This is a genomic window from Sphingobacterium griseoflavum, assembly GCF_014653155.1.
GTDB classification, from domain to species: domain Bacteria; phylum Bacteroidota; class Bacteroidia; order Sphingobacteriales; family Sphingobacteriaceae; genus Sphingobacterium; species Sphingobacterium griseoflavum.
Window position 1 is genome coordinate 403700 of sequence record NZ_BNAF01000001.1, and the last position, 104566, is coordinate 508265.

At 46.0% G+C, this 104566-nt stretch carries 74 protein-coding genes and 2 tRNA genes (1 of these 76 only partly in view); 54 read left to right on the top strand and 22 right to left on the bottom strand.

Going from position 1 to position 104566, the window contains the following annotated elements; all coding sequences use genetic code 11:
- Positions 1–1374 carry the final stretch of a triple tyrosine motif-containing protein gene (locus IE165_RS01685; RefSeq protein WP_189624853.1) on the top strand. 1521 nt of this gene lie to the left of the window's left edge, so the window shows 1374 of its 2895 coding nt (coding positions 1522–2895); its start codon lies off the left edge, out of view; its stop codon occupies positions 1372–1374.
- A gap of 451 nt (positions 1375–1825) precedes the next feature.
- On the opposite strand, the gene IE165_RS01690 is transcribed toward IE165_RS01685, so the two are convergent.
- The 4 genes from IE165_RS01690 to IE165_RS01705 all read right to left on the bottom strand — a co-directional run bounded on the left by IE165_RS01690 (position 1826) and on the right by IE165_RS01705 (position 8133).
- Positions 1826–3262, bottom strand: coding sequence for a TolC family protein (locus IE165_RS01690; protein WP_189624854.1), 1437 nt, complete (start codon positions 3260–3262; stop codon positions 1826–1828).
- A complete protein-coding gene (locus IE165_RS01695; protein ID WP_189624855.1) occupies positions 3262–6447 on the bottom strand; it encodes an efflux RND transporter permease subunit in 3186 nt (1061 codons plus the stop codon). Before IE165_RS01695 ends, IE165_RS01690 begins: the two co-directional genes overlap by 1 nt.
- 38 nt (positions 6448–6485) lie before the next feature.
- Positions 6486–7568, bottom strand: coding sequence for an efflux RND transporter periplasmic adaptor subunit (locus IE165_RS01700; protein WP_189624856.1), 1083 nt, complete (start codon positions 7566–7568; stop codon positions 6486–6488).
- A 133-nt stretch (positions 7569–7701) separates the two neighbouring features.
- The gene (locus tag IE165_RS01705) at positions 7702–8133 is read right to left on the bottom strand and encodes a hypothetical protein (protein WP_189624857.1); all 432 of its coding nucleotides are present in this window, start codon (positions 8131–8133) and stop codon (positions 7702–7704) included.
- A gap of 368 nt (positions 8134–8501) precedes the next feature.
- Between IE165_RS01705 and IE165_RS01710 the strand changes: the two genes are divergently transcribed.
- From IE165_RS01710 to IE165_RS18550, 4 genes are all read left to right on the top strand, one after another.
- Positions 8502–8840 carry a hypothetical protein gene (locus tag IE165_RS01710; RefSeq protein WP_189624858.1) on the top strand — a complete coding sequence of 113 codons (339 nt, stop codon included), beginning with the start codon at positions 8502–8504 and terminating at the stop codon, positions 8838–8840.
- Entirely contained in the window at positions 8833–9384 is a 552-nt protein-coding gene (locus IE165_RS01715; RefSeq protein WP_189624859.1) for an RNA polymerase sigma factor, read from the top strand. Before IE165_RS01710 ends, IE165_RS01715 begins: the two co-directional genes overlap by 8 nt.
- Complete coding sequence (locus IE165_RS01720; protein ID WP_189624860.1) at positions 9374–9718, top strand: hypothetical protein; 345 nt, start codon at positions 9374–9376, stop codon at positions 9716–9718. The genes IE165_RS01715 and IE165_RS01720 overlap by 11 nt, the downstream gene beginning before the upstream one ends.
- A 616-nt stretch (positions 9719–10334) precedes the next feature.
- Complete coding sequence (locus IE165_RS18550; protein ID WP_262891165.1) at positions 10335–10460, top strand: hypothetical protein; 126 nt, start codon at positions 10335–10337, stop codon at positions 10458–10460.
- 56 nt (positions 10461–10516) lie between these two features.
- On the opposite strand, the gene IE165_RS01725 is transcribed toward IE165_RS18550, so the two are convergent.
- On the bottom strand, positions 10517–11437 hold the full coding sequence (locus IE165_RS01725) for a diacylglycerol/lipid kinase family protein (protein WP_189624861.1): 921 nt from the start codon (positions 11435–11437) through the stop codon (positions 10517–10519).
- Positions 11438–11511: 74 nt separating this feature from the next.
- Between IE165_RS01725 and surE the strand changes: the two genes are divergently transcribed.
- The gene (gene surE, locus IE165_RS01730) at positions 11512–12237 is read left to right on the top strand and encodes a 5'/3'-nucleotidase SurE (RefSeq protein ID WP_189624862.1); all 726 of its coding nucleotides are present in this window, start codon (positions 11512–11514) and stop codon (positions 12235–12237) included.
- Positions 12238–12373: 136 nt separating this feature from the next.
- Here the strand turns inward: surE and IE165_RS01735 are convergent, their stop codons facing one another.
- On the bottom strand, positions 12374–12619 hold the full coding sequence (locus tag IE165_RS01735; protein WP_189624863.1) for a hypothetical protein: 246 nt from the start codon (positions 12617–12619) through the stop codon (positions 12374–12376).
- 249 nt (positions 12620–12868) lie between these two features.
- Between IE165_RS01735 and IE165_RS01740 the strand changes: the two genes are divergently transcribed.
- From IE165_RS01740 to IE165_RS01760, 5 genes are all read left to right on the top strand, one after another.
- Positions 12869–13483, top strand: a complete 615-nt coding sequence (locus IE165_RS01740; protein ID WP_189624864.1) for an RNA polymerase sigma factor — start codon at positions 12869–12871, stop codon at positions 13481–13483.
- A gap of 100 nt (positions 13484–13583) precedes the next feature.
- Positions 13584–14549, top strand: coding sequence for a FecR family protein (locus IE165_RS01745; protein WP_189624865.1), 966 nt, complete (start codon positions 13584–13586; stop codon positions 14547–14549).
- A 114-nt stretch (positions 14550–14663) separates the two neighbouring features.
- Positions 14664–17996 carry a TonB-dependent receptor gene (locus IE165_RS01750; protein WP_189624866.1) on the top strand — a complete coding sequence of 1111 codons (3333 nt, stop codon included), beginning with the start codon at positions 14664–14666 and terminating at the stop codon, positions 17994–17996.
- A 217-nt stretch (positions 17997–18213) separates the two neighbouring features.
- Positions 18214–19602, top strand: coding sequence for a beta-helix domain-containing protein (locus IE165_RS01755; RefSeq protein WP_189624867.1), 1389 nt, complete (start codon positions 18214–18216; stop codon positions 19600–19602).
- Positions 19603–19699: 97 nt separating this feature from the next.
- Positions 19700–20494 carry a hypothetical protein gene (locus tag IE165_RS01760; protein ID WP_189624868.1) on the top strand — a complete coding sequence of 265 codons (795 nt, stop codon included), beginning with the start codon at positions 19700–19702 and terminating at the stop codon, positions 20492–20494.
- An 86-nt stretch (positions 20495–20580) separates the two neighbouring features.
- Here IE165_RS01760 and IE165_RS01765 read toward each other — a convergent pair whose 3' ends face one another.
- Positions 20581–21822: a S41 family peptidase gene (locus IE165_RS01765; RefSeq protein ID WP_189624869.1), complete on the bottom strand. Its 1242-nt coding sequence runs from the start codon at positions 21820–21822 to the stop codon at positions 20581–20583.
- Between the two features lie 764 nt (positions 21823–22586).
- On the opposite strand from IE165_RS01765, the gene IE165_RS01770 reads away from it, so the two are divergent.
- The 12 genes from IE165_RS01770 to IE165_RS01825 are packed head-to-tail and all read left to right on the top strand — an operon-like array spanning position 22587 to position 41979.
- Entirely contained in the window at positions 22587–25490 is a 2904-nt protein-coding gene (locus IE165_RS01770) for a SusC/RagA family TonB-linked outer membrane protein (RefSeq protein WP_189624870.1), read from the top strand.
- A gap of 7 nt (positions 25491–25497) precedes the next feature.
- On the top strand, positions 25498–27033 hold the full coding sequence (locus tag IE165_RS01775; protein WP_189624871.1) for a RagB/SusD family nutrient uptake outer membrane protein: 1536 nt from the start codon (positions 25498–25500) through the stop codon (positions 27031–27033).
- 26 nt (positions 27034–27059) lie between these two features.
- Positions 27060–27716, top strand: coding sequence for a hypothetical protein (locus IE165_RS01780; RefSeq protein ID WP_189624872.1), 657 nt, complete (start codon positions 27060–27062; stop codon positions 27714–27716).
- Between the two features lie 2 nt (positions 27717–27718).
- Entirely contained in the window at positions 27719–28756 is a 1038-nt protein-coding gene (locus IE165_RS01785) for a DUF5007 domain-containing protein (protein WP_189624873.1), read from the top strand.
- Between the two features lie 19 nt (positions 28757–28775).
- The gene (locus IE165_RS01790; RefSeq protein ID WP_189624874.1) at positions 28776–31937 is read left to right on the top strand and encodes a SusC/RagA family TonB-linked outer membrane protein; all 3162 of its coding nucleotides are present in this window, start codon (positions 28776–28778) and stop codon (positions 31935–31937) included.
- Positions 31938–31941: 4 nt separating this feature from the next.
- The gene (locus IE165_RS01795; protein WP_189624875.1) at positions 31942–33447 is read left to right on the top strand and encodes a RagB/SusD family nutrient uptake outer membrane protein; all 1506 of its coding nucleotides are present in this window, start codon (positions 31942–31944) and stop codon (positions 33445–33447) included.
- A 13-nt stretch (positions 33448–33460) separates the two neighbouring features.
- Positions 33461–34216: a fasciclin domain-containing protein gene (locus tag IE165_RS01800; RefSeq protein ID WP_189624876.1), complete on the top strand. Its 756-nt coding sequence runs from the start codon at positions 33461–33463 to the stop codon at positions 34214–34216.
- Positions 34213–35790: a DUF5008 domain-containing protein gene (locus IE165_RS01805; protein WP_189624877.1), complete on the top strand. Its 1578-nt coding sequence runs from the start codon at positions 34213–34215 to the stop codon at positions 35788–35790. Before IE165_RS01800 ends, IE165_RS01805 begins: the two co-directional genes overlap by 4 nt.
- An 18-nt stretch (positions 35791–35808) precedes the next feature.
- On the top strand, positions 35809–37521 hold the full coding sequence (locus tag IE165_RS01810; RefSeq protein ID WP_189624878.1) for a LamG-like jellyroll fold domain-containing protein: 1713 nt from the start codon (positions 35809–35811) through the stop codon (positions 37519–37521).
- Positions 37522–37527: 6 nt separating this feature from the next.
- The gene (locus IE165_RS01815; RefSeq protein ID WP_189624879.1) at positions 37528–39564 is read left to right on the top strand and encodes a M60 family metallopeptidase; all 2037 of its coding nucleotides are present in this window, start codon (positions 37528–37530) and stop codon (positions 39562–39564) included.
- An 11-nt stretch (positions 39565–39575) separates the two neighbouring features.
- Complete coding sequence (locus IE165_RS01820) at positions 39576–40571, top strand: hypothetical protein (RefSeq protein WP_189624880.1); 996 nt, start codon at positions 39576–39578, stop codon at positions 40569–40571.
- A 10-nt stretch (positions 40572–40581) separates the two neighbouring features.
- Complete coding sequence (locus IE165_RS01825) at positions 40582–41979, top strand: galactose-binding domain-containing protein (RefSeq protein WP_189624881.1); 1398 nt, start codon at positions 40582–40584, stop codon at positions 41977–41979.
- A 90-nt stretch (positions 41980–42069) separates the two neighbouring features.
- On the opposite strand, the gene IE165_RS01830 is transcribed toward IE165_RS01825, so the two are convergent.
- Positions 42070–43149, bottom strand: a complete 1080-nt coding sequence (locus IE165_RS01830; protein ID WP_189624882.1) for a YncE family protein — start codon at positions 43147–43149, stop codon at positions 42070–42072.
- Between the two features lie 272 nt (positions 43150–43421).
- Between IE165_RS01830 and IE165_RS01835 the strand changes: the two genes are divergently transcribed.
- Complete coding sequence (locus IE165_RS01835; protein WP_189624883.1) at positions 43422–43673, top strand: hypothetical protein; 252 nt, start codon at positions 43422–43424, stop codon at positions 43671–43673.
- Positions 43674–43760: 87 nt separating this feature from the next.
- Here IE165_RS01835 and IE165_RS01840 read toward each other — a convergent pair whose 3' ends face one another.
- Positions 43761–44075 carry a helix-turn-helix domain-containing protein gene (locus tag IE165_RS01840; protein ID WP_189624884.1) on the bottom strand — a complete coding sequence of 105 codons (315 nt, stop codon included), beginning with the start codon at positions 44073–44075 and terminating at the stop codon, positions 43761–43763.
- Positions 44076–44226: 151 nt separating this feature from the next.
- On the opposite strand from IE165_RS01840, the gene IE165_RS01845 reads away from it, so the two are divergent.
- Positions 44227–44385 (top strand): hypothetical protein, encoded by a 159-nt coding sequence (locus IE165_RS01845; RefSeq protein ID WP_189624885.1) that lies wholly within the window; start codon positions 44227–44229, stop codon positions 44383–44385.
- Here IE165_RS01845 and IE165_RS01850 read toward each other — a convergent pair.
- On the bottom strand, positions 44365–45033 hold the full coding sequence (locus tag IE165_RS01850; protein ID WP_229826275.1) for a rhomboid family intramembrane serine protease: 669 nt from the start codon (positions 45031–45033) through the stop codon (positions 44365–44367). The genes IE165_RS01845 and IE165_RS01850 overlap by 21 nt on opposite strands.
- 102 nt (positions 45034–45135) lie before the next feature.
- On the opposite strand from IE165_RS01850, the gene IE165_RS01855 reads away from it, so the two are divergent.
- Positions 45136–47295: a peptidase domain-containing ABC transporter gene (locus tag IE165_RS01855; protein ID WP_189624886.1), complete on the top strand. Its 2160-nt coding sequence runs from the start codon at positions 45136–45138 to the stop codon at positions 47293–47295.
- Positions 47296–47812: 517 nt separating this feature from the next.
- On the opposite strand, the gene IE165_RS01860 is transcribed toward IE165_RS01855, so the two are convergent.
- On the bottom strand, positions 47813–48370 hold the full coding sequence (locus IE165_RS01860) for an NAD(P)H-dependent oxidoreductase (RefSeq protein ID WP_189624887.1): 558 nt from the start codon (positions 48368–48370) through the stop codon (positions 47813–47815).
- Between the two features lie 99 nt (positions 48371–48469).
- On the opposite strand from IE165_RS01860, the gene IE165_RS01865 reads away from it, so the two are divergent.
- Positions 48470–48853: a winged helix-turn-helix transcriptional regulator gene (locus tag IE165_RS01865; protein WP_189624888.1), complete on the top strand. Its 384-nt coding sequence runs from the start codon at positions 48470–48472 to the stop codon at positions 48851–48853.
- A 756-nt stretch (positions 48854–49609) separates the two neighbouring features.
- Positions 49610–50518, top strand: coding sequence for a LytTR family DNA-binding domain-containing protein (locus IE165_RS01870; protein WP_189624889.1), 909 nt, complete (start codon positions 49610–49612; stop codon positions 50516–50518).
- A gap of 195 nt (positions 50519–50713) precedes the next feature.
- Here the strand turns inward: IE165_RS01870 and IE165_RS01875 are convergent, their stop codons facing one another.
- Positions 50714–53404 carry a carboxypeptidase-like regulatory domain-containing protein gene (locus tag IE165_RS01875; RefSeq protein ID WP_189624890.1) on the bottom strand — a complete coding sequence of 897 codons (2691 nt, stop codon included), beginning with the start codon at positions 53402–53404 and terminating at the stop codon, positions 50714–50716.
- A 217-nt stretch (positions 53405–53621) separates the two neighbouring features.
- Here IE165_RS01875 and IE165_RS01880 point away from each other — a divergent pair, with 217 nt between their 5' ends.
- Genes IE165_RS01880 through IE165_RS01895 form a run of 4 tightly spaced genes read left to right on the top strand, consistent with a single transcriptional unit; the run spans position 53622 to position 57961 of the window.
- Positions 53622–54647, top strand: coding sequence for a TolB family protein (locus IE165_RS01880; protein WP_189624891.1), 1026 nt, complete (start codon positions 53622–53624; stop codon positions 54645–54647).
- A gap of 11 nt (positions 54648–54658) precedes the next feature.
- On the top strand, positions 54659–55273 hold the full coding sequence (locus tag IE165_RS01885) for a hypothetical protein (protein WP_189624892.1): 615 nt from the start codon (positions 54659–54661) through the stop codon (positions 55271–55273).
- Positions 55274–55326: 53 nt separating this feature from the next.
- On the top strand, positions 55327–57348 hold the full coding sequence (locus tag IE165_RS01890) for a tetratricopeptide repeat-containing sensor histidine kinase (RefSeq protein WP_189624893.1): 2022 nt from the start codon (positions 55327–55329) through the stop codon (positions 57346–57348).
- Complete coding sequence (locus IE165_RS01895) at positions 57341–57961, top strand: response regulator (RefSeq protein ID WP_189624894.1); 621 nt, start codon at positions 57341–57343, stop codon at positions 57959–57961. The genes IE165_RS01890 and IE165_RS01895 overlap by 8 nt, the downstream gene beginning before the upstream one ends.
- A gap of 12 nt (positions 57962–57973) precedes the next feature.
- Here IE165_RS01895 and IE165_RS01900 read toward each other — a convergent pair whose 3' ends face one another.
- Both IE165_RS01900 and IE165_RS01905 read right to left on the bottom strand, forming a co-directional pair.
- Positions 57974–59317, bottom strand: a complete 1344-nt coding sequence (locus tag IE165_RS01900) for a sensor histidine kinase (protein WP_189624895.1) — start codon at positions 59315–59317, stop codon at positions 57974–57976.
- 247 nt (positions 59318–59564) lie between these two features.
- Positions 59565–60992 (bottom strand): 7TM diverse intracellular signaling domain-containing protein, encoded by a 1428-nt coding sequence (locus tag IE165_RS01905; protein ID WP_189624896.1) that lies wholly within the window; start codon positions 60990–60992, stop codon positions 59565–59567.
- An 843-nt stretch (positions 60993–61835) separates the two neighbouring features.
- Here IE165_RS01905 and IE165_RS01910 point away from each other — a divergent pair.
- The 5 genes from IE165_RS01910 (at position 61836) to IE165_RS01930 (ending at position 65206) form a co-directional block, all read left to right on the top strand.
- Entirely contained in the window at positions 61836–62180 is a 345-nt protein-coding gene (locus tag IE165_RS01910; RefSeq protein ID WP_189624897.1) for a hypothetical protein, read from the top strand.
- A gap of 202 nt (positions 62181–62382) precedes the next feature.
- Positions 62383–63165: an ABC transporter ATP-binding protein gene (locus IE165_RS01915; RefSeq protein ID WP_229826283.1), complete on the top strand. Its 783-nt coding sequence runs from the start codon at positions 62383–62385 to the stop codon at positions 63163–63165.
- Positions 63158–63970, top strand: a complete 813-nt coding sequence (locus IE165_RS01920; RefSeq protein WP_189624899.1) for a hypothetical protein — start codon at positions 63158–63160, stop codon at positions 63968–63970. The genes IE165_RS01915 and IE165_RS01920 overlap by 8 nt, the downstream gene beginning before the upstream one ends.
- 1 nt (position 63971) lies before the next feature.
- Entirely contained in the window at positions 63972–64349 is a 378-nt protein-coding gene (locus IE165_RS01925) for a GntR family transcriptional regulator (protein WP_189624900.1), read from the top strand.
- Positions 64349–65206 carry a hypothetical protein gene (locus IE165_RS01930; protein ID WP_189624901.1) on the top strand — a complete coding sequence of 286 codons (858 nt, stop codon included), beginning with the start codon at positions 64349–64351 and terminating at the stop codon, positions 65204–65206. The genes IE165_RS01925 and IE165_RS01930 overlap by 1 nt, the downstream gene beginning before the upstream one ends.
- 84 nt (positions 65207–65290) lie before the next feature.
- Here IE165_RS01930 and IE165_RS01935 read toward each other — a convergent pair whose 3' ends face one another.
- Positions 65291–66382, bottom strand: a complete 1092-nt coding sequence (locus tag IE165_RS01935; protein WP_189624902.1) for a mechanosensitive ion channel family protein — start codon at positions 66380–66382, stop codon at positions 65291–65293.
- A gap of 218 nt (positions 66383–66600) precedes the next feature.
- Here IE165_RS01935 and IE165_RS01940 point away from each other — a divergent pair, with 218 nt between their 5' ends.
- The gene (locus IE165_RS01940; protein WP_189624903.1) at positions 66601–67845 is read left to right on the top strand and encodes a DEAD/DEAH box helicase; all 1245 of its coding nucleotides are present in this window, start codon (positions 66601–66603) and stop codon (positions 67843–67845) included.
- 45 nt (positions 67846–67890) lie between these two features.
- Here IE165_RS01940 and IE165_RS01945 read toward each other — a convergent pair whose 3' ends face one another.
- Both IE165_RS01945 and IE165_RS01950 read right to left on the bottom strand, forming a co-directional pair.
- Positions 67891–68163, bottom strand: a complete 273-nt coding sequence (locus tag IE165_RS01945; protein WP_189624904.1) for a hypothetical protein — start codon at positions 68161–68163, stop codon at positions 67891–67893.
- A gap of 235 nt (positions 68164–68398) precedes the next feature.
- Complete coding sequence (locus IE165_RS01950; protein ID WP_189624905.1) at positions 68399–69463, bottom strand: helix-turn-helix transcriptional regulator; 1065 nt, start codon at positions 69461–69463, stop codon at positions 68399–68401.
- A 427-nt stretch (positions 69464–69890) separates the two neighbouring features.
- Between IE165_RS01950 and IE165_RS01955 the strand changes: the two genes are divergently transcribed.
- From IE165_RS01955 to IE165_RS01970, 4 genes are all read left to right on the top strand, one after another.
- Positions 69891–69956, top strand: a tRNA-Lys gene (locus IE165_RS01955).
- A 7-nt stretch (positions 69957–69963) separates the two neighbouring features.
- Positions 69964–70023 (top strand) — tRNA-OTHER (locus tag IE165_RS01960).
- A 340-nt stretch (positions 70024–70363) separates the two neighbouring features.
- Positions 70364–71218, top strand: a complete 855-nt coding sequence (locus IE165_RS01965) for a slipin family protein (protein ID WP_189624906.1) — start codon at positions 70364–70366, stop codon at positions 71216–71218.
- A gap of 138 nt (positions 71219–71356) precedes the next feature.
- A complete protein-coding gene (locus tag IE165_RS01970; RefSeq protein WP_189624907.1) occupies positions 71357–72775 on the top strand; it encodes an RtcB family protein in 1419 nt (472 codons plus the stop codon).
- A 61-nt stretch (positions 72776–72836) separates the two neighbouring features.
- Here IE165_RS01970 and IE165_RS01975 read toward each other — a convergent pair whose 3' ends face one another.
- A complete protein-coding gene (locus IE165_RS01975) occupies positions 72837–73292 on the bottom strand; it encodes a hypothetical protein (protein ID WP_189624908.1) in 456 nt (151 codons plus the stop codon).
- Between the two features lie 209 nt (positions 73293–73501).
- Here IE165_RS01975 and IE165_RS01980 point away from each other — a divergent pair, with 209 nt between their 5' ends.
- Positions 73502–74917, top strand: coding sequence for an aldehyde dehydrogenase family protein (locus IE165_RS01980; protein WP_189624909.1), 1416 nt, complete (start codon positions 73502–73504; stop codon positions 74915–74917).
- 83 nt (positions 74918–75000) lie between these two features.
- On the opposite strand, the gene IE165_RS01985 is transcribed toward IE165_RS01980, so the two are convergent.
- Both IE165_RS01985 and IE165_RS01990 read right to left on the bottom strand, forming a co-directional pair.
- Positions 75001–76275 carry a DEAD/DEAH box helicase gene (locus IE165_RS01985; protein WP_189624910.1) on the bottom strand — a complete coding sequence of 425 codons (1275 nt, stop codon included), beginning with the start codon at positions 76273–76275 and terminating at the stop codon, positions 75001–75003.
- 198 nt (positions 76276–76473) lie between these two features.
- Positions 76474–82359 (bottom strand): alpha-2-macroglobulin family protein, encoded by a 5886-nt coding sequence (locus IE165_RS01990; protein ID WP_189624911.1) that lies wholly within the window; start codon positions 82357–82359, stop codon positions 76474–76476.
- 360 nt (positions 82360–82719) lie between these two features.
- Between IE165_RS01990 and IE165_RS01995 the strand changes: the two genes are divergently transcribed.
- The 9 genes from IE165_RS01995 to IE165_RS02035 all read left to right on the top strand — a co-directional run bounded on the left by IE165_RS01995 (position 82720) and on the right by IE165_RS02035 (position 98520).
- Positions 82720–85056 (top strand): TonB-dependent receptor, encoded by a 2337-nt coding sequence (locus IE165_RS01995; RefSeq protein ID WP_189624912.1) that lies wholly within the window; start codon positions 82720–82722, stop codon positions 85054–85056.
- Positions 85057–85062: 6 nt separating this feature from the next.
- The gene (locus tag IE165_RS02000) at positions 85063–86232 is read left to right on the top strand and encodes a PepSY-associated TM helix domain-containing protein (protein ID WP_229826285.1); all 1170 of its coding nucleotides are present in this window, start codon (positions 85063–85065) and stop codon (positions 86230–86232) included.
- A 79-nt stretch (positions 86233–86311) separates the two neighbouring features.
- A complete protein-coding gene (locus tag IE165_RS02005; protein WP_189624913.1) occupies positions 86312–86584 on the top strand; it encodes a hypothetical protein in 273 nt (90 codons plus the stop codon).
- Between the two features lie 143 nt (positions 86585–86727).
- The gene (locus IE165_RS02010; protein ID WP_189624914.1) at positions 86728–88989 is read left to right on the top strand and encodes a GH92 family glycosyl hydrolase; all 2262 of its coding nucleotides are present in this window, start codon (positions 86728–86730) and stop codon (positions 88987–88989) included.
- A gap of 548 nt (positions 88990–89537) precedes the next feature.
- The gene (locus tag IE165_RS02015) at positions 89538–91763 is read left to right on the top strand and encodes an alpha/beta hydrolase family protein (protein WP_189624915.1); all 2226 of its coding nucleotides are present in this window, start codon (positions 89538–89540) and stop codon (positions 91761–91763) included.
- Positions 91764–92018: 255 nt separating this feature from the next.
- The gene (locus IE165_RS02020) at positions 92019–92951 is read left to right on the top strand and encodes an endonuclease/exonuclease/phosphatase family protein (RefSeq protein WP_189624916.1); all 933 of its coding nucleotides are present in this window, start codon (positions 92019–92021) and stop codon (positions 92949–92951) included.
- Between the two features lie 104 nt (positions 92952–93055).
- A complete protein-coding gene (locus IE165_RS02025; protein ID WP_189624917.1) occupies positions 93056–96967 on the top strand; it encodes a response regulator in 3912 nt (1303 codons plus the stop codon).
- A gap of 220 nt (positions 96968–97187) precedes the next feature.
- Complete coding sequence (locus IE165_RS02030) at positions 97188–97598, top strand: Rrf2 family transcriptional regulator (protein WP_189624918.1); 411 nt, start codon at positions 97188–97190, stop codon at positions 97596–97598.
- A gap of 70 nt (positions 97599–97668) precedes the next feature.
- Positions 97669–98520 carry an SDR family oxidoreductase gene (locus IE165_RS02035; protein WP_189624919.1) on the top strand — a complete coding sequence of 284 codons (852 nt, stop codon included), beginning with the start codon at positions 97669–97671 and terminating at the stop codon, positions 98518–98520.
- 37 nt (positions 98521–98557) lie between these two features.
- On the opposite strand, the gene IE165_RS02040 is transcribed toward IE165_RS02035, so the two are convergent.
- Positions 98558–98854, bottom strand: coding sequence for an HU family DNA-binding protein (locus IE165_RS02040; RefSeq protein WP_189624920.1), 297 nt, complete (start codon positions 98852–98854; stop codon positions 98558–98560).
- 556 nt (positions 98855–99410) lie between these two features.
- Here IE165_RS02040 and IE165_RS02045 point away from each other — a divergent pair.
- A complete protein-coding gene (locus tag IE165_RS02045) occupies positions 99411–101357 on the top strand; it encodes a gamma-glutamyltransferase family protein (protein WP_189624921.1) in 1947 nt (648 codons plus the stop codon).
- A 367-nt stretch (positions 101358–101724) separates the two neighbouring features.
- Here the strand turns inward: IE165_RS02045 and IE165_RS02050 are convergent, their stop codons facing one another.
- Entirely contained in the window at positions 101725–102090 is a 366-nt protein-coding gene (locus IE165_RS02050) for a diacylglycerol kinase family protein (protein ID WP_229826287.1), read from the bottom strand.
- A gap of 179 nt (positions 102091–102269) precedes the next feature.
- On the opposite strand from IE165_RS02050, the gene IE165_RS02055 reads away from it, so the two are divergent.
- Positions 102270–104198, top strand: coding sequence for a sensor histidine kinase (locus IE165_RS02055; protein WP_189624922.1), 1929 nt, complete (start codon positions 102270–102272; stop codon positions 104196–104198).
- The last annotated feature ends 368 nt before the right edge of the window (positions 104199–104566 follow it).

Genomic DNA, 104566 nt, shown 5'->3' on the forward strand with positions numbered 1-104566 from the left:
TCTGATTTCCAGAATTATGTCTTTCGCGTTAACAACCGACTGCTATTCGGCACGGCTAAAGGTATCTACACCTTTGACGAGCAGCAGTCGCGGTTCATGCCTGCTGCTGATTTAGCTGAGTTTACTGATCTGCCGATCAAGTATCTAAAGGAAGATGCGGATGGTCATCTTTGGTTTTGTAGCGGCAAGCGGATCGGGGTGGCGCGGCAAGATCCTAAAACCAAACGCTATCAAATAACTTATTTGCCTGAATTGGAGGGACATCAAACATCCGGATTTGAAAACATCTATGCTTATGACAAGAACAATATTTATATTGGCTCGGAGCGCGGTCTTATCCATATCGATTTCGAAAACTACCTTGCGGTTAAACACAAGCCACAGGTATTGCTTTCGTCCATAAGGGCGACGGCGACCACCGATAGTACGATTTACGATGGGCATGTGGTTCGGCCGGAAGAGGCCAAGGGCAACAATTTGGCCGCTTCGGCGGTCCTTCCGGCCCGTTTCAATTCCTTTTTGTTTAGGTATGCGTCGCCGAGCTATGGCATCCAAGCGTATATGCAATACAGCTATCGCTTGGAAGGTTACGATCGGGAATGGTCTGTTTGGGGAAGCGAAACCGAAAAAGCGTATACCAACTTGCCCAACGGCACATACACTTTCCAAGTACGCGCAAAAAACAATCTTTCCGACCTATCAGCAGTAGCATCCTATACATTTGTAATCCGGCCACCATGGTATAAATCTATTTGGGCAATAGGCATCTATGTCTTCATTTTGCTGTTGGCGATCTACCTACTGGTGCTTTGGCAGAAGCGCGTATGGAGAAAACAGGAGGAAGATTTCAATAAGAAGCTGACGCAGATGCGGTACATCCATCAGTTAGAAATAGAAAAAAATGAAAAAGAAATTGTAAAGCTGCAAAACGAAAAGCTGGAGCATGAGGTCATGTCTAAAACGAAGGAGCTGGCCAGCGCCAGCATGCAGCTGATGGAAAACACCGGTGCACTGAGTAAGCTTCGCGTCGAATTGGCAAAATTGGATGTCAGGGCGGAGGAAGGAAACGAATTGAAAAAAATTACCTCGCTGCTGAACGATGTGGAAAAGAACAGCAGCCATTGGGATCAGTTCGCCAGCCATTTTGATGAGCTTAACGACGGCTTTATGCATCGTTTAAAAGAGAAACATCCCAAGTTATCTCGGAATGACTTAAAAGTTTGCGCGTACTTACGGTTGCATTTTTCAACCAAGCAGATTGCACAACTGCAGAATATATCGGTAAGGGGCGTGGAGATACATCGCTATCGGATTCGCAAAAAATTGGGTATCGATAGCGATACGCCGACCGCCGACTACTTAGCTACGGTTTAACCGTGTAAGTAAAAAGATCTGTTGACTTATGGGTATTCTATCTTCAATTTATTTTGAAAACGTAAAACCTTTGCTTAATTTTGTTGACAAATGGACTAACAACACAGCAGATTATGAATTTTAATTCCCGTTTTTACCAATACGTTTTTGCGTTTTCCTCTTTGGTGGTTTTGTTAAGCGAGTTAGCTTGTCGTTTAGGGCAGTTTATCGCAGGCTTTTTCTATAATTAACAATACGAGATCCCACGATCCGGTCGTGTATAGCCATACCGCTGCTTGAGACGGTAATCTACGAAACCCAACCTAAGGCTGCCTTAACCACAAAGCGTACTACTGCTGCGGGAAAATTGATGTTCTGTGGTGCATCTTTCTGCTTTATCAATAAACTAAAAAATGCCAGTATTTAGTGATAAATCTGGCATTTTTCAGCTGTTGTTTGCTCGGAATAAGGGCTATTGCCAACCACCTCCTAGCGATTTATAGAGATCGATCGACGCGTTGAATTGCGCTTTTTGCGACTCAATCCATTCGAATTTTGCTTCAATGGCATCACGCTGCGTCATTAGTACCTCCATGTAATCGGCATGTGCCGAATTGAAAAGATCGTAGGATATCTGTACGGATTCCGTCAACGTGGATACTTGCCTACCCTGTAGTGTATTGATGTGAGCCATGTTTTTAATTTTCGCCAATTGATTGGCAACCTCTACATAGGCGTTTAACAGGGTTTGCTCATAAACGAATACCGATTGTATTTGTTTGGCGTTGGCATTGAGATAGTCGGCTTGGATAGCTCTTTTGTTGACCAACGGCGCGATCAGGTCGCCCGTAATCGAGTAAATCAATGATTGCGGTGTTTTGAGCAGATAGGCGGGGTTGAAGGCTTGGTAACCGAGGCTGGCAGAAATTCCTAGCGATGGGTAAAACCGTGCCTTGGCCACTTTCACATCCAGTTTGGCGGCAGCCATAAGCAGCTCTGCCTTCCTCACATCGGGTCTGTTGTCTAAGAGCTGTGCGGGCAGTCCTTCTTGCACAGTGGGCAGGTTGCTGTGGTCGAGGCTGCTGGCCTCGCGTTGGATGTGCTGCGGATATTGGCCGACGAGATAGTTTAATTGATTCTCGGCCTCCACGATCTGTTGATCGATTTTATAGCGCATGCTTTGCGTTTTGAGCACCTCTGCTTCGAATTTCTTAACGGCCAGTTCTGTCACCCGTGTCGCAATCTTCTGCAATCTCACTAGATCCAGCGCATCCGATTGCAGCTTTAGGTTCTGTTCGACAAGCATTTTTTCCTGGTCCAATGCCAATAGCTCGTAATAGAGGTTTGCAATCTCGGCCACGAGGTTAGTGACCATGAAGTTTTTGCCCTCTATGCTGGCTAGGTATTCGAGCTGCGCTTCCTTGGCTGCATTGTGCAGCTTGTTCCAGATGTCGACCTCCCAATTGGCAAAGAGCGTGGCACCCAAATCGGGCATAGGGTCGGGATTTTCCTTTCCGTCACGAATCTCGACTTGCCTTTCCGTTGCGCCGAGGGTAGTATATGCACTGCGTTTTTCGGCTCCGCCGCCTATTTTGGCGCCTACGAAAGGGAGGTACTCACCCTTTCTGGCCCGAATCTCGTTGCTGGACATTTTTATTTCCTGTAGCATGATATGCAATTCCTGATTGTGATCCAGTGCGGAGTCAATAAGGTTGCGCAGATGAGGATCCTTAAAATACGTTTTCCAGTCTACTTTGGCGCTATTCGCGCTGTCGGCCTCGGCCTCGTAAGTTGTAGGCATGTTGGCGGTGGAGGCAACCTGTTCCTTAATCTTCGGTACCCCGCAGCCGATTATGGCTAGGCAGGAACCCGCTAATAGTATAGGCTTGATGCTTGTTTTCTTTATCATTAGTTTTCAATTTCTTCCAATAAAGGATTTTCTATTTCTTCCAACAGGGGTTGTTCGCTTTCGTGTTTAATCAATTTGCGCTTGCCAGCGATACTGCCAAAAATGAAGTAAAGCCCGGGTACGATGATGACGCCGAAAATGGTGCCCAGCAGCATCCCCCCAGCAGCGGCGGCACCGATGGTTCGGTTGCCAATGGCGACTGGTCCATGAGCAAAGATCATCGGGATCATTCCTGCAATAAATGCGAAAGACGTCATCAAGATGGGCCGAAAGCGTACTCGTGCACCTTCGATAGCCGCTTTGTAGATGGTCATGCCTTCGGCGTGTTTCTGCATGGCAAATTCCACGATCAACACCGCATTTTTACCTAAAAGTCCGACGAGCATCACCAAACCCACCTGGGCGTAGATGTCGTTGGCTAAGCCCATCAGCTTCAACAATAGGAAAGTGCCAAAGATTCCGGCAGGTAGGGATAGGATGACGGAAAGTGGTAGGATAAAGCTTTCGTATTGTGCCGCCAGTACCAAATACACGAAGCCCAATACAATCAGGAAGATGTAGATGGCTTCGTTTCCCCTTGCGGTTTCATCTTTTGTTAAGCCTTCCCAACCGATGTCATAACCGCGCGGCAAGGTCTGTTTGGCCACTTCCTGGATTGCTTTGATCGCTTCTCCTGTACTGTAGCCCGAAGCTGGCTCGCCCTTGATCGCCGAGGATGGGTACATATTGTATCGGGTAATCTCGTTAAGCCCATGCGTTTTGGTCATTTTCATAAAAGAGGAGTAGGGTACCATCTCGTCCTTATTGTTCTTGACATAGAGCTTCATGACATCCTCAGGGAGAGCCCTTGATTCGGGGGAGCCCTGCACATAAACTTTGTAGAATGTCCCGAAACGGATAAAGCCTTGCTCGTAGGTGCTTCCGATCAATATGGAGAGGTTGTTCATCGCATTTTCGATGTTTACACCCTTTTGCATGGCGGCCTCGTTGTCTATTTCCAGCTCATATTGCGGGTAGTTTGCGCTGAAAAAGGTAAACAGGCCCGTTAATTCCGGACGTTTTTCGAGCGCTTGCATAAATTTATCATTTACTTTTTCGAGTTCTTTGTAGTCGTCGGAGTTGGTTTTGTCCAGCAGTCGCAAGGAGAAGCCGCCTGCTGCGCCATAACCCGGCACGGCCGGAGGTCCGAAAAATTCGATGGTAGCACCTGATATCTCTTTGGCCTTTCCTTCGAGTTCCTCAATAATTTCGGACACCGATTCCTTTCGTTCCGACCAGTCTTTTAGCTCGATCAAGCAGGTGCCGGCATTGGATCCGCGACCTTCGGTCAATACCTCGTAGCCTGCCAGTGCCGTGACGGATGCCACGCCATCGATATGTTCAGTAAGCTGTTGCAGCTGTCGGGCAACGTCGTTTGTGCGTTCTAGCGTCGAGCCCGGTGGGGTTTGTACGATCGCGTAAATCATTCCTTGGTCTTCATTGGGGATAAATCCACTCGGCAGGGTGCCCGAGATCCCGAATATGCCTACGGAAAATGCCGCAAGGATCAGGAAGGTCAGGAGACGTCTGTTCACGATCTTTTTCAAAAATAGTGCATAGCGTAAATTGAGTCGATCGAAACGCTTGTTGAAGGCTTCGAGAAATTTATCGACCAGACTTTTCTTTTTGGCTTTTCCATGGTTGCTCTTCAAGATCATGGCACAAAGCACCGGTGTCAAGGTAAGCGCTACAAAGCCCGATATCACAATGGAGCAGGCCATCGTTATGGCAAACTGCCTGAAAAATACACCAACCGGACCGGCCATAAAAGCTACCGGGATAAATACAGCGGTCATGAGCAACGTGATGGCAATAACGGCGCCGCTGATTTCACGGATCACCTCGACGACGGCCTGATAGGGAGGAAGATGCTTTTCGTGCATCTTGGCATGGACGGCTTCGACGACGACGATGGCATCATCGACTACCACACCGATGGCCAGCACCAGTGCAAAAAGCGTGATTAGGTTGATGGTGAGGCCAAAGACCTGCATGAACATAAAGGCGCCGATCAATGACACCGGCACGGCGATGGTCGGGATTAAAGTAGAACGCCAATCTCCCAGGAACAGAAATACCACAAAGGCTACAAGCACGAAGGCCTCCACCAAGGTATGCACGACTTTATCGATCGATGCATTCAAGAAGTTGGATACGTCGTATGTGATCTTGTAGTCCATTCCCGGAGGGAAAGATGCGGCTTTTATCTCTTCCAACTTGCTTTTTACCTCATTGATGACCTCGTTGGCATTGCTGCCATAGTTTTGTTTCAGGGTGATGGATGCCGATGGTAGCCCATCGAGGTTGGAGTAGATATCGTAAAATTCACTGCCCAGCTCCACGGATCCGATGTCTTTAAGCTTCAGGTTTTCGCCTTCGGCATTCGCACGGATAATGATGTTTTCGTACTGCTCAATCTTGTTGTAGCGACCCTTGTAGGTCAACACATATTCTAAGGATTGCGAACGCTTTCCGGTACTTTGGCCAATGCGTCCCGGGGTTCCGATGATGCTCTGCTGGCTCATGGCTTCCATCACTTCGTCGGTAGATACGTTGTACGCGCGCATACGCTCCGGATTTAGCCAGACCCGCATGGCATAAATACGGCTCCCGAGTATCTTGGCACTGCCCACGCCGTTCAAGCGGCCTATCTCGGGGATAACGTTCACATTGGCGAAATTGTAAAGGAATTTCTGATCGGCATGGGGGTCTTTGCTGAAGACGTTTACATACATCAGCATGTTGGGCGATGTATAGCTCACCACCAGCCCTTCCCGTTGTACAAGTTCCGGCAAGCGGTTGGTCACCTGTTCAATGCGGGTTTTGACATTGACCATTGCCTGGCTGGGGTCGGTGCCCAAATTAAAATAAACCATAATAGTCGCTTCGCCAGCGCTGGTGGCGTCGGATGTCATGTATTTCATACCCGGCGTGCCGTTAATGGATTTTTCCATCGGGATGAGCACCGATTCGGTTAATACGTTTGCACTTGCGCCAGGGTAGGCAATGTTGACAACGACAACCGGCGGCGCAATATCGGGAAACTGGGAGATGGGAAGCGTGCTGATGGCCAGCAAGCCCATGAATATAATCACGATGGATAGCACAATGGCCAGCACCGGTCTTTTAATGAATTTTTCAAACATAATCTGCGGAATTTTTGATAAGAATCGATTTTTTCTTTCTATTCACTGGGCAACGTAAGGCTAGATAACACACGTCTAGGCTCTTTGTAATCGATATGGATCTTATCGCCATGCTGTACTTTGCGGATACCCTCAAGGAGAATTTTTTCGTTGCCCTTTAAACCACTTTGCACGATGTATAGGTCTGGAAGCTCTGCTCGGATCGTGATGGGGGTAAGCAGCACTTTTCCATCTTCGGCTACAACATAGACATACTTCTTGTCCATAATCTCGAAGCTGGCTTTTTGTGGAATAATAATGGCGTGCGGCATAGGGATTGGCATCAGGATAGTTCCTGTTTGGCCGTTGCGCAGTAGATTTTCCTTGTTGGGGAAGGTGGCGCGGAAGGCGATGTTACCCGTTTCGTTGTTGAAATCAGCCTCGATCGTTTCCACTTTTCCTATTTGGCCGTAGATATCTTGGTTGGCGAGCATCAGTTGAACCTGATCAAGATTTTGTTCGCTTTTGTGCGCTTTGTAGTTCAGGTATTCTGCCTCCGGGACATTGAAGTAAACCCACATGGTGCTGTTATCGGAAAGGTTGGTGAGCAGGTCGCCCTCGTCAACCAAGCTGCCCAGCTTAAGATCCAAGTGATCAATAATGCCATCGTATGGTGCCGTAATCTTGGTAAAGCCCAAATGGACCGAGGCAAGTTCCATCTCGGCCTGCGCTTTTTTCAATTTTGCTTTTGCCATGGCGAGCTCATTTGGCGCGACCACATTTTTATCCGCGAGGGTTTGTATGTTTTGCAGTTCGATGTTTGTGGCTTCGGTCTCGGCCTGAGCCTTGAGGTATTCGGCATGGTAGATTTTGGGCATGATCTGGAACATGAGCTGTCCTTTGCGCACAAACTGCCCTTCGTCGACAAATACCTTTTCGAGGTAGCCCCGTTCTTGTGAGCGTACTTCGATGTGGCGAATGGAACGTACTTGGCTCACGTACTGTTTAACAATAGTGGTGTCGGCAATTAAAGGCGAGGTAACAAGAAAATGAGCATCTTCTTCTTTTTCTTTCTGTTTGTTGTGGCAGCTGGCCAATGCTAATAGCGCAGCACAGCCCATAAGCATGATCTGTTTTTTCATACGGTTTATTCGTACTTAAGATAATTGATAAAAAAAATAAGGGAATATAGGATACAGGTCGCTTTGCAGCGATTGTCGCCTACAGCTGTCGCGGCCCTATACCGGCACAGCTATTTTGGGAAGTATTTTTTTGCTAAATGCGGAAGTCCTGAAACAGCATAAACCTTTCGCTATCGAAGCAGGTAATCAATAGTGCGGAATGTGCAGCAGTGGGTTTATTGTTATAAAGCAGCGAGAAAAGGCTAAATGCAATATCTTTATGCAAAAGCAAAGCCAGCAAGGGGCTGGCAAGATTTTCGTTTGCTGTGGACGGCTTTAGATCGCTTTCTTCCGGTTTTTCGATAGCACGGCTATCATGGGTGTGTTGATTTTTGTGTTGCTGTTCCCAACGGTGGTCAATAGCAACCTTGTCACTGTGGCTATGGTGCCGCGTTTCGAATAATTGTTGAAATGCTTGTAAGCTTCTTGTATACTTGGAAGTACCAGAAAAAATGCCCAACACGCCTCCAATAAGAAGTATCGCTAATGATAATACTGAAATGAATTGCGCTATTCTGTTGTGCATTTGCAGGCAAAACTAATTAAAACTATCAAATTCTAATGTTAAATTTTTGTAAAATGGCTTTTATAAAGGCAATTGTAGTAGTTTGGTAGTTGATTTCTCATTTTTTTACCCTCGTTTAGCTTGTTTTCTGGCGAATGATGTGATTCATAATCAGATTATTGGCATCATTGGGATTTTGCGGATAATACAGTGCTGCTTGGTAACACTTTTGTTATGTTTTTAAATCCCTACTTGGTCATATGGAGGTTCCGGGGTAGCTCTTGTTCTTGCATGGATGTTTGGCCTCTATGGAAAGTTTGGTAAATTTATTTGATCATATCTGTAACCTTTTCCGGTTTACGGCACACTAATGTAGAAAACATATCATCATGGAAAAAACTTTAGCTGTATTTATTCCCATCGCATTTTTCATCTGCGTAACATTATGTGTGTATTTCGTTAGCCGTTTCCGCTATGAAGCCATTACCAAATTGGGAGGCCCCATTCCCAGAAATCCGGCGGTCAAGCAATCTTGGAAACGTTTTGGCGTCGTCGTACTGGGCTTTGGGTTAGGCATGCTTATCACCGGTATTTTGCTCAACAAGGGCGTGATTGTCGAAAACGATTGGGCAGGTTTATTTATTGTCGGTATTATCACGTTGTTTGTCGGAGCGTCGTTGATCGTTGCCGATAAGTTGACGGATAAAGACCAATCGGTAGATGGATAATCTCTATATCGAGAAAGTATTAGCGGGAGATCGCCATGCCTTTCGGTACTTTATACATACCTACAAGGACATGGCCTTTTCTGTTGCATTATCTTTGGTGAAGCAGGAGCATCTTGCCGAGGAGGTAGCACAGGAAGCCTTTCTACAGGCTTATCTTTCGCTGGCTAGTTTTAAGAGGCAAGCAAAATTCAGTACCTGGCTTTACCGCATAGTGTTGCGGTGTGGCTACAAGCTTCTGCAGAAGAGAGGCATTTTGTCGGTTGAACTCGATCTGGCTGCCCATGATCAAGGGTATGAGGAGACGACGTTTGACAAATTGCTGCGGGACGAACAAAAGCAACTCGTCAACGAGGCGCTTTTACACATTCCGGCCAATGAGAGTTTGGCGCTGCGCCTTTTCTACTTGGAGGAGCTGTCCTTGCAAGAGCTTTGCGAAGTGACGGGTTGGACAAATGCCCATGTTAAAGTCATCTTGTTTCGTGCGCGAAAACGCATGTATCAAGCATTAGGTAAACTTATGAAATCACCCTATTATGGAACATAAAGATCCGCAGTTGCGCAAGCTGATGAAGTTGTCGAAAATGGAGCTGCCATTTTCTGATTTTGAAGACCACATTATGGCCGAGGTGGAAAAGATCGAGGCGGGTAGGGAAGAGGCCCTGAAACATAGAAAACTGGCGCTCATCTTCTTCATTACAGGATCTTTATTTGGCTTGATACTCAATTATATGGTCGATCTGGCTATGAGCCATGTTCATTTACAACAGGGCGCAAAAAATCTCCTTTCGCTCTGCTCGCAACTTTGTTATGTTATTTTGATCGTTTTGTTAAGTGATAGGTTGTGGCGGCTGCGTCAACTGTTGAAGCGCAAGCTTTGATGGATGAGCAGCCGAGTTGATCGCGCGAGTGGTGCCTATCAAAAGCAGCAACCGTTTGCTTTTTAAGATCGTACTTTCTACCATGTTTTTAGAAATGTCATACTTACATTTTTATTAATTTTTTTTCTTTTAACACGGTTTATTCGGTTTTATTTCTGTTTTAACTCCCCTTTTTTTTAACATTTTTATTTTAAGCAATCGATTGATTAAAATTTTTTCTTGACAGAGGTTGTTTTGTTTCTTAATTTTAGGAACCAATCTAAAGGAAGGTTGCTTCTTCTTAGGATAATTTACTTTCGATGGATGGGAACAAAAGTCGAAAGTGTGCATCAGTTCGTTGTTTAATTTTGTTCAAGTTCCCCCGGGGGATGTCTATCCGGGGGCTGAACATCAACAGTTGCAAGACAATACGCGGTGCCGTCATCAGTTTAAGGAATATTAGTTTGACTTAGGACAAACGATTTATAGCGTATTGGTTGATTAGGTTGAGGGCGGTTTCTGAAACATGGGTCAGGCCGCCCTATTTTTTTGTTCCTTTTTCAGCATAAATTTTCTTGACCAAAACATTTTTCCAAATCACGGGTTCACTATCTGAATCAAAAAAATGTCGAACAAGATGATAAGAAACAATGGTAAAATAGATCTCGGATGGTTAGGCCTACTCATTTTAATGGTTGTCTGTCTGTATGTTACGCTCCAACTCACGGCAGGAAGCGGATTTAGCATGTCTCCGCTTCCTTAAGCAACGCGTTTACAGCTTATCCAGCAGTAGTGAGCTGCATTCCTTTTTGGGTAAATCTAGCTCTTTTGATCGTCCAGCACCAAAAATTCCAGCACATTTTCCCGTACGTCCATAACCAGCGGATTTTTTATGGGTAAGATCAGTTCGTCGTCCACATGCATATATTTACTGCTGCAGTCGATGGACAGTTCTTTTGCTGCAAAACTATGATAGGTGAACTGCGCATCGGTATTATGTTGAATAAGCTGTTGAATATAGTCGGCGAAGGCTTGCCTTTGTTCCTCATCGACATAGACCACATCAAACACGCCATCTTCGGTCGAAGCATTTGGAGCCAGCAGCAGGTTGGGGCCGATGGATTGTATATTCATCACTTCCAGTAGCAGGCATTTTCCTTCATAGGTTTTTCCGTCGGCCTTAAGCATGTAGGATGCTGCTTCGGCCTCCAGTATAAGCTTGTGCAACACCTGCAGGGCTAATTTTAATTCGTCTTTCGCGGATGCTACCTCGCTTTTATCCTGGGCATCCATAGCTTGCATAAGATGAGGAAAGAGCCCATAACCGGCACTTTCCAGAAAAAATTCCGTTGTGTCCGGATTTTTGATCACCCCAAGGTCAAAACGTTTTCGCTTGCTCCTCTTCCAATTTTTGATATGCATACCTCGATCGGCGTCTCGATCGATACCTAATGTCTTCGACATATTGTTTGCCGTTCCCATGGGTAGGATGGCTATGGGGATCCTTTTTGCCAGTGCATCTCGGCTCACAAGTTCTTTGACGACACGCCGTATCGTCCCGTCTCCGCCGGCCACCACCGCAAAATCCGCTTGCTCCAGCTGTTCCTTCCAGCTGTCGTCTTTCTTCACCGAGAAGTACACGCAACCGAAGCCCTCCCGTTCGATAGCCTGCACCAGTTCCGTATGCAAATGGTCTTCGTCGCCAGCACCGGGGTTATGTAATAGAATTGTTTGTTCCATGGATTTGATTTAGAGTTGAACATTTGTAGCGGCTTAATTGTTGTTAAAATGTACGAAATAATAAAAAAAGGATTATGAGGATCTTAGTGACAAATGACGACGGTATATATAGCCCGGGTATTGCAGCCTTGGCGCGGGTGGCAAAGAAGTTTGGCGAGGTGCGTGTCGTTGCGCCAGACGTGGAGCAATCGTCTATGGGACATGCGGTGACACACTCGCGGCCGTTAGGTTATCGAAAGTCGCCCATCGAATTTCCGGATATCGAAGCCCACCGCGTAAACGGGACACCGGCCGACTGCGTGGCTATGGGTATGCACCTGTGGAGTGATGTAGATGTGGTGCTTTCTGGGATAAATATGGGGCCAAACCTCGGCAACGGGATGTGGCATTCAGGCACGTTGGCCGCAGCCAAGCAAGCCGTACTTTTTGGTGTCAAAGGTATTGCGCTGAGCACTCCCGTGGGCAAAACAGAACCTGATTTCTCCCTGTTGGAACCTTATGTGGAGCAAACATTATCGCTTTTGCTGAAGGATACGGAATTGGCCCTCTACAATGTGAATTTCCCGCCACATCCCAAAGATATCGTGTGGACACGGCAATCGGTACGGCTCTATGATGGCACCATCGTGCCCGGTACCGACCCGATGGGCAGGAAGCACTATTGGTTTACCGTGACCCCCTTGGAGCCAGCAGATGAGGGTACGGACCGTTGGGCGGTGGAGAACGACTTGATTTCCATTACACCCTTACGGCTGGACCTGACAGACGAAGCAAGCCTTGCAGAAAAACTTGCACCTTGACCTTGTTCAGCAAAAGATCTTTTTCCCATCGGCGTTTGTAGAACAGTACGACGCTAAACGCATTTGATGAACTGCGTGAAATATTGCTGTCTCATAAGGAGGCTCTTAAATTGCACATGTGACGTCTCCTTATGGGTTAGTGCCGAGATTCGATTTCTCGGTTCACCTGTAGCAATAAGATGAGTCCAGGGAGCATGGTTGTCAAACAAGCTAGCATAACAACAACCAAAGATGGCGTTCCCTTGCTGATCGCTAGGTAGCCTAGTATGCTGCAAGCGACAAGTAATACGCACGCTAGGCCGATGGTCAATGCCGTAATTTTTTTCTTTCTCTCTTGAAGTTCTTCTAGGGTTAATTCAGTCAATTCTTTTGTTTTTTTCATGTAGGGTTAATTTTTGGAATAGTGCTTTGGCGATAGGCAAAGATATGCAAAAAGCTTTGAAGATTACATCTTTTGCAGAGGATAAATCCATTTCGCCTTGTTTGGACAAAGAGATTGGGAACGCCCTCATACGTAGGTTTTCGTATCTGCCGCTGCCGTTGCACGGTCTTTGCAATAAGCAGGATGGAATACATTCAATAATTAATATTGAATTAATATGCTTCCAGTATATTTGGGCTGTAAACACATATGGCACAGATCATTCCCCTATACCAAAATTGGCTCATTGCTATCAAAGAAAGCGATAGCAGGTCGGCATTTTCTGCCGTCTATACGAAATTTTGGAAGGATTTGTTTGTGCATGCCTTGAAGAGATTGAAAGACGAGCAACATGCCGAAGATATTGTTCAAGAGCTTTTCGTGCATTTTTGGGAGCAGCGGCAAAAGCTCGACACAGAGATGAACTTGCCAGCTTACCTCTACGGGATGCTGAAGTATAAGATTGTTGATTATTTCAATTCGTGCAAAGCTAAACCACAGCTGCTGGCGTATTGGGCGGAAGATATGCATCAATACGTAATAGATCATCCAGAGGAACTGCATGCATACCTTCATTTGGAAGGGCTGTTGGACCAAGAATTGCAAAAGATGTCGCATAATATGCGAGAAGCGATCTTGCTTAAATGGGATCAGCTCAGCATCAAAGAAATTGCCGAGAAATTGAATCTGTCCGAACAAACGGTTAAAAATAATCTGACAGACGGAAGCAAGCGATTAAAACGATCATTGCTGCTGCATAGCGATGGCCAATATGGCGTTGTCCTAGGCTTTGCCTTTCAGTCAATAGCGATGCTTATCCCGTAATAAGCCACCGCGACATCAGAAAAGTTAACATTTCCTTTATAATTCCTTGAAGTACTTTTTCAACCTTTTGTAGACATCTATATAAAAGGCATACAAAAAAGTGAAAAAGAAACTCTTCCATTTTTTAACCTATCGTTACCATAAAGGTCTTGCAAGCGAGCAGGAAGCGCAGTTGTTCGATCGTTGGTACCAAGATCTGGACCATCGTTCGCAACAATTGCCGGATGATTTGCAAGAAAGGGAACAGCGCTCGCTGGGCGCAATTTTCCACACATTGGACCAAGTGGCCGTAAGACCGGTTATGTTTGGCAAGCAATGGAGAAGGATCGTTGCCGCCGCCGTAATGATATGTTTTGCTATCGGCATCGGGCTGATGGTGCCCCTCTTTGACCGATCTCCCATTGATGCAACCCCAAGGCCTGCTTATCGCGTAATAGAAACCGGTGTAGGTGAGCGCAAGGCCGTGCGATTGCCTGATGGGAGTAATATTGTGCTCCATGCGCGATCCAGCCTGCGCCTAGATGAAAAGCGATATGGTAAAACAAGCCGAACGGTAGAACTGTTGCGGGGTGAAGCATTTTTTGATGTCGAAAAGGACAGCAGCCGCGCATTCATCGTGCGGACAGGACCTTTGCAAACGAAGGTGTTGGGGACCTCCTTTGGCATTCAGGCCTATCCGGAGATGAGCGAACAGGTGATATCGGTCTATAGTGGACGGGTGCAAGTGCAGCACGGCGAACACACGCTGGGTATATTGCGTCGGGGTGAACAGATTCGATTCGATAAAAATACTGTAAACAGTGCGTTGATAAAATTTGATAGCGCTACCGCTCATAGCTGGTTGTCCGGGCGTATCCTTTTGCAGCAAGCATCATTCGAAGAAGTTGCTTTGGCGATAAAAAATAATTACGGTGTGACCTTGAGACCAGCGAGTAAGGAGATAGCCCATCAGCAATACAGTCTTCCGATTGAAGAGCATGTTCCCTTTGCGGATGTGCTTCAAGTCATCTGCGATATGCACCGCAATAGATCTAGAAAGGAGGGTGATATCGTGCTGATCTACTAGAAGATAGCGCAAAAAAAAGGCTAACGACCGCCATCGCTAGCCCATTTTTACGCACAGCTTGCGCTGTAGCGAAACGTATAAAACCATATTAGTTAGTTCATACAATACAAAATTATGCAATTTAATTTACACGACCTCCATTTTACCATGCGTATGTTGTTAATAGGAATGATCGGTGTTTTAAGCCTGACGGAAATGCTGTTTGCTGCCGATGTGCGCGCGCAGATCTTGGATAGGAAAATCAGTGTAGAACTGAGAGCTGGAACTATGACGCAGGCTCTTCACACACTGGCGAATGAAAAGGTGTACATCGCATTCGATGATACCGAGTTTGACCTTTCTAAAAAGCGTATCAACGCCAAAACATTTAGCCATACACCTGTTCGGGATGTGCTTACCTATCTCTTTGCGGGCAGCGGACTGATTTTTAAGGAAAGTGGAGCCTATATTATGCTGGAAAAAAAAGTGCCGCAGCGCCCCGGAACGATTAGCGGGAAAATCTATGACGAGCGCGGACTCCCGCTGGCGGGCGCCAATATACGGGTGCCGGAGAATGGCAGAACCGTACAGGCACGAGTAGACGGATCCTATCAGCTGGAGCTCCCTGCCGGTACCTATCAAATCGAGATTAGCTATGTTTCTTACCAAACGCAGCGCGTGCAAGGTGTTCGGGTACGTGCTGGCCAAGCAACCCCATTGGATGTTTCGATGCGCATTGCCAAGCAGCAACTGGAGGATGTCGTTGTGACCGTAAACTTCAAACAGGCCGCTGTAGCCGGCTTGTATGCAGTCCAAAAAAATGCCGCTTCGGTAACAGATGGAATATCTGCCGAGCAAATTGCACGCACCCCAGACAACGATATTGGGCAGGTACTAAAGCGGGTCACCGGAATCACGACCGTCAACAACAGTCGCGTCGTCGTTCGTGGTATGTCCGACCGTTATAACCAAGCCATGTTGGACGGGGTGACGATACCCAGCACCTCGATGAACCGCCGTGATTTCTCCTTTGATATTATCCCGACGGCGATGGTAAGCGCTATTGTAGTCAATAAAACGGCTACACCGGATGTTTCATCGGAATTTTCTGGTGGACAGATTTCGGTAAATACCTTGGCTATCCCCGATCAGAATTTTACGAGTGTGCAAGTGGGGCTTGGAGGCAACAGCCAAACGACGGGGAAGGATTTTTATCGCTTGGGTGAACGGACGAACAGTGAATTTTTCGGTTTTTTCGATCCTTCTGCCAAGGCGCCTAAAGATATCCAGTCTTGGAATTTTGGTGGTTCGGAGCTTCCTCCTCCGGGTATTTCCACCGACCCCGATATACCTGGTGCTACGGAAGGGCAACATCTGATCGGGGAGAACTCACCATTATACCGTTCTTTCGATGCCATCGCACAGTCCAAACGTTTCTCTGCCGATAATCTGAAGCTTTACCGTTACAAAGCTGCACCCAACCAAAATTATCTCTTCGGATTGGGCCGGGTGTATCGTTTGGGAAATGGCTTACGCCTTGGGTTTTCGGCGAGTGCCAGCTTGCGTACCGAGCATCAAACTACTCCGTTCAACAACGTTCGAGGATCCAGCTATGCTGGCGGGGTTCACTATATCGACAGTACGGGTTTAGGACAAAATGGTGCCGGCATGGCTTATCGGTTTAATAGTATTAGCGGATTGCTTGCCAATCTCGGGCTGCAGGGGGAACGAATGGAGATTTCGCTGAAAAACATGTATTCGCGGACTTACAACAACACCTTTTTTGATGCGGTTCGCCTCAACTACGAGGACGTCACGCTGGCGCCAAATTTAGAGCAATACCAGCAGCCACAGGCAATGTCACTGCAGCAGCATCAATTAAATGGGTCGTTTAAACTGCCTTGGAATGTGAAAATGGATGCCCTATTCGCCTATAACAAGATCAAGCAACAAATTTTAGATGAGCGGAAACTGGAATACCGCCTCACGACAAGCATTGGTGACAGACATTATTTCCAGACGCCTAATATATGGGATCCAGCGCGATCGGGCGGAACAAATACACCTTTTGACTACCGCATGTGGGCAGATGTCAACGAAGACGATTTTAATTGGGGGCTGAACTTTGCCCGTCCGATCGTGGCGGAGGGAGCCATCAGCACACTCTTTCGAACGGGCTATCAGGGCTGGACGAAGAGGCGAGACCTTTCCATCACGCGCATGATTCCCTACACGGCTAGAGGTAGTATGATTGAGCAACCCTACGAAGTTGTTTTGAACCCTGAAAATATGGGCTCGGCGCTTAATCAGGCCTACTATTGGGCCGAGAATACGAATGGCTCCATCTTTAACGGACGTATTGATATTCACGCGCTGTATGTGATGGCCGATCAGAAATTATGGCACAAGCTACGCCTCGTATATGGTTTGCGTGGCGAATTGTTCCGATTAAACAACAGCCAAGAAGAGTTGCTGGATAGGCAGTATACCAACCAAGATGAGCTCATACAATATCGGCGAGCTGTGTCGGAAAAAGGCTGGCGTTGGTTGCCTTCCTTGAATGCAACCTATGAGGTAACACCTCGCTTTAATATCAGGGGTTCCTACGCCCGTACAGCCATCAGACCCGATTTTCGAGAGTCCTCTTTTTTTGGTTTTTACGATTACGAATTGGACGGAAATATCAGTGGCGACCGTGTAGAATCAACCATTGTAGATAATGTAGATGCACGTTTGGAATGGTACCCCAGTCCCGGGGAACTTGTCTCTTTGACCGGGTATTACAAATACCTGGACCGACCGATCGAATTGATTAAAATAGCTGGCACCAATCAATACGCCTTTACCAATATGGCCTCTGCCACCAATTTAGGTTTGGAATTGGAGCTTCGTAAAAACTTCAGTTTTTTGGGGAGCAGCCCTTGGTTGCGGGATCTCTTTGTTTTCGGAAATGGAAGTTTGCTCCGCTCGGAAGTCGACGCCTTGTCGCAATGGCGCTACGTTATCCAAGCGGATGGCAGCAACATATTGATGCAAACAGAGGAAGGGGTGCAGGACCGTCCTTTACTCGGGCAATCACCGTGGTTGTTGAATGCTGGCCTAGGTTACTGGGGAGAATATATGGGACTGACGGCCAGCTACAACCAAAGGGGGTACCGCACCAATATCACGCATACCAATCCAAATTTGGTAGAATATGAGCAGGCACCGCGACAGCTGGATGCGCAGATTTACGCGCGATTCCTCAAGAAGAAGCTTGAAATGAAGTTAAATATGGCCAATATCCTCAATGAATGGGCCATTTATTATACGAATACAACCGGATATACGGAGATCAATCAAGAAGGCGGTGGATGGATCCCTGTGGAAGGTAAAAGTAATCGATACCGCAAGGAAGACGGGGACAACCTCGTTTACCGAAGAAAGGAAGGGCAACGATTTAATTTGTCGCTCACGTACAGCTTTTAAAGGGAAGAACTCCAAAACCGCGCGAGGCGGATTGTCAATCTGTTGAAAACATACCAAAAGCATCCGAGCATTGCCCTAAAGCGCAATCTGGAAACCAAGAAAAAGGAAGACCAACGGAATGACAACAAACTATACTACTCATCGAAATGCTGTCCCGAAGAGTAGCATAGTCATAAAGGATCTTGTGGCAGCAAAATTAAGTTTTTATAACTAAAAAATGAAAAAGACTTTAACGCTAGGGGCAGTGTGCGCTATCGCATTCGCTTCATGTAACAAAGAAAATGTCGCCGTTCAAGGTGATCTAAATGCCGGCCTGCCAGCTAAACCGCAAGCACACATTCCGGTCGATGCGAACGGTTTGATTACAAAGAATTTTCTGTCGCAGGACACGGTATGGTTGATTGACGGTGTTTCCTATGTGCGGCCTGGACAAACGTTGACCATTGAAGCAGGAACGTTCCTTACATCGGGCAATTTAAAAACCTACAATGATCCATTGTATGGCACGCACCAAATCCGCGGTGTATTGGTAGTCCCAAAAACGGCAAAACTAAATGCAATCGGAACAGCTACAGCGCCGATCGTATTTACGTCACCAAACGCTGCCGGTTCACGCAATCCGGGAGATTTTGGAGGCGTTATCCTATTGGGGAGAGCGCGTATCAACCAAAGTACCGCTACCCGCATAGAGGGCGTTCCACAGCCCGACGGTACCGATGTGACGTACGGCACTTTTGGTGCCGATACCTATAATGGCGAAAGCTCAGGCACGTTGCGCTATGTGCGTATTGAGTTTGCGGGGTACAACCTAAACGCAAATAACGAGATCAACGGTTTGACTTTGGGTGGCGTCGGCAGCGGCACGGAACTATCGCATATTCAAGTGTCTTGGGGTAGGGATGATGCGTTTGAATTTTTTGGCGGTACCGTTAATGCCGATCACTTGGTGGCGCTCTCGGCCGACGATGATGATTTCGATTTTGACTTCGGTTATTCCGGTACCATTACTTACGGATTGTCTTTAAAAGATCCGAATGCGACAAACAGTTTATCTGGAGGTGTTTCCGATGCCAACGGTATTGAATCGGACAATGATGGCACGGGTTCGGCTGCTTCTCCAAAAACAAATCCCAAGCTCAACAATTTTACTTTCCTAGGTTTGCAGAATTCGGCTACTGCTGCAACAAAATTAAGAGCCGGCAACCGTTGGAGAAGAGCGACTTCTATGACGATGCAACGTTCGATTATCGCAGGTTATCCTACCGGAGTAGCTTTCGAGGGCATTACCAGTACAGGTAGTACATTCAGTAACAACTTGGTGCACGGCTATACCGCTGCCATCACGGGTACGCCAACACCGGCCAATTACACCGGTAACGGCACGAGTACCGCGGCAAACGCGAATAGCTACCTGTTGCTTAGCGGCAATCCTTTTTATTCCACGGCATCGGCTGCAACTTTCGATGCATTTAACCTCGTGCCGACGGCCTCATCGCCTGCTTATGGTACAGCATCCACGTACAAAGGAGCTTTCGATCCGGCAGCCTTGACAACGGGCGTTTTATGGACAGACAACTGGACGCAGTTTCAGCCGAAAACGTACTAAGTATAATCTGCTTTTGAGGAACTGATAGAACGCTGCTGCGCAACGCTGCAGCGTTCTTCCAACAAACAGGTTGAAACACCATTAAATTTTATGCTACATGAGATTTTACAGACAATCGCTTTTTTATTTCGTTGTTGGTTCTTTGCTTTTATATGCATGTGCGAAGGGAGAACATATTGATAATTATGTGCCGTTCACGCAGCTTGTGGTTGAAAATGCTGCGGGTCTTCAACTTTATGTCGATAACGAACCCTATGTTGCCACCGGGGGGCGTGCCTACCGTGTGCAGGCTGGCAGGAGAACCTTGGGTATATATAAGGGGTCGGAAAAAATCGTGGAGGGTGTTTTCGATATCGCTGAAGGAAGAGATACACTGACACTCTTAAACCTATCAGATGACATTCCGCCAGCATTGGTGCGGGAGGAACCTCTGCCTTATGAAGAAGGCTTTATCAATGTAAGGATGGTTAATACCAATAAAGAAATAGCAGATCTATTGGATGATGAGCCGTTCCATCTCGTCTTTTACCAACAGCAGGATTTTCGGGTTAGGCCACCGCAGGCTATCACATTTCACGAGATCGGGGATACGATTCGGCAGGTGACATCGACTATTCCAAACGGCTACCAACGCATCGATGTTTCCGATAATCAACAATCAATATGGGGATTTACAGGACGCGCGCAGGTGCTAAAAGCCGATTACACGCCGCTTATTTACAACGGTCTCGAGGTGTTTGTGTCCTACGCACAAGGAACGATAGACATGTCACGCTATCATGCTTTCACGCTCTACATAACCAATGATGTACTCGGTACAACAACAAGCTACAGCAACACCGGTCCTTATTGGAATTTCCCGGACGGATTCGCGGTGGCTGTACAAAATTAACCTTTTCGGTATAGATGGGCGGCTTCTAGCCGCTCATTTTTTACGACTTTCTATTACCTTTCGATAGCCGATAACAGAAGGTACTGTTAGTTCCGAAGCATCGGCATATGTTCGTAAGGCCTCGACTCAAAGCGCAAGACTGTTCTTTTCGGGATGGCTAGCGGTTGCTTCGAGCTGCTGCGTGTTGCGGAGGTCAGCGCTTCTTTGACAAGTGGATCGCGCATATCGCCAAAAGGGTATAGGGGTAAGGTCTGGTACTCTTTTGCGAACCGCTGCGGTGAAATTCCTTTTTCGTAATCTCCCTGAAGTTCCCGGTTGTATATCTTATAGACGAGTGGCAGGATATGCCAGCTCGCATTTTCGCCGTTCACCTCCGGTGGCGAGGTGAGCGTCACGCTCGCCATGTCTTTGCCCATCGTGGCTTCGCCGACATGTACCACTTCCACATAGGGGCGAAGGCTGTTGATGAGCAATTCGGCTGCGGATGCGGTATGTGGCGTGGTCAATATGGCGATACGCTGCAGTGGCAAACGCGCTGCAATGAGTTCGCTTGCGGTAAAGCTATAGCCATCCGCCTGCCTTGCCAATGCATCGGCAAAGGTATCGTCGATGTTTGCCATGCGATCGTTACCGCGGTAACGGACAAAGATATCATCTGCGCTTACAGGCGCAAACAATAGCGCACAAAATGCGGCAAAGGATACCTGCCCGCCTGGATTGTACCGGAGATCTAAAATCAATTGGCTTACCTTCGCATCTTTTAGGGTCTTTACGGCATAAAGGAGATCGTATGCGCCAGCGAAATCAAAGTGGCTCAGGTAGAGGTATCCGCTGTTGGCAGGATCGTTAAGTATAGCCTGGGCATAAAGTACGGGCTGTGCGATGTAGCTGGAAGGAAGTTCAACATCCTTACCGTTTTTTAAGGTTAGTCGCAAGGTGTTGTTCGATAGAGCTTCATTGACTGTCTGTTTCATGTCGGCAAAACGGAGATCAATCCCGTTTATCTGTACTATGCTATCACCCCGTGCTAGCCCTGCTAAGGCACCATTACTGAAGGGTACAACTTGACTAAGTATATGTAGGCTTTGATCTTCTTGGTCTACAGTGAGCAGATCGATTCCAAAAGTATTGGTCAACGTTTTTCCGAAAGTGCGCTCGTTTCGACTCTGCAAAATGCTTGAAAATCGATCTTCAGGAGCTAGAAGCATATGGAAAAAATCGTCAGGACTGCGCCCATAATCTATGGTTTTTGGTAGCTTATGTGCCCAATAATAGTATCGTTCCATTTGCGCATATTGCCAGTGATTAAGGGCTTCATTGGATCCCATAGGAGGAGCCGTATGCCCTTTATTGCACGAGAAAATTATCCCGAAGCTTGCTATACTACTGTAAATGAGAACAAATTTTTTGACACTAACCATAGCGGAAAGTTAGGGAATAGCGATGTCTTTGCCGTTAACCATATATGAAGAAAAAAACATGCTTCGACGCCATGTACCATTGACTTACGCGACGCCCTGCCGTTAATCGTGTACGCTTGCAGACTGTGGTAAAAGCTGTTTTCAACTTAGGCGATATCCAATTGCGCCTCGTTGAGTTTATCTTTTTCTTTATGCGTTACAGCTGTTCTTTGTTATTGCTATCTACCAATTTAAAAGTTTATTTGGTCATGGTATGGCCTTTTTGTAAAATAATTTTTATTAAAAATTACATGTCAGCGGTTGTCAAGGCTTATTAAATGTATTTTTTACAATTTATTTTACTTTCTGATATTATTCCTCGGTGTATAATCAATTTGGTTTGAAAAGCAATCGATTGCGTAATTTACGCAATCGATTGTGTTAAATTTTATTTTTAATAATAGAAATTAAATTTCTTTATTTGAATTAGTGAAAAGGATTTTTCTTTACGTTGTTAACGATGATCTGTTTGGTTTAATATAGCCTTACTCACGATGCTAACGAATTTATAAATAGATAAGATCGGTTGCTAGTAGCTGATTATGGAAGGCCCAAAGGACGGTAGCGGAGCAGGCTCGCAGCTCGGGATCGTCTATGGCGTAACGTTGATTTTAAATACCTAATTGTAAATTATGATGAGAAAATTTCTTTGTTTTTTATCCGTCGCTCTACTCATTGGAGAGCTGCTTGCAACCTGTAGGGTTGTTGCGCAGGATACCATTTCCCAAGCGGCCGTACAGGAGGTTCTTTTGGAGCGCAGGTTGGCTAGGCTGTACAAGCGGATGGATAGCAAAGACACGGTTCGGCTTAGCGAGATCAATTCTCAGCCTTTCATTAGTGTGCTTGAGTATGTCAAAGGGCAAGCTTCCGGTCTCTACATCCAAGAAAAAAGCGGTGAACCGGGCGCTGTTAAGCAAGTGGTTTTTCGTGGTCTGGGTAGTCCGGTGTTTTCCCAAAAGGATGCTATTCATGTACAGCCTACAGTCTATGTTAATGGTATTCCGATAGCGCGGGAAAATAACTTTACCTACGGTATGCAGCAATATGATTTTAATCGACTGGGACCGGCGACGGATAATTTTGCCGGTATCGATCTGTCGACCATTGAATCGATCGAGGTGGTAAAGGATCCCTTGAAACTTGCACTACTGGGCCCATTAGCTGCGAATGGAGCGATATGGATACGGACGAAACCCGGCAAGGGCGGCAGAAGGGAAATCTCTTTTTCAGCTTATACAGGGGTTGCGACAGCGCCTTCCGTAACCCCGGTCAATGCGCAGTATGAAAATCTTTTTCGACGGCAGTTTTACAACAGGTATGCCACACCGGCTGATGAGCTGAGCTATCCGACGTATTTGAACGATTCGACCAACGTCAATTATTATGGGCCGTCCAATTGGAACCAACTTTACTATCAAAACCAGCCTTCCTATAACGCCAACCTGGGCATTCGTGGAGGCAGCGATCGCGCAAATTTTTCGTTTTACGGCGGCTACACCAATAATGGTGCTGCAGCAGATGATACGCGTTTCAGGCGCTACCACGCGTTGTTCAACGTCAATATGGCGCCCTATAAATGGTTGAATATGGGAACGGTAATCAATGCATCCCGCAACACGCGCGACCGCAACCGTAGCCTGCGCGACCGTTTTGCAGAGGTCGCTTACACGCCCAACCTATCAGTGCCCATGTCGCCCAACCGAGATGTTTACCAAGGCTACCTCGAAAACTACAACACCGTCATTGACGACAATATCGTAAATGCAGGTCAGGTGTTGCTGACATTGGATTTATATCTTTCCAAGAAACTCATGTACAACACGAGTTTAAGCATCGATTACAGCGAGGGGTATCGCAATACATTCTTTCCTCAGCCCCTGATGGAGGAGAATAATTTCATTTCCAACTACTTCGGGTTCAACCAACGTTATCTGTATAGCAATAAACTATTTTGGGAACATGAGGCATCACCGGATGTTCAGCTAAACTTCGCTGCGGGCTCCATTTACCAAGAGGATCTTTACCGATACAATTATGCGCGAGCCTATGACGGGCCAAATGATTTTGTGCGCGTTAATATCTTCAACGATGGAAATGTCTTTACCAACCAATGGAGTAACCGGGAGGATTTCAGGATGCACTCCGTTTATTTTTCTGCCGCGATGCGGTATCGCGATTTGCTGGACGTGAAGACCTTATTGCGGTATGACGGCGCTTCCACGGTACAGCCAGACAATCGTTGGCTCTTTACGCCATCCTTTGCGGCAACGTACCATTTGATCAACGGTAGCGGTCGGTCTAGCCAACTGTTCGACCAGCTCGATCTGGGCCTCAGTTGGGCGCGTATCGGCAAGCCCAACTTCAATAGCCGTTATGCCATTGGCCCCAACTATGTGTCCGATTTGGCTTGGGGTTCGGAAGCGGGGCTGTTATCCTATAATGGCTTTGCAGTGGTATCACGGCCTTATTCCGAAGGATGGGTAGGCTATAATATGGATTGGGCCTACACCGATCACGCGGCACTTGACTTGGATGCAAACCTATTGCACAGCCGAATGAACATCCGGATGAGTGCTTATCTGAAAAAGGATCAAAACCAAGTGATTCCTGTACCGATCCCTGCCGAATATGGATATAGCAGTAGGCTACTCAATGGTATGTCCGTGCAAAATAGGGGGCTAGATATGACGGTTACGGGACAGCTCTTGCAGCCTTCAGCAGCCGGTCTGCACTGGACTTCTTCCGTCAACCTCAATTGGAACAGGAATAAGCTGACCAGCTTGCCCAACGGCTTGCAGGAACTTACCGTGGGGCAGCGGAAGCTGGAGGTTGGTGAGGCAATCGACCGTTTTTGGCTTTTTCAAAACCAAGGTATTTACACCAATATTGCTGAGATTCCCGTGTTAAACGGGGAGCCGATGACCTTCGACGGCATTCCATTCCAACCGGGCGATCCGGTTTGGGTTGACCGCAATAATGATTTTGTCATCGATCAGCATGACCGCGTGCTACAGGGCAATGCTATGCCCAAAGTAGTCGGTGCCTTTCAAAACAATTTTTCTTACAGGAATTTTGATCTAAGTCTGCAGTTTTATTTTGCACTGGGGCATCAATTGCTCAATCAGCGGGCAGCAAACAAATATGACTTTATCAATAATGAAGGAGCCAATACATTGGACGGAATCCGCGAAATTTTCCATTGGCAGCAAGATATTGACATCCTGAAATATCCAATCTACAACCCATGGAGCGCCGTCGTGCCCTATCGGGTCAATCAGGATTTATTCTTGGAGGATGCCTCTTTCGTCAAATTGCGGGCTGCTTCCCTGGCCTACGACTTTGCCAAGCGCCCCGCCTTTCAAAATCGGTTTAAAACCATGCGAAAAGCGATTGTGTATGTCTCGGGCAACAACTTGCTGACTTGGACAAAATTTTCAGGAGCAGATCCCGAGCTCACGGATTTCAATGGCTACTACAGCGGCTATGGCCTGCCGCTGGCACCGATCTATACACTTGGTCTTAAACTCGAATTGTAACCAAAAGATGAAAAAAATGTTTACGTTATCGAAACTCAATCGCCATGCTGCGGCACTGTTTTTAACCATCGTCCTGCTCCATGTATCGAGTTCATGCGGCAAAAAGCTTGATATTGTTGCTTCAAATGCCGGGGCTGACGACACCCAATGGGCCTCTGTCTCCGATACGCGGGCAGCTTTGATGGGCATTTATGGTTTGCTGCGGGCGGCCATGGTGGATAACTATGCGCATTGGGTATATGGCGAGATGCGCTATGGCGACCTGGTGCCCTATATACGTGCTGATTTAAGGGCCGTGGCTGACAACAGGCTGAATGCTTCTTTTCCAATCGTTAAAGAACTATCCAATTGGCGCAGGTTTTATGCCGTTATCAACGCGGCAGCGCTGTTTATCGAGCGTGCTCCCGCTGTACTGGCGGTAGACCGAAGATATACGGAGCGCGACCTGAAGTTTGATATTGCACAGGCACGAACAATACGTGCATTCGCTTATTTTTACATGGTACGCATCTGGGGGGATGTGCCACTGCTGACACGCTCATATGACGATGGCATTTTTGCAGAAGTGGCACGCACACCGGAGCGTACCGTGCTAGCTTTTGCCGAAGAGGAGCTTTTGGCGGCCGCACAAGAGCTTCCCTACCTCTATGCGGAAGGATCGCAGCAGTACTATGGCGAGGGCTTCAATACGTGGGTAGGGGTATTGGTCAACAAAATTTCGGCCTACACCATCTTGGCACACCTTTGTGCCTGGCAAGGTAAATACCTGAATGCCGAAGTGTATGCACGTTTTGCGTTAGCAAATGCCCAACAATCAAGGATTGTCGCCTATAGCGTAAACGACTTGGTGAACAGGACATCAGGACTTTTTGCGCCGAGCGATAAAAATCAGATCCTTGCCATTCGAGCGTCCTATGTTTTCAGTGAAGCGACTGCCACGGGACACATTGAGTCGCTCAGTTTAGCCTACCCACTCGTTACCCGTACCCGTCCGGATATCTATGTGCCTAAAGATACAATCAATAAGCTTTTTCTACAGGCCAGCGATACACGTTTCGGAGTTGATACGATCTCCGGATTGATCACGACAAATTATTTCACGGACTTCAACGGCGACATCCCCATCTTCAGTAAAATCAATGTCATCCGTGCCGGTGATGGCGATCCGGACTTTTCCCTCTTTGGATCCAATATCGTTTTCTCTCGCTTGGAAGAGTTGCAATTGCTGTATGCAGAGATTTGTGCCGTACTGGGCAATACCGACGAAGCCATGCTTTACCTGAATTTCGTGCGCAGCAACCGCGGGACGTCCCCGTTTATTATGGCGTCTGGATCTGATCTTGTCGACGAGATATTTGCCGAGCGTCGCCGAGAGCTTATGGGAGAAGGCTGGCGTTGGTATGACCAGGTGCGTCATGCGCGCATCAAAAGAAATAATCCCACCGTAAACACCTTGATTGAAGAAGGAGGGATTTTTTGGCCGATATCGGGCGAGGTATTGCAGCGGAACCGTAAACTTATTCAAAATGCCTACTGGAGATAAATGGAGGAGAAAAAATGAAAAGTACCATGTCACTAACTATACTTTCTTTATGCTGTGCGCTTTTTTTTGCCTGCAAAAAAGGAAACGATTATTATGAAAACCGGCAGCCCGGAGCCGCACGCTTTCCTGGCAGCACGATAGATTTTTTGGAAGCATCCCCGGGGCTCTATGATTCCTTGCTCTTAGCGCTAGATCGGTCACCTATTTTACGTCGGCGTTTGTTGCAAAAGCAAGATACCACCACGTTGTTTGCCATCACCAACAACAGTTTTACGAACGCGATCGAAGGCATGAATACGGTGCGCCGCAATGCAGGACGTCGTCCGCTGTACATTGAGGATATCCCACAAGTCTTACTGGACTCTGCGCTGTACCGCTATGTGTTTGCAAACACCGTAACTACCGAAGATTTGAGACCTTATGTCGAAGGTGTGGAAATTCGGAGTTTAAACGACTACCGGATGCACCTACAATATTTGGTTTCCCCCGCTTCCGGCTATGTTGGTGGCGGACAGCAGCAAATCAAGCTGAGTGATGTGAACAATTCTATTTTTCAACGCTACTGGCAAGAAAGCTTTACGGCCATGGTCAACATCCAAACGGAAAATGGCTATGTACATCAATTGTCTCCAAGTCACAATTTCGGATTTAGTAAACTGATTACACAATTAGCCAGCTATTGATTATGAAACTAGCCAAACATCGTATCCATACCCTTGTCGTTATCCTAACCACCTCATGCTTGTTCGGATGTACGAAATACATACCTGATGACCGGGATTCCTTTGGGGAGGATATCTCATACAATGTGACGGAATTTTCTCCCACGATTGGTCGAAGTACTTTTTACAACGATATTGTTTCCGTGGGTCCCAATACTTCCCAACCCCTTACTTTCCGGATTGTCAACCTCAAAGATGCGGACGGGCAACCTGTCAGCACATTATTTTCCGACAAATTTCCGGTGAAGGTATGGCGTCAGATGTATGATGGAACCGAATCGTCCATTGAAGAAATCGAAGCAAAGCGGGTGGTCGAGTACCGGCCTATTCTCGAAATTTTGGAACATTCTGGGAATATAAATTTTTGGAATGCGGGCAGCTCGTCTTACATCCGGACCCAGCCCGATTCAGGCTACACGTTCGATGTCGAGGTCAGTAACTCTGGCGGGCGACGCTATGTACGGGGCTTTCGTTTGAAGCCGCAGCGGGAAAGACCCTACGAACCCACTGATGTCGATCCGGAAACCGGTTTATCCCTATCACCCCATGGTTTTGCCAGTTACGTTAGAGGCATGCTGGGACAACGCACGCGGGGTGGCATTCCGGCCTCGGCCATTCGTGTGTACATCAGAAAGTTGGAAAATATGCCGGCAACAACCAGCAAAACATTGACACTAAGCTTCTTGGATTCGCTTCTTAACCCGATTGATCCCCGCAACTTCAATGATACGGATTGGGCGCACATGGTACATGGCTTCAATCGGCGTATCGAAGACAACAAAGTCATCTATGATGTAGCTTATCCGATACCACTGACAAGGGTTGAAACACGATACACGAGTGTTGGCGGAGAGATGGCAAGGCTGGATATTGGGTATAGGCAGCGCGATGTATTTGGCGACATTGTTCGTGCCTCCTTTGGATACAACTTTCGGATTTTCGAAGAGGGACATTGGGAGATACAGTTCCGCTTCATGGGAGAGACGCCCGCATTTAACTAACCCATTAGCTTACATACAGATGAAAATAAAATTTATTCGTTCGTTTTTGGTCGGTGCCGCCTTGCTGCTTTTGCATGTTGCCGTTGCGCAGCAAGTGCTGATCAAGGGACGTATCACTGATAAAGATAAAACTGGCCTTGGCAACGTAACCATTTCTGTGGAATCGCCGAAGCGCGACGTCGGAAAAACAGAGGACGACGGTCGTTTCGAAGTATCTGTGCCGGCAAAAAGTGTGCTTCTTTTCCGTTTGCAGGGCTATCTTCCGTTGAAACAGCCCCTCAGCGCTGGAAAAACAACCTATAACCTCATGATGGAATCTACCACGCAGGAGCTCGAAGAAACCGTGGTGGTGGGCTATCAGCAACGTGCCCGCTCTACGCTGACCGGCTCGGTGGTATCCATCTCCGGCAAGGAGATACAAGATATCCCGAGCGGCAACTGGGTGGAGCTATTGCAGGGTAGGGTAGCCGGGCTAAACATTCAGAATAACACCGGAAGTCCGGGAATGCGGGGTACGATCGCTTTGCGGGGGATCTCTAATATCAATGTGAGCGGTAGTGGTGATAACGCTTTTCTGACGCCTACCTCACCCTTATTTGTGATCGATGGGGTGCCCGTAGACGAGAATACGGGATTCGAATACGGATTTGAAACGGCAGGGCCCGGGTTATCACCTATATCAATGATTCCACCGGAAGATATCGAGTCTATCGACATCTTGAAAGATGCGCAAGCAACGGCCCTATATGGTTCGCGGGGAGCTTTCGGCGTCATTTTAGTAACAACCAAAAGGGGTAATTCGGAAGTGCCGATTGTCCGTTACACGGCACAAACTTTCTTCAACGCCGTACCTGCTTTACGTCAGACCTTGGGCGGAAGGCAGGAACGCTGGATGCGTGTGGATCAGATCCTGCGCTATGACACCACGCTGGCGAGGGCCTTCCAGCGCATCAACGATTCGCCTATCCTCGCAGATAGCTTGAATCCCTATTGGAACAATTCTACCGATTGGCAATCTTATTTTTACCGCAATACCATCAATCAAAGCCATAACCTAGATATCTCCGGTGGAAGGCAAACCTTTAATTATAAAGTGAATATGGGGTATTTTGATGAGCGTGGGATCATTGAAAATACGGGTCTGAAGCGCTACACCTTGCAGACCAATATGCAGTACCGTCCTACCGAACAATTTATGTTGATGGCTAATGTCAACTCGAGCCTAGCTCGTAATAGTGTAGGCAGTGGGAATGCTACGATGCAGAGCGGTGTTGGCCGGTCTGTTAATACCAGCTCCTTATATCCGGCACCATCTATTTTTACCGGAAGCATGGAAGCACTTTCCGCGCTCAGTGTCAATGACGATAACAAAACCGGCAACTTTGTTTCCCAAGTAGAAATGCAATATGAACCCTTTCGTGGCATTCGTGCGACGAGTACGCTCAACTTCACCTACTTCGCTTCTACCAAAGACAGGTTCACACCAGAGTTGCTGAACGGCAACAGGTCTCTTCTCTATAATTATTATGATCGTCGCAATCGCTTGTACAACCGAAATTCATTGGCTTATACCAAAAGCTGGATGCATGGTACACATCTGCTGAATCTTTTTGGCTTTAGCGAAATGGAGATGACAGATTACCGCGCCGAGACCAGCAACCTCGTGGGTACCGTAAACGATCGTTTCCAAGCGGGCTTGAGTTACGATACACGATTTTCCGGAGGAGGTACTTTAGACAATATGACGAACTACCGATCGGTTTCCTATGCCGGAAGTGCGATGTACAGCTTTAAATCCCGTTACATCGTGGAGGGTACCTATCGTGTGGATGGAACATCGACCACGGGCGGGGCTTCGCCTTGGTCATACAATCCCTCAGTGGGGCTTCGTTGGAACATTAAAGAAGAAGGTTTTGCGAAGGATATCAACTGGCTGGACAATGCCCTGATCCGAGGCACATACGGGCGAAACATTACGCCTACAGGTAGCCTTTCTGATCTTTATGGCTGGTACAAAATAGATCCGCAAACCTACAACAATCGTCCCACGACATCGCTCGATCTAATCAATGCACCGAATGTCAATTTACGTCCGCAGTCATCGACGCAATGGTCGGGAGCGGTCGAGTTTGGTGTCTTGCACAATCGGCTTTCCTTTACCTATGAAGCCTACTATCGCCAAAGTGACCAAATCCTACGCTCCAAACCGATCGCCGATCACAATGCGTTTGCGAATGTATTGACCAACGAAACCAGTTTGGTAAACTATGGGCATGAATTCATGCTGAATTTCCGACCCAAGATGGCAAATCCGGACTGGAACTTCACCTTCGGTGCCAATGCAGCCATCAACCGAGACCGCACGGCAGCACTGCCCGACGGCGTGCGGCAATTGCTGCAGCCCGATGGTTCTGCATTCGATTTACCACAACTGTACCGGTTGGGACGCAATCCATTGGGCTTCGTACTGTATAACTATGAAGGTGTATATCTGCGTGACGAAGATGTGCCCGTCAATCCGTTGACAGGCCTACGTTATCGTGCTGGGGGGACATTGGCCGAAGGCCGTTTCTTCCGGGCAGGCGATCCAAAGTTTACCGATATCAACGGCGACTACATCCTCGACGAGAACGACCTGGTGTTCGTGGGTAATTCGCAGCCGCGCATAACTGGGGGTTTCAACACGTTCACGCAATACAAGAACTGGTCGTTGACTACTTCGTTTTCGTTTACCTTGGATCGCGATATCCTCAATACGGCGCTGACCGACCGCTTCCGCAACTACGCGGATCCGGCGGGTGTAGGTTTTGCTGGGAGCTACGTGCCGCTCGACGTGTATAACGTCTGGAGAAACCAAGGCGACAATGCCGATTTTCCTAACGTATCTGATTTTACGCGTTTGCCTTTGTACAATCCCTATCGTTATAATTCGACACTTTTTTTGGAGGACGGCTCCTATTTAAAATTCAATTCGGCGACCCTCGGTTACAATTTCGATCGGAATTGGACACGGCGGTTTGGTATCAGCTCGGCCCGCCTCTATATCTCCGGCTTCAATCTATATAATTTTAACCGGTATTCCGGCCCGGATCCCGAGCTCGTTACGGCGCTGGGGCGCGACGCATCGTCGGGTTTTCCAAACCGGCGCAGCTACACCTTTGGTATGAACATTCAATTTTAACGCTATGAAAAAGAAACTCGTATATCCACTATTGACCTGCTTGTCCCTATTCGTGGGATCTTGCGGACGAAATTTTTTGGATATCAACCAAGTAGATCGTTTAACCGGCAATAACTACTGGACTTCGCGTCGAGATGTTGAACAATTTGTCGGAGGGATCTATTCCACGCTTCGACAGGCCACCATGCAAAATATTTTTTTTCCAGCCACCGGAGATTTTCGTTGTGCGCCCATTATGCGCACGAGCTCTTCGTCGGATCCGGGACGCGATTATTTAACCCTGTTGCGTACAAATAACATCAACGGAATTTTTGCACGCGGGCAGGACTTTAGCTACTTCGGATTCACGCGTATCACCGAATGGAACACCTTCTATCAGATGGTGCAACATGCCAACATTCTCTACGCACGGCTAGAAAGTAGCAATTTGCCTTTTTTGAGTGCGAGTGAGGTTAATCGATACAAAGCAGAAGCGGTGTTTTTACGTGCTCTCGCTTATTTCTTGATGGTTCGGGTGTACGGTGATGTGCCCTACTATACAGACGTCAATACCAATCCGCTGCCACGAACCAATATGCTGACGGTCTTGCAGCATATTTCGGCCGATTTGGATGCCCATGCCGAGTTTTTGCCTTGGACCTTTTCTGATCCGTCTATTGTGGCTGTACGTGCCATGCGCGGTAGTGCCTTGGTCCTCAATATGCACGCCAATATGTGGCTAGCGGGCTTCACCGACCAAGACAAAACCCCCTATTATGACAAGGTGGCCGCGCTCGGACAGCAGCTGATGGAAGAAAATAATAACGCTTATAGTTTGCTGCCCTTGTCACGTACTAGGGAAATATTTAAAGGGCGTACCAGTGAAGGTTTGTTTGAAATTGTCCAAAATTTAAACTTCGGAGAGACATTTAGCCTAACAGCCGCATTCTCGGATTATGTACTGCGTTTTCCAAACAAGACGACGAGGGTATCCTATCTCTACTACCAACGTGAGTTTTTTGAAAGGCTTTATCCTCCGCAGGGACAGGATTTGCGCAAGACATTTTGGTTTGATGAGCATATTTATAACACAGCAGGGCAGATGCAATGCTTGAAATTTCTAAATGTATTTCGGGAGATCGGAGAAGACGCTAATCCCGATGATAATCAGATGGTTTTCCGCTATGCCGATGCCATTCTTTTGCGTGCGGAGGCCTTGGCAGAGCTAAATCGCGATGCGGAAGCACGGGCGGTGGTCAATGTGATCCGCAGACGAGCCGCGGCAGCCGAGATCACCGAATCAGGGAATGAACTTAAGGATGCTATCTGGTGGGAACGCGCCCGAGAGCTATTTGGCGAAGGCAATTTCTATTACGACCTGGTGCGCACGGGCAAAGTGATCGATGTAGCGTATACGTTAGCCCCCATGAGTGTGTCAGCCTATCGCAACGGTGGTTGGACTTGGCCGATATCGGCTTCGGCATTGGCAAATAATCCGTTTATGCGACTGAATACCTATTGGACAAACTAACAACAATCAAACAATGAATAACTGCAAAAAAATACTGTTTTGTATCTTATTGGTTGCTGGACTTTTCCAAGCCTGTCAACCCAACTACTTTGATGATTCCGGTACCCACGACCCCAATTTCAACGGTTCTATGTGGGAATATTTGGGGACGCGGCCCGAGCTCTTCGATACGTTGCGGGTAGCTCTGCGGCTGGCAGATTTTGAAGGAACATTGCAGCGTGAAGATGTTACATTTTTTGCGCCCAGTGACCAAACGATCCTGCGATCGGTATGGGCGCTGAACAGTAGTTTAAGAACTGCTGGGCAGGACACGATTACCAGATTGGAGCAGGTGTCTCCTGCCGTGTGGCGCAAGTTTTTGTCGCGCTACATCTTACGTGGAAACTACCGGTTGCGCGATTTTCCGCAACAGGACACGCTTAATCTTTCGGCTTTCCCAGGACAAGGTTATCTGACCTACGATGGCACCGATATGAATATTGGCGTGCTATACAACGATGTAGCCACTGTTACTTCCGACGGTAGCCAGCAGGTCATTAAGTACGCTGGTTACCGAAGGCTGTATCTCAATATGCCTTATTCGCGAAGTGTTGAGGGAACAGTCAATTTTGTGCCCTTCATCACCGGACCTGTTGCTACAACCGACATCAGGCCGCATAATGGCGTGCTGCATGTCTTGCAGTTTTCGCTCCACAGCTTCGGTTTTCTTTCCCAACTATTTGTACAAGAGGCTTTAGCCGGAGGTATAACTTACCAAAACGAACCATGATGAAGACAACGATAACCCTATTTTTTGGATGGCTATCCATCGTTTTGCTGATGGTGTCCTGCAATAAAAATCTACAGGTGGGCCAAGATCCATATGCTGGTGGCCAAGGGTCGCTGGGGATCGGATTTCTGGGGAATTTTCCTACGCCTGAACGTGCCAGGCCGGGCGAGTTGGTGGAGTTTACTGTACGGGGTCTGACCTTGCACCGTGCCAATCTGGAGTTTTTTATTAACGATACGCCGGTGGAGCTGGTTTCTGTGCAAGATTCGCTGGTTGTCATCCGGGTTCCGGAAGAAATTTCTTCCGGCAATGCTAAGGTCGTTGTGAACAATCAGGTGTTTTACGGACCTCGCCTGCAAATCGAAGGCGATGCCTCTTTTGATACGAACTATGGGATGGTTAATGGGTTTAATGGTCCCGTAAATGACTTTATCGATCACTTAGGCGGCTATATTGTCGTTGGCAACTTCTCGAACTTCGAAAATCAAGCAAATAATACCAGCACCTTTATCCAAGGGATACATTTTATTGACGCCAATGGCAGGACCTCGTCTCGGATGACCTTTGGTAAAGGGGGCTTCGGTATCAATTCCATCGCGCGCAGCAGCAGTGGGAGTTTCCTCTTGGGCGGTGCGCTATCCACGTTCAACGGCAGGCCGGTGCAAGGTATGGCGAGGATTTGGCCATCCGGTGAACTCGACACCATGATTGTGGAAGTCATTAACACCACCGAAAACCCGTTGAACAGTTATGATACGGTGTCGGCGTTCAATGCAGGCGTACGGGGCTCAATTGTCAGGGTTTTCGGAGCGGCAGACAACAAGGTTGTCGCTGTGGGAAATTTTGACCATCACCTCCATGTAGATTATAGCTACTCGTCTAGAGATAACCGGCATACCATACCCACAGTGGCCCGCAGCATTGTTCGGATGCATCCGGACGGACGCTTGGATTCGACCTTTCTGTACAACCATTCGGGCGCCAATGGAGTGATTGCAGATGCCTCGCAGATGCCTGACGGCAAAATCGTTATCGTGGGCAGTTTCACGTCGTTTAACGGCCGACCGGCACCCGGCATGGTTCGATTGAATACCGATGGAACGATAGACGAAACCTTTGCTGTGGGTAGCGCCGCAAGCCGCATACAGCGTATCAGTTACAACCCTGTACGCAGAAAGTTTGTGGTGGTGGGCAATTTCAGCAGCTTCAACGGTGTCGCCGCCAAGGGTATCGTGCTGTTGTCCGAAAACGGGACGCAAGACGAGACTTTTCATTTCGGCGAGATTGAGGCGGCGCGACCATTATATGGCCAGTTACTGAACAATGGAAAAATGATCCTGCATGGAACTTTTGAGCGTTATAACGGTGTCTCGCGTGCCAACCTTTTGCTATTGGAGCCCGATGGAAGCTTAGTGCAGCGCTATAACTCTTTTTCACCATTTACCGGAACACTGCAAAAAGTGCTGGAGGCTACATCATCAACGGGACGTCCTGCGCTGTTGCTTGGGGGCAATATTTCCAATTTTGATGCGCATCGGGTAGGTAATTTTTTTCGGATGGAAATTAGGGATTAACATGTTATGATAATGATTATGAGCAATTTTTTTAGTACGTCCATTCGACGCATGCTTTTCGGGGCCTCGTTGCTCTTCTTGGCAGGTAGTTGCAATAGGGACTTTCCCAATTTGTTGCATGAATTTGGTGCAGCACAGGATCCTGATCCCATACAAGATAAGGTATTGCTGATCGTGGTCGATGGATTGAGCGGGGCTGCGGTTCAGGAACTAGAACCGACCAACTTCCGTGTACTGGCGCGTAACGCCATACTGAGCTATAGCAGTCTGGCAGACAGCCGCACAGATGCTAAAATCAGCAATGAAGCCGTTTGGGCGACATTGATGACGGGGGTGTCAGCCGAAAAAAACGGTGTTACCACCGATAATCTGACCCAGCTCAATACGGCAGACTATCCGACGATGTTTATGCGTCTGCATAACATGTATCAAGCGCGCAGTTCTACCTTATATACAAGCTCAGCCATTCATGCCGAGGCGCTTGCGAGCGGTACGGCCAGCGTTCAAATTGACACTGATGATGATGCTGTTGTGGCGAAGGCCACCGCCCGCCTGCAGATTGATACCACGGCGCTTCAGGTTGTGCATCTAACGGCCCTAGAGGCCGCCGGCGAGGCCAGCGGATTTACCGCTGCGTCCCCAATGTATGCCGCAGCGATAGGCAAGCTGGATGCGCAAGTCAAGCAATTGATTGATGTGCTGCACGCGCGGCAAAGCTATCCCAACGAAAATTGGCTGGTGGTCATTACCTCGGGCAAGGGTGGTCTTTACGCGCGGGACACGCCAGATTTCACAGCCTTTGGCGATACGGAGCGCGAAACCTTTACCATGCTCTATTCCCCAAAATTCTCCGCCAGGGTGCTCGCGAGACCGAGTGTTGCTGATATTCCCTATTCGGGAAGTGCTGTAAACTACCGATACAACGCAAATGTTCGCGCGGTATCCGGCAATACACAAGTCGGCAACATCGAAGCTTCAAAAAGCTACACCATCCAATTTCTCTATAAAAGTAATCATATGGGAGCCTTGAGTTGGCCGGCAATTTTAGGGAAGCGGCCAAGTGCAGACGGCGGTACGGGCTGGACTTTCATCAATGCCGATCAGGGGTGCCAATTTCATACGAGCATAGGCGTGGCAGGCAACTCCAATGTACAGATTAAGGATGGTAAATGGCACGCGATAACGGGGGTGTTTAATCGTGCGACGAACCGACTGATCTTGTATGTCGACGGCGTTGCCGGCAATCCGGCAAACGTAAACGGCAACGAAACAGCGATCAATAGTCACCCGTTGATTATTGGCACAATGCCGTCTTCTGGCAATATGAATGCCGCCAATTATTTGATAGCGAATCTCCAAATCTACGAGTACGCTTTCAGCCAGGAAGATGTAGAACGCTACGCGGGGCTTACCTGGATTGACGAAAACCACCCTTACTATGCTAGTCTGATCGGCTATTGGCCAGGCTATGAGGATGTCAATACCAATACCTTAACGGAGAAGACGGGCAAAGCGCCCAATTTTCGATTGGATGGCCAATGGAGCTGGGCAAGCTTTAATGAGCTGGTAGATTTCCTTCAACCCCCTATCACGGCATCGATTTACCGCATGGTGCCCAATGCCGTAGATATTCCCTTTATTATTTACCAATGGTTGGGCGTTAGCGTAGAGCAATCTTGGGCGTTGGATGGCAAAAGCTGGAGCCCCAACTTTATCCGTGTACGTAATTGATCAGCAATGAAGATAAAGATTTTTTTAGGGATAGGCCTGTGCCTGATAGGCTGCACGCTTTCCCAAAGTTGTAAAGAATACAATTTTGATTTTAAAAACGGCTATCAGCAGGGCGATTCCATACCATCGGATATCTTGACAGACACAACCATGTTCGTTGCGGACAGGAGTATGTATGCCAAGGCGCGCATTTATCCGGGTTTGGTGGGCGACGCGGTGTCACGCATTCAGAGAGATACGAGCGTGACGCTGGATATGAGCAAGGATTATGTGCAAGCATTTGCTTACCGCGTAGCGAGCTCGCCGCGGCCTATATACAGTACGGGTTTGTATGCACCGGCCGGTGAAAATATCCGTATCACGGTTCCCGAGGGTGTGGTGGGTTTGACCGTACAATTGGGGGCACACATGGATAACAACACAGGGCTTGCTGCGCTTCGGCGTGAACCCATTATCTATACGCGCAAAGAGCTATTCCCGGGTGTAAACTATGTGAAAAATCTCTTCGGCGGTCTGGTCTGGATTGTTAATGAGATTAAAAAGGAGCAACCTGTTACCCTGCGCTTTGCCGGTGTGGTGCGTACTTCTGATTTTATTTTGGGAGTGACGGATTTAGAAGCATGGAAGCGAGATGTTATCGCCAATGATGTCCCTTGGTTGGAGTTGCGTTCGCGGCATACCGTCTACACGGTTCCGCGCTCTTTGCTGGTACGCTACATACGGCAAGGAAGGGCTGATGGAGTCGCGGAGGCGCTCACGCAATGGAATACGAATTATCGACGGGATTTCTACGATTGGATGGGCTTAACCGAAAATGCTGCAGAGGCGCACCACCGCTATCCGCAGTTGCCCGAGCGGGGTGTCATGGACATTCATCCGCGAGCGGGCTACGCCCATGCCGGTAATCCTTGGGTGATGCAGCAGGATGAGTACTGGCTGGAAACACTTATTGATCCCGTGCGCATTCAGGAGGAAGCTTGGGGCACGTTTCACGAAGTGGGCCATAACTATCAACAGAGTTCCATCTGGAGCTGGTCAGATCTTGGTGAGACCACCAATAACCTTTTTGTATTTAATGGGGCGCGAAATCGTGGGATAATGGATCGTTCGACGTTTCACCCGGCGGTGGCGGTAGATTTTCCAAAAGCTGTAGCGTGGGCCATGAGCTCAGGTGCGAAAAATTTTTCTGATCTACCCGACGACATTAAAGACAGCGCACCATTTTTCCGGATAACACCCTTCTTACAAATATTTGATAAGGCCGTGGGCCGAAATGGTGAATTGGGATGGGATTTTTTCCCATTCTTGTATACGAATGCACGAAATTCCACTACGTCGTTTGGATTCGATCAAGCCAAGAAAGATTATTTCTATAGACAGCTCTGTCATTTTACCGGGCGGGATTACGCGCGTTTTTTCGCTGCTTGGGGCATTAGTGTTTCCGGTATAGCGCGTCGTGAAATTCGGAATCTGTATCCTCCGATGGATCGTGCCATATGGGAGTATAATCCGGTGACCCGTCAGGGTGGCGATAACACATTGAGCCCTAGGTATGATTTGGACCGTACATCTTGGGTGGTGACGGCCTCTACCCAATATCCGGAAGAAGGCAATGGCAATGGCGTTGTGGCAGCGCTTGTAGATGGTAATCCCAATACATTTTGGATGAGCCATCCCAATTTGGGACAATCGCCACATGTATTAAGGGTTGATATGGGCGAGCTTACGCCGCTTAAAGGTGTTTTTTATCAGGCACGCAACGCCGGAAGCAATATTCCGAGGACGTTAAGGATTGAAACGAGTTTCAACGGAACTAATTGGCAGCTTGTTACGCCGGAAAGCCTGACCAATGCCCAAAATTATACTTATGATACGACATTGGAAGCTTTCCATTTGAGCGAGTGGGATCGCTCCCGTAAGGAGTTTATACTAAGATCTGTCATAGAACCCCGCTACATACGATTTACGTTTCCAAGTGCGACATCCTTCAGTGGTAGTCGGTTTGTCGGTGTTGCGGAGATTGGGGCATTTTTCGATAACTAAATGTAGAACTAATGAAAAAACGAACATATAGATGGCTCGCGTTGGTGCTCTTCCTGCCGTTGCTGCACACGAGCTGTACGCGATATGAAAATCCAGCTCCGATTTTTGAAGAGCAAGAGGAGGATGCGGGACAATCCCGAAGACGCAAGGTACTCTTTATTTCGATCGATGGAGCCGGGGGTGAAATCGTCGGACAAGTGATGCCAACCCATATTGCGGGTCTATTACCGACAAGCAAGTATACTTTCTATGGGCTTGCTGATGAAGATACCGGCGATGCAGCCAGCTGGATGACGATGATGGCGGGCGTGTCATCGTCCAGCCATCGCATTGAAGACGATAGCTTTATTCCTCGGCCAAATCCGGACAATCCACACGTTAGCCCCGATAGCTATCGCTCTTTGTTCTCGCATTTGAACGCTGTCGCTTCCAGCTTACGGAGCTATGTGGTGTCGCGTAGTGAAGGGATCAGTAACAGGCTGCTTGCCGGCGCCACCGAAAGTTTCTTGGAATCATCTGACGAGGCCGTGAAAAACCGAGTGGTCAGCACGCTGCAGACCAAGACTTCCGATGTCGTGGTCGTGCAGTTTACGGATGTGCTGGCGGCAGGCGTCACAGGCGGTTTTTCGGTAGATAACAGCGACTACATAGCAGCTATAGAACGGGTCGACGGCTATGTTGGCGAGATCTTGGCTGCAGTTGCTGCTCGTGGAAGTTACGAACAAGAGGATTGGCTAATCATCGTCACGTCCAACCATGGAGGGATAGACCGCTCGTATGGTGGAAATAGCGACCTCGAGCGGAATACTTTCGTCCTTTTTCAAAACAAGAGGTTTCAGCAATTGGATTTCACTACACTGGATCCGACACCCGACGCCATTTTTTTCCATGCGGTCGACTTTTTTCCGCAGATATTTTACTGGTTAGAGCTTCAAACGCAGGAATCCTGGAATTTGGAGGGGCAGATCTTTCTAAACAGATTTGAAGTTGAATTCTTACATCCATAATAATGCCGCCATGATGAAAATAAAGAACATTGTACACCGAGCTGGCGTTGTAATTGCCTGCTTGGTATTGAGCCAATGGGCCTGTAAAAAGGAGAAACTTGTTTTTCCTGAAAGTAGTAACAGTGAGGTCGTTGTTACGCAGACGAGGCCAACGGCCAGACCACAAAACCTAACAATTGTATCTGCCTTTAATCAGCAGATTGAAATTTTTTGGCCAGTGTTAAGTGACCGGGTATCTCGGGCGATACTGACTTATGAGGAGGACGGCACACAACGTCAGGTGGAAATCACCAATTTTGAAGTGCCCACCGTCATCAATGTGGATTTGGTCGGGGATTACAGCTTTGGCGCGACCTATTTTACTTCGGACAACACCGCGTCCAAGCTGACAACGTTTACGGTGCACAGCCTTCCTTTCGAGACGGATTTTAAGCTCCAAAATATGGACGTCGTCCTTAGTCCGGCCGGCGTCACATTCTATTTTCCAGACACGGAAACGGAAAAGACATTCACCTATGTTGTTAAATACATGCGGGAAGACGAGGCTGTAGAGATCAGGACGGAAGCTGTGGGCGCAGCGTCCATCGAGGCCGGCGGCTTACCGGACGAAGATCGGGAGGTGGAATTCACTATCGAGGTTTTCGATCAGCAATTAGAGAAGAGAGCGGTGGCCTCCCGCGTTAGTAAGCCAGGAATGTTAAATTACAAACGTCTTGTCGACTTTTTCCAATTTCAGGAAGTGGCCGATCAGCGTTACATCTTTTGGAGTAACCCTTTCGAGGAACCGGTGACGGTCACCTTATATTATCTTGTACACGGCGAAGTGTTGACCAAGATATATACGGAAACAACAACGGGTCATTCTCTTGCATTTGATCTGGACGATGCGCCGTCGTTGGTTGCCGTGGAAATCACCGGAAAGGAAGGTTTTTCTACTGTCGCGGAGTTGACACTTCAGGATGCTTCGAATATTGCGCTCGGCAAGCGTACACAGCAATCTTCAACAGCTTTTGGCGGTGCGAGCGAAAGGGCTGTGGATGGAAATACGGATGGTCGATGGGGCAACAATTCGGTGACGCATACACCTGGATCGGGCGAAGATTGGTGGGAAGTGGATTTAGGTGCTGTGTCGCCTGGCATTTCAACGATCACGCTATTTAACCGTACAGATTGTTGCGGACAGCGGTTGGGTAACTTTGTGATCTTCATCTCCGATCAGCCGTTTACGGGAACTTCTGTTGCCGCATCGTTGGCTCAACCCGGCGTTTTAGCTATACCTTACACCGGTCAGGTGGGGGCTAACATCTCCATACCTGTATTGCGTTCTGGGCGTTATGTCCGTATACAGCTTCGAGGAAACGATCCGCTGTCGCTGGCGGAGGTGCAGGTATTCGGTGTGCAAAAATAAAGGGTATATCGATGGTGAAAGAGATGCACTGCATATTATTTTTGGGTTGGGAGCAAGATGTTCTGTTTCTAACCCAATTATTGAATAAGCTTAGAACTGAGGCAATGTCGAATCATCTCGGCTGTCGAGCGCCAGCGCTACCGGTGTGCCGAGTGTGTCGGTTAAAATGACTTGATTTGGCGAAACATTTCCATTGTCTGTGATCAGAAAACGCAGAACCTTTTTTGACTTGTCGGCGACATAAAGATATCTACCGGTCGCACGTGGGTCGATAGCGACATCGACTGGCTTTGTGAGGAGCGTGGCAGCGCCAGTGATAATTCTGGTAGGGGTAATGCTGGCGCCCGCTATCATGCTGTTAAAGTTTTCGAAAATCAAAATTCTGCCGGTACCATTCGTCGTGCCATCGCCGAAATCAGTAATGGCCAACATATTTCTTGTGGTATCATAGGCCATACCATGTAGGTTAGTCGCATTTTCAATAGACAGGACACGGGCGGGTGAAAGGTTGGCGGTGGAATCTGCTACGTTGACGGGACGCGTGGCGACACCTTCGAAGACATAGATACCTCCCGCTTCGCCCTGCTTGGCGACAAACAGTCTATTGTTGTGGTAGGCTGCGCCCCACATGGGGAGATCACCGGTGAAAAATTGCTTCCAAGGCTTTCTGTTTTGATTGATGCTATTCGGTCTATCCACAACAAAGATACCCGATCGGTTAGCGTCCGCATTGACGATAAATAAGGCGTCCGATGCGCGGTGGTAGGCCAATCCGCGCACTTTGCGGAGGAACGGGCTAGCCATCATGGCGCCATTAGTCAATTGCCCTTGTAGCTGAACTTGGCTGATATATATAGCCGAGTCGCGTTGTTGATCCTCCGGATTGGCACTTGCCTGAATGATCGATTTTAGAAAAGGGTTGAACAGGAGTACGCCACCTCCGCGTGCCATAGATAAGTGTGCTGTGTCGAGCACGAAGATAGCTGAATCGGCGTTTGTTGAAATCCGTATATTGGTGTCGGCGATGCCATCGTTAGAACTCTCGTACTCTTCAAAAGAAACGTAAAGTCTCGAAATGGTATTTATGCGGCCTACAGGTTCTTTTTCTTCTTCAGAACAGGACGCAGCAAACACGATCATTGCAACAAAGGCAAAAAAGCAATATTTCATCTTGTTATTTTTTCTATAAAAACTCCTCTTCCTAAATGAAACGTCACCTGATGTATTTTAGATACAATCCGTTTAGGAAAAATCGCTGCCAAGAGCTCTCCCCAAAAGCTCTTTCTCCAAAGATAAACATTTTTGTCGTTGTTCTGCTCGATCACAGACGAAGATCGCTGGTCGAGATGGTCTGTTATTTTGGGCTATTAACAAAAATGGACCACCCGAAAAAAAACGATGTTTTAAATACCCTTATGGTGAAGATCGTGTTCGAAAAAAAAGTGAAAATACAACCTCACGTTGTAGGAAATGCGCGAACACTTCAGGAAATTTACCGTGCTTATGATTTAGGCTTCGGGGAGAAGCTGTTGCGGTTCTGTCGGCTAGTACAGAACCGCTTCTTTGAATTAGTACGTTTTGCCAATCCCTGGGATCGGTATCGCCATGTAAATTGGGAGGTAGTGTCCCCAATTTATGCTCGGGATACGTTACTGATTTTTAACGACCTGAAAAGCAGGTGGGAGGAGCTCTAAATCAATGCCATGGTAAGGCGTTCCTTCCAACACCTGCGATCTGAGGATCGCTGCTGGAAAAAGACATGCTTGACTCATTTGCATGCTTCAAGCCGTCCGGTCTATCGTTTTTTTTCTATTACGCAACCAATCGAATACGCATTTTAAATAGTAGCCTATCAATCCAAAAATACTTCCGCCGGTGAAATCGCTTGCCAACGAGGGTGGGAGCAACTCATAGACGCTCACACCAAAATAATCGGCTATTTTATATACCTGATCTACTTTCAGTTTGGTTTCATTGCGCTCAATTTTAGAATAGGCCGCCTGTGACATATCCAATACGAAAGCCACCGCTTCCTGAGAGATCTTTAAGCTCTCTCTCTTCTGACGAATAAATGTTCCGATTTCACCTTTTGCCATGGTTTGTACGTGCTAGTAGACTAGCACAAATCTAATAAATATAACCTGAAGTTGTAAGGAAATCGTTGGTTAAAACTACAGGTTTTAGCCTAAAACCTGTGGTTGTGGCAGACCTTCCGCCGCATGCTGATTTTTGAATAAAAAACAAATTATGAAAAACGTGAAAAACAAAAACAGCCAAATGACGGACAACCTTCCGGTTCAAGACCTGAGTATCGAAGAACAAATTAAAACCGACGGCGGCGGCGATCGCAACGATGAAAAGCAGGGCAGTATCTGGGACAAAATCCTAGGTATTTTCGTGGGTTAGATTTAGAATTAGCGGCCACATTTCGGCTAGCGATTCCGGTCGTACCAGCAGCGCCAAAAAAGATCCCGTGTGGAAAGCGATAATATGTAATTGACGGTTGATGCCGATTTTCGGTATAAAAGAAAGCAGAAAAAGGAATACGGTTGCTACTATCCAATATTCCAAGCTGTTACTGACCCAAGCAATGAAGATATTATCTGCTTTCTGCTCTGGGAAAAAAAAGAGGCCAAAGCCGTAGAGGCCAAGTGTTAGGCCGGAAATACCTACCGAGGTGAAAAAGAAATTATTGCGCTTTATCCAAACTTGAAACAGGTTCGGAACAACAATCAATATGATGAACAAGCAGGGGGTAAGGAGCGCAGCTGTCAACAATCCGTTTTCTTGTTTTATGCATCCGAACATGTCATAAGCAAGTGCATAAATAATCAAACTGTTGAAAAGTAGGTGCAGCCAACTTCGGTGTATAAATGCTGATGTTAGCAGCGTATGTATGCGCTTTCCGCGCGCTACTTCATAAGGATGGAGCAGCAACGCATGGAAATAGGTTTTTCGGTAAAACCCGATGATGCTGCTGATCAAAACAATGGGTACAAGCGTGTAGGAGTATGGTGATTCGTAAAAGGTCGGTAAAACATCAAAAAGGGACATCGGTATAGATAATTTTTGGAAAGATAATGCAAACGAATCAAATCCACAACATGATGCTTGCTACTCGTGGCGCTAATCCGAGAAAATATTAGTTTCAGGACGATGAACAAAAAAATAAGGGTGAAACAGCAGGATCAGCGTGATTGTGGGGCAGCTTGTATAGCTTCTGTGGCTGCTCACTATGGCTTGCATGTGCCTATCGCTAAAATACGACAACATTGCCATACCGATACGCAAGGCACCAATATTTTGGGTTTGGTGAAGGGATTGGATGCTATGGGATTCCACGCCAAGGGGGTCAAAGGCGATTTGGAAGCATTGAAACACGTGCCGCTACCCGCAATCGCACATATTGTGCTGCCCGAACAGCGCCGGCATTACGTGGTTATCCATAAAGTGGATAAAAATTTTATTTATGTGATGGATCCTTCCGTAGGAATGTCGGTTACACATAAACTTGAGGATTTCCAGTCGCTCTGGACCGGGGTGTTGGTGTTGATGGAACCACATGCCCATTTCGAGCAGGGCAACTTGAAAACCAGCAGCTATCAACGTTTTTGGCAACTGATCAAGCCACATCGCTCTGTGGCCGTACTCGCCATGGTGGGAGCGGTTCTTTACACGCTCTTGGGGCTGTCTACCGCGATATACGTACAACAGATTACCGATGCTGTGCTCTCGGACGGTGATATAGGACTTTTGCATCGTTTGTCCATAGCCATGATTTTGCTCCTTTTTATGCAACAAGGGATCGGTCTTTTGAAAAACACGTTGGTACTGCGAACTGGCCAACGGATTGACCGCTACCTGATCTTAGGGTACTACAAACATCTATTGCGCCTTCCGCAGCGCTTTTTTGATACCATGAAAGTCGGTGAGATCATATCTCGCGTCAACGATGCCGTGAAGATCCGTACCTTTATCAATGATGCCGCGGTTCAGCTGGTTATCAATGTCCTGATTGTATTTTTTTCCCTTTCCCTGATGGCCATCTATTATTGGAAGCTTGCTTTGATTGTGGGTGTCGCTATTCCTTTTTATGCGCTGGTCTATGGGTTGAGTAACAGATCGAACAAACGTGTGGAAAGAAAATTGATGGAGGACGCCGCCCATCTTGATGCCCACATTGTGGAATCACTGCATGCTATGCGAACCATTAAACAGTTTGCGGTCGAGCAGTCTTCGCACGAGCGGACAGAGCATCGCTTTTCCATTTTATGGGCAGGTATTCGTAAATCTGTCATGAATAGCCTGTTTTCCGGTAGTGCGACGGAGTTCCTATCCCGTATTTTTACCATCATCCTTCTTTGGGTAGGAGCAACATACGTCTTACAGGATCGTATGACTACAGGCGAGTTGCTGTCATTCTATGCGCTAATCGGCTATTTCACGTTGCCGGTATCCCAGCTGGTCGGGATGAACAAAACGTTACAGCATGCCCTCATTGCGTCGGACCGTCTTTTTGACATTATGGACCTTGAACGGGAAGAACAATCCAGTAAGTTCGAACTTAAGCCTGAAGATATATCGGATATACGTTTCCAAAATGTAACGTTCCGATATGGCAGCCGTGTACAGGTGCTGAATGGGCTAACGTGTACTTTCGAAAAAGGGAAAACAACGGCTATCGTGGGTGCCAGCGGGTCTGGGAAAAGTACCATGGCTGCCCTGCTGCAACAGCTCTATCCTGTGGAAGAAGGGAAAATAAAGATCGGCGATTACGATATCCGTTATATCCGGCAAGACAGCCTGCGAAGCTTGATAGCAACGGTGCCGCAGGAAATTCACTTGCTTTCGGGCAATGTTATTGAAAATATAGCCTTAGGCGACGATTACCCGGACATCAAACGAGTAATTGCTGTCGCAAATGAACTCGGGATTTCTGGTTTTGTGGAAAAATGGCCAGATGGTTTGCATACCTATCTCGGCGAAAACGGAGTGCTGCTTTCGGCTGGACAAAAGCAGCGGATAGGTATTGCACGAGCCTTATATCGACAGCCAGAGATCCTGGTTCTAGATGAAGCGACATCGGCTTTGGATACGGCATCGGAGGAGATTGTGCAGTCAGCATTGCGGCAATGGCAGACGCTAGGGAAAACGGTGATCGTTATTGCTCATCGCTTAAGTACAGTTGTCCATGCAGATAAACTCATGGTGTTGCACGAGGGACAGCTAGCCGAGGAGGGAACCCACCTCGAACTGCTAACGCGGGACAATGGACTGTATACACAGATGTGGAACCGACAGTTTGCTTTTGTTTAGAGACTGCGTCATGCATTTCTCCGAAACGGTGCAATAACAGTTTTTTTGATCATATAGGCGATCAATAGCAGTATGCTTTTGTGCTTAACCTTCGCGTTTCGTGTGAAGACGCGATAAAATTGCCAGCTACGAGAACGATATGCGCTGAATATTTGGGCACGCAGCGCTTGCCATATGTCGAAGTTAACACTTCTTTTCTACGCGTATTATCTTTAAATTCAAATTAAAGTGCAATAAAACTTGTGTTTTTGTTCATTTAGTGGTAATTTCACGGTGTTATTTATCGCTTTTCATTTATGTTTCCCGAGCATATGCAAAAAGAGGAAAGGTCGACGAAGGTCTGATCTTTCCTTTTATATAGGCGTAGGTTCGTCCATCGTGGCGCAAACAAAAAAAAATATTAAATTTTGTTGTTTAGTAATCTGGTGATTGCTCAAAAGCCCTGCTACCCGGCAGGGCTGCTGGGCCACTGGTGCATCCTGTCATAACAGCCCACGCCCCATGAGATTGGACTACCCTATACAGGACAATTCATGTCGACAGCGTCTATACTTTCCAGATAAGCCAAGTATGCTGGCACACTTTGCGCTACCCGTTCCGCGGTCGCATTGTATTCCAGTCCGTAAAATGCAAAAAAGGGTTGATATGCTGCTTTGACATAGGCAAACGACAGTTCGAAAGGACGCAATAATTCTTGGATGGTGTATTTGTATTTTTCGTTTTCTTGGTATTCGTGCTCGTCTACACCAACGGACATAGCCAGTCCAATCCGTTTTCCGGACATCTTGTAACCGCTTTTGCTACCATAAGCCCATCCATGTGTCAATACCTCATCCATCCATTTTTTCAGAAATCCCGGGCAGCTAAACCAATAAAACGGGAATTGAAAGATGATTTTGTCATATTGCTCTATTAATCTTTGTTCGGCGAATACGTCTATTTCTCCAGTCGGGTATACGCGGTGAAGCTGGTGTATCACATATTTTTCCGGGAATTTTTCCAGCTCTTCCACCCAGCGTTTGTTCACTACGGACGAGGTAATGTCGGGGTGGGTTACAATTATCAACGTTTTCATGATTGTCATATTTAATATTATATACCACAAAAGTAAGGTCTGTGATAGGGAAATACTATATTAGCAACCTAATGTTAGCTACTATAAAAAATGTAAGCGATGTCCAAGATTAAAAGAACGTCGACAAATTTTGCCAATAAAACCGCTTTATCGGATGAATGCCCTGAAGTGTATGCCGCCTATATTATTGGGGGACAGTGGTCGCTGGCGATCTGCTCTTGGCTACTGGAAGGAAAATTAAGATTCAGCGCGTTAAAAACTAGGCTTCCTAACATCACGGAAAGGATGCTGACCTTACAATTACGTAAGCTGGAGGAAAATGGTATTGTAAACCGAACGGTTTACGCGGAGGTTCCGCCACGTGTAGAGTATGAGCTGACAGCAATCGGGAAGGAACTGGCGCCGATTATCAAGCAGTTGGAGGCTTGGGGCGCGAAGCACCAAAAAATCGTATCAAAGGATAAGGCGAGTACCCAGCTTTAACGCAGAGCTTTAACGCAGCAAAATAAAAGAGCAAAGGCTGGTAGGCTTTTGCTCTTCGCAATTAGTGTATAAAGCGTAGTTGTAATAGCTTAAGATGCTTTGCTAAGTTTTTGTTCTTCTTCGGATTCTTCCAAAATGGCCATCAATAAAAGATAGTAGCCTTTCTCTAATCCTAGTTTTGCTGCTTGTATTTCTATAGTTTCCATTTGGTGTTGTATTAATGTTTTACCATCATGTTTGTTATGTGGATATTTTCAAAGCCTGTGCCAAATTTCCCTTGCAAAAACAATTTACGGTTTATTTCTTCGTGAACAGGTGTTTTAACAGGCTCTGGGGCAGAGGAAATCGTCGCACTGCCGTATAAACACGGAGGAGTACAGGCGTTAGCAACTGTTGGCTGCTATCGCGTTTTACCGTTCATCGAAAAAGTTCTTCCCTTTCGTGCTATTCCGGATTCATTTATATGTGCAAAAAGTTAAGGGGAATGTTACTGGTATATTATTTCAAATATTGTTATTAACGTATTGTAAATTAATGGTTTAATTTGATTTTTTTATAGTAATATGCTTTGCCAAGGCGCCACTTCTGTAGTAGTTTGACTGGAATTTTAGTGCAGCTTTTAAACAGCATTCGAGCCACCATTCGTAGAAAAAATATAATTTTATCTATCTCGCGATTTAATATCTAGTATTGATTAATTAATTTAGCATGACTGAATTTGAGATTTTGTTTTAGTTCTTGCAAATTATGATGTATTTGAAAAAGTTAACTAGCCAATTTTGTGTGGAGAATAAAGTGCTATACTTTCCGTTTTACGTACAGTTCATTATCAGCTTTATACTCGCCTATTCGTTTTATTGCATTGCTTCTAGCCACTTGTTAGACCAAATGGAGGATACAATGGACGACGTCGCCTTTATGTTTATTTTTTTATTGATTATCCTTTTTTCAGGCACGCTGCAGAAGCTGACCGTTTGTCTCGATAGGGGACGTCCTTGGCTTTTATGTTTACCAAATAGATTTTTCCTACAGTTGCTATTTGGCATTGCTATTCCTGCGCTTTTAGCGACAGCGTGTATGGTCTTTTTCTTTTCGTTGGTCACGGATGAGTGGTCGAGCACATTTTCCTACATTTCCGCGTTATATCCCGCGCTTTTTATAGTAGGCTGCATCGTCAATGTAGTTTACTTCGTCTGGTTTTTTGTCAAATTCTCTTTTTTTGCTGCCAGGCAGTATGGTGAGAAACATCATAAGCTAGCACTGCTGTGCGATCAACTACGAAAAATACGTGAAGAGCAACAAGCTTCCTGCTGGGACGAGGTAGAAGTGCGCTATGGTTTTCGTCGTCAACTGTTAGGCGTTAAAGATATCGGGGTTTTTGAAGCCTCTGCTGGGGGGCGGTCCTGCGTGCTACGGCAAGGAGGCAAGCGTTACGACTTCGACTACAGCTTGGATGCTCTAGCGGCACGACTGGATCCGAGAGCCTTCTACAAGGTAAACCGGCGCTACATAATAAATAGGGCAGTAATATGTGGTTACCGAGATACCCCCAACGGGCGCGTTATCGTTACGTTGAGCGAGGACTTGCAGGACGTCAGAGAGATAGCGGTGAGCAGGGGCATTGCAAAGGCATTTAAAAGCTGGTATAGGAAGTGTAGCTGCTAATGCCAACAGCTTAAAGAGTGAAAGTTATACCTCCAATTATAACTGTTCGTGGTAAAGAAAAGGGGATGCAAGGCGTGTCATTCCAATCTGTGTACTGTGCTCGAGTTCACGGCATCGTCTTGCTCCCTTTTCTTCCACGTTGAAGGATCAGCGTGAGAAGGAGTCTCGCTTTTGTTCTCGTTTTACTACGTCAAATTATTTCGTTTTGATGTAATTAAACTTATGCACGTAACCCAATAAAAAATATTGACGCAGCGTAATTTGGTTGCTGTAGTAGGTGCTGTTACCATTGTTTCCCCAATAATTTGACACATTTTGATTCAGTATGTCGAAACCCGAAAGCTTGATTTGACTTTGGTTTTTCAGGGTGTAGTAAAACGAAGTGTTCAAGATATTAAAGTTTTGCCGCTGATTAATTCCGCTGGCACGGTTTTCCAGGGCATAGCTTGCTTCAAGCGAAAAATGTCTGATGGGATTGACGTTCAATCCCAGTTTAAAAACATGGGTTTGATAGCCTACTTCCGTAAAATCAGGATGATCTTGCACCGTATTGAAGTTCTTATTGTATCCGAATGCATAAGATGGGGATATACTGACAAGCGATTTCCAAGCGAGTGTCATTTCTTGCTGGATCTGCGTATTCCAGAGCGTGATCATATTGTCTATATCGTTTATCGAATTGTAATGTTGATAGCGGTAGGCTGTCGTTTGGTTGGCAGTATACAGTTGCCAGACCGGTGTCTGCAGCAGTTGATAGCGGAGGCTCATCCCCGCTTGACCCGATGCTGTCTTCCCGGCTTGATACTGTTGTGTGGTGTATTGACCGGTCTGCGCATTGCGCCATGTGTGCACGCCGATGCTTTTATCTTGTATGTTGATACCGGTATGTAGGCCAAATTGAATTTTGTTGTTGTATTTGTTGTACGTTAACCTGTAATCCTGAATGCTGATATTGTCAAATTCTGTTGACGGTAATTGAACATTTAGCGGATTCAAATTATATTCATTGACGCGGATCGCATGCGTTTGTGGAGATTGCACGTCTTTTGCCCACGTAAAATTCAAATTTTTGTAACGAAGCGTCAGGTTTGGAAGCCAATATGCTGTCGTGGTCAAGGTGCTTGGTGCCTGTCCAAAGAAGTCAAAGTGGTTGGACTTAAGCAGATAGGAATTTCCGAGATTAACAGAAACGTGGGGAATTGGTTTTATAAATAAGCGCATACCGGTAATGTAGTCTTGGTAGTTGTATCGGTAGCTGTTTTCCAATGTCGGTTCCCGTTCGGATCCGCTCGCGTTGCGGTCGACAAATATTTCTTGAATGGGATTGCTGTTGTTGTGCCGAAAAGAGATAAAGTACTCAAAATTCAGCTTTTTTATCGACTTGTTCGCGTAATTGGCGATGATATAAACATTGCTGTTTCGTCGCCGGTTGTTGGTATTGCTCCAAATCCTGTTGTTTGGCGATTCGGTTTGGAAAAGGCTGACGTTCTGCTCGTTGACAAGTTGTGTCTTGTCCTGGCCATAGTCTACCGTATTGCGTAAGGACAGCACGTGCACTTTGGCGAATTGTCTTTCCCAATAGAGGTTGTGGGCGTAGGAGAAATTACGTCCATCTTGATCGGAGCGGCTACTATCGCTCGTCAGCCTTTTTGTTTCGGTGCGCATCTCATTATTGGATTGATCATTTTCCCGACGATTTACGCGCGTCCATGTTGGTTGATATTCGATGTAGCTATTGCTATCTATTCGATGCCTGAAAAGGACACGCAGCGAATTGTTTAGCGAGCGTTGTTGCTGCTCATTGATGTAATCAAAAAATTGCGTTTCCCCGTCATATCGAGAATTGGTGTAGCCATCGCTAGACGTACGATTGTTTTTGTGGGCGGTCATAAACATGACGTTGAGTTTTGTGTTTTTTCCCCAATTATTGTTGAGGTTAAACCCGATACCTTTGTCGTCGCCTATACCCCAGTAGTTTCGTCCACCAAGCTGGTCGAATCCATAATTCTCTGCGCGTGCCATGCCACCGTGTTCGCTCAGTTCGCTATAATCAAAACTTTGGCGATTGATGTTATTTCCAAAACCTATTAGGCTAAGTTGCAAGGTGTCGCGAAATGTATTGAACAATGCTCCGCCTTCGTAACGGCCTCGGGTCCCACCACTTGCGTAGGCTTTTCCGAAATTCGCACGTAAGAAATCTTTTTTAAATTTTAGGTTGATGGTAACAGGTAGTTCCTCTTCGTTTGTTACAATATTTTTTGATTCGCCTCGGTCTCGATACACCTGGACCGTTTTTACTAATGCGGCATCTAGGTTGCGCGAGGCCACACGGAGATCCGATGCAAAAAAATCACTTCCGTTTACCTTTATCGACGACACTTCTTTCCCCTGGTAATAAATCGTGCCATCGAGGTTTACTTGAAGACCGGGCAGTTGTTTCAACAGCTCCTCCACATTTGCGTTGGGTCTTGTTTTAAAGAAATCGGCATTGTATTCCAACGTATCGCCGTGCATCCGGATAGGAGGGGCTGCTGTAATGATAATTTCGTCCATTATGTTGGTTTCCAAGGTGATGCTGTCTAGATCTTGGAGTTCTTTTTCCTGAAGCAGTAGCTGTATGCTTTTCGTAGCGCCATCCACGTGCGATATGGCAAGGGTAAGGTTGTGTTGAGCGGGTAAGCGCACGAGATGGAATTTCCCCGATTGATCTGTTAAGGTATAGGTCACAACAGAAGAATCAGCGTCGCGAATCACCGATACCGTAGCTTTTTCCAGTGGTTGTTTATTTTCGTTCAGCACAACGCCTTTGATGGATCCGTACTGTTGTGCAAACAGTACTATCCCATGTGCTAGAAAGAAAAGGAAAAACAGTAGCGTCTTTTTCATAGATTAAATCATGGTTTGTAGTATTTACCAAAACTACTAAAACCCATTGTTTACTGGTGTTAAGGAAGTGTTAATGTCATGCTTTCATTACCCAATTGATGAAATCTGTCATTTGTCGTTCGATAAGCGATACAGCGGACCGCAGTTGGACAAATTACTGGTTTTCGTGGATTGTGGTCAAGGAGGTTTACGTGTAGCTTTGATAAAAACATAAGCGATGTGTAGAAAGATCAAAAAAAGCAACCCGTATGTCGTGCAGTGGATATATGCATGCCGCCGCTACGCTTCATTTCTTGTTTGCTGCAGCCTATTGCTCATGGGGGCGGGTTGTTCGAAAGACGACTCTTCCGGCAATGGATTCACAAACGGATATCCCAATTCCCTTTCTGGGACGATTTATTATGATTGGGCGACTGAAGGCATTTTAAAGATGAGCCTTCCGGATGGTACCGGGGGAGCATTTATACCCGACAACAGTAAGCTCAATAACTTCGATATTTCACGTGACGGCCGTATGAAACTATCCGTGATTAATGCCAGTACGCTTGGTCAATATGACGTGCGCTTTACAACCGGCAACATGGCAGACGGCAGTATCATCGATGAATTTATTTATAATAGTCCTGCCGGGAATAACTTTTGCAAAGGCTATCTATCTCCGGATAACAGTCTGATCGTTGTGACATCCAACGATAAAGAGGATGGGATCACTATTTTAAAACGAAATGGTGAGTTTGTCGGACGCTTGCATGATATCAATGGAGAAGCGTTCGAATTCAATCAAACGGTATTATGGCTACCCCAAAACGTATTGTTGCTCAAACATAAGAATTATATTATACGGTTGGACCCACCTTATCAGTCGGGGACGCTCGTGAAGGAGATGGATTATGACGACTGGGGTGATTTGCAGGTAAACCAACAGGGAACAAAACTAGCGGTACGTATCGGCAACCACCTCTATACCATGAAGGCTGATGGAACGGAGCTGAAGCAGCTAACGACAAGCAACTTTAAAGAAGCCGAGCCGGTGTTCTCGCCGGATGGAAATTTTCTGCTTATTGGTACAGAATACCGTCAAACGGGACCTTTTGGATACATGTGGTCTTTAAAAATAGTCCCCAGCGCAGGAGGTCCCTACCAAGTAGATCCGATTGAAGCTAATTCGCCGGAAGTTATACCCGTTATTTGGAAAGGAAAAGATAGGATGGAGACGGCGGGCGGACAGATGCTTTGGCGGTAAAACAAAAATATATGAAAAATTGGATGTATAAGTTGAGCTTCCTATGGATTGGTCTATTTCTTGTTAGCTGCGCGAAAACAGATGATGATACGGCAGTATCGGATAGTTTTGTGCACAACTATGGAGGAAAGCCCTTTGTAGGAAGTGCAAAAGGACAGCGTACGGTAAACGGTCAGGTTGATTATGAATGGAATGGAGAGGGTAGAGTGGTGTTGATGGACGTAACGGCAGACTCGGTTTCCATCTTGTTTATGGCTGATTTCGACGCAGAAGGTGAAATCAACTTCAAGGTGAGAGGGGCTTACAACGCGACGGATTTCTTGGCGGACGGAGATGCTCCAACGCAGGTGTTTTCTGTAGCACGAGAGCGGATAAATGGGCAAGTTGTAAATAGTGCCCAATCGATAGTTTTTAGCGGGAACCTACAGCGGGAAAAAGCAGCTGTCCATATGCGGGTGGAATTTTTGGAGGGAACATCTGTTTTTCCGGTAAATTCGGTGCTTGACCTTTGGTTTGATACCGAACGCAATATTTCGGAGGGCAGCGACACCGAGGGCTGTGCATTACGTTTGGTACCCATCTGGAGCCCTACGGGTGTTACAATGGGCATGGTTCCGGATTGCTAATAACAGGAATTATGCGTATTTTCCGCAAAAAACTGTGAAATACGTTGATTGTTATGTGCCGATATTTTAGTTTGATTTTGTTGTATGTATGTTGCTCGGCAAACGATCTACTTGCGCAGCCATCCAATCGGGTGCAGCAGCATGGGGACAGCCTGTATCGAGCAGCTCTACGGCATCGAGCGATAGACAAGAAAGCAGAGGCGTTGCTTGAACTCAGTTTTTTCTGGGGAGATTACGACACAGTGAAGGCTTTGAGATACGTAGACGATGCAAAGAAGGTACTGGGCGTGCGCGCTCAAGAGCCGTTTTACCGTGGACTCTTTGCGTTTTATCGTGCTGCCGTACATTTTGAGCTGAACAGTGCGCTGGCCAAAACATTGTATATGGATGCGGAGGGTCATTTGCGTCCGCTGGGGGATAACCCACAAGCGCTGCGTTACCGGGCCCGGTTGTGGGGAAGTTATGGTGCGCTGCTGCAGCGCGACGGAGATGCTGCAGGTTATGCAGCGGTGCTTTTGGAAAAAGTGATTCCTATAGCCAAGGCAATCCAAGATTCTGTACTTTGGGGTAACAATCTGCAAAACATGGCGATGACCATGATGAATTTGCAGCATTATGAAAAAGCCGACAGCTACTATGAAGAAGCATTGCTCCTTTTGCGTGGTAAAGCAAATAGTGGAGAACAAAAGTTGACACTATACGTGAACGCAGCCAAAAACAGTATGTTTCAGCAGGATATGGAGGCTGCCCGGAAGCTGTTGGATAGCGCAGAAAGGGTCGTTAAACAGGTTCCGTTGTCTAGCTATTTACCACTGTATTATACTGTCGAGGCTAACTTTTGGGAGCGGAACGGGCAACTGGAAAAAGCGCTACACTATTTAGACCGCGGGCTAGAACTGGCGAACGAAATGCAAAGTGATGACCTCGTGCCCACGATCCTTTATGGAAAATATGAGATCTACCAACGCGCCAATCGATTGGAGGAAGCAAAAAGAACACTTTTGGCCGTGCTTCCTTATGTGGAGCGGAAAGCTTTGCTTCGAAACAAACAAACATTATACTATAATGTAGCCCATCTTTATGGGCAGATGGGCAAATATAAGGAAGCGACAAGTTGGTTCGAAAAGTTCAAACTTATTTCGGACACGGTATTCGCACATGCTGGCGAGCAGAAGATACTGGCGCTGGAGCAAAAATTCCATGCCAAGGAGCGCGAAAACGAGCTGTTGTTGGCGAGATCCAAAAATCAGGCACAAGAGCTGTCGCTTCGAAAGACACAAGGATGGCTGCTTGTCGCCGGACTGGCGGTATTGGTGCTTTCCATGGTGTTTTTTCTGTGGTACAGCGCACTCCGTAATCGGAGACGATGGATTTTGCAAAAAAAGCTTTTGCTAGAGCAGGAACTGAAAAACGTACAACAGCGGGAGAAGATCAACGTTTTTAATGCCATGGTGCAAGGTCAGGAAAAAGAACGTAGCCGTATTGCCCGCGATTTGCATGATGGCTTGGGCGGCATGCTGGCCAGTGTCAAGCATAAGCTATCTGCCGTAGCTGAGGGGCAGCACAGATCAAACTTAAACGAAACGGATATGGAGCTCTATAACATCATAAAGCAGTTGGATCAATCGGTGGACGAACTTCGTCGCGTAGCTCGGAATATGATGCCGGAGTCGTTACTTTACATGGGGCTTGAAGCTGCTTTGCGAGATCTTTGTGCCGCCATGGAACATCGCGGACTTCGGGTAGAATTTCAGGCTCGGGGCTTGCGGGACGATTATGGACAGGCATTCCTGATTTCAGTTTACCGCATTGTGCAGGAGCTCTTGACCAACGCTGTCAAGCATAGCGGTGCACAAAAGATCTGGGTGCAGTGTTTTGAAAACGATGGACATGTTTACCTTTCGGTGGAGGATGATGGTAAGGGTTTTTCTTTTGTTGAGGCCAAGCGCTCTTCTATTGGAATAGGTCTTTCCAATATTCAAAACAGAGTCGAACTACTTAACGGAAAGATGGAGGTCGATTCTGCACCTGACAAAGGAGCATCGTTTCACATTGATTTCGATTTAAATGAATAAACAGATATCGGTTATTATCGTTGATGACCACCCATTGGTGCTACGAGGTTTTGAATTTATCCTCCGTCCTAGCAAAGAGATCGGCTTGTTGGGTTGTTTTTCCACAGCGGTGGATGCACTTGATTTTTTGAAGGATAACCCGGTCGACGTGGTGCTGATGGATATTAACTTGCCCGATATCAATGGGATCGATGCGACGCTGGAATTGAAAAAGAACTGGCCATCTACACATGTTGTGGCTATCAGCAATCTGAATGAAGCTAGTGTGGCAAAACGAATGCTGCAATGCGGTGCATCGGGTTACCTGCTGAAGAATGTTTCGTCGCACGAGTTGATGGAATCCATCGTCCAGGTTTGCCAGGGTGAACTAGTTGTCAGTGAGGAGATGCGCCAGGCATTAGCAGAAAAGCAAATGGATATACCCTTTGTGACACCACGTGAGCAGGAGGTGCTCCATCTGCTGGCGGAAGGCAAAACAACGCCTGAAATAGCTTCGTTGTTATTCATTAGCAAGCTGACGGTGGAAACACATCGCCGCAATCTGCTCCATAAATTTAATGTAGCTAATTCAGCTTCATTAATCCGGCGGGCCGTAGAGCTGAAATTTATTTAGCCATCCGTAACCCTACGGCGCTCTATCAGCAGGTAGCGCCTGCATTTTCTGGTTACTTGGTTTCTCGCCTTTTGGAAAGCGCAAATGGATGGTCGTGCCCGCATAGGGTATGCTCTCGATACGGATATTTCCGCCGTTAATTTCCATCAAGTTATGCACAAGAATCAACCCCAAGCCTGTACCTCGTTCCCCAGATGTGCCGTAGCTTGGATATAGAGGATGGCGAAACAGCTCTTCGACCTTTGCTTCCGACATGCCAAGGCCGTGATCGGTAACCGCGAAGTGCACCATGCCATCCGCAGCAGCCACGCGTACGTCCACCATTCCGTTCTCGTAACTGAACTTGATCGCATTACTTAATATATTACGTAGAATAATGCGGACATGTTCGGGATCAGCTAGGATGTATAGGTCCAAATCGCCGTACGTATCGAGCCGAATGTTCTTTTCCAAGCTGTGCGTTTGCATACCCAGCAACACCTGATCCAGCAGTGAACCGACCTGAAAGTGCAACGGTCGGCCTATAAGGCCTTTTAGATTTTTTGCGCTCCAATGGAGCAGATTTTCCACATTCTCCGTCAGCATTAGAAGTTGTGCATTAGCCTGATGGATAGCTTTTTTTTCCCAAGCCTCATCTGTTCCGTTTTGGGACAGCATTTGTAAAATTTGGGACGTTGCGGCCAAGGGCGAACGGATATCGTGCGCTACGATAGCGAATAGCTGTTCTTTGTCGCGATTTAATTCTTCCAAATGAAGCTGCTGTTTTTCTATTTCTTCTTGGTAACGTTGCTGAATTGATTTAAAATGCCTAACCAATATGAAAATAAATAGGATGGCAATAGGGACATTAATAAGAAGACGATCTTCACCAATGGCATAAGAATAGGGAAGATACGCGCTGAAAAACTTGGGAATCAGTATTGCCGCGATCAAGCTGACACTAATTACAGCCTGTACCCATACCCGGTGAAAAACAAGAATGCTTACAATCAGCACGCAAAGTAGGTAATACTCGGCGATATTGTAGGATAGAAAGTTGATTGTGATCAGGAATATCGATGTTATGATCAAGAGGTAGGCTTTTGCCTCTGCGTAGCGTCGAACGTGGTGGAGTCGAAAGACAACGAGCGTACCCAATGAATAAATGAGGTCTACCATGCTTAAGATCGGATGTTCATTGCTGATCAGGTTTCCAAAACCATAGCATAAGGAGCCTACAAAGGCAGAGGCCGTTATCAGGTTGACCATCTTCAGGCGCCGGCTGTCCAAATAGGACATATCCGTTCTGACGCCGATGGATCCAATCTTCTGCCACATTGTCTGAAGCGGTATCCTACCACCTTTTGATCTACACATACATCATGCTATGTTGATAGTGCATTTATAGTTGACGCTCTTGATAGCATCCTTTCTAGATTTTTGGATTATGTCTTTTGTTAAAAACATCGAGCATTATACAAATATAATGTTTTTGAAGAATAAGTACCCCTTTGTTTACAGATGTGCAAATCGATGTATCCTAGATGATGACGCGCGCCTGGACTATCATGCAATACATGTTTGGCTACGAATGTTATAGCTTTCAGATCATGTAAATATCGTGCTATTCGCGTAGGGTTTGGACTTGATTTCGGTTTTTGACATCGAGCTTAACGTATAAATTTCCAATGTGGTATTTTGTTGTGCTGACGGTTATGAACAGCTTATCGGCAATTTCTTTATTGGTTAGGCCATCCCAAATGCACAGCAATACTTCTAGCTCACGGTCCGTAAGATCGAATTGTAACTTAAGCCGTTCGGCTACGGATATGCGCTGTTCGGTATTTGTCTCCACAGATGCTCCCTGCGTTGGTATGGATCGTTCTGTCGGATCTTCCGCTGTTCCGATCTGTTCAATGGCGAGTAGGTATTTATCCAGTTCCCGCCTGTTTTTTTCGTTATCATCCTGCAGTGCCCGCACCTTATAAATGATGGCGAAACTTACGCTTATGATTTCCAGCGCGCTAACCAATCTAAATGTCCCTAAATCAAAAAGATAGTAGGTGCTGGAATCAATGTGGGTGTAAAGGACATATAGTATCGCAGTCAACACAACCAAGCCGAAAGCCAAAACAAGGAAGCGCGCGTAGACGTCTTTTTTAAATTTTCCTATCGCCAATGCAATACATGATCCTGTTAGTAGAAAACACAGACTGTATACTGCTGCATAAAAAACAATAAAATCGGTTAGGGTGTAAAGAAGCGCCGAAAGCAACAAAAGCGCGGCTCCATACATATACCAAGATCGATAGCGACGAAAAAAAGCATGTAAATCCAAAAAATACTTTGTAAACAGGATCGCGATCAGCGCGGTGACGGAATTGTTCCACACCATGAGGTAGTCAAACGTCCAGGCGCCTTTTGAAAAGTAGTAAAACATGCCATCTTCGTAAAAAAAGGAAATGAATGTTGTGAGCAAGAGTAGGCAGTAGGTGATAAAACGTCGATCTTTAAAAATAAGGTAAAAAACAAGATTGAAGACCACTGACATTATTGCCAAGCCATAGTACAAGCCTATACGGAAGAGCCGCATAGACTCCAAGCTGCTGAATTGTAACCTGTCTTCCAGCTGCACCTGTGCAATTTTGAGGGCATGGCCTTCAAACCGAAGGTAGTAAACCGAATCGTTCGTCTGTAAATGGAACTGCGGAAATCTGCTTCGGAAATGATGGCCTTCCCTGTCTTTCACAGTTGTTTGTTTTCGTAACATGCCATGATGCGGTAGGAACAGATCGTATTGATGTAAGCGTGCAGATGGTATCTGTAGAATGATCGGCCTCCCTCGCAATGAGGAAGGAATATTTCCTTTTATCCAGGTCTCGTTGGCGTCGGCATTGCCCGTAGGATAATTGACAATGATTTTGTCGATGTCGATTTTTCTCCTTAAGCTGTCATTTGGTGATCCCGAGACAAGATAGGGAGATACGGTTAATAGGAAAGATAAGAGGCTTAGCAATAGGATTAATGGATCAGCAAAATATGTAGGTCGCATGGTGTCTTAAATAAAATGAATACAGCTAGGTCGTAGATGATGGCCAAAAATAGGAATAATTTGGAATAACTACCACCTTTGTTTTAGGACGTGGCCTTTTTTAGGCAAATGCGCCAGAAACATAAAAAACGGAAGCTTTTGGGGAGGGCCTGGGCTAAAAATTTGCGAATACTATACTTTGGTATAGGTGCGTTTTTGTTGCACCAGCGTAGATTTGTGCAGTTAGTAAGGGTTTTGCCAAACCAAACCAAAACAGAAGAAAATACACGTACCCTCCTTTCACTTGAAAACAGATTTACACTACCCTATGAAAATCATTTTTAGATCTGCTGCTGCCGCTCGGCAGCAGCGTCTAGAACGTAATAGGTTGTATGATGGGCTACATGGTCTATTCGGGAAAATGCTTTTTTGTGAACAGCCTTTTTTACATGATTTTTAATAAAAATTTGCAAATGTGAAAAGTAATCCCGAAATTGGAAATTCATAATTCAGGCCGCTATGAGCATGGCGGCAAGTTATAATTGGTTTTGAAAGGTTTTCATTCGCCCGGATGGAAACCTTTCTCTATTTGTGGGTCTTCCGAACGCATACAATTCATATCATAAGCTGGAAGCCCCCCTAATTGCTGATCTGTTAGTCAGCGCAGAGTTCCTACAGCATGCAACCGGTTTTGAAAAGCTAATCTTCACTCCAACTATTTTAATTTGTTGATTTTCGATAAGAATTTGTTAAAGACTGTTAATTTGTAACATACTTGATACGATTAGTAAACTATTTCCTTAGCTGATGCGTTTAGTAAGAAAAGAGTAAATAATTGTATTGTTTAATTAAAGTAATAAAAGTATGAAAAAGTTAATTTTGACAGGTTTAAGTTTGTTATTTGCATTAACCCTTACATTCGCCCAAGAGGGCACGCCTGAAGACAAAGCGAAAGCTAAAGTAGAAAAGATTACGGAAAAGGTGACGCTTACGCCCGAACAACAGACCGTCGTCTACGACATTGTATTGGAACACACCAAAACTAAGTGGGCATTGAAAGCGGATACAACTATCGCCGAGGATGTAGCTAAACAGCAAATGGAAGCGCTATCAGCTAGTGCTGACGCGAAGATTATGGAAACTTTGACCGAAGAGCAGAAGCCTTTGTACAGTAAATACGTACAAGAGCGTAATGCGAAAAAAGACTAAGGGCTTTCATAATTTGCAAGTTGAAGAAGTCAAAGAAAAAGCATCATGGTAGCCATGATGCTTTTTCTTTGAAAATATTACTAAAAGTTGTTTTTTCTAATTTTGTTTGTATCTTAGTGTATTAATTAAATAGTATACTAATATGATAGCTATCCAAAATCTAAATTTCAGTTATAATAAGGGCCGACCCTTGTTTAAAGAAATGGACCTCCAGCTAGGGCAGGGCCATATTTACGGACTATTGGGAAAAAATGGCGCAGGAAAATCAACCTTGTTGAAAAATATTGCGGGTCTGGTATATCCGGATAGTGGATCCATCCAAGTATTGGGACACAATCCGAGGCACAGAGAACCAAGTCTGTTGAGCGAAATCAGTTTTATTCCTGAGGAGTTTTATCTACCCCAAGTGAGGTCAGATAAATTTGTACGAGCGAATGCCCCTTTTTACCCAAATTTCGACAGCGGTTATTTTAGGGAGCTACTAGGTGAATTTGAAATTCCGCTTAATCAACGAGTGGCCGACATGAGCTATGGACAGAAAAAGAAATATTTAATATCCTTTGGCTTAGCCACGAATACCAAGCTAATTATCATGGATGAGCCAACCAACGGCTTGGATATTCCGTCTAAGGTGCAATTTCGTAAAATAATGGCTTCAGCCATAACCGACGAACGATGTGTGTTGATTTCTACGCATCAGGTACGTGATTTAGATAACCTGATTGATGCTGTTATCATTTTGGATGAGCATCGAGTGGCGGTCAACGCATCGGTATCCAGCATTACGGAAAATCTCTGTTTTAAAAAGGTGAAGGAGCTATCTCCAGAAATTATCTATGCGGAACCTGCAATAGGCGGATACAACGCCATACAACATAACAGTTTGGGCGAAGATTCTAAACTCGATCTTGAGTTGCTGTTTAACGCGGTGTCACAGAAACAGGAAACCATTACCAACCTTTTACACACTCCTCATTATGTCTAATACATTCCATATCAACCGACTTTTTTTACTGATCGCTCGGCAGTGGATCAGCGTTGGCAAGATCTACTTAATGGCAATTGGCATCGTAGCTGGTGTCATCGCGTGTTTCTACGGTTATGCACTTTACGAATTTAACGCTGCTACAGCGGGTTCGTATTACATACCGCAAGGTCTGCTCGATTTTCGTGTTCTGCTTTTTATTTTTTTAGGTATGTTTTTCATAACCATTATCTCGGGAACCTACTTTTCTGATTATGGACAAAAACCGAAAGCCATTTTTGAGACGCTCATCCCGGCATCGCGCCTTGAGAAGTTTTTAACGGCGATTTTCTATACCGTAGTTGCCTGCTTAATTTCCTACATCGCCGTGTTTCTACTGCTCGATTTTGCGTTTGTAAGTTACTTGCGCACCCGAACGGCGGCCCTTTCGGCGATGGCTGCTGATGATGTCGGATATGTCGATCGCAGCTTAGCCTATTTCATCAATTTGAATATACCCAAGAATGCTAAATATTTTTACTTCTTGCCGTTTCTGTTCAATGCCATCTTTCTTTTAGGTTCTATTGCTTTTAAAAGTTTTCAATATATCAAAACGGCTATATCTTTAATCGTCTACATTGCCATATGGAGTTTTCTTACGGTTTACATCATGAAGACATTGACCGAGGGATCGGTATCGGTTCAGCAGCATAACTTTTGGGAAGAGGAGCATCGTATTTTCCAAGTATTTCTGTCCGCAGGGATCACGTTGGCTATCTTGCTTTGGGGAATAGCTTTTCTCCGTTTAAAAGAGAAGGAGGTTTAAGATGGATTTTAACGCGAATAAGGCCATATATTTACAAATTGCGGAACATGTTTGCGAGCACATCATGCTGGGTACCTGGAAAGACGAGGAGAAAATCCCATCGGTGCGCGATCTGGCTGTGCAGTTGGAAGTTAATCCAAATACGGTCATGCGTACCTATGATTTGCTGCAGCAGAAAGCAATTATTGCAAACAAACGAGGGATCGGTTTCTTTCTTACACCTGATGCCATAAAACAAGTAAAAGCCTACCGAAAATCGGTATTTCTAGCGGATGAGCTTCCGCAGATGTTTCGGAATGTCTACTTATTGGAAATCGATTTGGAGGAGTTGCAAAAGCGATATCAAACTTTTATTGAGGAAAATTTTAACCAAAACTGATGATGAAAACAAGTTCAAAATTATTAATCATACTAGGAATAGCCCTGTTTTTGGTGCCTATTTCCATCATGTCGTTCACGGTGCTGCGAAATCGGGTGGACATCTTCGATTACCAACGGGATATGGACGAAGAATCTTCGTCGCTTGAGGTGGAAGATGTGTATCTGCGTTCCACAAAAGTTGATGCATTTGAGAAAATTCGTTTTGAAGGAAATGACCAAATGGGCCCGATAGAATTGATTGTCGTTAAAAGCGACCAACACGGCGTAAAATTGGACAAAAATATATCGGAAGCCCTAAAATTTGACGTGGATAAAAATGGCGTCCTAACGGTTAGCGATGGTGGCGGCCAGCACGTCTATTTCAGTAAGCTATATGTATTTTCACCGAGGATTACAGCTTTGGACCTACAGGATGTGGACTTGCAGATCAAGATTCAAGCGGACAGCTTGGCAGTAAAAGGTTATAGACTTCGCGGGTTCTCGATACAGCCCGGTTCTAAGGTCGATCACCTAGCGCTAACTGCCAAAGATTCTTACCTAGGTATTGATGAACATAATCGTGAAGGTAGAGGTGAGTACGAGGTGGGTAGTCTTGTTTTGGATGTCGATAATTCGAACGTCAGTTTGGACAGACAGGGTTGGAGACGCTTGACGATAAAGGCGAAAGATGCGAAAGTTAGGGTGCGCAATAGTGATAAAGGCCGAGCACTCGATGACTTAATTTTGGCTACGCAAGGAACAAACGACATTAAATTGGATAGTTTGCAGGCCAAGCGGTTTTCAGGAAGCTTGTCGGATCAAACGGTAACCGACTTGCCGGTCGAGAAGTTGCGAAGTTTAATCATGACCCGATAAATAGCGCTTGTAGTTTTAGATAAAGGACCTCCATGAAAGCTGTACATAAAACAAAGCATATCATGGAGGTCTGCTAATTTTGGGTTATGAGGCCATTTCTTGCTTCGCGTCGTCGTTTGCCAACGTTACACGTGTACGTGACAGGCTATCTGGATAATTCGTACTGATATATTTTATCATTTCTTCGCGAACATGGCAACGCAATTCAAAAGCTTGACCCGAGTTGTGGCAGCTCATCAAGCAGCGAATTTCCATCGTATGCTCTTTTAAATCCGTAACATGGAGGACGTCTACCTGTCCATCCCATAGGCTGTTGTTCTTCAGGAGTTCGGTGAGCTTGGCGCGTAGCTTGTCGATCGGAACAGTGAAATCGGTATAAATAAAAACGGTACCCAATATTTCTGCCGTAGTACGCGTCCAGTTTTGGAAAGGCTTTTCGATAAAATAGTTGATCGGCAATACCAACCTTCTCTTGTCCCAGATGGCCACAACCACATAGGTGAGGTTGATTTCTTCAACGCGGCCCCATTCGCCCTCTACAACCAAAACATCATCCACCCGTATGGGTTGGGTAAAGGCTATTTGAAATCCTGCTAAGAGGTTGCCAAGCGATTTTTGTGCGGCAAATCCGATAATAATACCACCGATACCGACGCCGGTAAGAAGCCCTGCGCCAATCTTTCGCATATTTTCAAAACTTAATAAAATGATGGATAGCGCAACGATGACGATTATGCTCACCATGAGTTTCCTGATGAAGACGATTTGCGTACGTATTTTCCGCTCCCGAAGGTTGTTTTCTTTGGTGATATCAAAGCGGTGGTAGAGGTAATCCTCAAATACCCGCATCAGCCGAATGATCAAGATTGCAAAGCAGCCCACAAAGAGTATTTCTGTGATCTTGCCAACGACGGCAAGCGCCGCAGGGTTAAATCGTGTGACCGGCAACAAAGCGTTAAACACCAATAAAGGTACAAAAAGACTGAAAATTTTGCTGAAATGCCGAATAATCGATCGGATAACTGAATAGTTGCTGCTGTGAAGGGACGGCTTTTTGACCAGCGGAACCAAAAAAGCCTTCAATAAGATGCCCAGCAATATAGCGAATGCAATGACGGCCATATTCCAGGTCCAAGCTGGCATCTTCGTTGCCAAATCGGATAGATACTGTGTCATTCTAATTGTTTAAGTTGTTTCCTAAAAATAACAATGTGTTGACCATAGCGTTTTTTTTATTTCAAATTGATCCCCCTTGATGCAGAGGGGCGCCCTTTTTGGCGGCATCTCTGCCTTGCCTTTACGAATAAATTACCGAAATGCTCAAACTATTAATGGGTTGACTGTTGCTAATCCTAATTTATTACGCTATTTTTAAAAAAAAACAATAATTAAATTTGGAATTTACTGAATTTGGCTTTTCCTCTTCATTAGAGGAAGGCCTGGATAGCATGGGATTTGTGGATGCTACTCCCATACAAGCACAAGCAATTCCCGTCATATTGAAACAGCACGATCTTATCGCGTGTGCACAAACAGGAACGGGAAAAACAGCCTCCTATCTCTTGCCGGTACTGAATAGACTTGCGGAGAATCCCCAAGAGCGCGTGAATACGTTGATCCTCGTTCCTACGCGCGAACTCGCACTGCAGATTGATCAACAGGTCATGGGGTTTGGATACTTTACGGGAGCTACCTCCATTTGCGTATACGGAGGGGGCGACGGTATCGGATACGAACAGCAGAAGCGTGCGATTCGCGAAGGTGTAAACATTATTGTGGCCACGCCAGGGCGTTTGCTAGCCCATATGTCATCGGGAAAGTTCGATTTTAGCCATTTAGAGCACCTTATTCTTGACGAAGCCGATCGCATGTTGGATATGGGATTCCATGATGACATTATGCGCATCATTAGCTATTTGCCAAAGAAACGGCAAAGCTTACTTTTTTCGGCTACGATGCCGCCCAAGATACGGACGCTTGCGAAAAAAATTCTTCACGAACCTGCAGAGATTAACGTGGCTATATCGAAGCCTAGCGAAGGTATTGACCAACAGGCCTATTTGGTATTCGATGATAACAAGATAGCGTTGATTAAGGCTCTTTTGGAAAATCCCAGTTACGAAAGCATTATTATTTTTGCCTCCAAGAAGGATATCGTGAAACGTCTGACGCGTGAGCTTATCAAGATGGGGCTTTCGGCAGAAGGCTTTCACTCGGATTTGGAACAGGGACAGCGCGAGGAAATTATGCACCGCTTCAAAGCTAGACGACTGCGTATATTGGTGGGCACGGATGTGATCTCGCGCGGAATAGATATCGTGGGCATCAGTTTGGTCGTCAACTTTGATGTGCCACCTGATCCGGAAGATTATGTACACCGTATAGGGCGTACGGCAAGGGCTGCAACCACCGGTACCGCGATAACTTTTATTAACGATAAAGATCAAGGACGTTTTGCGCGTATCGAAAAACTGATTGAGAAAGAAGTGCCTAAAAAAGATTTGCCGGAAGGTTTTCCAGCGGGTCCGGCGTATGAGCCAAAGGCTAAGAAACGACCTAACGGAAACAATAATAATAAGAAAAAGAAATTTCGGAAGTTTAACAAACCGAAACCCGAAAATAAGTCTAAAATGGAGTAGGTCACGGAGCTATGCGGTAGAAGAGCGGGTAATAGAGGAGTGACGTTACGAATTGCGTTGCAGCTTTAGTTGTTCGTTTTGTTGGAGCAAAGCAGCGCAAAGCGTTTCCAACTCTTTTACCTGCTCGCCATCTAGGTCAACAAATTGCAGCGAATCCAGTCCGGATCCAATGTAATTGTCTATCACCAGATCAAGATCAAATTGGTTTTCCTGTAGTAAACTTAGGGTACGTTGGGTTTTTCTGGCCCATGAATGGTGGCCATTGCTTTGAAATAGCTGCTCTAGGCGCAACAGGATGCTTGTGATTTCGTTATGCATGGCGGAGGTTTTTAACGTGTAATTTCCAGAATGCACCCACCACTGTTGTTGTCGATGCCTGTCGCTGATTTGATATGGAAACGATAAGTAATGTTCAGTTAGTTTTGATAGATCGAATATGCCTATTAATTGCAAAAAAAACAAATTTTTTCTTTCTTTTATGCAATGTTATATTTTGAACTGAAACAATCCTTGCTATGCATGCTGCAAGCAACTATTGTTTCAGTTCAAGGTGTTATGTATGAGGTGGCGGATCGGGTTTTTGTGTGTTGTTTTTTGTATCATCGCTACTGTAATTATTATAGGCACGTCGCAGGCGCGAAGCTAAGCGGTTGCGTAGCAACCTAGGAGACAGCACCTGTACAGCTTCACCAAAGCCCAATATCTCCCGCTCCAGCTCGAAGTTAAGCACTACATCCAATCGGATGATGATTTTGCCGTCCTCTCTGCGATTGACCACCACTTGCGATGCATGCAAGGGTTTGGTCTCCACGTAGGGGGCGGTTCGGGCATCCACTTCCAACATGACCCGCTGCCCCCGGTCACGCTCGGATTTTGTGACACCGATCGTGTCGGCATAATAACTTTCGAAACTAACACCTTCATAGGGAACGAAGCCTGTTTTGGCCATTTCCTGTATGTCTAAAATACGATCCAAGGCCAAGGTGACCAGAATACGCCCCTTTTTGGGCTTCGTAATGACAAACCAACGATTGCGGTATTCCTTTAGCAAATAGGGGTAGTATACGGATTCAGTAGCCTGCTTGGATTTGAAGGACTTGTACGATATCAAGAGCGGTATGCGCTCGCGAATGGCTTGATATATGGGCGTGATCCAGTTCAGTCCTTTCAGTAAGCTGTTGCTTTCCAGTTGTATGCTCGTAGCAGCCTCGTTCGCTTGTTTGGCCATATTATGCTCTAAGCGCACGATCATATCGCTCATTTCCTCAAAATGAGCAAATCCATTGAGGTGCTTGAGAATATCAACAGCCTCTTTCATTTTCTCCATATCATTGTGCGTGAGCGGCGAGTTGCTGATGGAATAGGCGGGGTCTTCGTAGGTGTAGTATTTCCTCTTTAACACAATGATAGGCGCATTATAACCGAGCTTATTGCTGCGCATAACCTGTATATCGCTCTGTATGGTACGTTTACTGACCCCATTGTGGATGCCTTCAAACTCATATAGCGCATCGGAAACACGATCGATAAGGTCTTCCAGCGTCCATTTTCTGTGCGTTTGGCGTAGGCAATTGTCTATGGTCTTGTAACGTATGAGTGCAGCTTTGTTTGTAGACATAGCTAATGATGACGATCTATTGTGTAGCTAAAGCTATAAAGAATATCTGAATTACGCAATATAGCTGCGTAGTAGGCTCGCTCGTATTATAGCTTGTACATTTTATTTCATTTTATTTGTTTGTATTACAGTTGTTTCCTTGGTTTTTATGCTGTTGTCGATTCGTTTTTTTTATTGCGCAGTCCTGCTGCGCATAGCTGTTTGCAACTTTGTCATGTCAGCAATGGCAACGTTCTTTGATAAAACAAGCAATCGCTTAAAGATATAGCTCATCAGAGCTTAAAGAAGCCTTAATTACCGACTTGCACCCTGCATCATCTGCTTCTGCATGGCAGGATAGTGTCGATCCCACTGGGACACGATATACTGGGGGTAACGACGTATTTGGGCACCACGGCTGAGGTTAGGGGTTCGAGTCCCCTCTTCGAAAGAAGTAGCTCAAAGGTTAGAGTACAGCCCCATTTGCGGGTCGAAGGTTCGATTCCTTCTTCCGACTTGTCGGAATAGCTCAGAAGGTTAGAGCAGCAAACAACAAAGTGTGGGTTCGAATCCCACTTCTACTTCGGTAGAATAGCGTAATGGTATCGCACAGATCTGTAGAATCTGGTTACATGTTAAACTTCATCAAAAAGTTAAAACGAATGGGTAGGCGATATTCGATCTGGCAATTTAGCGGCTAGTATTTGGGTGCTTTCTTGCAATCGTTCAGCTGCTTCGCGATTGAAAACAAGCTGCTTGATGCGGTTTCGAACATAGATGGACTCGTTTTACTGTGGTAGGACAGCGGTCAACAAGAAGTACAAACCAAGGCAGGCGTCTCCTTTTGAATCCCGTAGCCGACCGATGGATCGGACGATCGCTTACCTTTTTTAAAGATGAAACAATATAAAAATAGAAGATATGAAAAGAATACATATAGCCTTTAACCACGTAGGTTTTGTGGTTAAAAATCAAGTGGTACAACGGGTACTGACATCGGGGAAATACTGGCTGGGCTTTGGCGAGAAGCTGGAGCTTCATGATAAGGCACGGCCAGAGTTCGCACCTTTTGTGCGGCAGTATAAGTTGGACCCTGCAGAAAAAGGATTGTTATTTGTCGATGGGCAGTTTAAGCAGGTGCTGGAGGGTGGCGTGTACACTTGGTGGAAGAATGCTACCGCCATTGCGGTTTCAAAGGTCGATACCCGTGTGTTGTCCATAGACATCAATGGGCAAGAGATCCTGACGAAGGATAAGGCACAAATCCGCGTGAACTTTTCCGTGCGCTACAGGGTGCTTGATGTGGTACGTGCGCTGTTGGAGAATAAAGAACATGAAAAGCAGCTCTATATGTTGATGCAATTGTTGCTGCGTACGTACATAGGACACATGACACTAGACGAGATCATGGAAAAGAAAGATGACGTCAACCAATTTATTTCCTCGGAAGCGCATGTACAAGCAGCGTCGCTGGGTTTAGAAATACAATTCTGTGGGATCAAGGATATCATCTTGCCAGGTGACGTGCGGGATATCATGAACCAAGTGTTGATTGCCGAGAAGCGTGCGCAGGCAAATATCATCACGCGGCGTGAAGAGACGGCATCGACGCGAAGCTTGCTGAATACTGCAAAGCTAATGGAAGAAAATGTTATGCTGTTTAAGCTGAAGGAAATGGAGTATGTTGAGAAGATCTCCGAAAAGATTAGTACGGTATCGCTGTCCGGAAATGGGCAGCTTATCGATCAGCTTAAGCAGTGGTTTGTCAAGAGCTAATTGTGACGCGAGCTTGGTAAACTAGGTCATAAAAAGATAAAGTCGAAAGAGGCGCAAGGGCAACAAAATAAAGAGGTGTTGTCCTTGCTTAAAGAAGAAGTTAATTTTAAACGCTTTGCGCTATAAAAAAGAAGAAAAATGGAAAATAAACGTATAAATGGTAACGATCTATTAGCATTAGGCTACGATGAAAATTCTGCTTTGGGCGTCGCCTTGCAGATTAATAAGAAAAGATTGGGCTTCACGCGTGAGCAGATGCTAGCTTATTTCTCGGCTGTATTGGCCAATCCGGAAGCGTATTTAGAAGATGCTATTTTTAAGACATTGGCGCAGGAACTGTTGAAACAAGATGAGCTGGAAGCCTCGTATATCGCACTTAAAGAAGAGGGGCATTACGAAATTTACGGGGAAGAGCATATTGAAGAAGGGGCGAAGCAGCAGATGCAAGTAGCTATGACGTTGCCGGTCTCTGTAGCGGGCGCCCTGATGCCAGATGCGCACCAAGGCTATGGCCTGCCTATCGGCGGGGTGCTGGCCACGAGCAATGCCGTCATTCCCTACGGCGTGGGCGTGGATATCGGTTGTCGCATGGCGTTGTCTATTTTTGATCTACCTGCCGCATACTTGACGGAGCATAGCGATGCGTTAAAGAAAGTCATTATGCAAACCACGAAGTTTGGCGCTGGCCAAGGTTTCCAAAAAGGAGATCGAGCAAGCCATGCCGTTTTAGAGCAGGATACCTTTGCCATGAATGATTTGTTGCGGTCCTTGAAGGACAAGGCTTGGGCACAACTGGGCACTTCCGGCGGTGGAAATCACTTTGTAGAGTTTGGTGTGATTGCCTTTGAGCAGACCGATGCGGATCTAGGTGTTCAAGCCGGTGAATATTTGGCTTTATTAACCCATTCGGGATCGCGCGGGCTAGGAGCAACGCTAGCCGACCACTACACCAAACTAGCTAAGCAGCTTTGTAAGCTGCCTTATAAAGCACAACATTTGGCTTACCTAGATTTGGGAACGGCGGAAGGACAGGAATATTGGATGGCGATGAATCTGGCGGGCGACTACGCATCGGCATGCCACGAAGTGATCCATGAAAAGGTGCGCCAACAGTTGGGGGCGGAGCGCTTGGCAAAGGTCGAAAATCACCACAACTTTGCATGGAAGGAAATGTGGAATGGGCAAGAGCTGATTGTGCATCGAAAGGGAGCAACGCCTGCAGCCAAAGGGGTAATGGGTATTATTCCGGGTTCCATGGCCTCGCCAGGATTCTTGGTGCGCGGTAAAGGACAGATGGAGTCCATCAACTCGGCCTCGCACGGTGCCGGACGATTGATGAGCCGTACAAAGGCAATCAAAACCCTTGCGGCAGCGGATTTAAAGGCTATCCTAAATGATCAAGGAATCACGTTGATGGGTGCCGGTATGGATGAAGCGCCTATGGCCTATAAAGACATACATACCGTTATGGCTGCGCAGCAGGATCTTGTTGACGTGTTGGCTACTTTCTCGCCTAAGATTGTGCGGATGGCCGACGATGGTAGTCGAGAGGATTAGGTTTTGATGTTGTTTTATGGAACGGATTACGACATAGTCCGTTCCATAAAACAATTCCCCATTAAAGCACACTACGAAAATCCCGATCGTACCGCTCCAGCTGCTTGATAAAATTAGGGATATCCAGCACAAAATCATGGATGTGCTTAACGCCTGTTTGCGGGCTTTGCATAACCAGTATGGTCAATTCAGCAGCGACGATAGCGGTAATTTTGGCCTCCGATTTGCCAGAGAACGATGCTTCATACAGCTCCTGTTGATCCATGCCGCAGCTCCCTTTTACGGCGAAGCGATCAGTTCCGAGATTGATCCGATAAAACAAACGGTGGAGCGCTCGCTGCAAGGGTTTATACTGCAGCACTTTCGTCAACCCAATTTTACGACTCCAGAACAGTAACGCTGTGATCAAGAACGAGTCGAAAGCCAGCCTAGTCTTGATGTTTTTTGTAGGCCAAAGACCAGCCAAGCTATGCTGATCCGAGAAGTTAAAAAGAAAGAAGCGTCGCTTTTTGTCCATAGCGGTCCATTTCGGTCGACTGAACGATTTCACCAGCGTTGGATGTTGCCAAAAAAACAAAAAGTAAGAGCTGCTGCCTTTACATAATTTTTTGCATATTTTGTACGCATACACAGGAACCCTAGATCCGATTTTGAAATTAATAGGCCTGTGCCAAAACGGAAACAACCGGAGCGCAGTTAACAAGAAGAACAGCATCCGAAAAAAGTATGAACGAGTATACAGCAATAGACGATATTAAACGTGCTTACGACGCGCAGGTGCAAAGCCGCACGATTTATAAACAACACGATGCAAGCTGGCGCCAAGCCATATTGCGTAAACTTGCGCAAGAGATCGATCGTAACCAAAACCTTATCGTTGCTGCCATCGCAAGCGATTTTGGGAAAAGCGCCGTAGAAGTAGAGGTAACGGAGTTGATGCCTGTACAGATGGAACTGAAGGAAGCAATAGCGAAGCTGCCTCGTTGGATGAAGAATAGGAAGGTTTCCCGTTCGTGGAAGCTGTTTTCGATAAAGCCTTACCTGCATTATGAGCCAAAGGGCAATAGTTTGATCATTACGCCGTGGAACTATCCGTTTCAATTGCCGATGGCGCATTTGATTTCCAGCATAGCAGCGGGCAATACGGTAATGTTGAAGCTGTCTGAATTTTCGCCGCATATCAATTCCGTGATTCGGAAAATTATAGAAGCTGTTTTCCCAGCAGATCATGTTTTTGTGGTGGAAGGTGCGAAAGATGAGACGACCTTTCTATTGGGTCTTCGTTTTGACCATATACATTTTACCGGATCGCCGGCCGTAGGCAAGGTCGTGATGCAGGCCGCAAGCAAATTCTTGAGTGATGTTACCCTCGAATTGGGCGGGAAATCTCCCGCTATCATCGGCCCTAAGGTCAATTTAAGGACAGTGATTCGAAATATTATTTGGGCTAAATTCGTCAATGCCGGACAAACCTGTATTGCTCCGGATTACGTATTGATAGATCATGCATACGAGCACGAGGTACCCATACTTTTTAAGGAGGAGATCCTCCGTGCATTTGGAGATCGTCCCGCAGAATCTCCCGATCTAGCACGCATCGTTAACGACAAACAGTTTGATCGTTTGACGCAGGCGCTGAACGAAGCTGTTGACGATGGGGCTACGATTTGGGTAGGGGGCGATAGTAGTGCAGAGCAACGCTATATCGCACCAACGGTATTGAGCGATCTAAAAGCAGAATCAACCTTATTGCAGGATGAGATATTTGGACCTATCTTGCCCGTGATTTACTACACCCACATCGACGAGGCTTTGCAACTGATCCAAGAAAAGGAAAAACCATTGGCTTTATACATATTTAGCGGCAACAATGCCTTCGTGCAGCGTGTAATTAATCATACTAGTGCGGGAAGCACCTGTGTTAACGATGCCATGGTGCAGGTGATGCACCCGAATCTGCCTTTTGGTGGCGTGAATAATTCGGGCATAGGGCAGTCTTTTGGCTGGTATGGCTTTCGCGCTTTTTCGCACGAAAGGGCAGTAGCCGATGTGAAACTTATGCCGTTGTCAAAGTTTTTCTGGTTCCCATATACCGATAAGACAAAAAGATTACTGCGCTTATTTCGGCGGTTTATGGCATAGCGTGCTATAAAAAAGAAGCTCCTAAATTTTAGGAGCTCCATATAAATCATTAAGAAGGGCATTTTCCATTTATGGTTGGTCGCCTACCTTTTCTTATTTTTCTTGGTCATTTTAGCCTTCAGGCCACTACCATAGTTATACGTTTTGCTGTTGCTTTCTTTCTTTTTATGGAAGGCACCTCCCTGGGTTTCATCGACCTTCTCTTTTTCCTTTGGACCGTCCGTAGGACGATAAATAATAAGGTCTTCTGGTAAAGGCATAACAGGAATCTTTTTGCCGATGGATTGTTCTATTTTACGAAGCGCTGGAAGTTCAATATCTGTGGCAAAGGTGATGGCCAAGGCTTCCGAGTCTGGCGTTTTCAGAATATGCGACACGAACACCTCCCTCTCTTCCGGAATCTCAAAATGGATGATAAATGGGATGTTAGAAAGGTCGATTTCGGCGGTACCCTCATTAGCGACCAAAAGTATTCTGCATTCTGCTATTTCTAGAAAATCACGGATCTCATCGATACCCGTATCATCATGGAAAAATGGCCGATAGATGGCCGCCTCGCCCTTGCCGACGTGCAGTCTTTTTAACAAATTATGCGCCGTCAGTCGGCTATTCACAAACACCACCACCTTATCGAATACTTCCTGATCACGCATGAAGTCATTGAGCAAATTGATCTTTGTCGTGAAGTTCGGGACATGATAAAGTATAAGATCCTGCGTATCTAACGTATCTTCGCTCAGCTCATCTACTTCGACAGTCGTCGCGAAAGGCATAAAATCGTCGATCATCAGGTGCAATTTATCATGGTCTACCGTGCTGAATGCCAAGTACTGCACTTCGCCGCAGCTTTGCGCCAGTTCCCTAACATTGGTTTGCATACCTTGTTTTACAATTTCTTCGGCATCATCGATGATAAAGGTCTGTATGCGGTTGAGGTTAAGACCCAATTTTAGATAGACCGCACGAGCTCGGCTGGGTGTAGCAACGACGATGTCCACTCCGCGTACCAAGTCTTCGATCTCTTCTTCCATGCTTCCGCTGCTTTTCAGCCCCATGATATGAAGCTCTCTATTTTGACTTATAGCGAAGAAGTTATCAACGATCTCTTTGATTTTTTCTTCATTTGGTGCCAAAATCAAAACTTTCGGGGCTTCGTCATGTGTATATTTCAGCCGCATTAGAACGCCCAGTATGTATGTGGTCGTTTTTCCAGCACCTTCGGGTCCAATGCCGATAATGCTATGTCCACCAATGATGCGGGAAAGCGCTTTTAGCTGCATTTCTTTTGCTGTAAAATATCCTAGATCGTTCATGGATGCATGAAGACGCTTGCTAAGTTTGAGTTTATCTAAAGACACGGCACAATGTTTAACTGAATGACAAGCTACAAAGGTAAGCAAAATTTAAAGACTGTTTGCGGCAAGCAGCCGAATCCGTTGAGGAGGTAATGAACCAACCTTATGCAGCTGTAGGCAATACCAAGAAAAGAAGGAGCGGAAGACAAACGTTTTCCACTCCTTTTAAACGGAATCTACACGCGGTGTAGCGTAGCTAGTCTATTCCTCAATTTCCAGCACTATGCTGCTTGCCCGCGCATTCACCGAGGGATCGTACATAGACCCGATTGTGCTTATGCCCGATTGGAATACACCCGCGTTATTGGCTTTTACCTCGTACTCATATACATGCTTGCCTTTCGATAAACGATCGAAAAAGTAATTGGTCGAAGCATCTTTCATGCTGAAGTAGTAGCCTTGCCACCATCGATAGCCTGACGGTTGGTAGATAGGCTCTACGCCCGACGGACGACTATCCTTCAGATGTAGATTGCTGAATGACTCTCCTGCGATGACGATAAGCCGAACCTTTACTTTTTCGCCAAGTTTGGCACTTTTCGAAACAATCCACTTTCCATCGCGCTGTACTTGATATTCCTTGCTGATCGAGAGATTGTTAACTACTGCCGAAAGCGATGTTTCGTTGGCAAAATACTGATGGTTCAGATAGCCATAGATCGCTCGCCTGTTATTGTTTTGAACCCCCAACTCCACATTCTTCTGCAAGTCTTGGCGAGTAAATGTTTTGGCCACCTGTCCCAAACTGGCGGGCTCGAGGGGCACTGCTTGCTGATCTACGCTCAGGGTAACGCTGTTTTCCAAAACAAATTCGCTGGGATTATTCGCCAGTAAAAGCGCATAGATTGCATCGACGGTCATCCAAGTCGTTTGCCAATGACTAGCCTGCTTATGGTAATAGATCCACTGGGTAAGGGCGTTTAGCTTGCTGGGGTCATTTAGCTTATAGGCTTCTACCATATAAGATTGCAGGCTTACGGCGTTATAGCTTTTCATATTACTTTCCCAATACATTCCCTTTTGCGTATCGTTTAGCACTTCTTGGATGATGCGGTTCCTGAGTTGATCGGTCTGCTCGCCTTTGCCAAAAAGCTGATTTACGATCCAACTTTTAGCAGCAATGCCGGCACTGTGTTGTGCTGTGAGGAGGGGAGACTGACTGATCTTATCGGTCAATAGCGCCTGTTGCTTTGTATCCAACGGATAGAGTCCCTGCCAATAATGTCTGGCGTATAGGTAGTCCAATGCCATACTTGTAGAAGCTTTCTTGTCCACGATCAGGCTATCCGTGTCGAGATATTGCATCAGCTTTTCTGCAATCTTACGCATGTCATTGGAAACCAACCGATGGTCTAGGTTCCATACTTTTCCCCAAATCTCCAACAATCGGATAGAGATATAGACATTGGCTCGTCCTCCTTCAAACCAAGGGAATGCGCCGGTTTCCAGCTGTTGCTTAAGCAGTTTCTTTTCTATTTCGGCGATTTCAAATGTATTGTTTTCGTCAAAAAGCTTGCTCAATGCCGCTAGTTTTTCACTGTCACGCTTTATATCGCGGATCCAAGGCATCTCTTCGGCGCTAAGTTCTGTTAATGCGCTATTTTCGCTAAGCTTACTTTCGGTTTGCTGGCTCCGCAACGCACTGAAGTAGTTGGCAATGGCCGGGTACTGCTGCTGTATGTATTGCACCATTTTTAAGCTAAACCATTTGCTGCTTAGCTGTTCGGTACAGGCGTAAGGGTAATTGTTGAGGTAATCCAGCGCACCGATAACCTCCAATACCGGGTTGCTCTGTATCTGTATACGGGCCTGCAGATTTTCTTTGTCGGCCGTCTCCAGTTGGAATTGTTTCGTTTCATTGGGGTGCAAGAGCAGCGGACTGGTTTCGGAAACGAGCACACGGTTAGGCAGAATAGCCAATTCATGGATCTCCCCATCGGAGAAACCAGCACTGGCCGCCACAATTTTCACTTGCACGGTGGAGAATCCCATCGGTATTTGCACAGCCCAAGAAACAGTCAAATTTTTTTTTGAATCTACGGCGAAAGGCTGTGTAGGCTTGTCGAGAAAGCGCGCCGAGATAACTTCATTCGTTTCCGGGTTAATAAATTCAAGCCGTATATTTCCGGTCATGGCTTCCTCACGAAGATATTGAATAGTAGCTTTTAGCAGCAGCTGATCTCCCTCTCGAAAATAGCGGGGCATGTTAGGGCTCACCATCAACTCTTTCTGTGTTCGGGTGTAGAAGGTACCCATGCCGGCTTCGAGATTTTTGCCATGCGCGAACAATAACAGCTTCCACTTGCTGAGTGCTTCGGGGCTGTTAAATTCTACCGACACGTCTCCTTGCTCGTCGGTGTACAACGCAGGAAAGAAAAAAGCAGTCTCTTGGAGGTTGCTGCGGGTTTGTGCAGCCGTCAACTGCTCCTGTATTTTACTTCCTTCTTTGGTGGTTATAATAATGACACCCCCTGCCGCCCTCGATCCATACAGTGCGGTGGCCGCCGCATCTTTTAAGACGCTGAAGCTATTGATTTGGTCGGGGCTTATTTTACTCATATCGATCTGTTCCATCACTTCCCCGTCGACAACATATAGAGGCGCGTTAGGCGCAGCACTCGCTGTTCCACGTATAACGACGACTTCATCCAGTGTGGAGTAGCCGGTTACCGCTATCCCAGCAACACGACCCTGAAGTGCTGATGACAGGCTTTTTGCGACATAGTGATATCGGCCTGCTGTCCATAAACCGTAGGAACGAACTATGGGCGTTTGCATGTACAGTTGGGCTTGGTAGCGCGTACCTACGAAAACATTGCTGCTGTTGGTTTCCTCGTAAAAATCGCCCAACAAATGCTGCTGCGCCTCTTGTCGGTGGTAGTAATAGGGGTGCGGTCGATCAAAAGAATGGGGGAAGCTGTGTGCCTCAAATTCATCGAGGGCCGCATCGTACATGCTCAATGCCAGCTCTGCCGGTATCACATCCTCGTTTTGTTTGATCTTAAAACGCCAGCTTTCTGCCTGTCCCGGTGTTATCTTATCCCGAAAGGTTACGGTTTGGATGGCTAGCTGTTTATCCTTTTGCTTGATGGGTATGTGGATACTCCTCAATTCGGCCATGTCGTTTTTAATGATGAAGGCATGGAGCGCGAGAGGCAGCACTGCAACATCCTCTTTATTTATATTGAAGCTGTAAACGGCTTTTCCGTTTTGGATGTCTATGGCGATGGCTTTGGCAGGTTTACCACGGCGCTTATGAAAAACAAACAGCTGCTTGGCGTCGGCGAGATCGGTTTCAAATCGCACTTGGACCTTATCGCCAACGGCATAGCTGCTGCTGTCTAAACCTACAGTAAGGAATTCTTTGGCAGATACCCGTCGACTGACTGGATCATAAATCTGCTTGTAGCTATGAGCCCGGATGGTGTCCGTACCTTGGATGCTGATGGCCTCGATGCGGTAGTTGCCTCGCGAAAACATAATGCTATCCAAATGAATGGTATCCCTGTCGTTGCTGTTGAACTCGTAGGTCTTTACCCATGTTTTTTGCTCTTCCTGGCTGAGCAGAAGCTCGTCAAACTGCATTGGAAAATATCGCTTGTAATCCGACACGGATAGCAGATGGTAATCTGTACGCATAAAATAGCTCTTCGACCGATCAGCAACGACCAAATCGGGCTCTTTAACTTTGTAAATATGTACCTGACCAGCAAAAGGTAGCGGTTGGCCATTCGGATTTTTGGTGGCGATTGTGAGTTCGCTCCATCGATTTTCTGCGCTGGGAGAACCGGCCATAATGTCTATGTTCCAAGGTGTCTTCGCGTAGAAGTAGCGCTCATTTGCTGATTGCATTTCGCCGGAAGGACTGGTTACCTCAGCCGTATAACGGATAGAAAAGTTACTCTCCTGCAACATGCTGCTGTCGTTGAGCGGTACGCGTAAGTGGAATTTTCCCTGTTGGTCGGTCTGCGTCACGCTGTCCAACAAATTGTGATGGCTGTAGTTGCGGGATTGACCATAAAGTTCAATCTTATAACGTACGTTGGCCTGCGCTATGGGCACACCCGCAAAGCTTTCGGCATGGCCAACGAAGACAGCGGTATCAAGAAGCTTATAGGTCTCTTTGTTGGTTTCAAAAGTAACTTTAAAAGTCGGTCGCTTATATTCTTCCACACGGATGTAGGTCGAATGTAATTCCTGTTTTCCAGCGAATACCTTTAGATTGAAACGACCGCTCAGGGTTTTGAGAGGCAGTTGCAAGATGCCGTTTGCCGACCCGAAAAGGTTGGTTTCGACTTTTAGCGAGTCTACCTTTTGGCCATTGGCGTCGTGTAAATACACGGCAATCTTCTTTTGTGACAATATTTTGCCTTTTGTGGAGCTATTGTTATAGAGGATCGCTTTGAAGTAAACTTTCTGCCCGGGCCGGTAGATTGACCTATCCGTAAGGGTAATCGCCGTTTCTTCGCCCTCAAGCTCCTCGTCCATATCGTCTTCATCACCGTAATGCTCGGGTATTTCAAGATCCATGAGGGAGATGAGATGATTTTCTGTGGGCAGTAGCAGGTCGTAATAGTCCAAATCGTCGCGATTTCGACGGTCGCTGGTTCTGTAGGTAAACTCTCCCGCTTTATTCGTCGTGAAGCTCTGTACCTTACGCGCTTTACTTTTAGGATTCGTTTCGTATAGCGCCACTTTTTTATTCGCATAGGCTTTACCCGTATTCCGATCGATCAGGAGAATACGGTAGCGCTCATCATGGTCCGTTTCCTCGTCGAGTACCGCCGAAACAAATACATCGCTTACCGTAAAGCTGCTGTGTACGACTTCTTGGTATAAACCATCGTCTTTGAATTGTGCATTGTTGGAGAGCAGTACCGTATAATGCCCATGATCCAATGGATTGATCTTGTAAATACTATGATGATGGTAATGATCATCAAATTGACCTAAGGCAATGGATTCTTGATAGGCCAAAGGTGCGTCCAAGCGCGTTTCGTGCGTCGTGGAATCATGACGTATTTTAAAGGTCTGATAGGGGGAGTTGGCCGTATTCGTTGTTCGGAAAACCTGAATAAATAGGCTGTCGGCATTTCGCGTATTGATCTTGATTGGATGGTAGGCCTGTGCTGGGATGCGCAGGTCGTGCTGAACATCGATGGATGTTGCCCGTATTTGCTGTTCTATCTTCTCGGCCTCGACCCTCCATACTGAACTAGGGTAGGCACTAAAAACGCGCTGTACATAGTGCATGGCCTGTTTGTAGTCGGCACGTTCTTGGAATGCCGAAGCGATTCTGCTGAGTATGTAGGCATTATAAGCACTGGGCTGCTCTTCCATGATGCGGTTCAATTCCGCTAGTCGAGAAGCAATATTCCAAGAGTCGTCCAATAGCTTTTTGCTGAGGAGGTAAGAGGTCGCCTCGGCATATCCTGCTTGCTTGTTGAAGGCCAACACCTCCGCTTTCAATTGATCTGCCTCGCCCAAGCTGTCGCTACGCGATCGCAATACTTCAAGATATTGGTAGGCTAGGAGGTGGTATAGTGTTGGCATCAGATAGCTGTTTCGCGTATCGTCAAAGAGGGAAGACCATTGTGTTGTGAGCTCCTGCTGCAACGCCTCTTTGGCAGCTAGCGATGTGCGAAAGACGCTGTCGATGATCTGTTGTTTTTCTTCTGATGTGGCCTTGATAAAGCGATTGGAGCTGATAGGCTGAAACCGGTGGCTGTTCGATTCTAAGAATAGGGCGTAGAAATTTTTGATAACGCTGCGTTGCACGGTATCGCCCTCCTGTAGGGTGCGCTCGAAGTGCTTTTGAATTTCTTCAAATGTCTTATCATCGGTCTTGTTTACACGAAGGGCTTGCGTTTCAGCCAAAAAGGCCCTGATGTATACATCCCGAAGACCGTTTCGCTTAGCATGCGCCTTGATATCAGCAAGGATAGGTAGCGTCTGTTCGTAGTTTTTGATGGCAATAAGTTGCTCGATTTGCTTCCATTGACCATCAATGCCGATCCGCAGAGGTTGTTCTTGTGCACAGAGGAACATCGGTGCTAGAAGCAGTAATAACAGGAGGTTTCGTTTCATAATTTATAGAATATTAGTATAAATATAACATCTTTTGTTCGTTTTTTGACGGATGCAGCATGTCGCAAGATTCCATAATCGTACTCGAAATTTATTTCCAGCGCTTATATGCTATCGGGCTTTCAGCACATCAGCAGTGTTTGCAGAATAGCGGACAACCTTTCTTTTGAACGATACATAACACGCTCGCCTAAGGCTTGCTTCTTTTGATGGATGCTCTATCGTTCCATTTCGGAATTCATGCTGGGGCGGCGTTAAGGACGGCGCAGATTTTTCTGATTTTCTCCAGTCAAGAATTGATGAGTCGCAAAACTTTTCTATATTTGGGCAATTTAAAACAAGTCTAAATAAAAGAAAGCTATGCTGGTTGCTAGAAAACTACGTATGAATTCGTTGTTGATGGTTTTTTTATGGTGTTTCGGAACGTATGCTTTTGGACAGGATATTGGTGTACAGGTGAAGGATGCCACAGGTAGATCGTTGGCTGACGCACATGTTTGGATGAACGGGAAATTGCAGGGCATGACAGACATGTCCGGTAGTCTGGCTTTTTCTCGACCTGTTGCCAGCAGCATAGAAGTTCGTGTTTCGCAGGGGGTCTATCCCGAGCGTGTGCATCGTGTATACCTGGACACACTGGTTTCGCCGATACTGGTCGTTATGAGCGATCAACGAAAATTGGACGAAGTTGTGGTCACAGCTGGTCGTAAGCCTGAGAGTATCGCTAATATTCCCTCATCGATCTCTATCTTAACAGCGAAAGAGATCGAAGCACAAAGCCAAATCAGCACCAATATTGCCAGCGTATTGGGGAATACCATTCCCGGTCTTGCGGTGGCAACCCCAAAGGGTACAAATGCTGGGCAAACGTTGCGAGGGCGGGCGGTGCTTGTGCTGATTGACGGTATCCCACAATCCACACCGCTCATGAATGGTGCGCGCGACATTCGTTCCATTGATCCGAGTGTGGTTGAACGCATAGAAGTCATAAAAGGAGCAACCTCTATTTACGGAAACGGATCTGCAGGCGGTATTATAAATTATATCACGCGAAAGAATGATCCAAATGCGGAAGCTATTGGCGGCTTGACGACATTGCGTGGCACGGTGAATCCTGCTCACAATAAAGAAACAGAAGGCTACCGGTTTGCCCAAACTCTTTATGGACGGCGAAACAAGTTTAGCTATACGGCCAGCGGCGCCGTAGATTACACAGGCTTGCAGCGCGATGGGGAAGGTGTGCCGCTAGGTCAAACGGATGGTCTTTCAAACAGCAGATCCTACAATGCTTTTTTAAAGCTAGGTTATGATATCGATCCAAGTTCCTCCTTACAGATCGTTTACAATTTTTTTAATAGCCTGCAACATGCACGCTATATTAGCCAAAATGGAAAGTATGGTCAAACACCAACTATCGGGATACTTGGCGTGGATCCTGGAGAGAATACCGGGACACGCTACAACCACAATGCGATGCTGACCTATTCGAAAAATCAATTGTTTGGCCATACTTCGCTCAACGCATCGGTTTATTACAATACCTTTCGCTCTATGAACCGCTACGTCGAACGTGCCAATTCTTGGTATGGTCCCGGCCAGTCGCAGATCAACTCGGATAAAAAAGGATTCCGTGCCGACTTAAATACACCTTTTCAATTGGGTAATGTGCTGGGCGGTGTCACCTATGGTATCGACCTATTGAATGATGTGACTTACCAAGACTTGACCGATGGACGGGTGTTTGTCCCTAAAATGGATATGTTTAATTACGCACCCTTTGCGCAGCTGACCTTGACATTTGTGGATCACCTTATCTTTAAAGGAGGAGCGCGCTACGAAGATGCGACGGTGAAGATTAAGGATTTTGAAACCCTGCCAACAGGACCTGGCACGGAAGGAAGTATAGCGGTGCAGGGGGGAACGATACCTTATCGGGGCGTAACCTTTAATGCGGGACTGCGCTACAACAAGTATGCATGCTTTAATCCTTTTGTGAGCTTCTCGCAAGGCTTTACCATCAATGAGCTGGGACGTATTGTGCGGAATGCCACCGATAGCGATCTGAAAAACATACAGACTGATCCTATTGTTACCAATAACTACGAAGCTGGATTTTCTAGTCAAATCAGTATTTTTAATCTTTCGGCGGCTTACTTCATTAGCACCTCGAAGCTGGGCGTCAACCTAACAGCCGACGAACGCGGTTATTTCTTTCCTGAGCGGGCGCCGGAGCGTATTCATGGGGTAGAAGTAGCCCTTGACGCGCGACTATCGTCAACCTTATCCGTCGGTGGAAGCTACTCTTATGTGGAAGGAAAACTGAAGAACGAGGATGGTACCAGAACATACCTAGGCGGTGCGCGTATTATGCCACCGAAAGCGACCGGCTATGTAAACTATGCGCCGATCGATGCGGTGGATCTTCAACTATCATGGGTGCACACCGGCAATCGTGATCGTTTTGAGCCCGGTACAAATGGCGCTTATCTGGGAAATCAAGGGCCGGTAAAAGCGGTAGATATCCTTAATTTTAATGCGGGATATCAGGTGAATAAGCAATGGTCCGTCGGCTTCGGTGTCGCAAACCTGTTAAACGAAGATTATTATACCGTGTATAGCCAATTTGCCGCAACCGATCCTAATTACGTGAAAGGGGAGGGTGCTAACATGTCATTAAATCTGAATTACCGTTTTTAAGGGATCATGAAAAAATACATCCTTTGGTTGCACAAATGGCTGGGAATATGTACGGGTTTGGTGGTGTTTGTTGTTAGTCTCAGCGGCGCTGTATATACTTTTCAGGATGAGCTTAAACTCCTTTGTTATCCGGATAAATATTACCTTCAAGTTGTTGGGCAGCAGCAACCAAAGCCGTTGACAGCGCTTATCGCGAATGCTCAGGCTGCCTTGCCCGCGAACGAGACAATTTCGCGTGTCGACCTCTACCCGGCAAATCACAGATCTTGGGTCTTTCGCGCTTCAGGAACCGATCCGAAAGGATTTGGACACTGGAATTATCACACCTATTACAAAAAAGTCTTCCTAAATCCGTACACGGGGGAAATCCTTGCGGTAGAAGATACGAAAAATGAATTTTTCCAGTTGTGTTTACAGCTCCATATGAACTTGCTGCTGGGTAAAACCTACGGTCATGCACTCGTGGGGTATAGCACAGCAATTTTTGCAGTGCTATTAGTATCGGGGATGGTGCTATGGTGGCCCAAGAAATGGCGAGGTAAGCCGCTGAGGCGTGCCTTTACGCTTCATAGTGGGGCCAAATGGAAGCGGCTCAATTACGATTTGCACAACGTCCTGGGATTTTATAGCTGCTCGTTGGCTTTGCTCATTGCGGTCACGGGTTTGGTTTTTAGTTTTCCCGGGTTCAAGAAAGTATACGCCGATTTTTTCAATGCTTTCGAAACCGAGGTTGCTCGGACGGAACCACGGGTGGAACAGACTACCGCTATAGCGCGCGATTACAAGGATCCATTAGATAATGCATTGCTGCATTTGCTGCGGCAATATCCAAGCGCCGGCATGATGTCCATTCGTTTGCGTGACGCCGATGAACCACTGATCGACATACAGATACGCTTGGAAGAAAACCGTAGCGGTGTTTTCAAGTGGTATTATTTCCAGAAAGAAAACCTACGGGTCAACCGAGTACACCAAAGCCAAAATTTACCCCCGGGGGATAAATTGGCATCCCTCAACTACGATCTGCATACCGGAAATATCAGTGGAATTCCTACAAAGATCTTGGCTTTTATCGTCTCGCTGATATGTGCGCTATTGCCGATAACCGGTTATATCATATGGTGGCAAAAAAGACGTAAAACCACTAAGTCAAAGGCAAAATTGAAAAAGATATAGGATGGAAGCAAGCTGTTTTCCCTTTCTTGAAACTATTTGCTTCACCTCACTGTTCGATATAACAGTTAAATCGGTACCAATGAAAAGAGAAGAATTAGAAAGAGGAAAGCTTATCCGGGAACGGAAAGCAGAAGACCAAACGATGGATGTTGCCTTTCATTACGTGTTGCTTAACGGTGAGATCGTTGGTGTTGGGCTCTATCACGCCGAAAACAAGGACTGTACGATCGCTATGGTCCGCGATTTTAAAGGTAATCCTTTGGGACAGGAGGAGTCGGCAGGGTATCCTACCACACAAGGTGAATTAGACGATTTGGACGACTTTTTCCACGATTTTCTGGCTCAAGACTGATGATGTCGCGCACCCGGTAGTTAGCAGGTGTGTCTATATATTTCAAGCTGCCTTAAATATGTAATTTTTTAGTGTTAAATAGCTCCTTTCTCGTGTCGGGAGCTATTTATTTTTATATTCGAGGCTCAACAGACTATAAAAACATGAAGAAAATCCTAAGCCTTCTCAGTTTGGTATGCCTTCTACACGGACAGGAACTTAAGGTCTTAGCACAGGCCAAAAAATCTGCAGTAGATTATGTGAATCCATATATGGGGAACATCAGCCACCTCTTAGTGCCGACATTTCCCACCGTTCATCTGCCGAACAGCATGCTGCGGGTTTATCCGGAGCGGCCGGATTTTACGGGCGATGAGATCAAGGGATTGCCATTGGTGGTAACGAGTCACCGTGGCCGTTCTGCCTTCAACCTCAGCGCCACACAGGGAGAAGCTGGCCAAGCGCTTCAACATGTTTATCACTACACCTACGATAACGAAGTGATTAAACCTTACTACTATGAGGTGTCTTTATTAGACGAACAAATCGATGTGTCATTCGCCCCTTCCCATCAGTCTGCCATTTATACCTTGGAATTTAACGACAAAGGACTACGTTCCGTGATTTTGAATGCCTTATCCGGAAACGTGGAAGTGAACGGGAAAACAATTTACGCATCGCAACGATTACAAAACAATACCACCGTCTTTCTTTACGGCGAGTTCGATGTGGAACCTGTAGCACAAGGGATGGTTGTTGATCACGCCATCGATAAAAATAAAACGGCAGCGGAAGGACAGGAGGTTGCCGCGGCTTTTCAGTTCGCTGCAAACACACCAAAGGTCAATTTTAGGTATGGTATATCCTTTATCGATATAGAGCAGGCAAAGCAGAACCTGCGACGTGAGATAAAGGATTTTGACCTGCGAAAAGTCGCATTAAGGGGCCGTGCTATTTGGAGCAAAGCACTGTCTTCTATTGAAGTAAAAAGTCCTTTAATAGATGATAAAGAGCTTTTTTATACATCTTTATATCGTTGTTTCGAGCGTCCCGTTAATATTTCAGAGGGAGGAAGATATTTCAGTGCATTCGACGGTAAGGTGCATGTGGATCCCCAGCCTTTTTATACGGACGACTGGATTTGGGACACCTACCGAGCCACGCACCCACTGCGCCTACTGATCGATGAACCCACAGAATCGAATATCTTGAATTCCTTTGTTCGGATGTCCGAACAGATGGATCATTTTTGGATGCCTACCTTTCCGGAGATTACGGGAGACTCTCGCCGTATGAATTCCAACCATGGGGTGGTAACCATCGCCGATGCCTATGTGAAAGGACTACGCACCTTTGATGTAGAGAAAGCCTATGAAAGCGGAAAGAAGGCTGTGCAGGAAAAAACTTTGGCTCCTTGGTCGGCTGCACCCGCCGGATGGCTCGACCAATTTTATAAAGAGAAAGGATATATTCCGGCACTGCGTCCTGGGGAGGAAGAAACGGTGCCCGAAGTGCATAAGTTCGAAAAACGTCAACCCGTGGCGGTAACGCTTGGCACTTCGTATGACGAATGGGCGTTAGGGCAGTTGGCAACTGCGCTGAACAAAAAAGCGGATGCACAACAGTTCTTAAGTCATGCAACCAACTACCGTAATCTGTATAATAAAAAAACCGGTTTTTTTCATCCAAAGGATAAAGATGGTCGATTTATAGAACCGTTCGACTACCGCTACGCGGGTGGACAGGGAGCGCGTGCATATTATGGCGAAAACAACGGTTGGGTATATCGTTGGGATGTACCACATCATGTTGCAGATTTAATTTCGTTGATGGGTGGTAAAGATTTATTTATTAAGAATTTAAACCAAACCTTCCGCGAGCCGCTAGGGAAAAGTAAATTCGATTTTTACAGCCAATTGCCCGATCATACTGGAAATGTAGGGCAATTCTCTATGGCCAATGAGCCTAGTTTGCATATTCCGTATCTATATGCCTATGCCGGGCAACCATGGATGACACAAAAGCGCATTCACGAGCTTATCCGCCAGTGGTTTAGAAACGATCTAATGGGAATTCCTGGGGACGAGGACGGCGGCGGGATGTCGGCTTTTGTCGTCTTTTCTATGGCAGGGCTTTACCCTGTAACGCCCGGTTTGCCGAGTTATACCATCGGTAGTCCCTTCTTTCAGGAAACCAAGATCCAATTATCGAATGGGAAATCATTTCGCATCAAAGCGCTAAACTTTTCAAAACGGAACAAATACATACAATCGGCTAAACTTAATGGAAAGACGTGGAATGCTGCCTGGATCCATCATCATGACCTGATGGCAGGTGGGGAACTTTTATTGGTGATGGGGGATACGCCAAACCGTGATTGGGCAGCGCAGTCGCCACCGCCCTCTTTCAAGATGCCAGAAAATTAATACCCTGCAAAACATTTGCAACTTCAAGTGTTGGGTGGCAAGCGATGGCAGGATCTTCTTTAGGCTCCTTATCGGTTACACTATGACGCTATCTTGGCTTGGATAAAATATTATCTTTGAAAAATTTAGTTGATTGTTTTTCAGGTTATTTGTTCAATTAAATTAATGTTTTTGTTTTTATTAATGTATGCATCGCAATAAGCGTTTTACGCAGCGTGCATAAGTGCTTGTTGATCGCCATAGTCTTCATTAACGCAATTGCCTGATAGGGAATATAGCCGAATATGAAGGCGGATACATCCCTTAGAAGGGAAGCCAAGTTTTTTGTATTGCAATGCTAACTTCTAACGTTATATGAATAGCTTTAATAAATAGATTTTCAATTTTTTATGTTTTTCTGTATTCGGTTGTTACGAATTTATCAATATCGATCACTGTGTTTTTCTACTGTTGTTGTAACATTTTGGTCTCCCTCTCGACATATAGTGAAAACAACGGAATTTATGATGAAACAGATTTTTTATTCGATGGTATTTGTAATTTTGGGAATGTCAAATACAATTGCACAAATCAAAGGCGATTGGAAAGGTACGCTTGATGTCCAAGGTACTGCCATCGAGATTATTTTTCATTTTACGGAGACGAATGGTGCATTATCAGGAACGATGGATGTCCCGATGCAGGGAGCTGCAGGCATTCCATTAACGGTGGTTACATTCGAAAGCCCGGAGTTAACATTGGCCATTGAGCAGGCGGGAATTAAATATAGCGGGACGCTGGATGATCGCAAAATAACGGGTACGTATAGTCAAGGAGGAATGGATCTACCTTTAGTCTTGGAGAAAACGCTGGTTACCAAACCAGGCGATACGACGTTGGTTTCAACCCAGGAGCAATTGGCCGATCTCATAGCCTTGGATCGAGGAAGTTTTACCTATAACGTGGAGGATTACTTCGCGAAACCAAAAACATCCGGATTCCAATTATCGCCGAACGGTAAGTACATCTCTTACCGGGAAAAGGACGAAAATAACAAACGCCATGTCATGGTGAAGGAAGTGGCTACTGGAAAAGTGGTGCGGGCAATCGAAGAAAAAGACGAGCTTATCCGAGGCATGGGTTGGATCAACGATGAACGCTTGGTGTATGTAATGGACCAAGGCGGAAACGAAAATTATCATCTCTATGCAATTGATATCGACGGCCGAAACAGTATCGATCTGACACCGTTTGACGATGTGCAGGCGTCAATCCTAAACATGTTGAAGGAGCAAAAAGACTTTATCATTATTCAGATGAACAAGGATAATAAGCAGGTTTTCGAACCGTACAAGGTCAACGTTCATACGGGAGCGATGGAAAAATTGTTTACGAACGATGATGCTGCAAATGCAATAGTCGGCTATGAATTCGATAAAAATGGTGTGCTTCGCGGATATGCAAAAATGTCGAACGGCATTAATACGCAATTCTTCTACAAGCCGGCAGGTGCCACTTCATTTGATCTGTTCCATACAACCAAATGGGATGAAACATTTAGTGTGGTTTCATTCAATTATGCTTCCCAAAATCCAGATGAGGCATACGTGTTGACCAATCTTGACGCTGATAAGGCCCGCATTGTCCTATATGACCTGAAGAACAAAAAAATCTTAAAAGAAATTTATTCCAATGAAGCGTATGATGCTAATCTAATTTCTTTGTCCAGAAAGCGCAACTGGGAAATTGATTTTGTAGGTTACGAAGGCGAAAAAGTTGTGATTAACCCCATCAGTACAACCTTCAAAAAAATATACAAAAACCTGGAAAAGCAATTCCCGGGCTATGAATTTTCCATCGCAGGAAAGACGGACAACGAAGATCAACTATTGATCGTCGTGCAGAGTGATAAGCTGTATGGCCGCTATTACCATTATGATGCAAAATCTGGCAAATCGACGCTGTTGGTTGATCTTATGCCGCAGTTGAAAGAAGAAGATATGGCTGAAGTGCGTCCAATCACCTTCAAATCGCGCGATGGGTTAACGCTTCATGGTTATATTACACTTCCAAAAGCGGCATTGAACGGTGAAAAAGTGCCGCTTATCGTCAATCCGCACGGTGGGCCGCAGGGTATACGTGATAGCTGGGGTTTTAATCCCGAGACCCAACTGTTTGCAAGCCGTGGTTACGCTACGTTGCAGGTGAACTTCCGCGTATCGGGCGGTTACGGAAAGGAATTCTTGCGTGCCGGTTTTAAGCAGATCGGTCGAAAAGCAATGGATGATGTCGAAGACGGTGTGCAATACGTGATTGATCAAGGTTGGGCAGATAAAAATAATATAGCAATCTATGGCGCTAGCCATGGTGGTTACGCCGTATTGCGCGGTTTGACTAAAACTCCGGATCTGTATAAGGCGGGAGTAGATTACGTTGGCGTTTCTAATATCTTCACACTCATGAGTTCGATTCCTGAGTATTGGAAGCCTTACAAAGAGATGCTATACGAAATTTGGTATGACCTTGACAAGGAAGATGAGGCAGCCATAGCAAAAGAAGTGTCGCCATTGTTTCATATCGATAAAATTAAGGCACCCCTGTTTGTTGTACAGGGAGCAAACGATCCACGCGTGAAAATCGCGGAGGCGGATCAAATTGTAAAAGCGTTGCGCGAAAAAGGAGTCGATGTACCTTATATGGTTAAATATGACGAAGGACATGGCTTCGCTAAAGAGGAGAACCAGATTGAATTCTATAAGGCGATGATGGGATTCTACCATAAGCATCTACAATAACCTTTTTTTATTGCTTTTTATAAAAATGGCCAGCAGCCTTCCCGAACCGGAGGGCTGCTGGCTTTTTCATTATCCTACTAATCTAGCCGCTTCGTAAAAAAGTATTTCAACCGGTAAAGGCAAAAGATAACCTGCGAAACAGCCATTGGATATGCTTCAGTATTGTTTTTTTTACAAAAAATGCGGCGTTATCCTGGCTTTTGGTACAATGAATATGTTACCTTTATCTGCTTATTCGATAGCACAATGAATAATATGAACCATTTAAAAGTTTATTTGCTTGCATTTCTTGTATCCGTCATGTTGCTGGTCGCGATGACTGTGCATGCGCAATCGCTGACGGTAGGTAGTTATAACATTCGCTACGACAACAAAGGCGATAGACAGAACGGTAATGGGTGGCCACAACGCCTTCCTGTTATTACTTCTATCGTAAAAAATGTTGACTTCGATGTTTTCGGTGCGCAGGAGGTTTTGCATCATCAGTTGCTGCAGCTGGATTCTCTTATTGGTGACACCTATGGATATGTAGGCGTCGGTCGTGACGACGGAAGGACCAAAGGCGAGTATGCCCCGATATTTTACAAGAAAGAGCGATTCGATGCAGTGTCAAACGGCGTATTTTGGCTTTCTGACACGCCCGACGAGCCTTCTAAAGGATGGGATGCTGCGCTACCCCGCATCTGTACATGGTTGCAGTTGGAAGATAATAGCTCCAAGAAACGTTTTTGGTACTTTAATCTCCACATGGATCATGTAGGTGTAAAAGCCCGGGAGGAAAGTTGCAAATTGGTGCTGAAGAAAATACAGAAGATGGTTAAAAGCGATGAGATTGCTATCCTCACGGGAGATTTCAATGTTGACCAAGAAAATCCGATGTATCAAATTTTAGTTGGATCGTCGCAGCTGCGAGATAGCTATGTTGTGGCAGACTACCGTTATGCCTGGAACGGAACCTTCAATGCCTTCGATGCAAACCTTTTTACAAACAGCCGCATAGACCACGTTTTTGTAACACCGAATGTGCAGGTTGACAAGTATGCGGTTTTGACGGATACGTACCGTAGTCCGAAAGGGGAGGAAAAAGAGATAAAAAAAGGTGACTTTCCGAAGGAACTGTCATTTAAAGATTACCTGGTGCGCATGCCATCCGATCATTTTCCGGTCGTCGTGGATCTTCGCTTTTAACCGTATCGAGCAACGCACCAAATTATCAGAAGTTTTAGGTTGTGATTTCACTTTTTGTTAACTTCACCATCGTTAACAAGTAAATCCCTTTATGATTACGGCTTATGAAAAAGTATCCGCTGCCTAAAAATGAGCAACAGCGGCTGGCGAAAATGGCTGCATATGGTCTACTCGGTTCGGGAAAAGATCCAGATTTGGATGTTTTTGCGCAGGCCGCTAGCCTTATTGCAGATTGTCCGGTGTCGTTGATCGCAATGATGGAAGATAAAAATCAGGTTGTACAAAGCTGTGTAGGGATTTCTTTAAATACCTTAGCGCGACAAGATACTATTTGCCAATACACCATACTCAACGCGGACATACTTATGATCGAAGACACCGATCTAGATGAGCGGTCCATGAATAACGCATTGGTACGCGAAGGAAAGGTTCGGTTTTATGCGGGCGTGCCGTTGCTCGATGAGGAAGGGGATGCACTTGGTACGCTATGCGTCATTGACTATAAACCGAAAAAGCTTCAGGATAAACAGGTAAATTCTTTATTGCAACTTGGAAAAGCTGTCAGTAAAGCCTTGTTGGCCAAAAAGAGAAAGATTCAGGCGACTTATTATTCAGAAATATTCAAATTAACGAAGGATGTTATTTGTGTTATTGATGCGTCCTATCGCCTTCAGGATATAAATCCGGCTTTCGAGGAAGGGTTCGGTCGAAGAAAAGCTGACATGATAAACTTGCCGTTCGCTACGGTACTGCAAAAGGACGAACGAGCAATGCAGAGTATTCTCTCGAGTGTGCACGAGGGAGGCCACGGCGTTTCCTTCACCAGCACGACCAAAAAAGAAGATGGCCAAGTTGTTTCGATAGACTGGTATTTGAAATATCATGAAGCCAGCGAAGAAATTATTGGATTCGGCCGCAATGTGACGCATGAGCTTGATGAAAAGTTGAGGTTGGAACATTCGGAACGTCGATTCCGCATTTTTTTTGAGCATGCAATCGGGCTGATGAGCGTGCACGATCTACAGGGGAACATTCTTGCTGTCAACGAAAAAGGCAGAAATTTACTTCGGTATAGCGAGGAGGAGGTCCGGCAATTAAACCTCCGACAAGTTGTACCGCTGGCCCATCACGCTTTACTCGACCAGTATCTGCAGCGCATCGCCGAAAAGGGTGAAGATTCCGGCATGATGGTACTCTTAAGTAAAGACGGACAAGAAATTTACTGGCTATACCAAAACATGTTGGAAACGGATGGCGATGGGAGGGTCGTCGTGATGAGTACAGCCATCAATATGACCGAGAGGATACAGCTGGAGCGGGATCTATTGTATACGAAGAAAATTCTTGAGCAAACGAGCGTTGTCGCTAAGGTGGGAGGATGGGAAGTGGACTGGAAGCGAAAATCGGTGTATTGGTCAGACTCTACCAAAGATATCCATGGCGTCGATAGACAGTATGAGCCTAATTTCGAAAGCGCCATATTTTTCTTTGAAGACGAAAGTCAAGATCGAATCCGATCGCTGTTCGATAGAGCCGTTCAAGACGGTGAAGCCTACGATGAAGAGTTACGTTTGACCAGACAAGACGGAGCGACTGTTTGGGTGCGTGTGAAGGGAATTCCGGAATGGGAGGATGGGGTGTGCCGACGTGTGTTCGGTATCATACAGGATATCGACAAAAGCAAAAAGTTATATATAGACCTGCAAAGGCAGGAAGCTATGCTACAGTCTTTTGTGGACTATGTCCCCGCATGTGCCGCTATGTTCGATAGAAATATGGATTTTGTTTCCGTTACCCAACAGTGGATGAATGAATTCCGCCCCGATGGCAAAAATGTTTTGGGAGAGAATCTATATCGTACGTTCACGAATATTCCGGACGATCGACGTCAAATTTATGAAGACGCATTGCGGGGTAAGGCCTACAAAAATGTGGATCAGGTAATTAGTGTGGGAGGTGAGACGGAAGCCCAGCATTTTAATTGGGAGGTTCGGCCTTGGCATATGGCCGATGGGCAAGTCGGGGGAATTATCATTTTGATTCAAAATATTACCGATAACGTGCGGGCGAACGAGGAACTCAAAGTGGCCAAGGAACTCGCAGATTTGGCCAGCAAAGCGAAGTCAGAGTTTTTGGCCAATATGAGCCATGAGATACGAACACCTTTGAACGGCGTCATCGGGTTTTCCGACCTTCTCATCAAAACGTCCCTCAACGAAGTGCAGCAGCAATATGTGCATTACATCAACGAATCAGGCAATAGCCTCCTTAACATCATCAACGATATCCTTGATTTCGCCAAGATCGAGTCGGGAAGGCTAGAACTCGTTATTGACCGGCATGACCTCTATGACTTAGGGAAGCAAGTTGTTAACGTGGTCCTTTACCAAGCGCAAAGAAAAAACTTAGAGCTACTCTTAAACATTGAGCCGGGACTGCCGCCGATCATCCATATCGACGATACCCGCATCAAGCAGGTGTTGATCAATCTGCTCAGCAATGCGGTCAAATTTACGGAGCATGGTGAAATTGAGCTGAAGATCCATCAATTGGCTGCTGATGCAACGAAGATTGTCCTCCGCTTATCCGTTCGGGATACAGGGATTGGTATTGCAGCGGACAAGCAGCAGCGCATTTTTGATGCTTTTACGCAAGAGGATAGCTCTGTCAGCAAAAAGTATGGGGGAACAGGTTTGGGTTTAACGATTTCGAACACGATCTTGAAGTATATGGGGAGCGCGCTGTCTTTGCTGAGCAACCCTGGCGCAGGCTCTATCTTTTCGTTCGATATCGAGGTGCCCTACGAAAAAGACGCTGATGCTTTCGTAGAAGAGCTGTCGGTTAAGCATGTGCTCATTGTGGATGATAACGAAAGCAATCGCGTCATTTTAAGAGATATGCTCGCTTACCGGAATATCGAATCAACGCCAGCAGCGGATGGTATAGAGGCGATAAACATCCTAAGGCGAGGTGACCCATTTGATATCGTACTTATGGATTATCATATGCCCCTGTTATCTGGTATCGAAACGATGACACAAATCAAAGCGTTGTTTCAATCCCAAAGCAAAAGTATTCCACTGGTAATTCTACACACGTTCTCCGATGAACAGGAGATAATCGAAACATTCCGTAGGGAGGAACAAGCTTACTGTTTGCTAAAGCCAATAAAATCGCAGGATCTTTATGCCATGCTAAAAAGGGCTACGCAAGACGTCTCTGCAAAGCATATCGATCCAGCTGTCAAAGCGAATGTGCTTACCACTTATACGCAAGACTTTCGGATCTTGATTGCTGATGATAATCCGGTTAATAGGACGTTGAATATAAGGATGATGCAAGCGTTGATGCCCAATGCCGTATTAACAGAGGTTACAGATGGTGAGCGGGCGATCGCTGCCTGTCAAAATCAAAAGCCTTTCGACATTATTTTGATGGACGTACAGATGCCGCGCGTAGATGGTATCGAGGCGACACGTAGAATACGGTCCCTACCAGGCTATCACACCACACCGATCATCGCAATTACCGCAGGCAATATCACCGGAGAACGCGAAAAGTGTTTGGACGCGGGTATGACAGACTTCTTGCCTAAACCCCTTCGTCTGAAAGATCTTCATACCGCCGTGCGGAACTCTTTAATAGCAACAGATTTTCAGCTGCAGAACCCTATTATGCCAGAGGAGCACCTAGATCGACATGGCTTCGAAGAACAGGTTGGGAATGACCCGGAATTTAAGTTGTCTTTTTTGCGTTTGCTTCTCCAAGAGATACGAAACGGAGAGGCCAAACTTGATGCAATGTATGCCGAAGGCGACCTTCCTGCATTAAAAAGCGTTCTCCATAAGTTGCGGGGCACAGCCGCTGCCGCAGGAATGTTTAAACTTGTCGGGCTGATCAAAGAAGCCGAAATAGATATGGAAAGGTTTAAAGGGAGTAACAAAGAATATGACCAGCTGAAGGAAGAGATAAAGATAGTTCTGTATCTTGTCAAGGAGTTAGAGAAAAAGCTGTAGCTAAACGATAAGCAAGTCAAAAGGGGTGTAATGGAATGGGCAAGTCATGAAATGCTATGTGCTGTGAAACAATGTTTTTGTAGACTGGCGACAATCGATTTCTTATAAAAGCGCTACAAAAGCATAGGCTTTGTCAAACGAATGTCTAAAAAAGCCCTATGTTAAGAAATAATGTAATAAAAGTTGTTACATTAAAATATATGCGTACTTTTGTATGCAGATGAGCAACACACGTTTCGCCACGGCTATACATATATTGACGCTTTTGGATCATAATCCGGAAGTTTGGCTAACGTCGGAATGGATTGCCGGAAGTATCAATGTGAACCCCGTTGTGGTTAGAAAAGAGTTGGGGGCATTGCAAGAGGCAGGCCTAGTGATCAGTCGTAAAGGTAAGGAGGGAGGATCAATGCTGGCGAAAAGCAGCGTTGATATTTCTTTGGCGTCAGTTTATGAGGCGGTACGGAAAACCGAAGTCTTGGGGCGTAAAAACCAGCACACAAATCCACGGTGTCCGATAGGAAAGGAGATTAACGTCAAGTTGACTGATCTTTTTCAGGAAACCGATAGGTTGCTGAATCATTTGTTGACGACCAAATCTCTACACGATTTTTCGGAGCAGTTCAGGTAAGTTTTTTTTCACATTAAATGTAATGTTTTTTGTTACATATAAGATTTAGTTTCACATTATAATAAGAGATATGAAGATAGGAATAACGGGTGCGACCGGTCAGCTAGGCAGATTGGTTGTTGACAAGCTAAAAGAACGAATAGAATCGACCGACATTGTCGCGTTGGTTAGGAATGTCGAAAAGGCAGCGGATCTTGGTATTGAGGCCAGACCTTTTGACTATAGCAGACCGCAAGAATTGAGCTTGGCATTGAACGGGATCGAAAAGCTACTGCTTATTTCTGGGAATGAGATCGGGCAACGAGAATCACAGCATGCAAACGTGATTGCAGCAGCGAAAGAGTCGGGTATAAAGCATATTTTTTATACGAGTTTGCTACATGCAGATCGATCTAAGCTGAGTTTAGCACCTGAACACTTGGCAACGGAAGAGGCATTGAAAAAATCGGGAATCAGTTACACCATATTGCGAAACGGATGGTACACGGAAAACTATACCGGATCTATTTCAGGATCGTTGGCAGCCGGTGCTTTTATTGGGAGTGCAGGCGATGGCAGGATCTCCTCGGCTTCACGTCTAGATTTTGCGGAGGCTGCAGCCATCGTGCTGACCAGCGAGAACCAAGAAGGTAGAACGTATGAATTGGCAGGAGACCATGCTTACACGTTGAGCGATTTGGCCGCTGAGCTTACAGCACAGTCTGGCAAAGAAATACCGTATAAGAATTTTTCGGAAAATGACTATGCGGAAGTGCTAAAAACCTTCGGCGTACCCAATGCGTTTGCCCATACGATAGCCAGCTGGGATGCATGTGCGGAAAAAGGGGATTTATTTGACCAAGGGAAGGAGTTGTCTAGGTTATTGGGGCGACCTACAACGCCCTTAGCGGAGACGGTTAAAGAAACATTAGCCTCAATATAGAGGCATAAAGGGAGCTGTGCTCCCTTTATGCTTATACTTACTTTTTCTTACCTTTTTTCGGCATATCAACAGCTTCCTTAAGCGCTTTTCCTGCCGTGAATTTTGGTAGTTTTTTCGCCGCAATTTTAATAGTTGCGCCTGTTTGTGGGTTTCTTCCGTTTCTTGCAGCACGGTCAGAGATACCGAATGTGCCAAATCCGATAAGGGTTACCGAATCGCCTTGTGATAAAGCGGAGGATACCGCCCCAGTAAAACTGTTAACTGCTTTCTCTGCCTGTGTCTGCGTAATTCCAGCCTCGCTGGCAATATGCTTGATCAAGTCTGCTTTGTTCATTATATTTAAATTTAAAGATTGATAGTACCCTTACTAATTCTGTGCCACAAATCGCGCATTTGCGCTCGCAACCTCATCATTTTCAATTTATAGCTATTTTTTTTCTAGATGACGCAAAAAGCTGTACCAAAAAAAACCTAAAGACCCTTCCTTTATCGGAAGACGTCGGGCATAGCTCTGTTATAAAAAATGCGCAATCGGCGCGCTTTTACTTCTTGGCGGACGGTGTGAACTAACAAAGATATCAGCTTTCGCCACTGCTTGTCTCTATCATGCAGTCATGTGCAGCACAACGGCTAGCTTGTTTCAAAACATCTAGCTGACTATCTCTATCTCATTGTGCCAGTGTTTGTTTTATAGGACAATGGCGCCCTTCAAGTCGACGCAATTGTCGGTATCATTTTTTTAAGCTGGTTTTAAGTGGCGCATGGCTCTATGGCGGGTTGTTTTTTCAAGAAATGCTGGCAAGGCCGATAGGCAAAAGTGAGCATACGCATGGGAAAGAATTTGCATTACCCCTCCTGAAGCGGTATATTGGCTGCATATATTTTCTGCCATGCGAAATTTCATCCTATTTCTTTTATTCTGCAGTTGTGGGCTAGTTTCTGTTCCATCAGCACTTGCGCAGCGTACACAAAAACCGCCCCTTCATGGTAAGCAGTGGATGGCTATTACTGGAAAGCCTTTAGCAGCTACTGCGGGTGCCGCTATTTTTCAGCAAGGCGGAAATGCGGTAGATGCCGCTTGTGCCATGCTTGCCGCAACCTGCACCATGTGGGACGTGCTGAGCTGGGGTGGTGAAACGCAAGCACTTATCTACAACCCCAAGCAAAAGAAGGTGATTGCCATCAATGCACTGGGTGTTGCACCTAGTGGAGCCACAATAGATTTTTTTAAATCGAAAGGTTATATGTTTCCTCCAGAGTACGGTCCTCTAGCAGCCGTAACCCCGGGCACCCCAGGGGGACTTTGCCATATGTTGGCCAAGTATGGTACGAAAAGTCTGGCGGAGGTATTGCAACCCGCATTACAAATGGCGGCCGGTTATCCTATAGATGCACAAACGGCAAATAGCATCGAAAGGGGTAAAGATCGGATAAAGCAATGGCCATACAGCAGCGAAGTGTTTTTGGTGCATGCGGGTGAATCTCGGGAAGCACCCGAGGCAGGAGAGCTTTTTGTACAGGAAAACTTGCGAAACACATTACTCAAAATGGTCGAAGCGGAAAGCGAAGCATTAAAAGCAGGGAAGGACCGGAGCGCAGCTATAATGGCAGCGTATGATCGTTTTTATAAAGGCGATATTGCCGATGAGTTTGTGCGAGGAAGCCAAGAGCAGGGCGGGCTAATCACAAAGGAAGATCTTGCACGTTGGAAACCAATAGAAGAGGAGCCGCTACACATCAACTACAAGGGCGTCGACGTCTACAAACTGCAGGAATGGACGCAAGGACCGGCATTGCTGCAGAGCTTGAATATACTTAAATACGTTGATTTGAAAAAGATGGGGTATAATTCTCCGAAGTATATCCATACCCTATACCAAGCTATGAACTTGGCCTTCGCTGATCGTGATTTTTACTACGGAGATCCTTATTTCACACCAAAGGCGCCGATGCAGGGTTTGTTGAGCGACGATTATGCAAAAGCTAGGGCGTTGGAAATCGATCCAAATAAAAACAATCCTTTCACTGCACCCGGCGATCCCTATCGCTTTGAAAATCGGAAAAATCCGTATTCCGATCTCTTGGAAAATCGTGCGAGAATTTTGGATACCGCTGGCGCAGGCGTGAAGGACTTTGTTCCGAAACATGATGCGCAGCCCGCGCAGGGCTATCTGGAACGCTCAAATGTCTCAAACACAGCATCGTTGCCAATAGACAGCAATTATATGGACCGTTTGCACCGCGGGACGACAAGTGTCGAGGCGGCGGATGCAGAAGGTTGGGTGGTCTCTATCACGCCAAGCGGGGGCTGGCTACCGGCATGCATCGCAGGAAATACGGGAGTAGGAATGAGCCAAAGGTTGCAAAGTTTTGTGCTGGATTCCTTGATTAGTCCTTTCAACGTAATTAGTCCCGGTAAACGTCCGCGCGTAACCCTGACACCATCATTGGCGCTGAAAGATGGCAAGCCTTTCCTGTCGTTTGCGGTACAGGGGGGCGATACGCAAGATCAAAACCTCTTGCAATTTTTTCTAAATGTCGTTGAATTTGACATGTCCGTTCAAGAAGCTGCGGAGGCCCCGAACATCAACAGTAACCAACTTTGGCTATCGCTGGGCGGAAGCACATTTGACGATCGTAGACCGCGCGCTGGAAGCCTGCTGCTAGATCGGCGTTTGGATCCTTCGATAGCCGATAAATTAAAGGGTATGGGATACACGATCCAATTTGGAGATCGTACCAGTGGTCCCATCAACGCAATATTCTTTGATAGAAAACACGGCACTTTGTGGGGTGGAAGTAGTAACAATGGCGAAGATTACGGTATAGGTTGGTAGATAAGTGCCCGCAATAGGGAGAAAAATGAGATGTACCGGTCGCGTTGTTAAGCAGCGTGAAGGTTAGCGGCAAAAAAAAATCCTTTAGCTGGGAGCCTCAGGATTCTTTAAACTAACCAATTATTAACCTAAAAATTATGAATTTAAAAGATTACAATTGCTGTGCCATAACTATATTGTCACGTCAATATTACGAATCAAGGCTTTATATCAGCCACTGCTGCTCAGCACTGAAATAGGGCAATCAGGACAAAACAGTGGCGTCCGGGTAAATGCGCAGCAGCGTAGGTACGGGTTTTTCCATTATGACTCTCGGCACTGTTGTCTATTGCATACATCCATGCCTTGTATTGTGTACAACAGATAGCTATATTTTAGGAATAAAAATAGCAAGTCCGATGAGGATAGCCGCTGTGGCGCTTACGAGCACGGCTGCCGCCGCGATGTCCTTTGCTTTTTTTACCAAGGGATGCCAGGTTGGCGAGGCTGCGTCTGCTAAATGCTCGATTGATGTATTCAGCAGTTCCATGGTGATGACGAAAGCTATACATAGGCATAATGCAATCCATTCTTGTATAGCGATTTGGAAGTAAATCCCAGCTACGGTAACCAAGAATGCTACGGCGAGATGTATTTTGGCGTTCGGTTCTTCGCTGAATACCGTTTTCAGGCCATGGTACGCATACTTCAAACTTTGTAAGCGGGAGATCAACGTTATTTTCTTCTTTTTCACGGAGTAGATGTTATATCCCTACGAAAGTGATCAAAATTTTTGATGATTGCTGTGCTCTTGTCTGAAACTCGACTGGAATTCAAATATTACGCTATTTCGTAGCTTTTGCTATTTTTGTGGATTCATAATCAACCGCATTAAATTCAGGCATCTTGACACCAACGTTAAAAACAACCTTATTGAGCAATCTCTTTCTGCTCTTTTGTTTCATAGCTATTGCACAGCAGACAGGCTGGAATAAATTGAACAGTGAGCTCGCCAAGCTCAGCGACGATTCGCTAAAGGTGATGGCGCACTATAAAGTGTCGACGGAATTGTATAAGAGCTCTCCGCAAGAAGCGAAAGAAATTGCCGAAAAAGGCTATCAGCTTGCCGTAGAAAATAAAATGGATGAATTGCAGCTCTCTTTTCTGAACGTAATAGGTGTTATTGAATCGAAATTGTATCATTTCGATGAAAGTATAAAAATGCATTTTAAGGTTCTGCGTGCACGGGAGCAAAAAGGTGATAAGCAAGGAGCAATGCTGTCCTTGCTCAATATCGGCAATGTATTTAATATGAGTAGGGATGCAAAACAGGCGCTCGTGTATTATGAGCAGGCCATGGTTTTGGCGCGGGAAATTGGTGACCTGCGTAACGAAGCAAATATCGCCGTGAATATCGGAAACATCCGGGCACAGGGCGCGTTAAACGGAACGAACAGATCAGATGTGGTGAATGCCATAGCTTATTTGTTGAAAACGGTGGATTTCTGCAAAAGAAAAGCACCGGAGGTGGATTTGTATAACTGTTATATCTTGCTTGGCTATCTATATCTTAAAAACGAAGATGTAAAGAAAAGTACGTATTATACCGATCTAGCGATCGATATTGCCGAAGCAGGTAACTTTACCTATGGCATATGTTACGCACGAATAAACAGAGCCAATATTTTCGTACAGCAGGGACAGTTTGATGCTGCGAAAAAAGAAGTCGAAATCATCAAGCGTAATATTGAGAAAAGTGGACTTCGTGATCTCTTTGATGAGTTTAGTGATGATTTTACAAAAATCGATAAGGCGATTAGGGAAAACGACAGGAATATCGTCTTGACGGATGTAGATAGCGCTGCCGTAGTGGCGGGTGAGGAGAAAGACCTGCTTCGACTTAAAGTGCGGGAGGAGCTACGCGAGAAATACGAGACGGAGAAAAAGGAGTTGGAAAATAAAAACCTGTTGTTGGAAAATGCGGCCATTGAACGGGAGTCGTTATTGTTCAAGATTCTATTAGGCGGGGCTGCAGCCATGCTGTTTATGGTTATCTTGATGCTGGTGTTGTTGCAACGAAAAAATGGACAATTGCATGATGAGAAAAGTAAGGTAGAGCAGGCGCGGGACGAAGTAAAGGAACAGGCGGAAAAAATACGGCTGCAACACCAGGAACTCGTGCAAGCAGATCGATTTCGTTCGCGTATATTTTCTGTTGTATCACATGATTTACGTGCCCCAATCGCCAACTTTCAAGTCCTTCTTTCTGTGTCACGTCTGGTCGATTTGCCAGCAGATGATATAAAAAAGACACTAATCGCTATTGGGCATGAAGTGGAGACAGCGTCCAAAATGTTGGATGAACTGCTCGTTTGGTCATCGCAACAAATGACCAATGAAAGTTTGTCTTTCCGGAAGCTTGTGGTATATGATGTGGTGGATCAGTGTAAGCAGCTTTTTACCGATCGTTTGCGGATTAAAGAGTTAAGCCTGTTGAACGAGGTAAATCCTGCTGTTGTTATCGAAGGAGATTTAAAAAGATTCGAATTTATCATTCGAAATATCATTAGCAATGCAATAAAATTCAGCTACTTGGGGAAAACGATAACTGTTTACCATCAGGAATTCGACGATGAGGTGGTTATCGCTATAGCGGATGAAGGAGCGGGTATGAGTGTAGAGAAATTGCAAAAGCTGCAGAATAGAGATATGCAGGAAAGCTTTTTGGGCACTTTTCAGGAAAAAGGCGCAGGGATAGGGCTTATGCTGTGCCATGAATTTGCAAATCGTATGGGATGGCATATTCGGATGGAAAGTAAGATCGGACTTGGTAGCGTTTTTTATATATGCATCCCAAAATAGGGGAGTTGGAGGTATAGCGTGAATGACTGGCCTGTGCCTATTTTGCTAGCTGGATCTAGTGTTCACTGGCTTCCATTGGCTCATTTTGTCTTTTTCTTTAAAATTATCCTTCACTACACCAGCTTGTTGCGGTCTATGGCGAATGAATAAGCTGGAATAATTTGCAGGATATATGTCAAAGTTCCTATCTTTGCACCACTCCGCAAGGGAGGGACGATTGAAAAGCGAAAAACAGAAGATGGAAAAGGCCTTTAACGAAGGGCGTTTCCACGGTTAAAAGGCCCGAAAGGGCGTTGAAAAAAGTTCAGATTTATTTTGCGAAACCGGAAAAATCTTCTACCTTTGCAGTCCCAACGAGAAGGAGGGAA

Excerpts from the sequence above, each read along its gene's own strand:
- IE165_RS01790 (WP_189624874.1), top strand. The coding sequence starts at position 28,776 with ATGAAAATAAAATTTATTCGTTCGTTTTTGGTCGGTGCCGCCTTGCTG.
- IE165_RS01825 (WP_189624881.1), top strand. The coding sequence starts at position 40,582 with ATGATGAAAATAAAGAACATTGTACACCGAGCTGGCGTTGTAATTGCC.
- IE165_RS01820 (WP_189624880.1), top strand. The coding sequence starts at position 39,576 with ATGAAAAAACGAACATATAGATGGCTCGCGTTGGTGCTCTTCCTGCCG.
- IE165_RS01720 (WP_189624860.1), top strand. The coding sequence starts at position 9,374 with ATGGAACATAAAGATCCGCAGTTGCGCAAGCTGATGAAGTTGTCGAAA.
- IE165_RS01690 (WP_189624854.1), bottom strand. The coding sequence starts at position 3,262 with ATGATAAAGAAAACAAGCATCAAGCCTATACTATTAGCGGGTTCCTGC.
- IE165_RS01915 (WP_229826283.1), top strand. The coding sequence starts at position 62,383 with ATGGACCTCCAGCTAGGGCAGGGCCATATTTACGGACTATTGGGAAAA.
- IE165_RS01770 (WP_189624870.1), top strand. The coding sequence starts at position 22,587 with ATGATGAGAAAATTTCTTTGTTTTTTATCCGTCGCTCTACTCATTGGA.
- IE165_RS01865 (WP_189624888.1), top strand. The coding sequence starts at position 48,470 with ATGTCCAAGATTAAAAGAACGTCGACAAATTTTGCCAATAAAACCGCT.
- IE165_RS01765 (WP_189624869.1), bottom strand. The coding sequence starts at position 21,822 with ATGGGATCCAATGAAGCCCTTAATCACTGGCAATATGCGCAAATGGAA.
- IE165_RS01910 (WP_189624897.1), top strand. The coding sequence starts at position 61,836 with ATGAAAAAGTTAATTTTGACAGGTTTAAGTTTGTTATTTGCATTAACC.
- IE165_RS01945 (WP_189624904.1), bottom strand. The coding sequence starts at position 68,163 with ATGCATAACGAAATCACAAGCATCCTGTTGCGCCTAGAGCAGCTATTT.
- IE165_RS01920 (WP_189624899.1), top strand. The coding sequence starts at position 63,158 with ATGTCTAATACATTCCATATCAACCGACTTTTTTTACTGATCGCTCGG.
- IE165_RS02025 (WP_189624917.1), top strand. The coding sequence starts at position 93,056 with ATGAAAAAGTATCCGCTGCCTAAAAATGAGCAACAGCGGCTGGCGAAA.
- IE165_RS01925 (WP_189624900.1), top strand. The coding sequence starts at position 63,972 with ATGGATTTTAACGCGAATAAGGCCATATATTTACAAATTGCGGAACAT.
- IE165_RS01740 (WP_189624864.1), top strand. The coding sequence starts at position 12,869 with ATGGCACAGATCATTCCCCTATACCAAAATTGGCTCATTGCTATCAAA.
- IE165_RS01950 (WP_189624905.1), bottom strand. The coding sequence starts at position 69,463 with ATGTCTACAAACAAAGCTGCACTCATACGTTACAAGACCATAGACAAT.
- IE165_RS01725 (WP_189624861.1), bottom strand. The coding sequence starts at position 11,437 with ATGGAACAAACAATTCTATTACATAACCCCGGTGCTGGCGACGAAGAC.
- IE165_RS01930 (WP_189624901.1), top strand. The coding sequence starts at position 64,349 with ATGATGAAAACAAGTTCAAAATTATTAATCATACTAGGAATAGCCCTG.
- IE165_RS01810 (WP_189624878.1), top strand. The coding sequence starts at position 35,809 with ATGAGCAATTTTTTTAGTACGTCCATTCGACGCATGCTTTTCGGGGCC.
- IE165_RS02010 (WP_189624914.1), top strand. The coding sequence starts at position 86,728 with ATGAAGAAAATCCTAAGCCTTCTCAGTTTGGTATGCCTTCTACACGGA.
- IE165_RS01750 (WP_189624866.1), top strand. The coding sequence starts at position 14,664 with ATGCAATTTAATTTACACGACCTCCATTTTACCATGCGTATGTTGTTA.
- IE165_RS01975 (WP_189624908.1), bottom strand. The coding sequence starts at position 73,292 with ATGGACAAAAAGCGACGCTTCTTTCTTTTTAACTTCTCGGATCAGCAT.
- IE165_RS01830 (WP_189624882.1), bottom strand. The coding sequence starts at position 43,149 with ATGAAATATTGCTTTTTTGCCTTTGTTGCAATGATCGTGTTTGCTGCG.
- IE165_RS01695 (WP_189624855.1), bottom strand. The coding sequence starts at position 6,447 with ATGTTTGAAAAATTCATTAAAAGACCGGTGCTGGCCATTGTGCTATCC.
- IE165_RS01890 (WP_189624893.1), top strand. The coding sequence starts at position 55,327 with ATGTGCCGATATTTTAGTTTGATTTTGTTGTATGTATGTTGCTCGGCA.
- IE165_RS01775 (WP_189624871.1), top strand. The coding sequence starts at position 25,498 with ATGAAAAAAATGTTTACGTTATCGAAACTCAATCGCCATGCTGCGGCA.
- IE165_RS01805 (WP_189624877.1), top strand. The coding sequence starts at position 34,213 with ATGATGAAGACAACGATAACCCTATTTTTTGGATGGCTATCCATCGTT.
- IE165_RS01905 (WP_189624896.1), bottom strand. The coding sequence starts at position 60,992 with ATGCGACCTACATATTTTGCTGATCCATTAATCCTATTGCTAAGCCTC.
- IE165_RS01840 (WP_189624884.1), bottom strand. The coding sequence starts at position 44,075 with ATGGCAAAAGGTGAAATCGGAACATTTATTCGTCAGAAGAGAGAGAGC.
- IE165_RS01970 (WP_189624907.1), top strand. The coding sequence starts at position 71,357 with ATGGAAAATAAACGTATAAATGGTAACGATCTATTAGCATTAGGCTAC.
- IE165_RS01880 (WP_189624891.1), top strand. The coding sequence starts at position 53,622 with ATGTGTAGAAAGATCAAAAAAAGCAACCCGTATGTCGTGCAGTGGATA.
- IE165_RS01815 (WP_189624879.1), top strand. The coding sequence starts at position 37,528 with ATGAAGATAAAGATTTTTTTAGGGATAGGCCTGTGCCTGATAGGCTGC.
- IE165_RS01715 (WP_189624859.1), top strand. The coding sequence starts at position 8,833 with ATGGATAATCTCTATATCGAGAAAGTATTAGCGGGAGATCGCCATGCC.
- IE165_RS02035 (WP_189624919.1), top strand. The coding sequence starts at position 97,669 with ATGAAGATAGGAATAACGGGTGCGACCGGTCAGCTAGGCAGATTGGTT.
- IE165_RS02005 (WP_189624913.1), top strand. The coding sequence starts at position 86,312 with ATGAAAAGAGAAGAATTAGAAAGAGGAAAGCTTATCCGGGAACGGAAA.
- IE165_RS01800 (WP_189624876.1), top strand. The coding sequence starts at position 33,461 with ATGAATAACTGCAAAAAAATACTGTTTTGTATCTTATTGGTTGCTGGA.
- IE165_RS01755 (WP_189624867.1), top strand. The coding sequence starts at position 18,214 with ATGAAAAAGACTTTAACGCTAGGGGCAGTGTGCGCTATCGCATTCGCT.
- IE165_RS01705 (WP_189624857.1), bottom strand. The coding sequence starts at position 8,133 with ATGCACAACAGAATAGCGCAATTCATTTCAGTATTATCATTAGCGATA.
- IE165_RS01885 (WP_189624892.1), top strand. The coding sequence starts at position 54,659 with ATGAAAAATTGGATGTATAAGTTGAGCTTCCTATGGATTGGTCTATTT.
- IE165_RS01935 (WP_189624902.1), bottom strand. The coding sequence starts at position 66,382 with ATGACACAGTATCTATCCGATTTGGCAACGAAGATGCCAGCTTGGACC.
- IE165_RS01795 (WP_189624875.1), top strand. The coding sequence starts at position 31,942 with ATGAAAAAGAAACTCGTATATCCACTATTGACCTGCTTGTCCCTATTC.
- IE165_RS01785 (WP_189624873.1), top strand. The coding sequence starts at position 27,719 with ATGAAACTAGCCAAACATCGTATCCATACCCTTGTCGTTATCCTAACC.
- IE165_RS02030 (WP_189624918.1), top strand. The coding sequence starts at position 97,188 with ATGAGCAACACACGTTTCGCCACGGCTATACATATATTGACGCTTTTG.
- IE165_RS01900 (WP_189624895.1), bottom strand. The coding sequence starts at position 59,317 with ATGTGTAGATCAAAAGGTGGTAGGATACCGCTTCAGACAATGTGGCAG.
- IE165_RS02045 (WP_189624921.1), top strand. The coding sequence starts at position 99,411 with ATGCGAAATTTCATCCTATTTCTTTTATTCTGCAGTTGTGGGCTAGTT.
- IE165_RS01990 (WP_189624911.1), bottom strand. The coding sequence starts at position 82,359 with ATGAAACGAAACCTCCTGTTATTACTGCTTCTAGCACCGATGTTCCTC.
- IE165_RS01850 (WP_229826275.1), bottom strand. The coding sequence starts at position 45,033 with ATGTCCCTTTTTGATGTTTTACCGACCTTTTACGAATCACCATACTCC.
- IE165_RS02015 (WP_189624915.1), top strand. The coding sequence starts at position 89,538 with ATGTCAAATACAATTGCACAAATCAAAGGCGATTGGAAAGGTACGCTT.
- IE165_RS02040 (WP_189624920.1), bottom strand. The coding sequence starts at position 98,854 with ATGAACAAAGCAGACTTGATCAAGCATATTGCCAGCGAGGCTGGAATT.
- IE165_RS01710 (WP_189624858.1), top strand. The coding sequence starts at position 8,502 with ATGGAAAAAACTTTAGCTGTATTTATTCCCATCGCATTTTTCATCTGC.
- IE165_RS01965 (WP_189624906.1), top strand. The coding sequence starts at position 70,364 with ATGAAAAGAATACATATAGCCTTTAACCACGTAGGTTTTGTGGTTAAA.
- IE165_RS01845 (WP_189624885.1), top strand. The coding sequence starts at position 44,227 with ATGAAAAACGTGAAAAACAAAAACAGCCAAATGACGGACAACCTTCCG.
- IE165_RS01735 (WP_189624863.1), bottom strand. The coding sequence starts at position 12,619 with ATGAAAAAAACAAAAGAATTGACTGAATTAACCCTAGAAGAACTTCAA.
- IE165_RS01855 (WP_189624886.1), top strand. The coding sequence starts at position 45,136 with ATGAACAAAAAAATAAGGGTGAAACAGCAGGATCAGCGTGATTGTGGG.
- IE165_RS02000 (WP_229826285.1), top strand. The coding sequence starts at position 85,063 with ATGAAAAAATACATCCTTTGGTTGCACAAATGGCTGGGAATATGTACG.
- IE165_RS18550 (WP_262891165.1), top strand. The coding sequence starts at position 10,335 with ATGATAAGAAACAATGGTAAAATAGATCTCGGATGGTTAGGCCTACTC.
- surE (WP_189624862.1), top strand. The coding sequence starts at position 11,512 with ATGAGGATCTTAGTGACAAATGACGACGGTATATATAGCCCGGGTATT.
- IE165_RS01860 (WP_189624887.1), bottom strand. The coding sequence starts at position 48,370 with ATGAAAACGTTGATAATTGTAACCCACCCCGACATTACCTCGTCCGTA.
- IE165_RS02020 (WP_189624916.1), top strand. The coding sequence starts at position 92,019 with ATGAACCATTTAAAAGTTTATTTGCTTGCATTTCTTGTATCCGTCATG.
- IE165_RS01700 (WP_189624856.1), bottom strand. The coding sequence starts at position 7,568 with ATGAAAAAACAGATCATGCTTATGGGCTGTGCTGCGCTATTAGCATTG.
- IE165_RS01780 (WP_189624872.1), top strand. The coding sequence starts at position 27,060 with ATGTCACTAACTATACTTTCTTTATGCTGTGCGCTTTTTTTTGCCTGC.
- IE165_RS01875 (WP_189624890.1), bottom strand. The coding sequence starts at position 53,404 with ATGAAAAAGACGCTACTGTTTTTCCTTTTCTTTCTAGCACATGGGATA.
- IE165_RS01760 (WP_189624868.1), top strand. The coding sequence starts at position 19,700 with ATGAGATTTTACAGACAATCGCTTTTTTATTTCGTTGTTGGTTCTTTG.
- IE165_RS01995 (WP_189624912.1), top strand. The coding sequence starts at position 82,720 with ATGCTGGTTGCTAGAAAACTACGTATGAATTCGTTGTTGATGGTTTTT.
- IE165_RS01980 (WP_189624909.1), top strand. The coding sequence starts at position 73,502 with ATGAACGAGTATACAGCAATAGACGATATTAAACGTGCTTACGACGCG.
- IE165_RS01895 (WP_189624894.1), top strand. The coding sequence starts at position 57,341 with ATGAATAAACAGATATCGGTTATTATCGTTGATGACCACCCATTGGTG.